The organism is Streptomyces sp. NPDC043176, assembly GCF_056436715.1.
Genome location: NZ_JBWKCA010000026.1, coordinates 1 through 101,563 on the forward strand (window position 1 = coordinate 1; position 101,563 = coordinate 101,563).

100 protein-coding genes, 4 tRNA genes, 2 pseudogenes and 2 riboswitches are annotated in these 101,563 nt (G+C 72.4%); of the genes and pseudogenes, 66 read left to right on the forward strand and 40 right to left on the reverse strand.

From position 1 onward, the window contains the following. Positions 1–90: 90 nt before the first annotated feature. Positions 91–1,473 carry a tetratricopeptide repeat protein gene (locus tag AC067A_RS31480; protein ID WP_479246220.1) on the reverse strand — a complete coding sequence of 461 codons (1,383 nt, stop codon included), beginning with the start codon at positions 1,471–1,473 and terminating at the stop codon, positions 91–93. A gap of 99 nt (positions 1,474–1,572) precedes the next feature. On the opposite strand from AC067A_RS31480, the gene AC067A_RS31485 reads away from it, so the two are divergent. Then, positions 1,573–2,940 carry an FAD-binding oxidoreductase gene (locus AC067A_RS31485; protein WP_479246222.1) on the forward strand — a complete coding sequence of 456 codons (1,368 nt, stop codon included), beginning with the start codon at positions 1,573–1,575 and terminating at the stop codon, positions 2,938–2,940. Between the two features lie 26 nt (positions 2,941–2,966). On the opposite strand, the gene AC067A_RS31490 is transcribed toward AC067A_RS31485, so the two are convergent. Next, positions 2,967–3,458, reverse strand: a complete 492-nt coding sequence (locus AC067A_RS31490; protein WP_479246223.1) for an SsgA family sporulation/cell division regulator — start codon at positions 3,456–3,458, stop codon at positions 2,967–2,969. A 309-nt stretch (positions 3,459–3,767) separates the two neighbouring features. Here AC067A_RS31490 and AC067A_RS31495 point away from each other — a divergent pair, with 309 nt between their 5' ends. Together AC067A_RS31495 and AC067A_RS31500 are read left to right on the forward strand one after the other, a co-directional pair. Continuing rightward, on the forward strand, positions 3,768–5,315 hold the full coding sequence (locus AC067A_RS31495; protein WP_479246224.1) for an RDD family protein: 1,548 nt from the start codon (positions 3,768–3,770) through the stop codon (positions 5,313–5,315). Between the two features lie 74 nt (positions 5,316–5,389). Further along, on the forward strand, positions 5,390–6,157 hold the full coding sequence (locus tag AC067A_RS31500) for an RDD family protein (protein ID WP_479246226.1): 768 nt from the start codon (positions 5,390–5,392) through the stop codon (positions 6,155–6,157). A 13-nt stretch (positions 6,158–6,170) separates the two neighbouring features. On the opposite strand, the gene AC067A_RS31505 is transcribed toward AC067A_RS31500, so the two are convergent. Beyond that, entirely contained in the window at positions 6,171–6,449 is a 279-nt protein-coding gene (locus tag AC067A_RS31505; RefSeq protein WP_479246228.1) for a hypothetical protein, read from the reverse strand. Positions 6,450–6,779: 330 nt separating this feature from the next. Here AC067A_RS31505 and AC067A_RS31510 point away from each other — a divergent pair, with 330 nt between their 5' ends. After that, complete coding sequence (locus AC067A_RS31510; RefSeq protein WP_479246230.1) at positions 6,780–9,188, forward strand: immune inhibitor A domain-containing protein; 2,409 nt, start codon at positions 6,780–6,782, stop codon at positions 9,186–9,188. Positions 9,189–9,310: 122 nt separating this feature from the next. Next, positions 9,311–9,622: a hypothetical protein gene (locus AC067A_RS31515; RefSeq protein ID WP_033208243.1), complete on the forward strand. Its 312-nt coding sequence runs from the start codon at positions 9,311–9,313 to the stop codon at positions 9,620–9,622. A 77-nt stretch (positions 9,623–9,699) separates the two neighbouring features. Here AC067A_RS31515 and AC067A_RS31520 read toward each other — a convergent pair whose 3' ends face one another. Next, entirely contained in the window at positions 9,700–10,341 is a 642-nt protein-coding gene (locus AC067A_RS31520) for a type III effector protein (protein WP_479246232.1), read from the reverse strand. A gap of 128 nt (positions 10,342–10,469) precedes the next feature. Here AC067A_RS31520 and AC067A_RS31525 point away from each other — a divergent pair, with 128 nt between their 5' ends. From AC067A_RS31525 to AC067A_RS31535, 3 genes are all read left to right on the forward strand, one after another. After that, positions 10,470–10,901 carry an Hsp20/alpha crystallin family protein gene (locus AC067A_RS31525; RefSeq protein ID WP_479246234.1) on the forward strand — a complete coding sequence of 144 codons (432 nt, stop codon included), beginning with the start codon at positions 10,470–10,472 and terminating at the stop codon, positions 10,899–10,901. Positions 10,902–10,997: 96 nt separating this feature from the next. After that, positions 10,998–11,393, forward strand: coding sequence for a DUF2267 domain-containing protein (locus AC067A_RS31530; protein WP_479246235.1), 396 nt, complete (start codon positions 10,998–11,000; stop codon positions 11,391–11,393). Positions 11,394–11,470: 77 nt separating this feature from the next. Continuing rightward, the gene (locus AC067A_RS31535; protein WP_479246236.1) at positions 11,471–11,914 is read left to right on the forward strand and encodes a DUF2267 domain-containing protein; all 444 of its coding nucleotides are present in this window, start codon (positions 11,471–11,473) and stop codon (positions 11,912–11,914) included. A 21-nt stretch (positions 11,915–11,935) separates the two neighbouring features. Here the strand turns inward: AC067A_RS31535 and AC067A_RS31540 are convergent, their stop codons facing one another. Together AC067A_RS31540 and AC067A_RS31545 are read right to left on the reverse strand one after the other, a co-directional pair. Continuing rightward, positions 11,936–12,535 (reverse strand): nicotinamidase, encoded by a 600-nt coding sequence (locus AC067A_RS31540; protein WP_479246238.1) that lies wholly within the window; start codon positions 12,533–12,535, stop codon positions 11,936–11,938. A gap of 202 nt (positions 12,536–12,737) precedes the next feature. Further along, positions 12,738–14,066: a nicotinate phosphoribosyltransferase gene (locus tag AC067A_RS31545; RefSeq protein WP_479246239.1), complete on the reverse strand. Its 1,329-nt coding sequence runs from the start codon at positions 14,064–14,066 to the stop codon at positions 12,738–12,740. Between the two features lie 150 nt (positions 14,067–14,216). On the opposite strand from AC067A_RS31545, the gene clpS reads away from it, so the two are divergent. The 4 genes from clpS to AC067A_RS31565 all read left to right on the forward strand — a co-directional run bounded on the left by clpS (position 14,217) and on the right by AC067A_RS31565 (position 17,363). Beyond that, the gene (gene clpS / locus AC067A_RS31550; protein ID WP_479246240.1) at positions 14,217–14,522 is read left to right on the forward strand and encodes an ATP-dependent Clp protease adapter ClpS; all 306 of its coding nucleotides are present in this window, start codon (positions 14,217–14,219) and stop codon (positions 14,520–14,522) included. Further along, the gene (locus AC067A_RS31555; protein WP_479246241.1) at positions 14,522–15,106 is read left to right on the forward strand and encodes a DUF2017 domain-containing protein; all 585 of its coding nucleotides are present in this window, start codon (positions 14,522–14,524) and stop codon (positions 15,104–15,106) included. The genes clpS and AC067A_RS31555 overlap by 1 nt, the downstream gene beginning before the upstream one ends. A 318-nt stretch (positions 15,107–15,424) precedes the next feature. Then, entirely contained in the window at positions 15,425–16,861 is a 1,437-nt protein-coding gene (locus tag AC067A_RS31560; RefSeq protein ID WP_479246243.1) for an amino acid permease, read from the forward strand. A 76-nt stretch (positions 16,862–16,937) separates the two neighbouring features. Then, positions 16,938–17,363, forward strand: coding sequence for a M67 family metallopeptidase (locus AC067A_RS31565; protein ID WP_479246245.1), 426 nt, complete (start codon positions 16,938–16,940; stop codon positions 17,361–17,363). A gap of 15 nt (positions 17,364–17,378) precedes the next feature. On the opposite strand, the gene AC067A_RS31570 is transcribed toward AC067A_RS31565, so the two are convergent. Beyond that, complete coding sequence (locus AC067A_RS31570) at positions 17,379–18,332, reverse strand: GlxA family transcriptional regulator (protein ID WP_479246246.1); 954 nt, start codon at positions 18,330–18,332, stop codon at positions 17,379–17,381. 73 nt (positions 18,333–18,405) lie between these two features. Between AC067A_RS31570 and AC067A_RS31575 the strand changes: the two genes are divergently transcribed. The 7 genes from AC067A_RS31575 to AC067A_RS31605 all read left to right on the forward strand — a co-directional run bounded on the left by AC067A_RS31575 (position 18,406) and on the right by AC067A_RS31605 (position 23,609). Next, entirely contained in the window at positions 18,406–19,044 is a 639-nt protein-coding gene (locus tag AC067A_RS31575) for an HD domain-containing protein (protein ID WP_479246248.1), read from the forward strand. A gap of 66 nt (positions 19,045–19,110) precedes the next feature. Continuing rightward, positions 19,111–19,226: riboswitch (cobalamin riboswitch) on the forward strand. Positions 19,227–19,267: 41 nt separating this feature from the next. Beyond that, entirely contained in the window at positions 19,268–20,251 is a 984-nt protein-coding gene (locus tag AC067A_RS31580) for an ABC transporter substrate-binding protein (protein WP_479246250.1), read from the forward strand. Next, the gene (locus AC067A_RS31585) at positions 20,248–21,327 is read left to right on the forward strand and encodes a FecCD family ABC transporter permease (RefSeq protein WP_479246252.1); all 1,080 of its coding nucleotides are present in this window, start codon (positions 20,248–20,250) and stop codon (positions 21,325–21,327) included. The genes AC067A_RS31580 and AC067A_RS31585 overlap by 4 nt, the downstream gene beginning before the upstream one ends. Continuing rightward, positions 21,324–22,109, forward strand: a complete 786-nt coding sequence (locus AC067A_RS31590; protein ID WP_479246254.1) for an ABC transporter ATP-binding protein — start codon at positions 21,324–21,326, stop codon at positions 22,107–22,109. Before AC067A_RS31585 ends, AC067A_RS31590 begins: the two co-directional genes overlap by 4 nt. 44 nt (positions 22,110–22,153) lie before the next feature. After that, the gene (locus AC067A_RS31595; RefSeq protein ID WP_479246255.1) at positions 22,154–22,270 is read left to right on the forward strand and encodes a putative leader peptide; all 117 of its coding nucleotides are present in this window, start codon (positions 22,154–22,156) and stop codon (positions 22,268–22,270) included. Between the two features lie 104 nt (positions 22,271–22,374). Continuing rightward, positions 22,375–22,653: a MoaD/ThiS family protein gene (locus tag AC067A_RS31600; protein WP_479246258.1), complete on the forward strand. Its 279-nt coding sequence runs from the start codon at positions 22,375–22,377 to the stop codon at positions 22,651–22,653. A gap of 5 nt (positions 22,654–22,658) precedes the next feature. Beyond that, the gene (locus AC067A_RS31605; RefSeq protein WP_479246260.1) at positions 22,659–23,609 is read left to right on the forward strand and encodes a PLP-dependent cysteine synthase family protein; all 951 of its coding nucleotides are present in this window, start codon (positions 22,659–22,661) and stop codon (positions 23,607–23,609) included. 188 nt (positions 23,610–23,797) lie between these two features. Here AC067A_RS31605 and AC067A_RS31610 read toward each other — a convergent pair whose 3' ends face one another. Continuing rightward, on the reverse strand, positions 23,798–24,307 hold the full coding sequence (locus AC067A_RS31610; protein ID WP_479246261.1) for a type II toxin-antitoxin system PemK/MazF family toxin: 510 nt from the start codon (positions 24,305–24,307) through the stop codon (positions 23,798–23,800). Positions 24,308–24,508: 201 nt separating this feature from the next. Between AC067A_RS31610 and AC067A_RS31615 the strand changes: the two genes are divergently transcribed. Next, positions 24,509–25,261, forward strand: a complete 753-nt coding sequence (locus AC067A_RS31615; RefSeq protein WP_479246262.1) for an MBL fold metallo-hydrolase — start codon at positions 24,509–24,511, stop codon at positions 25,259–25,261. A 127-nt stretch (positions 25,262–25,388) separates the two neighbouring features. Here the strand turns inward: AC067A_RS31615 and AC067A_RS31620 are convergent, their stop codons facing one another. Both AC067A_RS31620 and AC067A_RS31625 read right to left on the reverse strand, forming a co-directional pair. After that, on the reverse strand, positions 25,389–26,654 hold the full coding sequence (locus tag AC067A_RS31620) for a PTS transporter subunit EIIC (protein WP_479246264.1): 1,266 nt from the start codon (positions 26,652–26,654) through the stop codon (positions 25,389–25,391). 285 nt (positions 26,655–26,939) lie between these two features. Further along, positions 26,940–28,247 carry a PTS transporter subunit EIIC gene (locus AC067A_RS31625; protein WP_479246265.1) on the reverse strand — a complete coding sequence of 436 codons (1,308 nt, stop codon included), beginning with the start codon at positions 28,245–28,247 and terminating at the stop codon, positions 26,940–26,942. Between the two features lie 235 nt (positions 28,248–28,482). Here AC067A_RS31625 and AC067A_RS31630 point away from each other — a divergent pair, with 235 nt between their 5' ends. The 4 genes from AC067A_RS31630 to rdgB all read left to right on the forward strand — a co-directional run bounded on the left by AC067A_RS31630 (position 28,483) and on the right by rdgB (position 30,677). Next, complete coding sequence (locus AC067A_RS31630) at positions 28,483–28,716, forward strand: PTS sugar transporter subunit IIB (RefSeq protein WP_389314334.1); 234 nt, start codon at positions 28,483–28,485, stop codon at positions 28,714–28,716. Between the two features lie 84 nt (positions 28,717–28,800). After that, positions 28,801–29,532 (forward strand): ribonuclease PH, encoded by a 732-nt coding sequence (rph, locus tag AC067A_RS31635; protein WP_189829816.1) that lies wholly within the window; start codon positions 28,801–28,803, stop codon positions 29,530–29,532. 147 nt (positions 29,533–29,679) lie between these two features. Then, positions 29,680–30,060 (forward strand): hypothetical protein, encoded by a 381-nt coding sequence (locus AC067A_RS31640; protein WP_479246267.1) that lies wholly within the window; start codon positions 29,680–29,682, stop codon positions 30,058–30,060. An 8-nt stretch (positions 30,061–30,068) separates the two neighbouring features. Beyond that, the gene (gene rdgB / locus AC067A_RS31645) at positions 30,069–30,677 is read left to right on the forward strand and encodes an RdgB/HAM1 family non-canonical purine NTP pyrophosphatase (protein WP_479246269.1); all 609 of its coding nucleotides are present in this window, start codon (positions 30,069–30,071) and stop codon (positions 30,675–30,677) included. A gap of 47 nt (positions 30,678–30,724) precedes the next feature. Here rdgB and AC067A_RS31650 read toward each other — a convergent pair. From AC067A_RS31650 to bcp, 3 genes are all read right to left on the reverse strand, one after another. Then, positions 30,725–30,808, reverse strand: a tRNA-Leu gene (locus AC067A_RS31650). 68 nt (positions 30,809–30,876) lie between these two features. Then, on the reverse strand, positions 30,877–32,373 hold the full coding sequence (gene proP / locus AC067A_RS31655; RefSeq protein ID WP_479246271.1) for a glycine betaine/L-proline transporter ProP: 1,497 nt from the start codon (positions 32,371–32,373) through the stop codon (positions 30,877–30,879). Between the two features lie 134 nt (positions 32,374–32,507). Then, positions 32,508–32,981, reverse strand: a complete 474-nt coding sequence (bcp, locus tag AC067A_RS31660; RefSeq protein ID WP_479246272.1) for a thioredoxin-dependent thiol peroxidase — start codon at positions 32,979–32,981, stop codon at positions 32,508–32,510. Between the two features lie 126 nt (positions 32,982–33,107). Here bcp and AC067A_RS31665 point away from each other — a divergent pair, with 126 nt between their 5' ends. From AC067A_RS31665 to AC067A_RS31675, 3 genes are all read left to right on the forward strand, one after another. Beyond that, positions 33,108–33,428: a DUF3618 domain-containing protein gene (locus AC067A_RS31665; RefSeq protein ID WP_479246273.1), complete on the forward strand. Its 321-nt coding sequence runs from the start codon at positions 33,108–33,110 to the stop codon at positions 33,426–33,428. Between the two features lie 46 nt (positions 33,429–33,474). Beyond that, complete coding sequence (locus tag AC067A_RS31670) at positions 33,475–33,813, forward strand: GroES family chaperonin (RefSeq protein WP_017237090.1); 339 nt, start codon at positions 33,475–33,477, stop codon at positions 33,811–33,813. Positions 33,814–33,862: 49 nt separating this feature from the next. Then, a riboswitch (guanidine-III (ykkC-III) riboswitch) is annotated at positions 33,863–33,933 on the forward strand. 33 nt (positions 33,934–33,966) lie between these two features. Beyond that, positions 33,967–34,287 (forward strand): DMT family transporter, encoded by a 321-nt coding sequence (locus AC067A_RS31675; RefSeq protein WP_479246275.1) that lies wholly within the window; start codon positions 33,967–33,969, stop codon positions 34,285–34,287. Here the strand turns inward: AC067A_RS31675 and AC067A_RS31680 are convergent. Continuing rightward, on the reverse strand, positions 34,281–36,452 hold the full coding sequence (locus AC067A_RS31680) for a transglycosylase domain-containing protein (protein WP_479246276.1): 2,172 nt from the start codon (positions 36,450–36,452) through the stop codon (positions 34,281–34,283). The two genes, AC067A_RS31675 and AC067A_RS31680, sit on opposite strands and share 7 nt — an antisense overlap. Positions 36,453–36,762: 310 nt before the next feature. On the opposite strand from AC067A_RS31680, the gene AC067A_RS31685 reads away from it, so the two are divergent. The 4 genes from AC067A_RS31685 to AC067A_RS31700 all read left to right on the forward strand — a co-directional run bounded on the left by AC067A_RS31685 (position 36,763) and on the right by AC067A_RS31700 (position 40,761). Then, a complete protein-coding gene (locus AC067A_RS31685; protein WP_479246371.1) occupies positions 36,763–37,563 on the forward strand; it encodes an ABC transporter permease in 801 nt (266 codons plus the stop codon). 151 nt (positions 37,564–37,714) lie between these two features. After that, positions 37,715–38,491 (forward strand): ABC transporter permease, encoded by a 777-nt coding sequence (locus tag AC067A_RS31690; protein ID WP_479246373.1) that lies wholly within the window; start codon positions 37,715–37,717, stop codon positions 38,489–38,491. A gap of 7 nt (positions 38,492–38,498) precedes the next feature. Next, positions 38,499–39,479, forward strand: a complete 981-nt coding sequence (locus AC067A_RS31695; RefSeq protein ID WP_479246277.1) for an ABC transporter ATP-binding protein — start codon at positions 38,499–38,501, stop codon at positions 39,477–39,479. Between the two features lie 70 nt (positions 39,480–39,549). Next, entirely contained in the window at positions 39,550–40,761 is a 1,212-nt protein-coding gene (locus AC067A_RS31700) for a DUF445 domain-containing protein (protein ID WP_479246374.1), read from the forward strand. Between the two features lie 18 nt (positions 40,762–40,779). Here AC067A_RS31700 and AC067A_RS31705 read toward each other — a convergent pair whose 3' ends face one another. The 5 genes from AC067A_RS31705 to AC067A_RS31725 all read right to left on the reverse strand — a co-directional run bounded on the left by AC067A_RS31705 (position 40,780) and on the right by AC067A_RS31725 (position 43,792). Next, positions 40,780–41,079: a hypothetical protein gene (locus AC067A_RS31705; protein WP_479246279.1), complete on the reverse strand. Its 300-nt coding sequence runs from the start codon at positions 41,077–41,079 to the stop codon at positions 40,780–40,782. 38 nt (positions 41,080–41,117) lie between these two features. Then, positions 41,118–42,008 (reverse strand): hypothetical protein, encoded by an 891-nt coding sequence (locus AC067A_RS31710; protein ID WP_479246280.1) that lies wholly within the window; start codon positions 42,006–42,008, stop codon positions 41,118–41,120. A gap of 217 nt (positions 42,009–42,225) precedes the next feature. After that, positions 42,226–42,711, reverse strand: a complete 486-nt coding sequence (locus AC067A_RS31715) for a TrmO family methyltransferase domain-containing protein (protein WP_479246282.1) — start codon at positions 42,709–42,711, stop codon at positions 42,226–42,228. A gap of 7 nt (positions 42,712–42,718) precedes the next feature. Beyond that, positions 42,719–42,946, reverse strand: a complete 228-nt coding sequence (locus AC067A_RS31720; protein ID WP_479246283.1) for a DUF397 domain-containing protein — start codon at positions 42,944–42,946, stop codon at positions 42,719–42,721. Continuing rightward, positions 42,947–43,792, reverse strand: coding sequence for a helix-turn-helix domain-containing protein (locus AC067A_RS31725; protein WP_479246376.1), 846 nt, complete (start codon positions 43,790–43,792; stop codon positions 42,947–42,949). A gap of 215 nt (positions 43,793–44,007) precedes the next feature. Between AC067A_RS31725 and AC067A_RS31730 the strand changes: the two genes are divergently transcribed. Then, on the forward strand, positions 44,008–44,640 hold the full coding sequence (locus AC067A_RS31730; protein ID WP_479246284.1) for an ATP-binding protein: 633 nt from the start codon (positions 44,008–44,010) through the stop codon (positions 44,638–44,640). On the opposite strand, the gene AC067A_RS31735 is transcribed toward AC067A_RS31730, so the two are convergent. After that, positions 44,616–45,374 (reverse strand): HNH endonuclease, encoded by a 759-nt coding sequence (locus AC067A_RS31735; protein WP_479246285.1) that lies wholly within the window; start codon positions 45,372–45,374, stop codon positions 44,616–44,618. The two genes, AC067A_RS31730 and AC067A_RS31735, sit on opposite strands and share 25 nt — an antisense overlap. A 154-nt stretch (positions 45,375–45,528) precedes the next feature. Here AC067A_RS31735 and AC067A_RS31740 point away from each other — a divergent pair, with 154 nt between their 5' ends. After that, positions 45,529–46,731 carry a DNA cytosine methyltransferase gene (locus tag AC067A_RS31740; protein WP_479246286.1) on the forward strand — a complete coding sequence of 401 codons (1,203 nt, stop codon included), beginning with the start codon at positions 45,529–45,531 and terminating at the stop codon, positions 46,729–46,731. Here the strand turns inward: AC067A_RS31740 and AC067A_RS31745 are convergent. The 4 genes from AC067A_RS31745 to AC067A_RS31760 are packed head-to-tail and all read right to left on the reverse strand — an operon-like array spanning position 46,719 to position 50,090. Then, the gene (locus tag AC067A_RS31745) at positions 46,719–47,228 is read right to left on the reverse strand and encodes a very short patch repair endonuclease (protein ID WP_479246288.1); all 510 of its coding nucleotides are present in this window, start codon (positions 47,226–47,228) and stop codon (positions 46,719–46,721) included. The genes AC067A_RS31740 and AC067A_RS31745 overlap by 13 nt on opposite strands. 17 nt (positions 47,229–47,245) lie before the next feature. After that, complete coding sequence (locus AC067A_RS31750) at positions 47,246–48,001, reverse strand: NgoMIV family type II restriction endonuclease (RefSeq protein ID WP_479246289.1); 756 nt, start codon at positions 47,999–48,001, stop codon at positions 47,246–47,248. A gap of 9 nt (positions 48,002–48,010) precedes the next feature. Further along, positions 48,011–49,039, reverse strand: a complete 1,029-nt coding sequence (locus AC067A_RS31755; protein WP_479246291.1) for a NaeI family type II restriction endonuclease — start codon at positions 49,037–49,039, stop codon at positions 48,011–48,013. A gap of 46 nt (positions 49,040–49,085) precedes the next feature. Beyond that, on the reverse strand, positions 49,086–50,090 hold the full coding sequence (locus AC067A_RS31760; protein WP_479246293.1) for an SEC-C domain-containing protein: 1,005 nt from the start codon (positions 50,088–50,090) through the stop codon (positions 49,086–49,088). A gap of 63 nt (positions 50,091–50,153) precedes the next feature. Here AC067A_RS31760 and AC067A_RS31765 point away from each other — a divergent pair, with 63 nt between their 5' ends. From AC067A_RS31765 to AC067A_RS31780, 4 genes are all read left to right on the forward strand, one after another. Then, positions 50,154–51,020, forward strand: coding sequence for a class E sortase (locus AC067A_RS31765; protein ID WP_479246295.1), 867 nt, complete (start codon positions 50,154–50,156; stop codon positions 51,018–51,020). 120 nt (positions 51,021–51,140) lie between these two features. After that, positions 51,141–51,437 (forward strand): DUF6412 domain-containing protein, encoded by a 297-nt coding sequence (locus AC067A_RS31770; RefSeq protein WP_479246297.1) that lies wholly within the window; start codon positions 51,141–51,143, stop codon positions 51,435–51,437. A 45-nt stretch (positions 51,438–51,482) separates the two neighbouring features. Beyond that, entirely contained in the window at positions 51,483–52,274 is a 792-nt protein-coding gene (locus AC067A_RS31775; RefSeq protein ID WP_479246299.1) for a YidC/Oxa1 family membrane protein insertase, read from the forward strand. Between the two features lie 137 nt (positions 52,275–52,411). Beyond that, complete coding sequence (locus AC067A_RS31780; RefSeq protein WP_479246300.1) at positions 52,412–53,269, forward strand: fumarylacetoacetate hydrolase family protein; 858 nt, start codon at positions 52,412–52,414, stop codon at positions 53,267–53,269. Between the two features lie 207 nt (positions 53,270–53,476). On the opposite strand, the gene AC067A_RS31785 is transcribed toward AC067A_RS31780, so the two are convergent. Then, positions 53,477–53,977, reverse strand: a complete 501-nt coding sequence (locus AC067A_RS31785) for a heme-degrading domain-containing protein (protein WP_479246302.1) — start codon at positions 53,975–53,977, stop codon at positions 53,477–53,479. Next, positions 53,974–55,062 (reverse strand): Gfo/Idh/MocA family oxidoreductase, encoded by a 1,089-nt coding sequence (locus tag AC067A_RS31790; RefSeq protein ID WP_479246303.1) that lies wholly within the window; start codon positions 55,060–55,062, stop codon positions 53,974–53,976. Before AC067A_RS31790 ends, AC067A_RS31785 begins: the two co-directional genes overlap by 4 nt. Before the next feature lie 56 nt (positions 55,063–55,118). Between AC067A_RS31790 and AC067A_RS31795 the strand changes: the two are divergent. From AC067A_RS31795 to AC067A_RS31860, 14 genes and pseudogenes are all read left to right on the forward strand, one after another. Further along, a pseudogene (locus AC067A_RS31795) lies at positions 55,119–56,192 on the forward strand (ROK family transcriptional regulator); the annotation flags it as partial. Positions 56,193–56,613: 421 nt separating this feature from the next. After that, positions 56,614–57,480, forward strand: coding sequence for a hypothetical protein (locus AC067A_RS31800; protein WP_479246305.1), 867 nt, complete (start codon positions 56,614–56,616; stop codon positions 57,478–57,480). Positions 57,481–57,677: 197 nt separating this feature from the next. Further along, positions 57,678–58,436 carry a GntR family transcriptional regulator gene (locus AC067A_RS31805; protein ID WP_479246307.1) on the forward strand — a complete coding sequence of 253 codons (759 nt, stop codon included), beginning with the start codon at positions 57,678–57,680 and terminating at the stop codon, positions 58,434–58,436. Positions 58,437–58,567: 131 nt separating this feature from the next. Next, entirely contained in the window at positions 58,568–59,689 is a 1,122-nt protein-coding gene (locus AC067A_RS31810) for a TIGR03364 family FAD-dependent oxidoreductase (protein WP_479246309.1), read from the forward strand. A 5-nt stretch (positions 59,690–59,694) separates the two neighbouring features. Then, on the forward strand, positions 59,695–60,405 hold the full coding sequence (locus tag AC067A_RS31815) for a phosphonatase-like hydrolase (protein ID WP_479246311.1): 711 nt from the start codon (positions 59,695–59,697) through the stop codon (positions 60,403–60,405). Continuing rightward, positions 60,402–61,574, forward strand: a complete 1,173-nt coding sequence (locus tag AC067A_RS31820) for an ABC transporter ATP-binding protein (RefSeq protein WP_479246312.1) — start codon at positions 60,402–60,404, stop codon at positions 61,572–61,574. The genes AC067A_RS31815 and AC067A_RS31820 overlap by 4 nt, the downstream gene beginning before the upstream one ends. Next, complete coding sequence (locus AC067A_RS31825) at positions 61,567–62,481, forward strand: 2-aminoethylphosphonate ABC transporter permease subunit (RefSeq protein ID WP_479246314.1); 915 nt, start codon at positions 61,567–61,569, stop codon at positions 62,479–62,481. Before AC067A_RS31820 ends, AC067A_RS31825 begins: the two co-directional genes overlap by 8 nt. Next, positions 62,468–63,265, forward strand: coding sequence for an ABC transporter permease (locus AC067A_RS31830; RefSeq protein ID WP_479246315.1), 798 nt, complete (start codon positions 62,468–62,470; stop codon positions 63,263–63,265). Before AC067A_RS31825 ends, AC067A_RS31830 begins: the two co-directional genes overlap by 14 nt. A gap of 22 nt (positions 63,266–63,287) precedes the next feature. Next, positions 63,288–64,346 (forward strand): 2-aminoethylphosphonate ABC transporter substrate-binding protein, encoded by a 1,059-nt coding sequence (locus AC067A_RS31835; protein ID WP_479246317.1) that lies wholly within the window; start codon positions 63,288–63,290, stop codon positions 64,344–64,346. A gap of 145 nt (positions 64,347–64,491) precedes the next feature. Beyond that, a complete protein-coding gene (locus AC067A_RS31840) occupies positions 64,492–66,033 on the forward strand; it encodes an alkaline phosphatase family protein (protein ID WP_479246318.1) in 1,542 nt (513 codons plus the stop codon). A gap of 79 nt (positions 66,034–66,112) precedes the next feature. Next, complete coding sequence (locus AC067A_RS31845) at positions 66,113–66,892, forward strand: HAD-IIA family hydrolase (protein WP_479246320.1); 780 nt, start codon at positions 66,113–66,115, stop codon at positions 66,890–66,892. A 74-nt stretch (positions 66,893–66,966) separates the two neighbouring features. Beyond that, entirely contained in the window at positions 66,967–67,845 is an 879-nt protein-coding gene (locus tag AC067A_RS31850; RefSeq protein ID WP_479246322.1) for a hypothetical protein, read from the forward strand. 2 nt (positions 67,846–67,847) lie between these two features. Then, positions 67,848–68,507 (forward strand): class F sortase, encoded by a 660-nt coding sequence (locus AC067A_RS31855; protein WP_479246324.1) that lies wholly within the window; start codon positions 67,848–67,850, stop codon positions 68,505–68,507. Positions 68,508–69,318: 811 nt separating this feature from the next. Further along, positions 69,319–69,691, forward strand: a pseudogene (locus AC067A_RS31860) (glycoside hydrolase family 6 protein); the annotation flags it as partial. Between the two features lie 53 nt (positions 69,692–69,744). Here the strand turns inward: AC067A_RS31860 and AC067A_RS31865 are convergent. Beyond that, positions 69,745–69,818: transfer RNA gene (locus tag AC067A_RS31865), tRNA-Lys, on the reverse strand. Between the two features lie 183 nt (positions 69,819–70,001). Here AC067A_RS31865 and AC067A_RS31870 point away from each other — a divergent pair. The 6 genes from AC067A_RS31870 to AC067A_RS31895 all read left to right on the forward strand — a co-directional run bounded on the left by AC067A_RS31870 (position 70,002) and on the right by AC067A_RS31895 (position 78,626). Further along, a complete protein-coding gene (locus AC067A_RS31870) occupies positions 70,002–71,402 on the forward strand; it encodes a peptidoglycan-binding protein (protein ID WP_479246326.1) in 1,401 nt (466 codons plus the stop codon). A 980-nt stretch (positions 71,403–72,382) separates the two neighbouring features. Beyond that, positions 72,383–74,164 (forward strand): SPFH domain-containing protein, encoded by a 1,782-nt coding sequence (locus AC067A_RS31875; protein ID WP_479246327.1) that lies wholly within the window; start codon positions 72,383–72,385, stop codon positions 74,162–74,164. 127 nt (positions 74,165–74,291) lie between these two features. Then, positions 74,292–74,885, forward strand: coding sequence for a lytic polysaccharide monooxygenase auxiliary activity family 9 protein (locus AC067A_RS31880; RefSeq protein WP_479246329.1), 594 nt, complete (start codon positions 74,292–74,294; stop codon positions 74,883–74,885). 90 nt (positions 74,886–74,975) lie between these two features. Then, a complete protein-coding gene (locus AC067A_RS31885; protein WP_479246331.1) occupies positions 74,976–76,637 on the forward strand; it encodes an AMP-binding protein in 1,662 nt (553 codons plus the stop codon). Between the two features lie 91 nt (positions 76,638–76,728). Continuing rightward, complete coding sequence (locus tag AC067A_RS31890; RefSeq protein ID WP_479246333.1) at positions 76,729–78,033, forward strand: sensor histidine kinase; 1,305 nt, start codon at positions 76,729–76,731, stop codon at positions 78,031–78,033. Next, positions 77,964–78,626 carry a response regulator gene (locus tag AC067A_RS31895; RefSeq protein WP_479246335.1) on the forward strand — a complete coding sequence of 221 codons (663 nt, stop codon included), beginning with the start codon at positions 77,964–77,966 and terminating at the stop codon, positions 78,624–78,626. The genes AC067A_RS31890 and AC067A_RS31895 overlap by 70 nt, the downstream gene beginning before the upstream one ends. Positions 78,627–78,853: 227 nt before the next feature. On the opposite strand, the gene AC067A_RS31900 is transcribed toward AC067A_RS31895, so the two are convergent. Next, positions 78,854–78,927, reverse strand: a tRNA-Lys gene (locus tag AC067A_RS31900). Between the two features lie 76 nt (positions 78,928–79,003). Then, positions 79,004–79,762 carry an IclR family transcriptional regulator gene (locus tag AC067A_RS31905; RefSeq protein ID WP_017237127.1) on the reverse strand — a complete coding sequence of 253 codons (759 nt, stop codon included), beginning with the start codon at positions 79,760–79,762 and terminating at the stop codon, positions 79,004–79,006. A 430-nt stretch (positions 79,763–80,192) separates the two neighbouring features. Between AC067A_RS31905 and AC067A_RS31910 the strand changes: the two genes are divergently transcribed. Both AC067A_RS31910 and AC067A_RS31915 read left to right on the forward strand, forming a co-directional pair. Next, positions 80,193–81,266 (forward strand): LLM class flavin-dependent oxidoreductase, encoded by a 1,074-nt coding sequence (locus AC067A_RS31910; protein ID WP_479246337.1) that lies wholly within the window; start codon positions 80,193–80,195, stop codon positions 81,264–81,266. Between the two features lie 267 nt (positions 81,267–81,533). Continuing rightward, complete coding sequence (locus AC067A_RS31915) at positions 81,534–83,243, forward strand: glycosyl hydrolase family 18 protein (protein WP_479246339.1); 1,710 nt, start codon at positions 81,534–81,536, stop codon at positions 83,241–83,243. 101 nt (positions 83,244–83,344) lie between these two features. Here AC067A_RS31915 and AC067A_RS31920 read toward each other — a convergent pair whose 3' ends face one another. Beyond that, complete coding sequence (locus AC067A_RS31920) at positions 83,345–85,249, reverse strand: putative bifunctional diguanylate cyclase/phosphodiesterase (protein ID WP_479246341.1); 1,905 nt, start codon at positions 85,247–85,249, stop codon at positions 83,345–83,347. Positions 85,250–85,574: 325 nt separating this feature from the next. Here AC067A_RS31920 and AC067A_RS31925 point away from each other — a divergent pair, with 325 nt between their 5' ends. Then, positions 85,575–86,855 (forward strand): M6 family metalloprotease domain-containing protein, encoded by a 1,281-nt coding sequence (locus AC067A_RS31925; RefSeq protein WP_479246343.1) that lies wholly within the window; start codon positions 85,575–85,577, stop codon positions 86,853–86,855. 72 nt (positions 86,856–86,927) lie between these two features. Here AC067A_RS31925 and AC067A_RS31930 read toward each other — a convergent pair. From AC067A_RS31930 to AC067A_RS31945, 4 genes are all read right to left on the reverse strand, one after another. Continuing rightward, a tRNA-Lys gene (locus AC067A_RS31930) sits at positions 86,928–87,001 on the reverse strand. Continuing rightward, positions 86,992–87,621 (reverse strand): hypothetical protein, encoded by a 630-nt coding sequence (locus tag AC067A_RS31935; RefSeq protein WP_479246345.1) that lies wholly within the window; start codon positions 87,619–87,621, stop codon positions 86,992–86,994. The genes AC067A_RS31930 and AC067A_RS31935 overlap by 10 nt, the downstream gene beginning before the upstream one ends. A gap of 298 nt (positions 87,622–87,919) precedes the next feature. Then, a complete protein-coding gene (locus tag AC067A_RS31940) occupies positions 87,920–88,282 on the reverse strand; it encodes a hypothetical protein (protein WP_479246347.1) in 363 nt (120 codons plus the stop codon). A gap of 131 nt (positions 88,283–88,413) precedes the next feature. Next, positions 88,414–89,028, reverse strand: coding sequence for a TetR/AcrR family transcriptional regulator (locus AC067A_RS31945; RefSeq protein WP_479246348.1), 615 nt, complete (start codon positions 89,026–89,028; stop codon positions 88,414–88,416). Positions 89,029–89,173: 145 nt separating this feature from the next. Between AC067A_RS31945 and AC067A_RS31950 the strand changes: the two genes are divergently transcribed. Then, positions 89,174–89,806, forward strand: a complete 633-nt coding sequence (locus AC067A_RS31950) for a peroxiredoxin-like family protein (protein WP_479246350.1) — start codon at positions 89,174–89,176, stop codon at positions 89,804–89,806. Here the strand turns inward: AC067A_RS31950 and AC067A_RS31955 are convergent. Genes AC067A_RS31955 through AC067A_RS31970 form a run of 4 tightly spaced genes read right to left on the reverse strand, consistent with a single transcriptional unit; the run spans position 89,790 to position 94,636 of the window. After that, complete coding sequence (locus tag AC067A_RS31955; protein WP_479246351.1) at positions 89,790–91,127, reverse strand: AAA family ATPase; 1,338 nt, start codon at positions 91,125–91,127, stop codon at positions 89,790–89,792. The two genes, AC067A_RS31950 and AC067A_RS31955, sit on opposite strands and share 17 nt — an antisense overlap. After that, a complete protein-coding gene (locus AC067A_RS31960; protein WP_479246352.1) occupies positions 91,124–92,713 on the reverse strand; it encodes a hypothetical protein in 1,590 nt (529 codons plus the stop codon). The genes AC067A_RS31955 and AC067A_RS31960 overlap by 4 nt, the downstream gene beginning before the upstream one ends. Further along, complete coding sequence (locus AC067A_RS31965) at positions 92,704–93,864, reverse strand: hypothetical protein (RefSeq protein WP_479246354.1); 1,161 nt, start codon at positions 93,862–93,864, stop codon at positions 92,704–92,706. The genes AC067A_RS31960 and AC067A_RS31965 overlap by 10 nt, the downstream gene beginning before the upstream one ends. Further along, positions 93,800–94,636 (reverse strand): phosphatase PAP2 family protein, encoded by an 837-nt coding sequence (locus AC067A_RS31970; RefSeq protein ID WP_479246356.1) that lies wholly within the window; start codon positions 94,634–94,636, stop codon positions 93,800–93,802. The genes AC067A_RS31965 and AC067A_RS31970 overlap by 65 nt, the downstream gene beginning before the upstream one ends. A 144-nt stretch (positions 94,637–94,780) precedes the next feature. Here AC067A_RS31970 and AC067A_RS31975 point away from each other — a divergent pair, with 144 nt between their 5' ends. Next, a complete protein-coding gene (locus AC067A_RS31975) occupies positions 94,781–95,374 on the forward strand; it encodes a histidine phosphatase family protein (protein ID WP_479246358.1) in 594 nt (197 codons plus the stop codon). A 125-nt stretch (positions 95,375–95,499) separates the two neighbouring features. On the opposite strand, the gene AC067A_RS31980 is transcribed toward AC067A_RS31975, so the two are convergent. After that, positions 95,500–96,786, reverse strand: a complete 1,287-nt coding sequence (locus AC067A_RS31980) for a tetratricopeptide repeat protein (RefSeq protein ID WP_479246360.1) — start codon at positions 96,784–96,786, stop codon at positions 95,500–95,502. Positions 96,787–97,008: 222 nt separating this feature from the next. Here AC067A_RS31980 and AC067A_RS31985 point away from each other — a divergent pair, with 222 nt between their 5' ends. Next, positions 97,009–97,452 carry a hypothetical protein gene (locus tag AC067A_RS31985; protein WP_479246362.1) on the forward strand — a complete coding sequence of 148 codons (444 nt, stop codon included), beginning with the start codon at positions 97,009–97,011 and terminating at the stop codon, positions 97,450–97,452. 66 nt (positions 97,453–97,518) lie between these two features. Beyond that, the gene (locus AC067A_RS31990) at positions 97,519–98,385 is read left to right on the forward strand and encodes a spermidine synthase (RefSeq protein ID WP_479246363.1); all 867 of its coding nucleotides are present in this window, start codon (positions 97,519–97,521) and stop codon (positions 98,383–98,385) included. A gap of 14 nt (positions 98,386–98,399) precedes the next feature. Here the strand turns inward: AC067A_RS31990 and AC067A_RS31995 are convergent, their stop codons facing one another. Then, entirely contained in the window at positions 98,400–98,984 is a 585-nt protein-coding gene (locus AC067A_RS31995; RefSeq protein WP_479246365.1) for a hypothetical protein, read from the reverse strand. 87 nt (positions 98,985–99,071) lie between these two features. On the opposite strand from AC067A_RS31995, the gene AC067A_RS32000 reads away from it, so the two are divergent. Together AC067A_RS32000 and AC067A_RS32005 are read left to right on the forward strand one after the other, a co-directional pair. Continuing rightward, on the forward strand, positions 99,072–99,773 hold the full coding sequence (locus AC067A_RS32000; protein WP_479246367.1) for a response regulator transcription factor: 702 nt from the start codon (positions 99,072–99,074) through the stop codon (positions 99,771–99,773). Next, positions 99,770–101,179, forward strand: coding sequence for a sensor histidine kinase (locus tag AC067A_RS32005; protein WP_479246369.1), 1,410 nt, complete (start codon positions 99,770–99,772; stop codon positions 101,177–101,179). The genes AC067A_RS32000 and AC067A_RS32005 overlap by 4 nt, the downstream gene beginning before the upstream one ends. Positions 101,180–101,563: the final 384 nt, after the last annotated feature.

Sequence of the window (101,563 nt, forward strand, 5' to 3'; positions counted from 1 at the left end):
TGGTGAGTTCCTAGACAGCTCCCACCACACCGGAGGTCTTCGCCATGTTCAAGACCAGACCAGTGTCAACAACGCTCGTGATCAATACACCTAGGGCTTCGCGGGGGCGGGGAGGCGGAGTTCGGGGGGGAGGGTGTCGGGGAGGGGACCGAGGGCCGCGAGGGCGGCGGAGGCCCGGGGCGCGTGGAGGGGCGAGAAGCGCGGGTTGATGCGGAGGGCCTCGGAGAGGTGCCGCCGCGCGGGCCCCGTCCGGTCGAGGGCGCGTTCGATCTCGGCGCGGTGGTAGGTGAAGAGCGCGCTGCGCAGCCCTTCCTCGGTGGCCAGCTTCGCGTAGCCGAGGGCTTCCCCAGTTGCCCCTGACCGGTGCAGCGTCCAGCCGAGCGCGTCGGCGACGTGGACGGAGCGGTGGCCGCGGGCCCATTCGGCCCGCATGCGCACGGCCGCGGCCGCCGGGTCGCCGTGGTCCGCGTCGAGGAGGCCGAGGGTCACCTCGGCGCCCGTCCAGGTGCCGGTCCGCAGCTCCGCGTACAGGGCCCGCGCGTCGGCGTCGCGGCCGAGGGACTCGTACAACTCGCCGGCCTCCAGGAGGTACTCGGGGCGCGGCAGTCGGGCGAGGGCGGCCCGCCAGTCGCGCAGGGCCTCGTCCGTGCGGCCCTTGGCCGCGAGCGCCCGTGCCCGGCCCGCGAGGGAGGGACCGTGGTCCCGTACGAGCCGCAGGGCGGCCCCGTAGTGCGCCAGCGCCTCGTCCGCATCGCCCCGCTCCCACGCGAGGTCGCCGAGCCGGGCCAGCGACGCCGTCTTCTCCGCGTCGGTCTCGGCGAGGGCCACCGCGTCGAGGGCCGCGGCGTCGGCGTCCTCCCGCCAGCCCCGGTCGCGGTACGACTGCGCGGCCCGGGTCCGCACGGACGCGCCCGCGTGGAGCCCTTCCAGGGTCTCCACGGCCTTGCGCGCCGCCTTGTAGTCCCCGAGGCCGTTGTAGGCGTCGATCAGCACCGGGTACGCGGGCCAGCGCCGCGGGTCCGCCTTGCGGACCCGCTCGCCCCACTCCTTGGCGGTCTTCCAGTCGCCGCGGGCTCCCGCGAGCGCCCCGAGTCCCAGCTGCGCGTCCAGGTTGCCGCGCGCGGCGGGCCGTTCCGTGAGGGAGCGGCGCAGCGCCCGTTCGGCCCGGGGGTAGTCGCGTGCGTCGCCGACGCGGGTCCCCCGCTCGGTGTACGCGGCGCCGAGCTCCGCCCAGGACGCGTCGTCGTCGGGGTGGGCGCGCAGCCACATCTCGCGGTCGGCGATCAGCGCGGCCAGGTCCGGCAGGGCGGCCTGCGCGCCCGCGTGGGCCGCGATCGTCGCCCGCTCCGCCGGACTCGGCGGGGACGGCGGGCCCTGGCCGGTGAGTTCGGGGAGGTACAGCAGCGCCGTCGCCGCCAGCACGGCGGCCACCCCGGCCCCGAGCACCGTCCGCGACACGTTCTGGGGTTTCATGGCGCTCACTGTGCGCCCGCACCGGCCTGTACGAAGAGCACACGAAGCGCCCGCCCCGGCGGGTTCACACCGATGGCCCCGGGTGCCAGGCTGGGACGCATGGACGATCTCCTGACGCGGCTGCGCGCCGGTCTCCCCGCCGAGGCGCTGCTCACCGATCCGGACGTGACGGCCTCGTACGCCCGCGACATGGCGAGTTTCTGCGCGGCCGGGGTCCCCGCCGTCGTCGTGCTCCCGCGGACGGTCGAGCAGGTCCAGCACGTGATGCGGACCGCGACCGAACTCCGCGTCCCCGTCGTGCCCCAGGGCGCCCGTACCGGCCTGTCCGGCGGCGCCAACGCCTCCGACGGCTGCATCGTGCTCTCCCTGGTGAGGATGGACCGCGTCCTGGAGATCAACCCGGTCGACCGGATCGCCGTCGTCGAACCGGGCGTGGTCAACGCCGTGCTGTCCCGGGCCGTCGCCGAGCACGGCCTGTACTACCCGCCGGACCCCTCAAGCTGGGAGACGTGCACCATCGGCGGGAACATCGGCACCGCCTCCGGCGGCCTGTGCTGCGTCAAGTACGGGGTGACGGCCGAGTACGTCCTCGGCCTCGACGTCGTCCTCGCCGACGGCCGGCTTCTGTCCACCGGCCGCCGCACCGCGAAGGGCGTCGCCGGGTATGACCTGACCAGGCTCTTCGTGGGATCCGAGGGCAGCCTCGGCATCGTCGTGCGGGCCGTCCTGGCGCTCAAGCCGCAGCCGCCCGCCCAGCTCGCGCTCGCCGCCGAGTTCCCGTCCGCGGCCGCCGCCTGCGCGGCCGTCTGCGCGATCATGGAGCGCGGCCACACCCCGTCGCTGCTCGAACTCATGGACCGCACCACCGTCCAGGCCGTCAACAAGCTGGCGCGCATGGGGCTGCCCGACACCACCGAGGCACTGCTCCTGTGTGCCTTCGACACCCCGGACCCGGCCGCCGATCTGGCCGCCGTCGGGGAACTGTGCGCGGCGGCGGGCGCCACGGAGGTCGTACCGGCCGCGGACACCGCCGAGTCCGAGCTCCTCCTCCAGGCGCGCCGGCTGTCGCTCACGGCCCTGGAGACGATCAAGTCCGCGACGATGATCGACGACGTGTGCGTGCCGCGGACGCGGCTGGCCGAGATGCTCGACGGCACGGCCGCCGTCGCGGAGAAGTACGGTCTGACGATCGGCGTCTGCGCGCACGCGGGCGACGGCAACACCCATCCCGTCGTGTGCTTCGACCACACCGACGAGGACGAGTCCCGGCGGGCGCGGGAGTCCTTCGACGAGATCATGGCGCTCGGGCTCGCCCTCGGCGGCACGATCACCGGCGAGCACGGCGTGGGCGTCCTCAAGAAGGAGTGGCTGGCACGGGAGCTGGGGCCGGTCGGTCTCGAGCTCCAGCGCGGCATCAAGGCGACCTTCGACCCGCTGGGGTTGCTCAACCCCGGAAAGCTGTTCTGAGGCCCGTTCGGGGCGCTGTACGGGGGTCACAGCTCGCCGTCCTGCGACTCGTCCGACGGCCACGGGTCGCGCAGCCACAGGTCGTCGGCGAGCACGGTGGTCGCCAGGAGTTCGGCCAGCCCGTCGTCCATGCCGAGCCGCTCGGACTCGGTGCCCGGCGGGACGGCCCGCAGGGTGCGCTCCAGCCAGGCCGACACCTGCGCGGCGGGGGCTTCGAGCAGGGCGTCGCCGTCGGGCGAGGAGAGCGCCATCAGGACGACGCTGTGGCCGTCGACCTTCGTCGGCCAGATGCGGACGTCGCCGTGGCCGCAGGCCCGGAAGACGCCCTCCACGAGCAGTTCGCGGGCGAAGGTCCAGTTGACCGGGTGGTCCGAGCCGACGTGGAAGGTGATGTGGACGGCGTACGGGTCGTCGGTGCGGTAGGCGAGCCGGGCGGGCACGGGGATGGAGCGCTCGGGGGAGAGCACCAGCTTCAGCTCCAGCTCGCGCTCGACGGTGGTGTTGTCGGTGTTCTGCATGGTCGTGCTCCCTCTCTCGTACGGCCCCGGGCGGGCCCTCACGGGGAGAGAGCGGGGTGCCCGCCGTTCATTACGCGACTTCGGGAAGTTTTTTCCGGGAAGTTTTTCCGGGGAGCGCGCCGGGCAGGATGCAACGGCCCGAACATCACCGGGAGTGATCGATTCCGTTACGAGTCCCTCGAAGGCGGCCTTTCTCGCGGGCTCTTTGTTCCCTCGGGGACGTTCTTCGTTACTGTCCTCCTTGGGCGCGGCACGCCCGGCGCGCGGCCGTGCGGATCAAAGGCGTTGTGACTGAACGGAGTCGGGGCAGTGGCTACTCCTCCTGGAGGCGGCGAAGAGGTACCGCAGGCGGGGTACTACCCGGACCCGTCCATTCCCGGATACATCCGGTACTGGAACGGCGGCGCCTGGGTGCCCGGCACGAGCCGGCCCGCGCCCCAGGGGGGCGAGATCCCGCCCCACCCGCCCGCCTCGGCCATCCCGGCCGGCCCCCTCCTGGCCTCCGGCCCGGCGCCGGCACCCGTCCCCGTCTCCGCACCCGAGGCCGGCCGGCCCGCCGGGACTCCGGAGCCGGTACGACAGGCGGAGCCCGTACGACAGGCGGAGCCCGTACGACCGGCGGAGCCCGTACGGACCCAGGCCCCCGTGACACCGCACCCGGTGACGCCGCCGAACCCGGCGACACCGAACCCGGCGACACCGAACCCCGCGACGCCGACCCCCGTGACGGCGCCCGACCCCGTACGGGCCGAGGCCCCCGTGCCGCCCGCCGCTTCCGTGCCGGCCCAGCACGCGCCGTCCGCCGCGCGGCCGCAGCCCCGGGCCGCCGCTCCGGCGCCGGTGCCCGGGGTGGAGGAGACCGGCCCCGTCTTCTTCGACGAGGAGCCGGCCGCTCCGGAGCCCGCCTCGGCCTGGCAGGCGGACAGCTCCCGCCAGACCGGCTTCGGCGGCGACCTCGACCGGAAGGTCTCCTGGGGCGCGCCCCGGACCGCCGACCCACGGACCCCGGCCGAGTGGCCGGTCGCGGGCGGGAGCGAGCCCGAGGCGCCGGACGCCGCGCCCGCCGGGGCGCCCGACCCCTGGGCGACCGGCGGCGCCGCCCGCCTCGGCGGGATGCCGGTCACGCCGATCCCCACCCCCTCGCCGGCGCCGGAACCGCGGCGCGACCCGCGGCCCCAGCCGGCTCCCCAGCCCTCCCCGGCGGCCGCGGCCCCCGCGACCCACCAGGCGCCGGCCCCCGCCCCCGTGCCCAACCCCGCGTCCGCGGGGCCCTCCTGGGCGCAGCAGCCTTCCCCGCCGCAGGAGCAGCAGCCGGTCGTCCCCTGGAAGCCGCCGGTCGAGGACGTCTTCCAGCAGGCGGCCCGTGAGCAGGCGGCGGCCCGGCCCGCGGGGCTCGGCAGGCGGCTGCTGGCGCGGCTGATCGACACCGTGGTCCTCGGCGCGCTCGTCGGCGGCGCCGCCTTCCCGTTCGTGACCGCCGCGCTCGACCACATCGACGGCAAGATCGAGGCGGCCCGGCAGTCCGGCGTCACCGTCCAGGTCTGGCTGCTGGACTCGACGACCTCCGTCCAGTTCGGCATCGCGCTGGCCGCGCTGTTCGTGATCGGCGTCCTGTACGAGGCGCTGCCGACGGCCAAGTGGGGCCGGACCCTGGGCAAGAAGCTGTGCGGCCTCGAGGTGCGGGACATCGAGGCGCACCAGCCGCCGACGTTCGGGAAGGCCCTCGTCCGCTGGCTCGTCTACAGCGTTCTCGGACTCCTCGTGATCGGCGTCCTCAACGTCCTGTGGTGCCTCTTCGACCGCCCGTGGCGCCAGTGCTGGCACGACAAGGCGGCCCGCACCTTCGTGGCCCGGTAACGCCCGCGCCGGGCCGTCCCCCGAACGGGCGACGATCTTTTGCGGGGTCGTCGCCCCCGGGATGCACTGCCCCCATGAGCACCGATCAGCCGCCGCCCGGCCAGCCGCCCGACGAGGATCCGTTCCTCAAGAGGCCGCAGGAGCCTCCGCCCCCGTCAGCCGGCCAGCCGCCCCCCGGTGGGCCCCCGCCGGACGGGCCCCCTCCGGGAGGCCCCCCTCCGGGAGGCCCCCCTCCGGGAGGCCCCCCACCGGGAGGGCCGCCGCCGGGGAGCCCGTACGGCTCCCCGTACGACAACATGCCCCCGCCCCCGCCCCCGTACGGGAGCGGCTACGGCGGCGGTTACGGCGGGACGGACCCGCTCGCCGGGATGCCGCCGCTCGCCGACTCCGGGCGCCGCATCGTCGCGCGGCTCGTCGACTGGCTGATCGTCGCGATCCCGCTCGCGATCATCGGCATCCCGTTCGACGTCTACGAGCGGGCCACCCGCGACGGCAACGACTTCGGCGACACGGTCAACAGCTTCAACGGCGGGAGTCAGCTGGTCTTCCAGCTCATCACGATCGTCGCGTACGTGGCGTACGACACGGTGATGGCGGCCAGGAACGGCCAGACCCTCGGCAAGAAGCTGATGAAGCTGCGGGTCGCGATGCTCAACGACGGCTCGACGCCCCCGATGAGCCAGTCGCTGCTGCGGGCCGTCGTGCTCTGGGTGCCCGCGCTGGTCTGCTGCGCCTGCCTGTGGCCGCTGCTCCTGCTGATCCTGATCCTGGTCGACAAGCCGTACAAGCAGGGTCTGCACGACAAGGCGGCGAAGACGGTGGTGGTCTCGGTCCTGCGGTAGAACGGACGAACCGTCACGAACCGATCCGGGTATCGGCCCCCGCGCCCACGCGTGCGGCCGGTACCCGGATCGGTTCGTTCCCGGGGGCCGGCGGAACATCGGCGGAGCTCTTGACGGGCCTCGTCCGTGCGGGCATCGTCACCGCCACGAGGATGCCGAGCAGGAGTCCGGAGGCGCAGACCACCGCGATGCCGAGGGTCGTCGTCACCCGGGAGAGCAGCAGCAGGGCGACGGTCGCGAAGACGACGGTGGCCGAACCGCAGGCGAGCTGCGCGGCGTTCGGACGCTGCATGACGGGTACCGCCCTCTCGGGACATCGGCTCGACTCTATGACGGTGGATGCCCGGACGGGGTCGGAAGTAAGCGTGACCTTACCCACGGTGTGGTTGCACGGGGGGCGCACGGGGTCACGACTTGCCCAATTCTCGGCCGTGATGCGCCTGCCGGGCGTCCGGATACCGGAATCCGGCTCCCACATAGTGCACTTGGTATGTGCAAGTCAAGATCTGTCTTTTCTTGTCTCACTCCGGTCGAATGTCGTCACTTGTGACGCGCGACCCCGCCGGACGGACACCCCACCATTCGGTCCGAGGGCGGCGGGCGCCGGGGAGGAACACATCAAGTGACCAACAGACGACGGGCGATCAGAGCGTCCGCAGTCGTCGTGGCGCTCGCGGCCACCGCCGCCACCGCCTCGACCTTCACCACCGCCTGGGCCGACAACCACGTCAGCGTGGAGCCGGCCGGCATCCAGACCGTCGACAAGACGACGGTCGACCACGACCTCGCGGGTCCGTTCAGCGAGCAGCAGGCCCAGCAGCGCAAGGCCGCTCTGGAGCAGGTGCTCAACGGCGAGGCCAAGGTCGAGAAGCGCGGCGGCTCTCAGGTCGTCAAGCTCGGCAGCAAGAAGTACGTCGAGCTGGGCCGCGAGAAGACCGACAAGATCTTCACCATCCTCGTCGAGTTCGGCGACCAGGTGGACAACACCACCCTGGTCGACCGCAAGGACGACGACACGCCGGACCTGAAGCCGAAGTACGGCGGCACGCCCGGCCCGCTGCACAACGCGATAGCCAAGCCGGACCGTGCGAACGACAACTCCACGGCCTGGCAGGCGGACTACAACCAGCAGCACTTCCAGGACCTGTACTTCGGCACCGGCAAGGACGCCAAGGGACAGCCCAAGCAGTCGCTGAAGACCTACTACGAGAAGACCTCGTCCGGCCGCTACTCGGTCGACGGCACGGTCTCCGACTGGGTCAAGGTCCCGTACAACGAGGCCCGTTACGGCTCGAACTACTGCGGTCAGACCAACTGCGCCAACGTCTGGGACACCGTCCGCGACGGCCTCAACGCCTGGGTCGCCGACCAGAAGGCCAAGGGCCAGACCGACGCCCAGATCAAGGCCCAGCTGGCGACGTACGACCAGTGGGACCGTTACGACTTCGACGGCGACGGCAACTTCAACGAGGCCGACGGCTACATCGACCACTTCCAGCTCGTGCACGCGGGCGAGGACGAGTCGGCCGGCGGCGGCGCCGAGGGCACGAACGCCCTGTGGGCCCACCGCTGGTACGCCTACGGCACCAACGCGGGCAAGACCGGCCCCACGAACAACAAGGCCGGCGGCACCCCGATCGGTGACACCGGCATCTGGGTCGGCGACTACACGATGCAGCCGGAGAACGGCGGCCTCGGCGTCTTCGCGCACGAGTACGGCCACGACCTCGGTCTGCCGGACCACTACGACACCGCGGGCGGCGAGAACTCCACCGGGTTCTGGACCCTCATGTCCTCCGGTTCCTGGCTCGGCCAGGGCAAGGACGCCATCGGCGACCTGCCCGGCGACATGACCGCCTGGGACAAGCTGCAGCTCGGCTGGCTGAACTACGCCAAGGTCAACGACTGGCAGCGCTCCACCAAGACCACCCACAAGCTGGGCGTCTCGGAGTACAACACCAAGAACCCGCAGGCGCTCCTGGTCGAGCTGCCGAAGAAGCAGGTCACCACCGACGTCGTCGCGCCCGCCGAGGGTGCCACGCAGTGGTGGAGCAACATGGGTGACGACCTCAAGAACACCCTGACCCGCTCCGTCGACCTCACGGGCAAGACGTCCGCCTCCCTGGAGCTCCAGGGCTGGTACGACATCGAGCTCGACTACGACTACCTCTACACCGAGGTGTCGACCGACGGCGGCGCCAACTGGACCGCCCTGGACGGCACCGCCGACGGCGTGGCCCTCCCGAAGGACGCCTCCGGCGCCCCGGCGCTGACCGACGTCTCCGGCGGGCACAAGAAGCTCGTCTACAACCTGGGCGCCTACGCGGGCAAGAAGTTCGACCTCCGCTTCCGCTACCAGACGGACGGCGGCGCGGGCGGCAAGGGCTTCACCGCCGACGCCATCACGCTGACCGCCGACGGTGCCACCGTCTTCTCGGACAACGCCGAGAACGGTGACAACGGCTGGGTGTCGAAGGGCTTCTCGCGCATCGCGAAGGGCTTCACCAAGGAGTACGAGCAGTACTACATCGCGGAGAACCGCCAGTACGTCTCGTACGACGCGACCCTCAAGGTCGGCCCGTACAACTTCGGTTTCACGGGTGACAAGGCGAGCTGGGTCGAGCACTACGCGTACCAGAACGGCCTGCTGATCTGGAAGTGGGACCTGTCCCAGAAGGACAACAACACCTCCCAGCACCCGGGCGCCGGTCTGGTCCTCCCGATCGACGCGCACCCGAGCCCGCTGAAGTGGTCCGACGGCACGCTGATGCGCAACCGCGTGCAGTCGTACGACGCGCCGTTCAGCCTGTCCCGCACGGACGGCTTCGCGCTCCACAAGGCCGGCGTCTCGACCTGGGTCCCGTCCCAGGCCGGCAACCCGACCTTCGACGACCGCAAGGGTGTCTACTGGTTCGCCGAGACCCCGCGTGCCGGTGTCCAGGTAACTGACACCAACACGAAGATCCAGGTCGTCAAGGAGCCGAAGGATGGCCAGACGATCACGGTTCAGGTCGGTCCCTCGACCAAGTAATTCGTAAAACCGCAGGTCAAAGCATGATCGGCCGTCGCCCTCTAGCGGGCGGCGGCCGATCGTGTTTAGGTGCCTCTGACGCTTTTCTTATTGACATCTCATCCACGGGGGAGTGGTTACGCATGCCCAACGGAGGGTTCTGCAAGCTGCCGGGCGGCAGCGTGGTCGTCGCGATAGGGCTCCCCAGCCCTGCCCGCGACGGGGCCACGGTCCGCTTCCTGGTGCACGCCGCGAACCGTGCCCGCGCCCTGACCAGGCTGCGGAACCTCGGTCTCCGGGCGGTCTACCTCCGCGGCAACTCCGAGCCGCCCACCCCGGACGAGATCACCGCCGTCCTCCACCACCCCGACGGCCTCCTCTGGAAATCCACCCCGGGCACCGCCCAGGAACTCTGGCACCCCGTCCGCTCCCTCCCGAGAGAGCCCGCCGCGTAGGGGTGTCTTGCCGATCGTGCCGGGCTCGCGGGACCTGGCACGCACGCTCGCCGCGTCGTCGTCGGCCCCGAGCCCCCTCACGCCTCTCCGGGAGGCGTGAGGGCGTCGATCCTGGCCGCGAGGTCCGGGTGGGCGGCGGCCAGGTGGGGTCGGGCGGCGGTCAGGGGGGCGATGAGGTCGGCCGCGTCGTCGTGGGCGAGAGCCGCGTGGAGCTCGCCGAGCGGACGGCGGGCGGCCGGGGCGAGGTCGGCGAGGGCGGTGATCTGGCCGGCGAGGCGGCGCAGGTCGGCGGCGTTGCCGCGGGCCCAGGTGGCCGTGGTGCGCTCGGCGGCCCGCGCCTGGCGGGTGGCCGTCACGCGCTGCTCGCCGGTGCTCCCGGCGGGGCCGGGGCGGCCGCGCAGATAGCGCCGCTCGGCCGCCTGGCGGCTGGCGACGCCGAGGGGGTGGGCGAGGTCCGCCCAGCTGGCGCCCGCGTCGCGGGCGGTTTCGATCAGGCCCGTCTCCCATCCCGCGAGCTGCTCACGCACGTGCCGCAGCAGCGTCAGGGAGGCCAGGGCCTGCTCCGCGCCGGGGCCGTCGCCCCCGGGAGCGTCCGGGGGGTCCCGCTGGGCGTCGCGCAGGACGTCGCCTATGGCCGTGAGGGCCGCCGCGGCGGCGAGGAACGACGTCGGGCCGTACGGGTGCGCGCCGGTCGACGGCGGCGGTTCGGCTGCGGTCACGGGCACCTCCCTCGGGTTGTCATCATCTCGACGACATCGTGTTTGTCATCCATTGGATGACATGTTACAACGGTGTCAGTGAGGCGCATTGGCAGTTACTGCCTGAACCTGCTGGAGGTGTTTTCACGATGTTGATGCGCACTGACCCCTTCCGTGAGCTGGACCGGCTGGCACAGCAGATGATGGGCCCGGGCACCTGGTCCCGCCCGTCGGTGATGCCGATGGACGCCTACCGCGAGGGCGACGACTACGTCGTGGCCTTCGACCTTCCCGGTGTCAGCGCCGACGCGATCGACATCGACGTCGAGCGGAACATGCTCACCGTCAAGGCCGAGCGCCGGCCGACGGCGAAGACCGGCGACGTGCAGATGGAGCTGTCCGAGCGGCCGCTGGGAGCCTTCTCCCGCCAGATCGTGCTCGCCGACACCCTCGACACCGAGCGCATCAAGGCCGACTACGAGGCGGGCGTGCTCACCCTTCGCATCCCGATCGCCGAGCGCGCCAAGCCCCGCAAGATCTCCATCGGCGCCGGTTCCGACCGCAAGGAGATCTCCGGCTGACACCGGCCGGACACGCGCGGAGGACGGGCACCCGATCCCCCTCGCCCGTCCTCCGCACCCCGTGGACAGTCCGAAGAGGAGAAGGGGGCGGCAGAGATGAGTCCGCGACGCGCGGCGTTCCTCGACGACGTGAGGGAACGCGGCGCCTACGACACCACCGAGGAAGCCGAGCGCGCGGCCCGTGTCGTGCTCGCCCTGCTCGGCGCGCACCTGGTCGGCGACGTCCGCGCCCATCTCGCGGCGTGCCTGCCGGAGGGCTTCGCCCTGATCCTGCTCAACCCGCTGCAGAGCGTCGAACCACTCTCCCCCGAGCGGTTCGTCCGGGCGACCGCCGCCTGGATCGAGGGCGCCACCGAGCGGACCGCGGCATGGGACGTCAGCGCCGTGCTGTCCACCGTCGCCGACGTCGTGGGCGATGACCTGCTGGGGCAGATCCTGCTCCAGCTGCCCGTCGGCTACGACCTCCTCTTCGGTCGCCCCCAGCCCATCTGACCGAGACGGGTGGTGCCGTACGCTCCGGCACCACCCCATCCCCACCACTCCCTGCTCCACGAAAGGCATGCACCGCAGTGATCACCGACGCGCGCGTATCGCATGAGCACCGGCAGTCGTACGGGACGGCGTACGAGCAGATGCTGGAGAAGGTCCGTTACGAAGGCGCCTACCCCACCCGCGAGCGGGCCGACGAGGCCGTCCGCATGGTCCTCGGGGGGCTGGGGCGCCAGCTGACCGGCGACGAGCGTGTCGATCTCGCCGCCTGTCTGCCCCTGGAGGCCGCCCGTGCCCTCACCGCGCAGGTCCCCGACATCGAGCCCCTGACCGGCTGGGCCTTCGTCAAGGACCTCGCGTCCCGCACCGGCGCCTCCCTGGCCGCCACCCGCTGGGACACGGGATCCGTCTTCGCCGCCGTCGCCACCCACGCCGGTCCCGACCTCGTCACCCGCATCCTGAACCGGCTCCCCACCGGCTACGCCCTGCTGTTCGGCCGCGCCGAACTCGTGTCGGCCGCCTAGGGCCCGTACCGCCGGAGGGGCTCAGGCGACGACCGGCCGGCCGGTGAGCCGCACGCCCGCCGTCCGGAGCTCCTCCAGGGCGCGGTCGGTGGTCTCCTCGGCCACTCCCGCCGTGAGGTCGAGCAGCACCACGGTGCGGAAGCCCTCGCGCGCGGCGTCCAGGGCCGTCGCCCGCACGCAGTGGTCGGTGGCGATCCCTACGACGTCGACCTCGGTGACCTCACGCTCGCGCAGCCACTGCGCGAGCGTCATGCCGTTCTCGTCGAACCCCTCGAAACCGCTGTACGCGGCGGAGTACGCGCCCTTGTCGAAGACGGCGTCGATCGCCCCGCTGGCGACGGCGGGCGCGAAGTTCGGGTGGAAGCCGACGCCCTCCGTGCCGGCGACGCAGTGCACCGGCCAGGACGACACGTAGTCCGGGGCCTCGCCGGCCGGGGCGAAGTGCGCGCCCGGGTCGACGTGGTGGTCACGGGTGGCGACCACGTGCCGGTAGGAGGTGCCCGCCGTCTGGCCGATCAGGTCGGTGATGGCGGCGGCGACGTCCGCGCCGCCGGTCACCGCGAGGCTGCCGCCCTCGCAGAAGTCGTTCTGAACGTCCACAACGATCAATGCGCGGTGCATGGCGGGTGTCCTTAGCGCGTCGGATGGGGGTGGGGCCTCGGGGGACGGGTTCGAGCCTAGAGACTTCCCCCTCCCGGCGGGAGAGGGCGTCCCCGAGGACTCCTCCGGGTGCTCCCGCGGGAGCACCCGGAGGGGGTGACGAGTGCCGGTCGGCGGCACCCGCAGGGGTTCACGGGTACGCGGCCGGCGGTACCCGGAGCCGCTACAGGTACTCGGTCGGCAGGACCGGCTCGCCCCGGGAGAGCTGGATCGCCGACATCGGCAGCGCGCCGCGGGCCGCGATGTGCCGCGACCTGGCGGCCTCCAGCGGTTCCCGGGCCACCACGTCGCCGCCCTTGACCAGCTCGACCAGGAGCTGGTGGTCGGCGAGCTCCGGCGGGACCGGGCCGGTGCCCACGACCTCCGCCTCGGCGACCCCGTACGCGTCCGGCCGCCGGGCCGCCCACTTGCGGCCGCCGACGGACGCCTTGCCGCCCAGGGACTTCTTCGCGACCGGCACCAGCGGCGCCTTGAGGTCGGCGGAGGAGGCCCGCGCCACCAGCTTGTAGACCATGGAGCAGGTCGGGTGGCCGCTGCCGGTCACCAGCTGCGTCCCCACCCCGTACGCGTCGACCGGGGCCGCCGCGAGCGAGGCGATGGCGTACTCGTCGAGGTCCGAGGTGACCACGATCCGGGTGTCCCGGGCGCCCAGCTCGTCGAGCTGCGCCCGCACCCGGTGGGCGACGAGCAGCAGGTCGCCGGAGTCGATCCGGACGGCTCCCAGCTCGGGCCCGGCGATCTCGACGGCGGTCCGGACGGCCTCGGTCACGTCGTAGGTGTCGACGAGCAGGGTCGTACCGCGCCCCAGGGTCTCGACCTGGGCCCGGAAGGCGTCCCGCTCGCTGTCGTGGAGCAGGGTGAAGGCGTGCGCGGAGGTGCCGACGGTCGGGATGCCGTAGCGGAAGCCGGCCGCGAGGTCGGAGGTGGAGTCGAAGCCGCCGACGTACGCGGCGCGGGAGGCGGCGACGGCCGCCAGCTCGTGGGTGCGCCGGGCGCCCATCTCGATCAGGCGCCGCCCGCCGGCCGCGGCCGACATGCGGGAGGCGGCCGCGGCGATGGCCGAGTCGTGGTTGAGGATCGAGAGGATCACGGTCTCCAGGAGCACGCACTCGGCGAAGGAGCCCTCGACGCGCAGCACGGGTGAGCCGGGGAAGTACACCTCGCCCTCGGGGTATCCCCAGATGTCGCCGGAGAAGCGGTAGCGGGCCAGCCACTCCAGGGTCGGCTCGTCGACGATTCCGTGCTCGCGCAGGAAGCCCAGGACGGCGGGGTCGAAGCGGAAGTTCTCGACGGCGTCCAGGACCCGTCCGACACCCGCGAGGACTCCGTAGCGCCGCCCTTCGGGCAGCCGCCGGGTGAAGACCTCGAAGACGGAGCGCCGGTCGGCGGTGCCGGCCCGCAGGGCCGCCTGGAGCATGGTCAGCTCGTACTGATCGGTGAAGAGCGCGGTCGACGGCACGTCCACCGGCAGCCCAAGGTCCGCAGCGTTCATGCCAGCGATGCTAGCGCAGAAATCGTCAGAGTGACGATTTCTATCGTCGCGGATGTGCCGCATCCGTGACGTGCCGTACGCGGGCCGTACGCGTGCCCCGGGCGCGCCCCGTTTGCGCGACGGGCCCCCCGGGGTGACAACATGGGGTGAGTGAGCGTCGCGCCTATTGAGATCGAACGTACGGAATCGGCCGAGGAGGTCTCCGCGGTCGCCGAACCCGACGTGCCGTGGGTGACCCTCGTGCACAACGATCCGGTCAACCTGATGAGCTACGTGGAGTACGTCTTCCAGTCGTACTTCAACTACTCCAAGGACAAGGCGCACAAACTGATGCTCGACGTGCACCACAAGGGCCGCGCGGTGGTCTCCAGCGGCACCCGCGAGGAGATGGAGCGCGACGTGCAGGCGATGCACGGCTACGGCCTCTGGGCGACCCTCACCCAGGACCGCTTCTGATGGCCGGCCACTTCGAGGCGCTGCCCGGCGGCGGCGCGGCCGTCGCCCTCGACGACGTCGAGATCTCCATCCTGCGCTCCCTCGCCGTCCAGCTCATGGAGCTGATCGGGCCGGGCGACGAGCCGGCGGAGGACGCCGACCCGCTGGCCGCCCTCTTCGCCGAGGGGCCGAGCGAGCCGCCGTCCGACCCCGCCCTCCGCCGCCTCTTCCCCGACGCGTACGGCGACGACAGCGAGGAGCTGCGGGCGGCCGCGTCCGACTTCCGCCGCTTCACCGAGCACGACCTGCGGGCCCGCAAGCGCGACGACGCCCTCGTGGTGGTCCGCGCGCTGGACGGGCTCTCCGCCGAGGTGGCGGACGAGGGCGGGGCGGTCCTGAAGCTGACCCCGGACGAGTCCCGGGCCTGGCTCGGCGCGCTCAACGACCTCCGGCTGACCATCGGCACGCGCCTGGACGTCACGGACGACGAGGAGAGCGAGCGGCTGTACCGGCTGCCGGACTCCGACCCGCGCAAGCCGATGGTGATGGCGTACCTCTGGCTGGGGGCGCTCCAGGAGTCCCTCGTCGCGACCCTGATGCCGTAGCGGGTCCCTCCCGACGCGTGTTCGCTCAGCGGACGCTCAAATCCGGATAACGAATGCGTTATCAGAGCGTCCGCTGCGCCATCTTGAGTCCTGTTTGTACGTATTTATATGTGGCGCACGTCACGCCCAACTCCCTCGATCACCCCCCAGCCCGTGATAAATCTTCACGACCGCTCGGGGACGCCACCCCTGTTCCCGAGGGCGCTTGGACCGGCTGACCGCCGGTGGCACTCCATCCACATCCGGGGGGATCAGGATCTGATCCGCGGCAGACGCACTCGCAGTCGCGCGGATCAGCATGGAGAAAGGCGCACCACCATGACCTCAGTGCAGGTCGACAAGCAGCACGACGGCAATGAGGCCGAGGACTCCGCCTCGGGCGAGGGTTACCACCGGGCACTCGGGGCCCGCCAGATCCAGATGATCGCGATCGGCGGCGCCATCGGCACCGGCCTGTTCCTCGGCGCCGGCAAGGGCATCTCCATCGCGGGACCGAGCCTCATCCTGGCGTACGCCATCGCGGGCCTCGTCATCTTCTTCATCATGCGGGCGCTCGGCGAGCTCCTCATGTACCGCCCGGTGTCGGGCTCCTTCTCGGAGTACGCCCGGGAGTTCATCGGCCCCTTCGCGGGCTTCGCGACCGGCTGGACGTACTGGCTCTTCTGGGTCGTCACCGGCATCACCGAGGTCACCGCCGCCGCGACCTACATGACGTACTGGTGGGACATCCCGCAGTGGCTCTCCGCCCTCGTCTTCACCGTGATCCTCTACGGCGCCAACCTGATCTCCGTGAAGCTCTTCGGTGAGCTCGAGTTCTGGTTCTCCATGGTCAAGGTCACCGCGATCGTCGGCATGATCCTGATCTGCGCCGGCATCCTCACCCTCGGCTTCTCCGACGCCGGCGACACCGCCTCCGTCACCCACCTGTGGGACCTCGGCGGCTTCTTCGCCGGCAAGGACGGCATCGGCTCGACCCTGATGACCCTCCAGATGGTCATGTTCGCCTTCCTCGCCGTCGAGCTCGTCGGCGTCACCGCGGGCGAGTCCAAGGACCCGAAGACGGTCCTGCCGAAGGCGATCAACACCGTGCCGTGGCGCATCGCCGTCTTCTACGTCGGCGCGCTGATCATGATCCTGTCCGTCGTCCCGTGGACCGAGTTCCAGCCGGGCGTCAGCCCGTTCGTCGCGGCCTTCGAGAAGATGGGCCTCGGCGTCGGCGCCGCGATCGTCAACTTCGTCGTCCTCACGGCCGCCCTGTCGTCCTGCAACTCGGGCATGTACTCCACCGGCCGCATGCTGCGCGACCTCGCGCTCAACGGCCAGGGCCCGAAGGTCTTCACCAAGCTGACCAGGTCCGGCACCCCGCTCGTCGGCACCACCTTCTCGGCCGCGCTGATGACGGTCGGCGTCTGGATCAACTACCAGTGGCCCGGCGAGGCGTTCAACTACGTCGTCTCCTTCGCCACCATCTCCGGCATGTGGGCCTGGATCGTCATCCTGGTCTGCCAGATCCGCTACCGCCTCAAGGCCGACCGGGGCGAGCTGCCGCAGTCGCCGTTCAAGGCGCCCGGCGGCATCTGGTTCAGCGTCTTCTCGCTCGCCTTCATCGCCATGGTCATCGTGACCATGGCCATGGACGCCGGCAACCGGGTCGCGCTGTACGGCGCGCCGGTGTGGGGCCTGATCCTCGGCGTCTCCTACCTGGTGCTCAAGGCCCGCAACCCCGAGGGCGCGGCCTTCGCCAAGCGCTCCTGACGGCCTTCCGTCCAGCATCCGGGCCGCCCCGTACCACTCCTCGGTACGGGGCGGCCCGTCTGTTTATCCTGTCGGCATGCTGACCATCACCCGGGCCCTGTACGACCAGATCGTGGAACACTCCCGCGCGGACCACCCCGACGAGGCCTGCGGCGTGGTCGCGGGCCCGGCCGGCAGCGGCCGCCCCGAGCGGTTCATCCCGATGCTGAACGCCGCCCGCTCGCCCACCTTCTACGAGTTCGACTCCGCGGACCTGCTCAAGCTCTACCGAGACATGGACGACCGTGACGAGGAACCCGTCATCGTCTACCACTCGCACACCGCCACCGAGGCCTACCCGTCCCGCACGGACATCTCGTACGCCAACGAGCCCCAGGCCCACTACGTCCTCGTCTCCACCGCCGACACCGACGACGCCGGCCCCTTCCAGTTCCGCTCCTTCACCATCGTCGAAGGCGTCGTGACCGAGGAAGAGGTCCGGATCGTCGAGGCCTACGCGTAGGACCCGCCGTCCTCCCTACGCGGAGGACCCGTCCGACGCCGTCGTGCGGAACCTCGCGAGATACGCGGAGGGCGTCACCCCGAAATGCCGGGCGAACGCCCTCCGCAACGTCTCGTCACTCCCGAGCCCGCTCCGCGCGGCGGCCCCCGTCACGCTCGCCCCGCCCTCCAGCAGCACCCGTGCCGCCTCCACCCGCACCCGCTCCACGTACCCCGCCGGCGTCGCCCCCACCTGCTCCCGGAACAGCCGGGCCAGATGCCGGGCACTGACACCCGCGCGGCGCGCCAGCACCGCAGCGCTGTGGTCCGCCGCCGGATCCGCCACCACCGCGTCCAGGAGCGGGCGGACCACCGGATGCCCCGTCGGGGGAGTGCGCGACGCCGCCGAGAACTGCGACTGCCCGCCCGGCCGCTGCAGGAAGACCACGAGATCCCGCGCCACCGCACGGGCCGCCGCCGGCCCCCGGTCCTCCTCCACGAGCGCCAGGCACAGATCGATCCCGGCCGTCACCCCCGCCGAGCTCCACACCCGCCCGTCCCGCACGTGGATGGCGTCCGGCTCCACCCCCACGTCCGGATACCTGCGGGCCAGCTCCGCCGCGTGCTCCCAGTGCGTCGTCGCCCTCCGCCCCGACAGCAGCCCCGCCGCCCCCAGCGCGAACGCCCCCGTGCAGACCGACGCCACCCGGCCCGACCGCGCCGCGAGCCCCGCCACCGCCGGAGCCGCCGCCACGCACAGCTCCACGTCCACCGCGCCCGGCACGACCAGCGTGTCCGCCCGCGGCACCTCCCCGGCCGCGAGATCCACGCCGATCCGCAGCCCGCACGAGGTCCGGACGCCCCGCCCGTCCGGGGAGCACACCCGCACCCCGTAGCCGGACCCGGCCGTCGAGAACACCTCCAGGGGCGCCGAGACGTCGAGCAGCCGGACCCCGTCGAAAGCGAACACCCACACCTCGTGCGTCGTCATGTGTCCGATTCTGTGGGATGCCTGTCCCCAGGGACATGGCGGGGGCGCGGCCCCGACGGCGAGGCTGGTCCCCATGAATCCGATGACGCTCGTCCCCGACAGCAGGCTCGCCACCGCCGCCACCGAACTCGTCCGCGACACGGCGAGCGACCTCGTCTACGACCACTCCCGCCGCGTCTACCTCTTCGGCGCGCTCCAGGGCCGCGCCCGCGGCCTCGACTTCGACCCGGAACTGCTCTACGTCGGCGCGATGTTCCACGACCTGGGCCTGGGGGAGAAGCACCGGGGCAGCGGCCGCCGCTTCGAGGTCGACGGCGCCGAGGAGGCCGCCGCCTTCCTCCGGGCGCAGGGCGCCGACGAGGACGCCGTCCGGCGCGTCTGGACCGCGATCGCGCTGCACACCACCCCCGGCGTCCCGGAGTTCATGGAGCCCGAGATCGCGCTGGTGACCGCCGGCGTCGAGTACGACGTGCTCGGCATCGGCTACGACGACCCGGCCGTCGTGACCCCCGAGGACCGGGCGGCGATCGTCGCCGCCCACCCCCGCCCCGACTTCAAGAGCCGCATCCTGGCCGCCTTCGCCGAAGGCATCGCCCCCAAGCCGGACACCACCTTCGGCAACGTCAAGGCCGACGTCCTGCGCCACTACGTGCCCGGCTTCGTCCCCGGCGACTTCGTGACCACCATCCGCGACTCCTCCTGGCCCGAGTGAACCCCTCCGGAACCCGGCCGGGCGGGCGACACCGTCCGGCGCCTCCCGGCCGAGTGAGAGACTGGCCGGTACCAACGGGCGGCAGGACCCAGGAAACCGGTGCGAATCCGGCGCGGTCCCGCCACTGTGACTGCCTCCCCGGGAGGCGGAAGCCAGGAACTGACCTGCCGCCTCTCACCACCGATCGGGGACGTGGAAATCCCCGGAGGAGGCCTGTTCCGGCATGTCCTGGCGCCGCCCGCTGCTGTCCGCAGCCGTCCTGATCCCGCTGCTCGCCGCCTGCTCGGCCGCCCCCGAGGCCGCCGCACCGCCCGCGGAACCCGCCGCCGGATTCCCGTACACCGTCACCAACTGCGGTGTGCGGCACACCTACCAGGCACCGCCCCGGCGCGCGGTCACCATGAACCAGCACGTCACCGAGATCATGCTCGCCCTGGGCCTGGAGAAGTCGCTCGTCGGCACCGCCTACCTGGACGACGCGATCCTCCCGGCCTACCGGAAGGCGTACGACAGCGTGCCGGTCCTGGCGAAGGAGTACCCGTCCAAGGAGGCGCTCCTCGCCGCCGACCCCGACTTCGTGTACGGCGGTTACTCCTCGGCCTTCTCCGCCAAGGACGGCCGGAGCCGCGACGACCTCGGCCGCTCCGGCATCGCGACCCGCCTCAACACCGAGTACTGCCCGACCGGTTCGCCCTCCGTCGACGACCTCTACCGCGAAGTCCGCGAGACCGGCCGGACGTTCGGCGTCCCCGACCGGGCGGAGGCGTGGATCCGGCAGGCCGGCGCCACCGTCGCCGCCACCGGGAAGAGGCTGAAGACCGTCCGGCCCGTCTCCGTCTTCGTGTACGACAGCGGCGACAAGACCGCCTTCACCGCCGGCGGCAAGGGCATCGGCAACGAGCTCATCACCCGCGCCGGCGGCCGGAACGTGTTCGCCGACCTCGACAAGCCCTTCGGCGACGCCACCTGGGAGCAGGTCGTCGACCGCCGCCCCGACGTGATCGTGATCTACGACTACGGCTCCACCACCGTCGAACAGAAGAAGAAGCGCCTCCTCGACGACCCGGCGCTCAAGGACGTCCCCGCGATCAGGAACCACCGGTTCGCCGTGATGCCCCTCTCCGACACCGTCCTCGGCGTCCGCGTCCCCGCCGCCGTCGGCACCCTGGCCGCCCAGCTCCACCCCGCCCACCTCGCCGCCCGGTGAGCACCACCCTCCGCCCGGCCGGGACCGGCGCCCGCACCGCGCCCCCGGCCGGGGGCCCCGCGCGCGCCGCCCGGTACGCCCTCGTCGTCACCGGCCTCGCCCTCGCCCTCGCCGCCGCCGCGCTCGCCTCCCTCGCGCTCGGCTCCGTCCGCGTCCCGCCCGGCCGGGTCCTCGACGCCCTGACCGGGCGCGCGGGCCCCTCCCCGTACCGGACGATCGTGCTCGACGTACGCCTGCCCCGCGTCCTCCTCGGCGTCGTCGTCGGGGCCGGACTGGCCGTCGTCGGCGCCGTCCTCCAGGCCCTCGTCCGCAACCGGCTCGCCGACCCCTTCCTCCTCGGCATCTCCTCCGGAGCCTCCGCCGGAGCCGTCCTCGTCCTGGTCGTCGGCGTCGGGGGAGGGGTGACCACCACCCTCGCCCTGCCCGCCGGCGCCTTCGCCGGCGCCCTCCTCGCGCTCGTCCTCGTCTACGGGCTCGCGCGCCGCGGCGGGACCATGACCGGCACCCGGCTCGTCCTCGCCGGCGTCGCCGTCTCCTACGTCCTCTCCGCCCTCGCCACCCTGCTCCTCGTCGTCGCCGGCCGGCCCGAACAGTTCCAGGAGGCGATGTACTGGTCCCTCGGCGGCCTCGGCAGCGCCCGCTGGGACACCCTCGCCCTGCCCGCCGCCGTCCTCGCCGCCGGCGTCGGCGTCCTCCTCACCCTCGCCCGCCCCCTCGACCTGCTCCTCACCGGCGAGGAGGGCGCCACCGTCCTCGGCCTCGACACCGCCCGCTTCCGCGCCGCCGTCTTCGTCCTCGCCTCGCTCGTCACCGCCGTCATGGTCGCGGCCAGCGGAGCCGTCGGGTTCATCGGCCTCATGGCCCCGCACGCCGCCCGCCTCGCCGTCGGAGCCCCGCACCGCCGCCTCCTCCCGGTCGCCGCGCTCGGCGGCGCACTCGCCCTCGTCCTCGCCGACCTCGGCGCCCGGACCGTCGCCGCGCCCCAGGACATCCCCGTCGGCGTCCTCACCGCCCTGACCGGCGGCCCGTTCTTCCTCTGGTTGATGCGCCGCCGCCCGGAAGGAGCACTCCGGTGACCGAGCTCCGCCTGCACGGACTCTCGTACGAGGACCGCCTCCGCTCCGTCGACCTCACCGTCCGCCCCGGCGAGACCGTCGGCCTCATCGGCCCCAACGGCAGCGGCAAGACCACCCTCCTGCGCTGCGTCTACGGCACCCTCGCCCCGACCGCCGGCCGCGCCACGCTCGACGGCGACGACCTCCGCGCCCTCGGCCCCAAGGCCCGCGCCCGCCGCGTCGCCACCGTCCCCCAGGACGGCGCCACCGAGTTCGAACTCACCGTCCGTGAACTCGTCGCCCTCGGCCGCTCCCCGCACAAACGGTTCTGGGAGGGCGACACGGGCGCCGACCGGGAGCGCGCGGCCGCCGCCCTGGCCCGCGTCGGCCTCACCGGGCTCGCCGACCGCCCGTACCCCACCCTCTCCGGCGGCGAACGCCAACGCGCCCTCGTCGCCCGCGCCCTCGTCCAGGACCCGGCCCTCCTCGTCCTCGACGAACCCACCAACCACCTGGACATCCGCCACCAGCTCGACGTCCTGGCCCTCGTCCGCACCCTGGGCACCACCAACCTGCTCGCCCTCCACGACCTCAACCTGGCCGGGGCGTACTGCGACCGCCTCTACGTCCTCGAACGCGGCAGGATCGTCACCGGCGGCGCCCCCGCCGAGGTCCTCACCCCCGCCCTCCTCGACGCCGTCTACGGGGTCGAGGCCGAGGTCATCCCCCATCCGAGGACCGGCAGCCCGACCGTCGTCTACCTGCACAGTCCGCCAGGCGGTCAGGAACCGTCCGCCATGTGAGATCACATTCCGGAACCCGGACCGGGAATCGATACGATGAGCCCATGGTTTCCCACGACGTGAGCGAAGAGACTCCGGGCACACCCCTGCTCGTTGCGCGCCTGCACGTCGACCTGTGCCGCCTCGCCGGCGCGATGTGTACGACCCGCGCCGCGTTCTGAGCGACCGGCGAGTACGACCGGCCGAGCGCACCTCACGGCACGACCCCTCCGCGCGGGGCCCCAGCAGCGCGCCCACCACGCCACTTCCGACAGGAGCCCACGCCATGGCCATCGAGGTCCGCATCCCGACCATCCTCCGCACCTACACCGACGGCGAGAAGGCCGTCGAGGGCAGCGGTGACACCCTCGCCGAGCTCCTCGCCGACCTGGAGTCCCGGCACAACGGGATCGAGGCCCGCATCGTCGACGGCGGCAAGCTCCGCCGCTTCGTCAACGTCTACCTGAACGACGAGGACGTCCGCTTCCTCGACGGCATCGACACCAAGCTCGCCGACGGCGACAGCGTCACGATCCTGCCGGCCGTCGCCGGCGGCATGGTCTGATCCACATGCGCTACGACTCCTCGCTGGCCGCAGTCGGCAACACGCCGCTGGTCCGCCTCCCCCGGCTCTCGCCCTCGGACGACGTCCGCATCTGGGCGAAGCTGGAGGACCGCAACCCGACCGGCTCGGTCAAGGACCGCCCCGCGCTCCACATGATCGAGCAGGCGGAGAAGGACGGCCGGCTCACCCCCGGCTGCACCATCCTGGAGCCGACCAGCGGCAACACCGGCATCTCCCTCGCCATGGCCGCAAAGCTCAAGGGCTACCGCATCGTCTGCGTCATGCCCGAGAACACCAGCGAGGAGCGGCGTCAGCTGCTCGCCATGTGGGGCGCGGAGATCATCTCGTCCCCCGCGGCGGGCGGATCCAACACGGCGGTGCGCGTGGCCAAGGAGCTCTCCGCGGAGAACCCCTCCTGGGTGATGCTGTACCAGTACGGCAACCCGGACAACGCGGGCGCCCACTACGCCACCACCGGCCCCGAGATCCTCGCGGACCTCCCGTCCATCACCCACTTCGTCGCCGGCCTCGGCACGACCGGGACACTGATGGGCGTCGGCCGCTACCTCCGCGAGCACAAGCCCGACGTCAAGATCGTCGCCGCCGAGCCGCGCTACGACGACCTCGTCTACGGCCTCCGCAACCTCGACGAGGGCTTCGTCCCCGAGCTGTACGACGCCTCCGTCCTCACCACCCGCTTCTCCGTCGGCTCCGCCGACGCCGTCACCCGCACCCGCGAACTCCTCCAGCAGGAGGGGATCTTCGCAGGCGTCTCCACCGGCGCCGCCCTGCACGCGGCCATCGGCGTCGGCAACAAGGCCCTCAAGGCCGGCGAGTCCGCCGACATCGCCTTCGTCGTCGCCGACGGCGGCTGGAAGTACCTCTCGACCGGCCTCTACACCGCCGCCACCACCGAAGAAGCCATCGAAGCCGTCCAAGGCCAACTCTGGGCCTAGCCCCGCCCCCGCTGTGGGCAATCGTCCGCCAGGGGCGGAACGGGTGGGCCCAGCGGACGGCGCCCCGGGCCGGGCCAAGGCTCCCGGGCCCGAAACCCGCGCCGCGGGGCCGGCACCGAGCCGGGCCCGAAACCCGCGCCGCGGGGCCGGCACCGAGCCGGACCCGAAACCCGCGGGCGCGCGCCGCGCTAGCGCGCGAGATGGCGGACCCGGTCCCACACGACCGGGTCCGCCCTGCCCACCCTCCGCCGGAACTCCCACACCGGCACGTCCCGCAGCTCGTCCGTCTCCAGGAAACTGGGCCGCCCCTGCGCGTCCCCCACCGAGCCCGGCGGCAGCGCGATCACACCAGGCCGCTCGTCGTGGTACTTGCTGGTGATCTTCGCGACCAGCGCACTGTCGCCCCGCAGCGCGAGGACCAGACACGGGCGGTCCTTGGAGCCGGGCCCGTCCTCGTACGGCACGTCCGCCCACCAGATCTCACCCGCGCGCGGCAGCCGCTCCGGCAGCCGCCCGCGCGGTGCGGGCCGGGCCGGCGGCCGGGTCCGCCCCGACGGTCTCCGCCCGGACGGCCCCCGCCCCGAGGGTCCCGGCCCCGGCCGCGGGCGGCGCGACGACCGCCTCCATCCGTCGGCGAGCGCCACGACGAGCGCGAGCACCACGACCGCGACCAGCGCGGGCCACCACGACGTGTCCATACCTCAAGACGGTACCGGCGCGCGGTTCACTTCGCCGTGGCGGCCCGCCATCCATCCGAACCGGTGACAGAGCCCGTGAGTTCGCCCACAACGGGCCACCGCGAAGGAGCGACAGGCCCTGGTGCGCCTTACGCTCGACAGATCGCACAGCCTCCCTCCCCCAGCGCGCTTTCCGTACCCGTCCACGGAGGTTCACGCTCCATGAAGCTCACCGTCGTCGGTTGCTCCGGGTCGTTCCCGTCCGCGGAATCGGCCTGTTCGAGCTACCTCGTCGAGGCCGACGGCTTCCGGTTGCTCCTCGACATGGGCAACGGCGCCCTGGGCGAGCTGCAACGACACATCGGTCTGTACGACCTCGACGCGATCTTCCTCAGCCACCTGCACGCGGACCACTGCATCGACATGTGCGGGTACTTCGTCGCCCGCTACTACCGGCACGAGGGCGGGCGCTGCGACGCGATCCCCGTCTACGCGCCGGAGGGTGCCGAGCAGCGGCTGACCACGGCGTACGCGGACACCCCGTCCGCGACCTCGATGAGCGAGGTCTTCGACTTCCGCACGCTGAAGTCGGGCACCTTCGAGATCGGCCCGTTCTCCGTCCGTACGGAGAAGGTGTGCCACCCGGTCGAGGCGTACGGCATCCGGGTCGAGCACGGCGGCCGCTCGCTCACGTACTCCGGTGACACCGGCGTCTGCGAGTCACTCCACGACCTCGCCGACGGCACCGACCTCTTCCTCTGCGAGGCGTCCTTCACCCACGGCAAGGAGGACATCCCCGCCCTCCACCTCAACGGCCGCGAGGCGGGCGTCGAGGCGACCCGCGCCGGCGTCGGCCGCCTGGTCCTCACCCACATCCCCCCGTGGACCGACGGCGAGCGGAACCTGGCGGACGCCCGCGAGGTCTACACGGGCCCGTCGGAGCTGGCCCGGCCGGGCGCGGTGTACGAGGTCTGATCGCCGCCGCGGACGCACGAGGTGCGAGCGCCGCCGCTGACGTTCCCGCGGTCCGCTCGCCGCCGCGGACACGGGGAAGGCCCCGGAACCGTCCGGGTTCCGGGGCCTTCCCGCGTACGGGCGAGGATCACGCCTTGGTGAGGTCCTCGATCTCCTCGTCGGGCTCGCGGCCCGGGGTGGGGAGGTTGAACTTGGTGATCGCGAAGCGGAAGACCACGTAGTAGATCGCCGCGAAGACGAGACCGATCGGGATGATCAGCCACGGCTTGGTCGCGAGGTTCCAGTTGAGCAGGTAGTCGATGCCGCCGGCGGAGAATGTGAAGCCCGCGTGGACGCCGAAGGCCCAGGTGACGGCCATCGAGACGGCGGTCAGGACCGCGTGGATCGCGTACAGGACCGGCGCGATGAACATGAAGGTGAACTCGATCGGCTCGGTGATGCCCGTGACGAAGGAGGTCAGCGCGAGGGACACCATCATGCCCATGACGGCCTTGCGGCGCTCGGGGCGAGCGGCGTGGGCGATGGCGATCGCGGCGGCCGGGAGGCCGAACATCATGATCGGGAAGAAGCCCGACATGAAGATTCCGGCGCTCGGGTCACCGGCGAAGAAGCGGTTCAGGTCACCGTGGACGACCTCGCCGGCCGCGTTGGTGAAGTCGCCGATCTGGAACCACGAGACCGTGTTCACGAACTGGTGCATGCCGACCGGGATCAGCGCGCGGTTGATGAGGCCGAAGAGGCCGGCGCCACCGGCACCGAGGCCGGTCATCCACTCGCCGAAGTTGGAGATGCCCTCACCGATGGGCTCCCAGACCAGACCGAACACGACACCGACGAGGGTGCCGACGAAGGCCATGATGATCGGGACGAGACGGCGGCCGTTGAAGAAGCCGAGCCAGTCGACGAGCTTGGTCCGGTGGAACCTCTGCCACAGGACGGCCGCGATGAGACCCATCAGGATGCCGCCGAGGACACCCGGGTTGTTGAACTTCGCGGCGACGTCGACGCCCTTGTTGGCGGTCGTGTTGATGACGGCGTCGGCGACGGGGAAGGCCTTCAGCACGTTGCTGTAGACCAGGAAGCCGACGAGCGCGGCCAGGGCGGTGGAGCCGTCCGCCTTCTTGGCGAAGCCGATGGCGACACCGATGCAGAAGAGCAGGGGCAGGTTGTCGAAGACCGCGCCGCCGGCGGTGGCGAAGACGGACGCGACCTTGTCCCAGCCGAGACCGTCCTTGCCGAAGACGTCAGGCTGGCCGAGACGGAGCAAGATACCCGCGGCCGGCAGTACGGCGATCGGCAGCTGCAGGCTGCGACCGACCTTCTGCAGGCCCTGGAACAGGCCGGATCCGCGCTTCTTCGCGGGAGCGGCGGCCTGGGCGGTGGCCGTACTCATCAACTTCCTCCAGTAAGGCAAGGCGTCGCCGGGGGATGAACACGGGGGGAGGCGACGTCTCGTGGAACGCGGTGGTCTGGACCGCGTGGTCTACACCAATGAGTGGTGTAGACCAGTTTTAGCACGTGAGACTTAGATAAGGAACCTGCGAATTTTGTGGGCTCGGCCATAGCCTGAAATGCACGACAAAAGGCCCCCGGACGGTGAGGTCCGAGGGCCTTCGGCGGGGCTTACGCAGGGGGCGAAAGCCCTGAAACGGTCAGGATTCGCGGGGTGATCGGGGGACTACTTGACGTTGTCCCGCTCGATCTCCTCCTCGATCTCGTCCGGCTCGCGGCCGGGCGTCGGGAGGTCGAACTTCACGATGGCGAACCTGAAGATCGCGTAGTAGACGGCCGCGAACGCCAGACCGATCGGAATGATCAGCCACGGCTTCGTCGCGAGGTTCCAGTTGATCACGTAGTCGATCAGGCCGGCCGAGAAGCTGAAGCCGTCCTTCACGCCCAGCGCCCAGGTCACGGCCATCGAGACGCCGGTCAGCAGGGCGTGGATCACGTACAGCACGGGCGCGATGAAGAGGAACGAGTACTCGATCGGCTCGGTGATGCCGGTGACGAACGACGTCAGCGCGACCGACAGCATCAGGCCGCCGACCGCCTTGCGACGGTGCGGCTTCGCGGTGTGGGTGATCGCGAGCGCCGCCGCCGGCAGCGCGAACATCATGATCGGGAAGAAGCCCGTCAGGAACTGGCCGGCGTTCGGATCGCCCGCGAGGAACATGGGGATGTCGCCGTGGACCACCGTGCCGTCCGGCTTGGTGTACGTGCCGAACTGGAACCAGATGGGCACGTTGAGGAACTGGTGCAGGCCGATGACGAGCAGCGCCCGGTTCGCGACGCCGAAGATGCCCGACCCCCAGGCGCCGAGCCCCACCAGCCAGTCGCTGAAGTTCTCCAGGCCGTCGCCGATCGGCGGCCAGACCCACAGGCACAGCGAGGCGAAGGCGATCGCCACGAACGTCATGATGATCGGCACGAGCCGGCGGCCGTTGAAGAAGCCCAGCCAGTCGACGAGCTTCTTCCGGTGGTACCGCTGCCAGAACCAGGCGGCCAACAGGCCGATGACGATGCCGCCGAAGACTCCCGGGTTCTGGTACGTGTACCCGCTGAAGGCCTGCTCGGGCGAGAGGCAGCCGCCGTTGACGTCCACCGTGCCCCGGGGGCAGGTCTCGGGGAACTGGCGCAGCACGTTGTAGTAGACGAGGAAGCCGACCACGGCCGCGAGGGCGGTCGAGCCGTCCGCCTTCTTCGCCATGCCGATCGCGACACCGATGCAGAACAGCAGCGGAAGGCCGAGATTGCCGTCGAGCAGCGCGCCGCCGGCCCCCGCCATCACCTTCGCGACGTTGTCCCAGCCGAGGCCGTCGGCGCCGAACACGTCCGGCTGGCCGAGCCGGTTGATGATGCCGGCGGCCGGAAGGACGGCGATGGGCAGCTGGAGGCTGCGGCCCATCTTCTGGAGCCCCTGGAAGAGCCCGCCCCAGGACACGGACTTCTTCGGTCTGGGTGCGGCCGCGGCGCTGTCGGTACTCATCGGCGTCCTCCCTGCCCGGAACAAGCCGGGTCCGCGTCTCGTTGCACACTGGTGTAGACCAGTTGCGGTAGGCTCCGGGAGCCCGCTGAGGACAGGCCGCCGGTGATCGTCATCATTCGACAGAACGGCGGCACGCGCTCGCGAAGTTGGGCCAACCGTGGGTTACCGTGACAAAGCGGACCGCAGGTGCGCCGAGATTCGCGTGCTCGCGAACGGAACGGACAGGGAGACATACATGGCCAGCAAGGCTGAGAAGATCATCGCCGGGCTCGGCGGCATCGACAACATCGAAGAGGTCGAGGGCTGCATCACCCGCCTGCGCACCGAGGTCGTGGACGCCTCCCTCGTCGACGAGGCCGCCCTCAAGGCCGCCGGCGCCCACGGCGTCGTCAAGATGGGCACCGCCATCCAGGTCGTCATCGGCACCGACGCCGACCCGATCGCCGCGGAGATCGAAGACCTCATGTGAGCGTGAGCCGTCCGCTCACTTCCTGACGAGGGCCCGTTCCGGCAGGGGAACGGGCCCTCCGTCATGTCCCGCTACGCTCGTCCCATGTCTCGCATCGACGGCCGTACCCCCGAACAGCTCCGCCCCGTCACCATCGACCGCGGATGGAGCAAGCACGCCGAGGGCTCCGTCCTCATCTCCTTCGGCGACACCAAGGTGTTCTGCACCGCCTCCGTCACCGAAGGCGTACCCCGCTGGCGCAAGGGCAGCGGCGAAGGCTGGGTCACCGGCGAGTACTCCATGCTTCCCCGGGCCACCAACACCCGCGGCGACCGCGAGTCCGTCCGCGGCAAGATCGGCGGCCGCACCCACGAGATCTCCCGCCTCATCGGCCGCTCCCTGCGCGCCGTCATCGACTACAAGGCCCTCGGCGAGAACACCATCGTCCTCGACTGCGACGTCCTCCAGGCCGACGGCGGCACCCGCACCGCCGCCATCACCGGCGCCTACGTCGCCCTCGCCGACGCCGTCGCCTGGGCCCAGGGCAAGAAGCTCGTCAAGGCCGGCCGCAAGCCCCTCACCGGCACCGTCGCCGCCGTCTCCGTCGGCATCGTCGACGGCGTCCCCCTCCTCGACCTCTGCTACGAGGAGGACGTCCGCGCCGACACCGACATGAACGTCGTCTGCACCGGCGACGGCCGCTTCGTCGAGGTCCAGGGCACCGCCGAGGCCGAGCCCTTCGACCGCAAGGAGCTCAACGCCCTCCTCGACCTCGCCTCCGGCGGCTGCGCCGAACTGGCCGAGATCCAGCGCAAGGCGCTCGAAGGAACCCTCTGACACCTCACCGCGTCCTGACGGGCGGGCACCCGGGTACGATCCGGGCGCCCGCCCGTCCGCCTGTACGCCGGCCGGCACGTCCGCTTGCACGTCCACTCGTACATCCGCTCGTCACGTCCGCTTGTACGTCTCCGGGGAGGACCCGACTTGAAGCGCCGAATCGCACTCGCCGTGGCCACGGCCGCCACCCTCACCACCGTCCTGAGCGGCTGCGGAGCCCTCGACACCGCCATGGACTGCGTCAAGACCGCCGACGCGATAGCCACCTCCGTCCAGAACCTCCAGCAGGCCGTCTCCAACGCCTCCAACGACGTCACGCAGATCGAGGAGTCCCTCAACTCGATATCCACCGAGCTCGGCAACCTCAAGAACACCACCGACAACGCCGACCTCTCGAAGGCCGTCGACGACCTCACCAAGGGCGTGGACACCGTCCGCACGGCCGTCAAGAACGGCGACACCACCCCGGACATCACCCCGATCACGGACGCCGCCGGCGAGGTGGCCAAGGTCTGCACCCCGGGATAATCGGGGGCATGACCCGACAGCGACTGATCCTCGCCACCCGCAACGCGGGCAAGATCACGGAACTCCACGCGATCCTCGCCGACGCAGGCCTCGACCTCGACCTCGTCGGCGCGGACGCGTACCCCGACGTCCCCGACGTCAAGGAGACCGGAGTCACCTTCGCCGAGAACGCCCTCCTGAAGGCCCACGCCCTCGCCCGGGCCACCGGCCACCCCGCCGTCGCCGACGACTCCGGCCTCTGCGTCGACGTCCTGGGCGGCGCCCCCGGCATCTTCTCCGCCCGCTGGGCCGGCACCCACGGCGACGACCGGGCCAACCTCGACCTGCTCCTCGCCCAGCTCTCCGACATCGCGGACGAACACCGCGGCGCCCACTTCGCCTGTGCCGCCGCCCTCGCCCTGCCCGACGGCACCGAGCGCGTCGTCGAAGGCCGCATGCCCGGCGCCCTCCGCCACACCCCCGTCGGCACCAACGGCTTCGGCTACGACCCCATCCTCCAGCCCCAGGGCCACGACGTCACCTGCGCCGAACTGACCCCCGCCCAGAAGAACGCCATCAGCCACCGGGGCCAGGCCTTCCGCGCCCTGGTGCCGGTGGTGAAGGAACTGCTGGGCTGAGCACGACGGAAGGGCCGCCCCCTCGGGGGCGGCCCTTCTCCTCGCCGTGCGGCCGGTGGGACTCGAACCCACACGGGCTTTCGCCCACTGGGACCTAAACCCAGCTCGGCTGCCAGTTACGACACGGCCGCGTGCACGGCCATCGTAGCGGGCACACCACGCCCGGCGGCGGGCCACGTCCTTTCCTCCCGCACGGGACTCAGAACCGCGGTCCGGGCGCCTGGGCCATCACCAACTCGGTTGCCTCCTCAGGGGTCTCCACCGCCGGCGGCGAACCCTCCAGCGGCTGCCGCGCCGTCTCCTTCATGCACGCCACCGCGACCACCCCGACGAGCGCCGCGCCCATCGCGTAGTACGCCGGCATCAGGGCGCTGCCGGTGGCGCCGATCAGCGCCGTCACGACGAGCGGGGTCGTACCGCCGAACAGGGACGCCGACACGTTGTAGCCCACGGACAGCGAGCCGTACCGCACGTCCGTCGGGAAGAGCGCCGGGAGCGCCGCCGACATGGTGCCGAGCATGCAGACCAGCGACAGGCCGAGCATCAGCATGCCCGCCGTGATCGCCGGCACCCCGCCCTGACGGATCAGCAGGAAGGCGGGCAGCGACAGCAGGAGGAAGCCCAGCATGCCCGCCATCAGGACCGGCTTGCGGCCGAACCGGTCGCTGAGCCGGCCCACCCGGGTGATGAGCAGCATCAGGAGCACCATCACGAGCAGCAGGACCAGCAGCCCGTGCGTCTCGCTGTAGCCGAGCTCGTCGGAGAGGTACGTCGGCATGTACGACAGCAGCATGTAGTCGGTGATGTTGTACGCGCCGACGAGGGCGACGCAGAGGATCAGCGTCGGCCACTGCCGGCGGAGGATCTTCGTCAGGTCGTCCTTGGTGGAGGTCTCCACCGCGTCCGCCGCCTCCGAGGCCCGCGCCACCTCGCTCTCCAGCCTGCGGAAGGCGGGCGTCTCGTCCAGCCGCAGCCGCAGGTAGAGGCCGGCCAGCCCCAGCGGTCCCGCGACCAGGAACGGCACCCGCCAGCCCCACGCCTCCATGGTGTCGGGGCCCAGCCACGCGCCGAGCGCCGTCACCAGGCCCGCCGCACCGACGTACCCGGCCAGCGTGCCGAACTCCAGGAAGCTGCCGAAGTAGCCCCGGCGCCGGTCGGGGGCGTACTCCGCGATGAACGTCGAGGCGCCGCCGTACTCGCCGCCGGTCGAGAAGCCCTGGAGCATCCGGAAGAGGACCAGGAGCGCCGGGGCCCAGAAGCCGATCGAGGCGTACGACGGGATCAGGCCGATCGCGAAGGTGCCGACGGCCATGAGGATCATCGTCAGCGCGAGGACCCTCTTGCGGCCCAGCCGGTCACCCATCGGGCCGAACACCATGCCGCCGATCGGGCGGACCAGGAAGGCGACGGCGAACGTCGCGAACGACGACAGCAGCTGGACCGTGTCGTTCCCGGACGGGAAGAAGACGTGGCCGAGGGTGACGGCGAGGTAGGCGTAGACGCCGAAGTCGAACCACTCCATGGCATTGCCCAGCGAGGCCGCCCGCACGGCCCTCCTGACCGCCGCCTCGTCCGTCACCGTGACGTCCGTCCGCCGCAGCCGGGGCTTCCTGCGCCGGACGGCTGCCCTGAACAGGTGCGGATGGCGCCTCAGGGCTTCGGGATCCGTCGCGGGATCGCGGTCTGTGGCCGGCATGACCGTACGTCCTCTCTGGGGAAGGAGACTCCAGGAGGGACGTCTGCACGATCATGCCATCGGCAAACGGGGAGGGCCGGGGATGGGACGTGCGTCACCCTCCCCGGCCGGGGCTCAGCCCTCGGTGGCGGGGCTCAGCCTTCGATGGCGAGGTCCCTGATGATCTTGGCGACGTGGCCGGTGGCCTTGACGTTGTAGAAGGCGTGCTCGATCCTGCCGTCCTCGTCGACGACGACGGTGGAGCGGATGACGCCGGTCACCACCTTGCCGTAGAGCTTCTTCTCGCCGAAGGCGCCGTAGGCCTCGAGCACCTTCTTCTCCGGGTCGCCGACGAGCGTGACCCTGAGGTTCTCCTTCTCGCGGAACTTGGCGAGCTTCTCCGGCTTGTCGGGTGAGACGCCGATGACGTCGTAGCCGGCGGCGGCGAGGACGTCGAGGTTGTCGGTGAAGTCGCAGGCCTGCTTGGTGCAGCCGGGGGTGAGGGCGGCGGGGTAGAAGTACACGATGACCTTCCGGCCCTTGTGGTCCGCGAGGGAGACCTCGTTGCCGTCCGCGTCGGGAAGGGTGAAGGCGGGGGCGGTGTCGCCGGGCTGCAGTCGCTCGCTCATGGCTTGCTCTCCTCGGAATGTTCGCGGTACGCGTTCAGAGCCTAATGGGGGACTGGCGCGCCCCCGCGGCGCCGGAACTGACAGACTGACCGCAAACGACCGGATCACGACTACGGAGGCAGCGCGGTGTCGGACGTCAGGACCCCTGCGCAGATCGAGGCGGACATCGTCCGCCGGCGCGAGCAGCTCGCCGTCACTCTCGACGAGATCGGCATTCGGGTGCACCCGCAGACGATCATCGGGGACGCGAAGGCCAAGGTCGCCTCGACGGTCGACCAGACCGTCGGTCGTGCCTTCGTCGCGGTCAACCGTGTCGTGTCGGACGTGAAGGCACGTTTCACCCACGAGGACGGCACCCCCCGCCTGGAGCGCGTCGTTCCGGTGGCGGTCGCGAGCGTCGCGGTCGTCGGGCTGCTCGTGGCGTCCTCGCGGAAGCGCCGGGGATGACTCCTCCCGGCTACGGGCGACACGCCCGGGCAGGTAGGTTCGGTCCGTGAGCGAGAACACGCACGACAAGCTGCCCATCCGGATGCTTCACGACCGGGTCCTGGTCCGCACCGACTCTCCGGAGGGCGAGCGGCGTTCCGGCGGCGGCATCCTCATTCCGGCGACGGCCGCGGTCGGCCGTCGGCTGTCCTGGGCCGAGGTGGTCGCGGTCGGCCAGAACGTCCGCACCGTCGAGATCGGCGACCGGGTGCTGTACGACCCCGAGGACCGCGCCGAGGTGGAGGTCCGGGGCGTGGCGTACGTCCTGATGCGGGAGCGGGACCTGCACGCGGTGGCCGCGGACCGGTTCCAGGGCGCCACCGACTCGACCGGTCTGTATCTGTAGGAGCAGGGATGTTCCGGAGGCCCCGGTGACGACCGTCACCGGGGCCTCCGCGGTTTCCTTGCTAGCCTGGAGACACCCGACGAGACGCGCCGTACCGGGATGACGACAAGACGACGCACTCCTGTTGTTCCGTCTCGCGGAGGTGTCGTCGTCATGGCCTGGGTTCTTCTCGTCGTCGCGGGTCTGCTCGAGGTCGGCTGGTCCATCGGCATGAAGTACACGGACGGCTTCACCCGGCTGTGGCCCAGTGTGTTCACGGGCGCGGGGATCGTCGCCTCCATGCTGCTGCTGTCGCAGGCGGCGAAGTCGCTCCCGATCGGTACGGCGTACGGCGTGTGGGTCGGCATCGGCGCGGCCGGTGCGGCGGTGCTCGGCATGGTGGTGCTCGGTGAGCCGGCGACCGCCGCCCGGATCTTCTTCGTCTGTCTGCTGCTGGTCGCCGTGGTGGGTCTCAAGGCGACCTCGGGTCACTGACGGGGGCTGCCGCTCGGGGGCCGGGGGCTGCGTGAGGCGGCTTCCGGTCCCGCCTCGCCCGTCACGTACGCCTCCTCCGTGCCGTCCGGCACCGGCGGCGTCTCCGGCACCTCCGGCATCTCCTCGGCCCCGGGCATCAGCCGGAGCTCGAAGTCCTTGGGCGGGGTGCCGGCCAGCGCGTTCCGGGTGAACTGGCCCCAGATCGCCGCGGGCGGCCCGCCGCCGTTGACGCGGGGCAGCCCGAGAGCCCCGTAGAGGGGCTCCTGGCGTCCCGACTCGGGGTCCTGGCCCATGAGGGCGACGACGGTGGCGAGTTCGGGCGTGTAGCCGGCGAACCAGGCCGCCTTGTCGTCCTCGGCGGTGCCGGTCTTGCCCGCGGCCGGACGACCGGCGGTCTGGGCGGCCGTGCCGGTGCCGGTCTCGACGACGCTCCGCAGGACGGCCGTGGTGGTGTCGGCGGCCTCCCGGCTGACGGCCTGCCGGGCCGTGCCGCCCGGCAGCGCGAGCTCCTGGCCGCCCCGGGTGACGGCGGAGACCAGCGTGTACGTGCCGTGCCGGCCGTGCGCGGCCAGGGTCGCGTAGGCGGCCGTCATGTCGAGGACGCTGGCGGTGGCGGATCCGAGGGCGATGGACGGTGAGGCGGTGAGGTCGGGGGTGGAGCGCGGCACGCCGAGGGCGATCGCGGTGCGCCGGACGTGGGCGGGGCCGACGTCCACCGCCATCTGGGCGTACACGGCGTTCACGGAGAGGTCGGTGGCGGCACCGACGGCGATCTCGCCGTAGCTGGCGTCGTCCTCGTTGGCGGGGTCGTACGGCGTGCCGTTCCACCCTTCCACCGGGCGCCGGTTGGTGCCGTCGTAGAGCGTGTGGGGGGTGATGGGCAGACCCTGCTGGGTCTGGGCGCCGCTCTGCACGGCCGCGGTGAAGACGAACGGCTTGAAGGTGGAGCCGACCTGGTAGTCGCGGCGGGTGGCGTTGTTGACGTACTGCTGGGTGTAGTCGATGCCGCCGTACAGGGCGAGGACCCTGCCGGTCGCCGGGTCCACGGCGGCGGCCCCGACGCGGACGTAGCGGTCGGCGGGGGCGCGGGCCGGGTCGAGCCGGGAGATGACCTGGTCCTCGACGGCCTGGACGAGGGCGTCCTGCTTGGCGGGCTCCAGGGTGGTGGTGATGCGGAAGCCGCCGCCCGCGAGGGTCTTCTCGTCGACGATCCCGTGGTCCGTCAGGTACTCCTCGACGGCCTGGACGAGGTAGCCGCGCTGGCCCGAGAGGGCGGTGGCGGGGCGTGCGGTCTGGGGGGCCGGGAAGCGGGCCGCGGCGCGGTCGGCGCGGCGGAGCCAGCCTTCGGTGACCATGCCGTCCAGGACGTAGTTCCAGCGGGCGACGGCCTTGGCGCGGTTCTCGGGGTGGGTGGTGACGTCGTAGGCGCTGGGCGCCTTGAGGAGCGAGGCGAGGTAGGCGCCCTCGGCGGTGTCGAGGCGTTCGACGTCCTTGCCGTAGTAGGCGCGGGCCGCGGCCTGGACGCCGTACGCGTTCCGGCCGAAGTAGCTGGTGTTGAGGTAGCCCTCGAGGATCTCGTCCTTGCTCTTCTCGCGGCCCAGCTTGATCGCGATGAAGAACTCCTTCGCCTTGCGGGTCAGGGTCTGTTCCTGGCCGAGGTAGTAGTTCTTCACGTACTGCTGGGTGATCGTCGAGCCGGACTGGCGGCCCTTGCCGCTGACGGTGTTCCAGGCGGCGCGGACCATGGCCTTGGGGTCGACGGCGCGCGAGGCGTGGAAGTCGCGGTCCTCGGCGGCGAGTACGGCCTGCCGGACGGCGAGCGGTACCTGGTCGAGGCGGACGTTCTCGCGGTTGACCTCGCCGTCACGGGCCAGCGGGCTGCCGTCCCGGTAGAGGTAGACGTTGGACTGGGCGACGGCGGCGGCGTTGGCGGGCGGGATCTCCACCAGGAGGTAGCCGGCGGCGAACGCGCCGGCCAGCAGCAGCGTGCCGAGGAGCAGGAGCCCGAAGAGGGTCCGCAGGGCGCGGCGGACGCGCCCCGGCCGTTGCCTGGGCCGTCGCCTGGGGCGCTCGTCCGGTTGCGGGGAGGGGAGGGTGGGGTCCCTCGGTTCCCAGCCCGGGCGGGATGGCCGGGGAGTGTCGCTCGTACCTGAGGAAGGGGACATGGCATCACATACTGCACGGAACAGGGCGAAACTCCTGAACGCGACCCGATCCTGACGGGAAATCCGCTCGCGGCGACACTCCGCGGCCCGCTAGGGTCGTGCGCTTCGCTGTCATTCGTGCCGATAGGTCCGGCGGGGACTTCGTGCCGGGGACTTCGTACCCGAGGGCGCGCGCCCGCGACTTCGTCCCGGCAGGTCGTACCGGCAGGTCGTACGGGCAGGTCGTACCGGCAGGTCGTACGGGCGGGCCGTCCCGGCAGGTCGTCCCGGCAGGTCGTACCGGCGGGCCATACCGAAAGGAAGCATCATGCTGCGGCTGTACGCGACGGTGGCCGCGGGCGGTTTCCGGCGCCACGCCACCTACCGGGTGGCGACGGTGGCGGGGGTCTTCACCAACAGCGTGTTCGGCTTCATCCTGTCGTACACGTACATCGCCCTCTGGGACGAACGGCCGCAGCTCGGCGGCTACTCCATGGACGACGCCCTCGCCTACGTGTGGATCGGGCAGGCCCTGATCACCGTCTGCGGGCTGATGGGCGGCGGCTTCGAGGACGAGCTGATCGAGCGGATCAGGACCGGGGACATCGCCGTCGACCTCTACCGCCCCGCCGACCTCCAGGCCTGGTGGTTCTCGGCCAACGCCGGCCGGTCCGCCTACCAGCTCCTCGGCCGCGGCGTCGCCCCCATGGCCGTCGGCGCCCTCGTCTTCCGCTTCACCCTGCCCTCCGGCCCCGGCGCCTGGGCGGCGTTCCTCGTCGCGGTGGCCCTCGGCTCGGTCGTCGGCTTCGCGATCTGGTACGCGGTGGCCATGAGCGCCTTCTGGCTCCTCGACGGCCAGGGCGTCGTCCAGGCCGCCTGGCTCGGCGGCCTGTTCTTCTCCGGCATGCTGCTCCCCCTCAACGTCTTCCCCGGCACCCTCGGCGAGGTCGCCCGCCTCCTCCCCTGGGCGTCCCTCCTCCAGGTCCCCGCCGACGTCTACCTGGGCAGGTACCAGGGCTGGGCCCTGGCGGAGGCGTACGCCTTCCAGGCCTGCTGGGCCCTGGTACTGCTCGGCGCGGGACGGACGGCCCAGGCGGCGGCGACACGGAAGGTGGTGGTGCAGGGTGGCTGAGGACGTACGCGACCCTCTCCTGGCGGACCGGCCGACGGGGGACTCCCCCGAAACGGACGGGCCGGCGGGGGACCCCGGTCGCGACCACCCGTCGACGGCGGACGCCGGTCACGCGCACCGGCCGTTCGCCGACTCCCTCCGCACGTACCGCATGGTGGCGGGCATGTGGATCCGCTCCACGATGACGTACCGGACGTCCTTCGCGCTGACGGTCTTCACCAGCTTCTGCGTCACCTTCTTCGACTTCGTCGTCATCCTGCTGATGTTCGGTCGGGTGAAGGGCCTCGGCGGGTTCTCGTTCGCGGAGGTCGCCCTGCTGTACGGGCTGACCGGCACGTCCTTCGGGATCGCGGACCTGACGATGGGCTCGCTCCAGCGGATGGGCAGGCGGGTCAGGGACGGCTCGCTCGACACGTTCCTGATGCGGCCGGCGCCGCTGCTCGCCCAGGTGGCGGCGGACAAGTTCGCGCTGCGGCGGTTCGGCCGGGTCGCGCAGGGGCTGATGGTGCTCGTGTGGGCCCTGGTGCTGCTCGACGTCGACTGGACGCCGGTGAAGGTGCTGCTGCTGCCGGTGACGGTGGTGTGCGGGACGGTGATCTTCGCGGCGGTGATGGTGCTCGGGGCGTCGACGCTGTTCTGGATGCAGGACGCGGCGGAGGTGACGAACTCGTTCACGTACGGCGGGAACACCCTCCTCCAGTACCCGCCGACGATCTTCGCGCAGGAGCTGGTGCGGGGAGTCGTGTACGTCGTACCGCTGGCGTTCGTGAACTGGCTGCCCGCGCTGTACCTCCTCGACCGCCCCGGCCCGGTGGGCGTACCGGACGCGGCGGCGTTCGCGTCGCCCCTGGTGGCCGCCGTCTGCTGTGCGGTCGCCGGCCTCGCGTGGCGCGCCGGAATCCGCTCGTACCGATCGACAGGAAGCTGAGACCCTCGTGCCCTTCATCGAACTGGACACGGTCGAGAAGACCTTCACGGTCCGTCGCAAGACCGGCCTGATCCGCCGCGAGAAGCGGGAGGTCAGGGCCGTCGACGGGATCTCCTTCGGCGTGGACCGGGGGGAGATGGTCGGCTACATCGGCCCGAACGGCGCCGGGAAGTCGACCACGATCAAGATGCTGACCGGCATCCTCACCCCGACCGGCGGCCGGCTGCGGGTCGCCGGCATCGACCCGGCGCGCGAGCGCACCCGGCTGGCCCGGCGGATAGGAGTGGTCTTCGGCCAGCGCACCACCCTCTGGTGGGACCTGCCGCTGAGGGACTCGTACCGGCTGATGCACCGCATGTACCGCATCCCCGACGCCCGCTACCGCGAGAACCTCGACCGCTGCGTCGACCTCCTGGACCTGGGGGAGCTGCTCGACGTCCCGGTCCGCCAGCTCTCCCTCGGCCAGCGGATGCGCGGCGACATCGCCGCCGCGCTCCTCCACGATCCGGACGTGCTCTACCTCGACGAGCCGACGATCGGCCTCGACGTCGTCTCGAAGGCGAGGGTGCGGGACTTCCTGCGCGAGCTGAACGCCACCCGCGGCACCACGGTCCTGCTGACCACGCACGACCTCACGGACATCGAGCAGCTCTGCTCCCGGGTCATGGTCATCGACCACGGACGCCTGATGTACGACGGGGAACTCGCCGGCCTGCACGCCGTCGGCGAGAGCGAACGGCTCCTCGTCGTCGACCTCGAACGCGAGCTCCCGCCGATCACCGACGTCCCCGGCGCCCGCCACGTACGGTCGGACGGCCCCCGGCAGTGGCTCGCCTTCCCGGCCACCGCATCGGCGGCCCCGCTGGTCGCCGCGGTCGCCGCCCGGCATCCCCTGCTCGACCTCTCGGTGCGGGAGCCGGACATCGAGGCGGTGATCGCGAAGATGTACGGGGGAACTCGGGAAGAGCGCCGGGAGTCCCTGATGTAGGAGGTCGAGTGCATTGGTGAGTTTCTCTTACACGGCGGCGGACGAGGAGAAGAGCAGAGGCGTCCGGCGCATGAAGGCGCTGGCGACGGCCCTGCTCGTCGGCGTCGCCCTGATCTACGCCCTCGCGACCTGGGCCCGCAACGCGGGCTGGGGCGCCTGGGCCGACTACGTCGCCGCGGCGGCCGAGGCCGGCATGGTCGGCGCCCTCGCCGACTGGTTCGCGGTCACCGCCCTCTTCCGGCACCCGCTGGGCGTACCGATCCCGCACACGGCGATCATCCCCAAGAAGAAGGACCAGCTGGGGGCCTCGCTGGGCCTGTTCGTCGGCGAGAACTTCCTCTCCGCCGACGTCGTACGGGGCAGGCTGCACGCCTTCGGCATCGGCGGCCGCCTCGGCGCCTGGCTCTCGGACCCGGCACACGCCGACCGCGTCACGGCGGAGGCGTCGACGGCCCTCCGGGGCGCCCTGACCGTCCTGCGCGACGCGGACGTCCAGGCGGTCGTCGGGGAGGCGATCACCCGGCGGGCCGAGGCGGTCGAGATCGGACCGGGCCTCGGCAAGACCCTGGAGAAGATCGTCACCGACGGCGCCCACCGCCGCGCCGTCGACCTGGTGTGCACCCGGGCCCACGACTGGCTCGTCACCCACGGCGAATCGGTCATGGACGCGGTGCAGGGCGGCGCCCCCGGCTGGACCCCCCGCTTCGTCGACCGCCGCATCGGCGAACGCGTCTACAAGGAGCTCCTCCGCTTCGTCACCGAGATGCGGGACATGCCGGGCCACCCCGCGCGCGGCGCCATCGACCGCTTCCTCGCCGACTTCGCGGCCGACCTCCAGGCCGACACGGACACCCGCGCGCGGGTGGAACGGCTCAAGTCGGACCTCCTCGCCCGCCCGGAGGTCCAGGACATCATCGCCTCGGCGTGGTCCTCGGTCCGCGCGCTGATCATCGCGGCGGCGGAGGACGACCGCAGCCAACTCCGCCTCCGCGCCCGCGCCTCCCTCATCTCCCTGGGCAACCGCCTGTCGACGGACACCCGCCTCCAGGAGAAGGTCGAGGGCTGGGCGGAGGACGCCGCGGCGTACGTGGTCACGACGTACCGCACCGAGATCACGTCCCTCATCACCGACACGGTGGCCGGCTGGGACGCCACCCAGACCTCGAAGAAGATCGAGGCCAACATCGGCCGCGACCTCCAGTTCATCCGCATCAACGGCACCGTGGTGGGAGCGCTGGCGGGCCTCCTGATCTACACGATCAGCCACGCGGCAGGCGGCTGAGGAGGCGGGGACTCCTCGCTACTTCCGGCGGGTGACGGCCCAGGAAGCGGCGGCGACGGTCCCGGCCCCGGAGAACACGGCGGGCCAGGCGCCGATCTTCTTGGCGAGGGGATGAGACCCGGCGAACGCGGCGACATAGGCGGCCCCGAGCCCGGCCGCCACCTTCACCCCGCCCACCCGCTGCCACTCCCGCACGGCGACGGCCCCGGCCCCGGCGAGCACGACCCCACCGAGGGGCCGCCTCTTGGTCCACCGGGCAACGGCATACCCACCGACGAGCCCGACGGCAGCGACGGCGGGGGAGGGGATGCGGGGCATGGCGGGGGCCTTTCTGTCGAACGGGTCGTCCCCCGAGCCTACGAGGGTGCCGCAACGGGTGGGACACAGGCCGAGCAGAGGCTCTCGTCGGCGACGGGCCGGAAGAGCATGGGCTGGATGTGTTCTCCGGAGCACTCGCGGGTGCCGCGGAGCCGTGCGGAGAGCAAGGGCTGAGGCGAGGGCGAGGGCGGGAGCTGGAGCGGCGGTACGTCGCGGAGCAGGTAGCGGACGAGGCCGCCGGGTCGGTGGACGGACGTCCCGGCGCCGGGGAGGCCACGGAGGACGTGTTCGTGGACGTCGGTGGGGGTGTGCCCGGCGTCGAGCCAGCGGGCGGCGAGGCGGGTGAGTTCGTCGCGCATGGCGGGCGGGATGTGACGGAGGGCGGGGGAGAGAAGAGGGAGGGCGCCGACGAGGGCGCGGGCGTCGTCGAGGTGGGGGCTCTCGGCGGTGTCCGTCCGGGCGGGAAGGTGGGAGGTGTCTTCCTTCGGGTCTTTCTTTGGATAACCGTCGGCCGGCGGGGTCGTCGGCTCACCGACGGCCGGTTTCCGGGGACTCGGTACGACCTGCGGGGATACCCGGTTGGCGCAGGTGGGAACGGGTGTCCGAGAGAGAAGCTTGACGGCCTCGTCGGCGGTCAACGGGGAGCTGGAGACGATCTGTTGGGTCATCCAGCGGCCTCCGGGACCTTGCACCCGCCGCTCGTGGACGAAGCCTTCCTCCTTGAGCTGCCGCTTGGCGCGGGCGAACGCGCATGCCCCGATCCGGGCACGTTCGGCAGTTCGGGAGAGCGACTCCCGGGCCCCTTGGGGGAGGGAGAGCTGCCAGGTCAGAAGCCGGACGGCGTCGGAGCTGAGCCGAGGGTGCCGAATGATCTCGTGCGAGAACTGGCTGAAGGCGCGGGAGGGCGCGTTAAAGTGCCGGTAGATCACGGTGGAGTCCTATTCCACTAGTGGTTCAGGCCCTCGCGATGGCGCCAACCATCAGCGAGGGCCGTTTTGCGCGACCGTACGTCACCGCGTGCGTCCGGGCGGGCGCATGGGGTGAAGATCGCCCGTGTGAGTGACGGGCGGGCTCAACGGGCGAGGAAGCAGGCGGGATCCTGGCGTAACCGCCCTCTTCCCGAGTGTGGCGGCGTCCTCGCTGGCCTCAGCGTTCGGAGGCGTCGCGCCAGTAGTCCGCAAGCATCTCGCCGGGCCAGGTCGGCTGAGTGACGGGCCCCCGGGGGAGCATCTCGCGGAACACCGCCACCAGGTCGACGACCTGAGTGCCGTCATCCGCGTCGAGGTCAGTGACGTGCAGGTCGCGCCCGTCGACCTTGACGAGTCGCGGGAAGGAAGTGGCCAGCCGGGCCGGGCGCCGATGGTTGTGGTGAACGAAGGTGCCGGTCGCCGGCCACGCGGGGTTGTCACGGGGACTGCGCGCGTGCAGCGCGACATCGTCCGGAGAGCCGAGGTTGAAGAACCACGTCACCTGGAGGTGCGAGAACTCCTCGATGCCCTGCAGGGTCTCCACGGGAAACTCCGGCCGCAGCCGGATGATCGACTCCACCCCACCCTTGAAGTCGTCGAGCCGCCCAGCATGCCCCCCGACCACATCGGCAATGACCGGCACCTCAATGATCTGCGCAGCCACGGGCATATCAGCGTCCGGTGGGGAAAAGCCAGAGCTGGTCGACGGCTACACCGTCAACAAACTCCTGCCAGGCGGTGGGTCTCAGGGTGAGCGTTGGCCCATCCGGACGCTTGGAGTCCCGCACGAGCGTGACCGTGGGTGTGTGGGCGCACTCCACGCACTCGGTCGCATTGCCGCCGCTGTACGACGACTTGAACCAAACGTGAGTCGGTTCTGAACGCTGAGGAGAGGGCACCTAGAGCTCCTTGCGGATGCGGTGGATCAGAGAGGACGACGCTTCCATGTCCAACGCTTGTGCCCGCAGATACTCGAACGCAAGTCTGTATCGGTCCAGTTCATCGGCTGTTTCCATGAAGAGCGAGCCGGTGTGCAGGTCGACGTAGACGACGTCGAGGGTCGGCTCGGCAGCTCCGAGAATGACGAAGCTTCCCAGTGCCGCAGCATGCGCGCCCTTGGAGAAGGGCAGCACCTGCAGTGTGATCTGCGTGGCCTCGTTCGCTTCGAGCAAGCGGTCGAGCTGTGCCCGCATCACGTCTGGGGAGCCGACGACCCGACGCAGGACGGACTCGTCAAGGATGGCCCAAAGATGGGGCGGCTTGGGCCGACTGAGGATCTCCTGTCGCTTCATGCGGATGTCGACCAGCCGATCGATTTCCCGTTGATCCAGGCGGAGCTCGTTCGCCTGTTGCAGGGCGGTGCTGTAGTCCCGTGTCTGGAGCAGGCCGGGGATGTAGACGCAGCAGAAGTGATCTTCGCGGACGGCCTCGTCCTCCAGGGTGAGCAGCAAGTTCATGCTCTCGGGGATGGAGTCGGCGATGGTGCTCCACCAGCCTTGCTGCTTGGCGTCTTTGGCCAGGGCGACCACGGCTGTCCGCTCTGCGTCGCCCGTACCGTACTCGCGGCACAAGGCATCGACGATGGGCCATTTCACGGGGCCGGACTGGGTTTCGTAACGGCTCACCGTCGCCTTGGAGACGCCGACGCGGCGTCCGGCTTCCTCCAGGGTCATGCCAGACCGCGCCCGTAGTTTGCGCATGGCCGATCCGAGCTGACGACGGCGAGTCGTGGTCCTTGATGGCAAGACGGCCACCCTTCGAAGCTGTTCATCGCCCATCTTCGGGCCCAATCAGGCTATGTGGCGCGGGCGTTGGTACCGCTCGATTCACCCGATTGAGTCTCATGAGAAGTTACACAACGGGAAATCTCGCTGACATACTCACTTCAGTCGGGGTCACACAGAGTCGCCGCACGAGCGCGGTGGGTTCGTTGCGGCTGGCGGGAGAGGGGAGTCTCACTATGGCTTTCAGGGGAGATGAGGCAAGTGAGTTGCGCTGCGTCTTGCCGTTCGAGGCGGTGCCCGGTGAATTCAGACTGCTACGCAGCGCTGTCCGCTCGATGCTGGGGCAATGGGGCGTACAGGGCGCGGCCGACGAGGTCGAACTGGTGGTGACGGAGCTCGCGACGAACGTCTTGAAGCACGTAGGCGAAGGCGCGTCGGCGGCCCTGGTGCTCGAACCGCGTGGGGGTCGCCTCCGGGTTGAGCTGCACGACAAGAGCCCGGTGATGCCGAAGCCGATCGGCGTGGCCGATTGCTGGCAGGAGTGCGGCCGGGGGCTGCATCTCGTGGCGTCGATGTCAGCCGACTGGGGCACACTGCTCACGGGGACTGGAAAGGCCGTCTGGTGTGAGGTGTCGGTGGTTGCTGATGCCGTGTACGCCCGGGTTCGGCGCGCGTACGCACTTCTCGGCAGCTACCGAGAGCTTCTCGGGGTGAGGGCGCCGCGTCAGGTCTCGCGCTCCAGGGTGAATCAGGAGGTGGCTGTCACGCTGATCGCCGACCTGCTCGTCTGGCTCGCCCTGCAGGGCAGTGATCCCGACGAGGCGCTCTGCCGAGCGCAGCAGCTCTACGAGGCCGCCGAAGCTGCGTGACGGGCCGCAGTGCGCATTTTCTCCCGGAGGTCGGCGGGTGTGCGCCAGGCTTCCCCCATGTAGTGCCTGTGGCACATGCGATGGCAGTTCGCACACAGCAGTGCGAGGTCTTCCAGTCGGGTCTCGCTGGGGCCGACGACGTGAAGGGGTGTGACGTGGTGCACCTCGATGTAGTCGGCGCCGAGCGGTCCGTAGGTGGCGCCGAAGTCGAATGCGCACGCCTCGCACCGAATGGGCTCGTTCAGCCTCCGGACTTCCTGGATCTTCCGGTTACGGAGTCCACGGTCGCGCTCACGGTGAAGGGCCAGGCGAACGAGCAGACGTCCTTCGCGGGCGCTCGACTCCCCGTCCTCATCCACCTCGTCTGGCTGGGCGGGGGCGTCGTACAGCTCGCCGCTGGCGATTCCTGCACGCAGAGCGGATGCGGCAGCCAGCATCCCCTTCGGGTCTGCCAGGAAGTCCGCGACGACGTTCTGGGTGGGGCGTCCACCCTTGGTTGCGCCTCCCGCGTGGTCAGGGTGGGCGGTGGCTATGTCGGTGGTTTTACGGCTGACGCTGTTCCGCGACCGGAACCGGGAGTCGACAGCGGCGTTCCCGTGCAGGGGGAGGGATCGGAGGAGGTCAGAGAGTTCCTGGACCCGCACGTCGTTCTGTCGCAACTCGCGCCAGTCGTTTTCCATGACGAGCGCGCATGCAAGCAGCAGTTCGTCCCTCGCCCACGAGATTTGCGCCATGCCGCTGATCGTACAAGTGTTCCCTGTTGGTGTGGAGTGGCTGAGGAGGCTTCGGGATGACGCACACTGGGTGGGCGCTGTCAGTGCGGCCTGTCACTCTCTGTGATGACTGGCGAACGAAGCGCCAGCAAGGTACGCGGTCCAAGGAGGGTGCATGACCAGCACTGAGGCGGAGTTCACTTCAATCGAGATCTGTGCTGGAGCCGGCGGGCAGGCCATTGGGCTGCATGCCGCCGGGTTCAGGCACCTTGCGCTCGTGGAGATCGACAAGCATGCGGCGGCGACGCTGCGGCGGAACATCGAAACGCGAGCGGACTGGGCTTGGGAGAAGCAGCACTGTGACCTCCGGCACGGTGACGTGAATGACTTCAAGCCGTTGGTGGACGTGCACAAGGATGGCAAGCTCCTCAGGGCCAGGGAACTGGACCTCCTGGCGGGTGGGGTTCCGTGCCCGCCCTTCTCTCACGCGGGCAAGCAGCTCGGAAAGTCCGACGAGCGTGACCTCTTTCCGCGGATGCTTGATCTCGTCGAGGAGCTGCGGCCCCGCGCAGTCATGATCGAGAATGTGCGCGGGATTCTGGACCCGAAGTTCTCGGACTACCGGGACTTCATCAGGGCTCGGCTGCAGAGCGGCAGGTACCGCGAAGAGGACGGTTCCCTCGTTAAGGACGAGGGGCTCGGCTACGTCGTGTGTCACTGGGGGCTTCTGGAGGCCAGTGACTTCGGTGTTCCTCAGCTTCGCCCCCGGGCGATTCTCGTCGCTATCCGTAAGGACATCCTGGAGAGCGTGCAGGGGGACGTGAAGTACGAGTGGCCGACGCCGACACACGAGGATGCAGTGAGCGTTGTTGCAGCGCTTGATGAGTCGATGCGTGCGCGGTACGAGGCGTACTACGACGGGCCGCGTGACCGAGAGGCGAGGGATGCCTACGAGCGGTGGTACACGAAGGCCGCAAAACGCCACGAGGAGCTGCAGGCCAAGAAAAGCGCCGGCATCGCACCCACGCTCGTGGGTGGTTCGAAGAAGCACGGCGGGGCCGACCTCGGCCCGAGCCGGGCAAAGGCTGCCTGGAGGCAGTTGGGCGTCTCGGGTCTTGGCGTGGCCAACGACATCGAGATGTGCAAGAAGAAGGGGTCTGAGGATCGTGACCTCTTCGGCCCCGAGGGACCGATGCTGACCGTCGAACAGGCGGCCATCATCCAGGGCTTCCCGAACGACTGGATCTTCGACGGCGGCAAGACGGCTCAGTACCGGCAGGTGGGCAACGCCTTCCCGCCGCCAGTGGCCGAGGCTGTGGGAAGGTCGATCATGGATGTCTTGAAGGCCGCCCGCGAGCGGGATGCTCAGAACTCCTGATCGCCGGTTTGTTCGGATCTGACCGTGCCCTTGCCCCGTGCAAGGGCACGGTGCTTTTCGACCTCGGCTGCAATGCGTACAACGCACTCCTCCGGGGCTTCGTGCTCCCAAAACCTGAGGACAGTCCAGCCCGCTTCTTGTAGGCGCTGATCCGTATCCCGGTCGCGAGACATGTTCCGAGCGACCTTGTCTGACCAGTAACCGGGGTTGGTCTTCGGCGCAACGTAATGGTCGGGGCAACCATGCCAGTAGCAGCCATCGATGAAGACGGCGATCTTCACTGGTCGGAAGACGATGTCAGCAGTCCTTCGCAGCTCAGGAAGAGGCTTGGCCGCCACGCGGTAGCGCAGCCCCTGAGCGTGAAGCAGCCGACGCACCAGCTGTTCCGGCTTGGTGTCCCGGCTGCGGATCGCTTGCATATTGCGGCGCCGCGCCTCGGAGGAGGCCCACGAGCCCTTTGGCGGCAACCACTCTGTGCCCTGAATGTTTTCGGTCATGCGCTCAAACCCTCCGGCTACCAGCCTGCCAGAGTTCCCGCCAGCTTCTCGTACGGTAGAACCCTGCCCTGTCCCACACACTCCTGCCAGTCGTCCTTCTGCTGGCTGCTTCCCACCGCGTCTACTGCTTTCGTGAGAGAGTCGAAGGCTATGTGGTAAACCGCGTCAACCTCTCCCGTTCCCCGAGCGATGGCTGCGATCCGGCTGGGCATGGGCTCTGCTGTCACTGCTACGAGGTGCGGCAGGCGACCACGCCTGTGTTTGATCATCTGCAGGAATTCGTGCCGGATGTTCTGGACGCGATCGGATCGGATAGTCCACTTACACGAGACCGCCGCATGAAGGAAAGGCTCAGGGGACCCGAAGATCGGCGAGTCTTCAATGCCTACGGTCACATCAGGCCTGATGAGATAGTCGCGTCCCAGTTCGGTCCTCAGTTCGGGGTACTTCGTGAGCAGCTGGGAAATCTTGGCGAGGTGTGTGTACTGACTGAAGGCGCTGACGACCTGCTTGTGGTCGACCTGCCATTTGCGCTCTTCATTGAGATGAAGAAGTCTGTCTGCGAGATCGTGGCGAACTGCCATTTCGAGAGACGGGCCAGGGTCTGCCTGCTCCGTCTCGGGCAATTTTTGCGGGATCTGCAGATCTTCAAGTATGGCTGCGGCCAGCGCTTTCGAGGTTTCGCTGCTTGTGTCAGCGCTATTGGCGACAAGGGCCTTGGAATTCTTCAGCTGCTTCCAGTTGAGCAGTTGGGGGGCGAAGGGTGCGCTCATCGGTGAGGCCTACTTGCTGTGAGAGGGGAGGGAAGGTCCGGGCGCGGGAAGGTCCTCGGGCGAGGCGCATGCCCACAGTCGACCGCCCAGCATGACGCTGTGGCGGTTGCTCGGGGCTGTCACCTCGACGACACGCGAACTCACGAATTCTCCCTCTTGCGGGACGGGTATCCCGAGTGACGAAGCGATGCGGCGATGGCTTTCGTAGTCCCCCATGATGAGGATTCCTTCGTGCCGCAACGCCGAGCGGGAGCCGCCGTTTCCGCGGACCCGCTTCATGTAGTCCTTCTGTTGCGCGACAGTACGGACCACGTTCCGGCCAATTCGCCGGTTCTGAACGCGCCGGAACAGTTCGTTGAGCCGTGCCTGCCCTGAATTATGGGAAAAAACCGCATCGCGATCTAGGTCAGGCATGTGCAGGAGTACATTCTCTGGCAGTTCGGCATCCCGCCACAGCCAGGCGATCTTGTCGCGATGTTCAGCCTTCACGGTCAACTTCAGGTCGCGATTGTTTCCGCGGTTGAGCCATTCGTCCTTTACTCGGAAGAGGCCAGCGCTCCACTGGCTCTTCTTGTCGTCAGCCCACACCAACAGACAGAGATGCCCCTGTGCCTCCGGAGGGATCATCCAACCGCCGAACTGCTGGGAGTACTTGCAGTCCACGTCGATGTCAGCGATCCGGTAGTCCATGTGGATGCCGTCTTCGAACTTGAACTCGCGCTGGAGCTTGATCTCCACCAGTGTGCCGGCGTGAGTCTTCTCCGTCTTGTAGAGCGACTTCCAGTCGTAGCGCCCCGTGTCTTCGCCGTTGAGGAGCTGGTCGATCGTGTCTCGGAGGGCACGGGCAAAGCGCTGCTTGGCAAGGGGCATCTCCCGCAGGTGCATCCATACGGCAGCAAGCTCATGATCTAGCTGGAGTAGCGCCTGCGTCTGGATGTTGAGGGCAGCAGAGACGTCCATGGGTAGCAAGCGACGAGTCCTGTCTGTGAACGCGATGTGGCGAACGGCAGAGTGGCGGCGCTCGCTGCTGAGTGTCATGGCTGCGAACCGCACTATGTCAGCTCTGCCCCGGTCCGCACCCTGACTACGGGAGATCGGAGCCGTGGCACTCCCCGTAGCTACGCGAAGACCCGCACCAGCAGGGGGCGGATTGGGTGGGGGGCCAGGGGGTGGCGCGGCCGCGGGCCGCCAGGGTGGTGGCGTATTGGGGGAGGAGGTCCGGGTTCGAGGGGTGGGTGGATTCGGAGGCGGCGAAGGCTTCGTAGGAGGGGACGGTGGCGCGGACGATGCCGAGGTTGGGGGTGCCGGCCTGGGCGAGTTCGCGGAGGGAGGCCTCGATGTCGGTGAGGTGGGCGCGGTAGGTGGGGTACTCGGCTTCCAGCTCGGGGTACGCCGCGAGGAGTTCGTCGAGTTCCCGTTCCGGCCAGTGGAGGACGGCGACGGGGAAGGGGCGGGAGAGGGCGGTGCGGTAGGTGCCCAGTTCCGAGCGGAGGCGGGTGATCTCGGCCTGGAGTTCCGCGGGGTCGGAGGAGCCGAGGGACCAGAGGCGCTTGGGGTCGTGGAGTTCGTCCAGGGGGACGGCCGCCGTGTGGAGGCGGTCCGCGAGGTCGTCCCAGGTGTCGTGCGGGAGGGCCAGCATGCGGCGGATGCGGTGGCGGGTGATGAGGAGTGACTGGGTCGCGTGCGGGAGGTCCTCCGGGGACGTGACGAGCAGGGTCGCCGCCTCCGTGAGGGTCGACTCCGCCGCTTCCAGTTCGTCGTGCGCCTCCAGCGTCTCCGCCGTGGTCTCCCACGCCGCCGCGTCCGCGGGCTTCGCGCGGCGCACGCCCTCGATGATCGCGCGGGCCTCGGCCTCGTGGCCGTACTCCCAGAGGTTGGAGGCCTTGAGGGCTCTGATGAGGTGGGGGTTCGCCGGTTCGCCGCTGAGGAGCGTGTCGTAGAGGGCCGTCGCGCCCGGGCGGTCGTCCGCCAGTTCCAGGTGGGCCGCGGCCTGGAGGTACAGGGGTTCCCGGTCTCCCGGGTACTGCGAGGCCGTGCGCAGCAGGCGCTCGGCTTCGGTGGTGTGGGCGGCAGGAGTGTCGGGGCGCATGCTCACCACCGTACTGCTGTACGGGCCTGGAGAGTTGGCGCCTCAGCGCTTATCGTGCCCCGCGTGTGGGCCAGGGTGCGGGAGCGGGTGCCGGTCGTCGTCCAGGGGCGGGCGCGTCGCCGTACGGGCGCGCGTGTGCTGTGGGTGTGTGCCGAGGCCGCCGTCACCTGCGGGGTCGTCGTCCTGCTCCTCGTCGTCCATCAGCTGTGGTGGACGAACCAGGAGGCCCGTGCGGAGGCCCGCGGGCAGGTGAGTGCGCTGGAGCGGGAGTGGGAGACGTCTCCTCGGGGCGAGCCCGGGGGGTCTGGACGGTCGGGTGGGGTGGGAGAGCCCGGCGGGTACGGAGAGCCCGGCCGGTACGGAGAACCCGGAGAGCCCGTGGAGCCTGTGGAGGCCGGGGATTCCTTGGGGGCCGGTGAGGCCGGTGGGGGCGGCGACTCCGTCGGGGCCGGGGGCCGTGGAGGTGGGGATCCCGGCAGCGGGTCGTCCGCCGCCTTCGCCGTGCTCCGTATCCCCCGGATCGGTCTGACCGCGCCCGTGGCGCCCGGCGTGGCGAAGCGGTCCGTGCTCGACAGGGGGTACGTCGGGCAGTACGGCGGGACCGCGGCGCCCGGGGCCGTGGGGAACTTCGCGCTCGCCGGTCACCGGAACACGCACGGGGAGCCGTTCCGGTACATCAACCGGCTCGCGGTCGGCGACGAGATATCCGTGCGTACGCGGGCGCGTACGTACGTCTACCGGGTCGACCAGGTCCTGCGCTCGACCTCGCCCCGTGACGTCGGGGTCATCCGGCCCGTGCCGCGGTCGATCGTGAAGCCGTCGTACGGGTACGGGGCGCCGGGGGCGTACCTCACGCTGACGACGTGCACGCCGGAGTTCAGCAGCGCCTACCGGCTGGTGGTGTGGGCGAAGCTGGTGTCGGCCGGGTGATCAGGCCGTGGCCGTGGCGCTGCCCCTGAGCACCGCCCCGAACACGGGAACTCCTGAGGGGCGTCACGCGTCCTCACGGTGAGACGCGGAACGACGCGCACGACGAGGGGGGTGGTGGTGATGACGGCCAGGGACCTGGTCCTGCGCGTCCTCGCGCCGCTGTTCTTCCTGCTCGCGCTCGCCGACCTGCTCCTCTCCGACGGCGCGAGTGTCTCCGCCGCCGTCGCCTTCGCCGCGACCACCGTCGTCTGTGCCCTGATCGGAGCGCGTACGGCCCCGGCCGTGCCGCCGACCGCCGTCCGTACGGCCATCCGCGACCGGGAGCGGCGGACCGCGTTCCTGCCGCAGCGGGACCCGGACGCCGCCGGGCGCAGAAGACCGCGGGCTCCTGGCCGTCTCCTTCCGACGGCCGCGTAGGAGCCACCGCACACCACACCGGACAGGCCCGCACGCGGATCCGTCATGCCGAGAAACGACATCTCACCGGCACGACGAGACCCCACGGAGGGCTCCCCCTTGTCCGTCTTCGCTTCCCTGGTCGAGCGGCTCGCCGACCTGCTCCAGCCGATCTTCGCCACCACCGCGACGGCCGCCGCGATCGTGCTCTTCACGATGGCCGTGCGGCTCGCGATCCACCCGTTGTCCAGGGCTTCGGCGCGGGGGCAGAAGGCCCGCACCCGGCTCGCGCCGGAGCTCGCGGCGCTCCGCAAGAAGCACGCGAAGGATCCGGAGCGCCTCAGGAAGGCGGTCACGGAGCTGCACGCGCGGGAGAAGGTGTCGCCGTTCGCGGGGATCCTGCCGAGCCTGCTCCAGGCGCCCGCGTTCCTGCTGATGTACCACCTGTTCTCGGGCGACCGGATGGCCGGGCACGACCTGTTCGCCGCCCCGCTGGGGGACCACTGGGCCGACGCGCTGTCCCACGGCGGGGTCTTCGGGCCGGCCGGGCGGGTCTATCTGGTGCTGTTCGTGATCGTCGCCGCCGTGGCCACGTTCACGTACCGGCGTACGAAGGCGCAGCTGGCCGCGCAGCCGCTGGATCTGGGGCAGCCGACGCCGGGGGCGGGCGCGATCGCGAAGGTGATGCCGCTGCTGTCGTTCGCCACGCTCATCACGGTCGCGGTGGTGCCGCTCGCCGCGGCGCTCTACGTGGTCACCAGCACGGCCTGGACCGCCGTCGAGCGCGCCCTGCTGTTCCGTACGGAAGGAGAGGAGGGGGCGGGAGGGGTTCCCGGAGCCGTTGCTACTCGCGCGTAAGGGTCCAGGGTGTGAACGGGGTCTTGCAGAGTGACCCGTTCTCTTGGAGGATCGACCAATCCTCCGATGGCCGCACTCCATCGGCCGGGGCATCGCGGGGCCCGTCCCGGGCCCACCTCGACCACAGGGAGAAGACCATGAAGCTGCTGCGTGTCGGGCCGCCGGGAGCCGAACGCCCCGCCCTGCTCGACCAGGACGGAACGCTCCGCGACCTGTCCGCCCTCGTCGACGACATCGACGGCAGTCTGCTCGCCGACGCCTCCGCCCTCGACCGCGTCCGGGCGGCGGTGGGCGCCGGCGTGCTGCCCGCGCTGGACGCCACCGGGCTGCGCGTCGGCCCGCCGGTCGCCCGCATCGGCAAGGTCGTGTGCATCGGGCTGAACTACCACGGCCACGCGGCCGAGACCGGCCAGGCCACCCCCGCCGAGCCCGTCGTCTTCCTCAAGGCCGCCGACACCGTCGTCGGCCCGGACGACACGGTGCTCGTACCGCGCGGCTCCGTGAAGACCGACTGGGAGGTGGAGCTGGCCATCGTCATCGGCCGCACCGCCCGCTACCTGGAGACCGACGAGGAGGCCCTCGCACACGTCGCCGGCTACGCGGTCGCCCACGACGTCTCCGAGCGCGAGTTCCAGATCGAGCGCGGCGGCACCTGGGACAAGGGCAAGAACTGCGAGACCTTCAACCCGCTCGGGCCCTGGCTCGTCACCGCCGACGAGGTGCCCGACCCCCAGGCGCTCGGCCTGCGGCTCTGGGTGAACGGCGAGCTCAAGCAGGACGGCCACACCTCCGACCAGATCTTCCCGGTCGCGGAGGTCGTCCGGTACGTCAGCCGGTTCATGACCCTCTACCCCGGCGACATCATCAACACCGGCACGCCCAGTGGCGTCGCCATGGGGCAGCCGGAGCCCAAGCCGTACCTGCGCCCCGGCGACGTCGTCGAGCTGGAGGTCGACGGGCTCGGCCGGCAGCGCCAGGAGCTCAAGAGCGCCTGACGGCCCATGAGGTGAGAACGGCGGCGCCCCGCGTGAGGGGCGCCGCCGCTTTCCTGTGGTTTTTGCGTATTGTCCGACAGAGGAAAGGGCCTCGGGCGACCGGCCTCGCGACCGGCCTCGCGACCGGCGTCGCCCTGGTGATCGTCAGCCGTCAGCCGTCAGCCGTCAGCCGTCAGCCGTCAGCCGTCAGCCGTCAGCCGTCAGCCGTCAGCCGTCGGCGTCGGCGTCGGCGTCGACGTCGGCGTACGAGCTGAGCAGGCGCTCCAGCGCCTCGACGACCAGGGCGTGGTCCTCGGCCTGCGGCAGGCCCGAGACCGTGACCGAGCCGATCACGCCCGCGCCGTCGACCGTGACCGGGAACGAACCGCCGTGTGCGGCGTACCGGTCGGGGTCGAGGCGCGAGGACGCCTCGAACGTCGTTCCCTTGGCGCGGAAACGGGCACCGACCAGGAGCGAGCTGACGCCGTAGCGCTCGACGACCCGCCGCTTGCGGCCGATCCAGGCGTCGTTGTCCGCGCTGGATCCCGGCAGCGCGCAGTGGAACAGCTGCTGCGGGCCCCGCCGGATGTCGATCGCGACGGGGGCCCGGCGCTCCCTCGCGATGCCGACGAGGAGGGTGCCGAGCGTCCAGGCGTCCTCGTACGTGAACCGGGGGAGGACGAGGCGGGCCTCCTGGGCCTCGATCTTCAGGACCTCCGGGCTGCTCACAGTGTCACCGTGACGCCGTCGCGGGCCGAACGCCGGGCGGCCTCCAGGACGTCGAGGGCGGCGGCGGCCTCGTGCGCGGTGACCGGGTTGGGGCCGGTGCCGCGCAGGGCGGCGGCGACGGCGGCGTAGTACGCCGGGTAGTCGCCGGGCAGGGACTCGACCGGGGCGCCGCCGCCGGTGAGCGGGGAGTCGCCGGCGCCGAGCCGGCCCCACAGCTCCGGCGGTTCCCCGCCCCAGGCCGTGCCCGGAACGGGGCGGAGGCCCTCGCGCAGGGCGGCCTCCTGGGGGTCGAGGCCGTACTTGACGAAGCCGGCGCGCTGTCCCAGGACCCGGAAGCGGGGGCCCAGCTGGGCGGTGGTGGCGCTCACGTACAGGTGGGAGCGGACACCGTTCGCGTGGGTGAGGGCGAGGAAGGTGTCGTCGTCGGTCTCGGCGCCCGGCCGGCGCACGTCCGACTCCGCGTACACCGAGACCACCGGGCCGAACAGGACGAGCGCCTGGTCGACGACGTGGCTGCCCAGGTCGTAGAGCAGGCCGCCGATCTCCTCGGGGGCGCCCGACTCGCGCCACCCGCCCTTGGGCAGCGGGCGCCACCGCTCGAAGCGGGACTCGAAGCGCTGGACCTCGCCGAGCGCGTCCTCGTCGAGGAGGCCGCGGAGGGTCAGGAAGTCGTTGTCCCAGCGGCGGTTCTGGAAGACCGAGAGGAGCAGGCCCCGTTCCTCCGCGAGGGCGGCCAGCCCGCGCGCCTCGGCGGCCGTGCCGGCGAGCGGCTTGTCGACGACGACGGGGAGGCCGGCCTCCAGGGCGGCGGTGGCGAGCGGCACGTGCGTCCGGTTCGGCGAGGCGACGACGACCAGGTCGAGGGCGTCCGAGCCCTGCTCCCACAGCTCCTCGGCGCGGGCGACGACCCGGACGCCGGGGTACGCGGCGCGGGCCTCGGCGGCCCGCTCCGGGTTGCCGGTGGTGACGGCGGCGAGGACGAGGTCCTCGGAGGCGGCGATCAGCGGGGCGTGGAAGACGGAGCCCGCGAGGCCGTAGCCGACGAGTCCGACGCGGAGCGGGGTACGGGGGTCGGTGCCAGTCATGCGTCTCACTTAAGCAACGCTGTTGCCAAAGTGCAAGCGACAGCGACAATGGGGGAGTGAGGAAAGACCTGGTGGGAGTCAACGTGCCGGCCCTGCGCAGCCACAACGCCGCGCTCGTGCTCGACCTGCTGCGCACGGCGGGAGAGGCGGGGATCAGCCGCCTGGAGCTGGCCGAACGGACCGGGCTCACCCCCCAGGCCGTCAGCAAGATCACCGCCCGGCTGCGGGCCGAGGGCCTCGCCGCCGAGGCCGGCCACCGCGCCTCCACCGGCGGCAAGCCCCGCACGGTGCTGCGCCTGGCCCCCACCGCCGCGTACGCCGTCGGCGTCCACCTCGACCGCGACGAACTGACCACCCTGCTGACCGACCTCTCCGGCGCGGCGGTGTCCCTGCGGCGCCGGCCCCTGGACCTGGGAGCGGGGACCGGCCCGGTCCTGGACGCCGTGACGGCGGAGGTACGGGCGCTCCTCGACGCCGTTCCGCCCGGCGGGTCCGTCCTCGGCGCCGGCATCGCCATGCCCGGGCCGCTGGACCACCGGGCCGGGGTGCCCGGACGGGTGACGGGCTTCCCCGAGTGGGACGGGCAGCCCGTACGCGAGGAGCTGGCCCGGCGCCTCGGCCTGCCCGTCGTGCTCGACAAGGACACCAACGCCGCCGCCCTCGGCCTCGCCCTGCGCCCCGCCGCCCCCGGGTCCTTCGCGTACGTCCACCTCGGTACGGGTCTCGGCGCGGGCCTCGTCCTCGGCGGCGTGCCGCTGCGCGGGGACAGGACCGGCGCGGGCGAGCTCGGCCACCAGACCGTCCAGCTCGACGGGCCCCCGTGCGACTGCGGCGGGCGCGGCTGCCTGGAGGTCCTCTGCCTGGCGGCCGTGGCGCGAGGCGAACTCCTCGAGGCCGCCCGCATCCTCGGTGCGGGCGCCGCCAACCTCGTACGCCTCCTCGACATCGACCAGGTCCTCCTCGGCGGCCGCGTCGTGCTCGCCGCCCCCGACGTGTTCGCGACCGGCGTCCGGCAGGTCCTCGCCGGGCTGGGCCTGACGGCGCCGGTGACGGTCGTGACGGAGGCGTACGCGGCTGCCGAGGCGGATGCGACGGCCGAGGCGGGCACGACGGCCGAGGCGGGCACGATGGCCGAGGCGGAGGCGGCCACGGATATGGGCGCGACGGCCAAGGCGGACGCGACTACCGATACGGACGCGACTACCGATACGGGCGCGGCTACCGAGGCGGGCGCAGCGGTCGATGCGTACGCGGCAGCCGATGCAGGCGCTTCTGGGCCCGACTCCCTCGTCCCCGCGCCCGTCCCCGCGCCCGCACCCGTCCCCGTCCCCGCACCCGCACCCGTCCCCGTCCCCGCACCCGCGCCCGGTGCCGTGGCCGAGGGGGCCGTGTGGCTCATCCTCGGTCCGATCTTCGGACAATAGGCTGATCGGGCGGAACATCCGGGCCGTCCAGGGGTGCGTGCGGTGTCGCTGCCCGTTTCGCCCGCTCCGGCATGGCAGCGTCGCGGCCGACCGCACGCCCGCCCCGCGAGCAGCAAAGGCCCCGCCCATGGCAACAGCCCCCCAGCCCCGGAGCCGGCGACCGCGCACCCCGCGGGCCACGACCGCGGCGGCCACCACGGCGGTCCTCCTCACCCTGGCGGCTCCGGCGGTCGGCGCCCCCGCCCCGGACCCGCCTGCCGCACCCACCTGCGGAGCAGCCCCCGACAGGGGGTTCCCGATCGGCACGCGGATCCACGGAGGGCCGGCCGACTACCCGGCCGGCGGGCCCTTCCAGGAATGGCGGCTCGACCTGACCAACACCACGGACGGGTCGTGCTCGGACATCCATCCCGTGCTGGTGTTCGCGGACGGCGCGCGTTCCCTGCGCCCCGCCCAGATCCGCTTCGAGTTCTACGACGCCGGGTCCGCGCGCTGGTGGCCGGTGGCCTTCGAGGCCACCGAGGAGGCGGAGAGCGTGGGCGCGTTCACCGACTTCGGGGGCTTCACGGTTCCCGCGGGAGAGACCCTCACCGTCCCCGTACGGCTGGCCTTCCGCGTGGACGCGGCCCCCGACGAGGTCGTCGTCAACGCGGCGGTCGTCCAGCGACGCGGCGCGGACGGCGACTGGATCGGCGAGTCCGGCGACTACCGGCTGACCGTCGGTCCGCCCGCGCCCGCGCCCGCCGAAGCCGAACCCGAACCCGAACCGTCCGGCTCGCCCCGGGTGCCCGGGAAGGAGGCGGCACCATCGGCCACGGCCGCCCCCGCGGCCAAGGACCCGACGGCGACCGGCGAGCCCAGGAAACGCCCCGTACTCGCCCACACGGGACGGGGACCCGACCGTGACGTCCTGGTCCTCGCCCCGTTCGCCGCGGCCCTCGTCCTGCTCGGCGCGGGGCTCGTCCGGATGGCCCGGCGGTCCCGGCAGCGCTGAGGCGGCGTGGTGTTTCGTCCGGGCGGCCCGGCGATCCCAGCACCGCTGAGGCAGCCCGGGGGCTCGTCGTGCATGCCCCGGCGCGCCTGGCAGCACTGTGGCGGCGCGGCGTTCGTCCGCACGGTCCGGCGCGCCCGGCACCGCCGGGCCACCCTCCGTACACCTCGCCGTTCACGCCCGTCTGCGACCATCCCTCCGTGAACTACCAGACCACCCCAGGCGCCCCCGTCCGTTCCGGTGTCCCCGAGCACGGCCGCGTACCCAAGTACTACGCGGTCAAGGCGAAACTGACGCTGCTGGTCGACGAGTTGGGGGAGGGCGGGCTGCTGCCCACCGAGCGTGACCTCGCCGTCCGGTACGAGGTGTCGCGGGAGACCGTCCGGCAGGCGCTGCGCGAACTCCTCATCGAGGGGCGGCTGCGCCGCCAGGGCCGGGGCACGGTCGTCGCGGGGCCCAAGCTCGAACAGCCCCTGTCGCTGGCCAGTTACACGGAGGGCGTGCGCCGCCAGGGCCGCCGGCCCGGCCGCAGCCTGATCTCGCTCGACCGCTTCCCCTGCCCGGAGGCGCTCGCCCCCGAGGTCGGCGCCGAACGCGGGGCGCCCGTCTGGCACATGGAGCGGGTGCTGCTCGCCGACGACGAGCGGGTCGGCCTGGAGAGCACGTACGTCTCCGAGGCCCGCGCCCCGCACCTGGACGCCGAGTTCGACCCGGACTCCTCGTTCTACGCCTATCTCCACGATCGCCTGGGCATCTCGTTCGGCGACGCCGACGAGCGCATCGAGACGGTGCTCGCCACCCCGCGCGAGGCCCTCCTGATCGGCACCCCGCCCGCCCTGCCGATGCTGCTGCTCCACCGGGTCTCCCGGGACACCGAGGGCCGGCCGCTGGAGCGGGTCCGCACGCTCTACCGGGGCGACCGCTTCAGCTTCACCGCCCATCTGGGGCGGCAAGGGTGACGAAACGGCAGATCGCGGAACGCCGTTGATTACGTAAGGGTAACGGGTCTGGTCCAAGCTTGTCGGCCTGTTCACCGTTCTGTTGCCGTCCGGATTCGTCCGGTCCACACATCGGCGCGACCGTTTCCGGCATGAAGGTGATCGTCGTAGGAGCCGGCGTGGTGGGAACCATGCACGCCTGGCACGCAGTGGAACGCGGCCACGAGGTCGTACACATCGAGCGCGAGGCGGAGGCGCGCGGGGCGTCCCTCCGCAACTTCGGCCAGATCTGGGTGAGCGGCCGCGCCGGCGGGGAGGAGCTCGACACCGCCCTGCGCGCCCGCGAGCTGTGGGAGGGCATCGGCGCCCGCGTCCCCGGGCTCGGCTTCCGGGCCAACGGCTCCCTCACCCCGGTGCGGAACGCGCTCGAACTCGCCGTCGCGGAAGCCGCCCTGGCCCGCCCGGACGCCGCCGCCCGCGGCTACAAGCTGCTGACGGCCGACGAGGCGCGCGCGGTCAACCCCGCCCTGCGCGGGGCGTTCGAGGCCGCGCTGTGGTGCGAGCGCGACGCCGCCGTCGAACCCCGCCTCGCCCAACTCGCGTTCCGGGAGGCGCTCCTGGCCACGGGGAAGTACACCTTCCTGCCCGGCCGGGAGGTCCGGGACGTCGTCGGCGGGAGCTCCGTCCGTGACGACCACGGGGACGTCCACACCGGCGACGCCGTCGTCCTGTGCACCGGTGCCTGGCTCTCCGGCCTCGTCCGCGAGATCGCCGGCCCGATACCCGTCCGCCGGGTCCGGCTCCAGATGATGCAGACCGAACCCCTCGGCGAGCCCCTCACGACCTCCGTCGCCGACGCCGACTCCTTCCGCTACTACCCGGCGTACGCCTCCGACGCCCTCGCCGCCCTCGCCGCGGGGCAGCCGCAGGATCCGACCGCCGCCGCCCACAAGATGCAGCTCCTCATGGTGCAGCGGCTCGACGGGGGACTGACCATCGGCGACACCCACGAATACGAGCACCCCTTCGCCTTCGACACCCTCGAAGACCCCTACGAGCACCTCACCCGCGTCGTCGAGTCCTTCCTCGGCCGCCCGCTGCCGAAGATCCGGCGCCGCTGGGCCGGTGTGTACGCGCAGTGCGTCGACACCAGCCGGGTCGTGCACCGCCAGCGGGTCCGCGACGGCGTGTGGCTGGTGACCGGACCCGGCGGCCGGGGCATGACCTGCTCTCCCGCCATCGCCGAGACGACCGCGAACGAACTGGGCTGGTGACCTTGATGAACACGAACCCGAAGAACCCGAAAAGCCCGAAGAACCCGATGAACCTCGTCGTCCTGGACATGGCCGGGACGACCGTCGCCGACGGCGGCCTCGTCGAGCAGGCCTTCGCGGCCGCCGCCGAGCGCCTCGGCGAAGACCCGGCCACGATGATCGACCACGTCCGCGCCACCATGGGCGAGTCCAAGATCTCCGTCTTCCGCCACCTCTTCGGCGGCGACGAGACCCGCGCCCGGCAGGCCAACCTCGCCTTCGAGGAGGCGTACGGAGAGCTGGTCGCCGACGGCCTCGTCTCCCCGGTCCCCGGCGCGGCCGAGGCGATCGCCGCCCTGAGGGACCAGGGGCGGACCGTCGTCCTCACCACCGGCTTCGCCCGGGTCACCCAGGACGCCATCCTCGACGCCCTCGGCTGGCGCGACCTGGTGGAGCTGACCCTCTGCCCGGCCGACGCGGGCGGCCGGGGCCGCCCGTACCCGGACATGGTCCTCGCGGCCCTCCTCCGCACCGGAGCCGTGGACGACGTCCGGCAGACCGTCGTCGCGGGCGACACCTCGTACGACATGCTCAGCGGGGCCCGCTCGGGCGCCGGGATCGTGGCGGGCGTGCTCACCGGAGCCCACGGCGAGGCGGCGCTCACCGGGCACGGCGCCACGCACGTCCTCGCCTCGATCGCCGGACTCCCCGAGCTGATACGGGAGTCCGAGGCGTGACCGGCGGCATCCGCTTCGACGGCGTCACCGTCGCCTACGGGAACACCACCGTCCTCGACTCCCTCGACCTGACCGTCGAGCCCGGCGAGGTCATGGCCCTCCTCGGCCCCTCCGGCTCCGGCAAGACCACCGCCCTGCGCACCATCGCCGGCTTCGTCCGGCCCGCCTCCGGGCGCGTGTTCATCGGCGACCGCGACGTCACCGCACTCCCGCCGTACCGCCGGGGCATCGGCATGGTCGTCCAGCAGTACGCCCTCTTCCCCCACCTGCGGGTCGACGCCAACGTCGCCTTCGGCCTGAAGGCGCGGAAGGCGCCCAAGGCCGAGATCCCGGGCCGCGTCGCCGAAGCCCTGGAGATGACCGGCATGGCGGCCTACGCGCGGCGCTACCCCCGGGAACTCTCCGGCGGCCAGCAGCAGCGCGTCGCCATCGCCCGCGCCCTCGCCATCCGCCCCCGGGTGCTCCTCCTCGACGAACCGCTCTCCGCGCTCGACGCCCAGCTGCGCTCCGGGATGCTCGCCGAACTCGCCAGGCTGCACCGCGAGTTGCCGGACGTGTCGATCCTGTACGTCACCCACGACCAGGTGGAGGCGCTCACCCTCGCCGACCGGATCGCCGTCATGGACAAGGCCCGGCTCCAGGACTGCGGCACCCCGCAGGACCTCTACCGCCGCCCCCGTACGGAGTTCACGGCGTCGTTCGTCGGCAACGCGAACCTGCTGCCGGTGACCGTCACCGCGGACGGCGTCGCCTTCGCCGGCACGCCCCTGAAGGTGGCCGCGCCCGGCGTCGCGCCCGGGTCCGCCTCCGGGGCCGCGCCCGGGTCCGCCTCCGGGGCCGCGCCCGGGTCCGCCTTCGGCGCCGCGCCCGGGTCCGCCTCCGGGGCCGCGCCCGGGCCCGCCTTCGGCGCCGCGCCCGGCGCCGCCGCGACCCTCTGCGTCCGGCCGCACCTCGTCGGCCTCGGCCCGGGGCCGAACGCCCTGAGCGGCCGGATCTCCGAGGTCCAGTGGCGCGGCTCCACCCACCGGCTGTACGTCGAGGTGGGCGGCCACCGGGTGAAGGCGGACGTGCCGGAGCTGCGGGACACGCCGAGGCCGGGGGCCGAGGTGACGCTGCACTTCGCGCCCGAGGACGGGGTGCTGCTGGGCGCGGGGGTCACCGATGGGTAGCCGCGGCATCGGGCTCGGTGAACGGCCCCCGGCGCCCGGCGTCGCGCCCGCCCCTCCCGCCCCCGCGGAACGTACGCCCACGACGGGGGCGAAGGACGACGCCGGCCGGTCCCTCCCCTCGTGGGTCTGGGCGCTGCCGCCCGTCGCCGTGCTCGCCGTGGTCTTCCTCTACCCCCTCGCGCTCGTCGTGCGCGAGTCGCTCGCGCCCGGCGCGTACGCCGACGTGTTCGCGTCCGAGTCCTTCCGGGACGCGCTGGTCACGACGGTGTGGCTGGCCGTCGCCTCCACCGCCGGGTGTCTGGTCCTCGGCTTCGTGCTCGCCGTGCTGATCGCGTTCGTGCCGTTCCCCGGCGGGAAGGCGGTGTCGAAGTCCATCGACGTCTTCCTGTCCTTCCCGTCGTTCCTGATCACCCTCGCGCTGCTGTTCCTGTACGGGACGGCGGGGATGGCGAACGGGGTGTGGACGGACGTCACCGGCGACGCGACGGGACCCTTCCGGTTCCTGAGCACGCCGTGGGGCGTGCTGCTCGCCGAGATCACGTACTTCACGCCCTTCGTGATGCGGCCCCTGCTCGCCGCCTTCTCCCAACTGGACACCGCGCAGCTGGAGGTGGCGTCGTCCCTGGGCGCCCGCCCGCTGCGGATCGTCCGGCAGGTGATCCTGCCCGAGGCGCTGCCCGCGCTCGCGGCCGGCGGGAGCCTCGTCCTCGTCCTGTGCCTCAACGAGTTCGGGATCGTCCTCTTCACCGGCGCGAAGGGCGTCACCACGCTCCCGATGCTCGTGTACGGCAAGGCGATCCTCGAATCGGACTACGCCGCCGCCTGCGTGGTCGCCGTCGTCAACGTCGCCCTGTCCGTGGGTCTCTACGTCCTCTACCGGGGGGTCAGCCGCCGTGCTGGTGCATAGCCGTACGGGCAGGTGGACGGCGTGGGCCGGCTTCGCGGTCCTCTTCGTCCCGCTCTTCGCCCTGCCCCTGCTCGTCATCGTCGCCGCCTCGTTCTCCACCCACTGGTCCGGCGCCTTCCCCTCCGGCCCCACCACCGCGCACTACGCGGCGGCCGTACGAGGGGAGCCCCTCCAGGCGCTCACCACCAGCCTCGTCACGGCCGTCACCGCGAGCGTGGTCGCGCTGACCGTCGGCACCTGGGCGGCGCTGGCCGCGGCAGCGCTCCGGAAACGGGGCCGGAGGGTGCTCGACGCCCTGTTCATGCTGCCGGTCGCGGTGCCCTCCGTGGTCGTCGGGCTCGCCGTGCTCGTCGCCTTCTCGCAGCCGCCGGTGCTCCTCAACGGCACGCGGTGGATCGTGATCCTCGCGCACACCGTGCTCGTCACGGCCTTCGCCCACCAGTCGGTCTCGGCCGCCCTCCTCCGCCTCGACCCGATGTACGAGCAGGCGGCGGCCGGCCTCGGCGCCCGCCCCGCGTACGTGCTGCTCCGGGTGAAGCTGCCGCTCCTGCTGCCGTCCCTGAACGCGGCCGCCGGGCTCTGCTTCGCCCTGTCCATGGGCGAGCTGAGCGCCACGATGATGCTCTACCCGCCGGACTGGACCCCGCTGCCGGTCCTCGTCTTCACCGCCACCGACCGGGGCTCCCTGTTCACCGGCTCGGCGCTCGCCGTGGTCCTCATGGCCGCGACCCTGCTGGCCCTGCTCGCCGTCTCCCGCATCCGCACCAAAGCCTCGTACCGCTGAGTCACCAGGAGAGAACAACGCCATGCTCATCCACCCCAAGCCGATCGCCGCCGTCACCGGCGCCCTCGTCCTCGCCGCCGGCCTGACCGCCTGCGGCGGCTCCTCCGCCGCGTCCGACGAGAAGACCGTCACCGTCTACAGCGCCGACGGCCTCAAGGGCGAGGCGGGCGACGGCTGGTACGACAAGGTCTTCGCCGACTTCGAGAAGCAGACCGGCATCAAGGTCGAGTACGTCGAGGGCGGCTCCGGCGAGATGGTGCAGCGCGCCCTCCGCGAGAAGGGCAACACCCAGGCCGACGTCCTCGTCACCCTGCCGCCGTTCATCCAGCAGGCCGACTCCAAGGGTCTCCTCCAGTCGTACGCGCCCCAGGGCGCCGACCAGGTCGACGGCGCCGCCAAGGCGGCCGACGGCACGTGGATCTCCGTCGTCGACAACTACTTCGGCTTCGTCCACAACCGGAAGGAGCTGCCGACCGCGCCCAGGACCTGGGAGGAACTGCTCGACGCCAAGTACAAGGACAGGCTCCAGTACTCCACCCCGGGCGTCGCCGGCGACGGCACCGCCGTCCTCATCAAGGCCATGCACGACTTCGGCGGCCAGGAGCCGGCCATGGCCTACCTGAAGAAGCTCCAGGCCAACAACGTCGGCCCGTCCTCCTCCACCTCCAAGCTCGCCCCCAAGACGGACAAGGGCGAACTCCTCGTCGCCAACGGCGACGTCCAGATGAACTTCGCCCAGTCCAAGTCCATGCCGAACCTCGGCATCTGGTTCCCCGCCAGGGACGGCGGCAAGCCCACCACCTTCGCCCTGCCCTACGCCGCCGGCCTCGTGAACAAGGCCCCGCACGCCGGGAACGGCAGGAAGCTCCTCGACTTCATGCTGAGCGAGGCGGCCCAGCGCGAGGTCAGCGCCATCGGCGGCGGCTTCCCGGTCCGCAAGGACGTCAGGCCGACCGACGCCAACGCCATCGCCCTCGCCAAGCTGATGGACGGCGTCGAGATCTTCGAACCGGACTGGTCCGACATCGACAAGAACCTGACGGCGTACGTCGACGCGTGGAAGTCCGCGACCGGAAGCTGACCGGCGGCCGAGAGTTCACCGTACGACCCTGGAACACCCCCGCATATCGCGGAATGATAACGGGTACGGACCAACGCCCCTGAACAGTCAGGGGCGTTGGTGTGCGTACGCACTCCCCATCGACTCCCTGACGGAGGATCCCGACATGCCGATCACCGGCATCTCACGCCGCACCGTGCTCGCCGCCGCGGGCGCCACCGCCGCCGTCGCCGCGACCGGACTCGCCGCCGCGCCCGCGGCCCGGGCCGCCACCGCCGCCCCAGTGCTCCCGAACGGCACCAGCAAGGACAAGGTGCTCGTCGTCGGCATGGACGGCCTGCGGTACGACCGGATCGACGCGGCCAAGGCACCCACCCTCAAGTCCCTGATGGCCAACGGCACGTACGGCCGCTCCCTGCTCTACGCCAACCCGATGGCAGCGACCTCCTCCGGCCCCGGCTGGTCGACGATCTCCACCGGCGTCTGGCCCGACAAGCACGGCGTCAAGGACAACACCTTCACCGGCAAGAACTACGGCCGCTACCCCGGCTTCCTGGCTCGCCTGAACCAGGTGCGGCCCGACCTCTCCCTCTTCGCAGCCGTCGACTGGCCCGAACTCGACACACACGGCACCGTCACCCCCGGCGCCGACGCCAAACTCGTCTACGACAACAACTACGCCGTCAACGACCTCCTCATCACCGACATCACCGAGGACGTCCTCCGCAACCAGAACCCCGACGTCCTCTTCGTCTACTTCGGCGAGACCGACGAGATAGGCCACGGCTACGGCGCCGCTAGCACCAAGTACCTCGAAGCCATCGACGTACAGGACGGCTACCTCAGCCGGCTGCTCGCCGCGATCCAGGCCCGCCCCACGTACGCCGGCGAACGGTGGACGGTCATCGTCGCCACCGACCACGGCCACACCGACGGCGGCGGCCACGGCGGCTCCACCATCGAGGAACGGCGCACCTTCGTCCTCGCCCAGGGGCCGGGCATCGCCGCCGGCGCCCGCCCCATCGACACCCGGCTCGTCGACGTCGCCGCCACCGTCTTCCAGCAGCTCGGCATCGTCCCCGACCCCTCCTGGGGCCTCGACGGCAAGCCGATCCAGCTCCGCTCCACCGACCCCTTCGACACCCTCCACGGGACCCTCACCGGCCGCGTCGACGAGACCGGCATCCCCACCGGGGTCCTCGGCTTCACCCACACCGCGCCCAGCGGCTGGTCCGTCGTCAACAACGCCATGGGCACCGGCGGCATGACCGAGTGGCGCGGCTGGTCCTTCGCCACCGACGAGTTCTGGTCCCGCGCCCAGCGCGACCAGTCCCGCGAGCTCAACGTCCGCGCCCGGGGCGTCTTCGCCGTCGCCGACTCCGACGAGTGGGCCGACAAGGCCTTCTCCGGCACGTACGACTCGACCCTGGTCACCCCCGCCCACCACGTCGCCGGCGCGTCCACGGTGACCCTCGACTTCACCACCCTCTACCGCCAGGAGGGCGCCCAGACCGCCCAGGTCCTGGCGAGCTTCAACGGCGGCACCCCGACGGTCGTACGGAGCTACACCGCCGACGTCCTCTCGCAGCCGCAGTCCCTCACCGTCGCCGTCCCCGCGGGCGCCTCCACCGTCGGCTTCCGCTTCCGCTACACCGGCGCCAACAACTGGTACTGGACGATCGACGGGGTCAGGATCAGCGCTTCCTGACTACCCTGGGGGCGTCGCCACAGCGCTGTCGCGGCGCCCCCAGCACACCGCACGTTTGTACGGCAGGAGTCCCGCACCCATGGCAGAGCGCAAGCCGATCGAATCCTGGCTGACCGACATGGACGGCGTCCTCATCCACGAGGGCGTCCCGATCCCCGGTGCCGACGCGTTCATCAAGAAGCTGCGGGAGACCGGGAAGCCCTTCCTGGTCCTCACCAACAACTCCATGTACACGGCACGCGACCTGCACGCCCGCCTCCGCCGCATGGGCCTCGACGTGCCCGTCGAGAACATCTGGACCTCGGCCCTCGCCACCGCCAAGTTCCTCGACGACCAGCGCCCCGGCGGCACCGCGTACGTCATCGGCGAGGCCGGCCTCACCACCGCGCTGCACGACATCGGCTACGTCCTCACCGACCATGACCCGGACTACGTGGTCCTCGGGGAGACCCGCACGTACTCGTTCGAGGCCATGACCAAGGCCGTCCGCCTCATTAACGCCGACGCCCGCTTCATCTGCACCAACCCCGACGAGACCGGCCCCTCCCTCGAAGGGCCCCTCCCCGCCACCGGCTCCGTCGCCGCCCTCATCACGAAGGCCACCGGCAAGGAGCCTTACTTCGCGGGCAAGCCGAACCCCCTCATGATGCGCACCGGACTCAACGCGATCGGCGCCCACTCCGAGTCCAGCGCCATGATCGGCGACCGGATGGACACCGACATCCTGGCCGGCCTGGAGGCGGGCATGCAGACCTTCCTCGTGCTCACCGGTCTGACCACGCAGGCGGAGATCGACCGCTTCCCGTTCCGTCCGTCGAAGATCGTCGACTCCATCGCGGACATCGTCGACCGCGTCTGACGGGCCCCGCGCCGCCGCCCTGCGGATGCGAAGAGCGCCGATCCGGGTGACCCTGCCAGTACCAGGAGGTCACGATGCGTTCAGGTTCCCTCGCTCTCCGTGCCGCAGGAACGGCGCTGGTACTCGTGCTGGCGCCCACGGCCGGCACCGCGTACGCCCACGACGGGGTGAAGGTCACCGTCACCCCGTCCACCGCCTCGCCCGGCGCCGACGTCGACGTACGCGTCCACGGCTGCCAGGGCACCACCGGTGCCGCGAAGTCCCCGGCGTTCGTCGCCGACGCCGAGCTCACCGGCCGTGACGGCGGCAAGAACCCGCTCTTCGGCGACACCACCCTCAGGTCCGGCCTTCAGGACGGCGCCTACAAGGTCAGCGTCACCTGCGACGGCCACGACCACCCGGACGTCGGCACCGTGCAGGTCCGCCACGGCCAGCCCACCCACCGGCCCACCCACCGGCCGACCCACGAGCCCACCCACCGGCCGACCCAGGAGCCGACCCACCGGCCGACCCAGGAGCCGACCCACCGGCCGACCCACGAGCCGACCCACCGGCCGACCCACGAGCCCACCCACCACGCGACTCCGGTCGCCCCGGTCCGTGCCGGCGGCGGCGGTGCCGCCGCCTTCGCCGCCCCGGCCGCCCCCGGCGTCGCCCAGACCGTCGGTGACGGCGGCCTCGGCACCCCCTACACCCTCCTCGGCCTCTCCCTCGCCGCCCTCGCCGCCGTCTCCGTCGCCTTCCGCAGCGCCCGCCGCCGCGCGGCCGCCGGTGCCGGCGGCGTCGGCCTCGGCTCCGGTACCGCCCCGGGGCCTGGTTCCGGCTCCGGCTCCGGTGTCGGCTCCGGGTCGGGTTCTGGCGTCGGTTCTGGTTCCGGTGTTGGCTCTGGCTCTGGCGTTGGTTCTGGCTCCGGTTTCGGCTCCGGCTCCGGCTCCGGTTCCGGCGAGCGTTGACCGTGTCGTCCGGAACCCGCCCGGCGGGCAACGGGCGACTCGTCACCGGCGTGGCCTGGGCTCTCCTGCTGCTCGGCCTCTGGCTCTGGGGCCGAGGGGTCGCCGAGGGCCCCGGCGGCCTCTCCGCGCCGACCACCGGCGACATAGCCGCCGTCGGCCGCCCCCTCGGCACGGCCCTCCCGCCGACCCGCGACCCCCTGCCCGCAGTCGAACCCCGCCGGGTGGAGATCCCCTCCCTCGGCATCACCGCACCCGTAGTCCCGCGCGGCCTCGACCACACCGGCGCCATCGACCCACCGCCCTTCGAGATGCCGCACACCGTCGGCTGGTTCGGCTCCGGCACCCGCCCCGGCGCCGCGGGCGCGGCCCTTCTCGTCGGCCACGTCGACACCGACACGCGGCCCGCCGTCTTCTACGGCCTCAGCGCGGCCCGCCCCGGCGCCAAGGTCCTCGTCACCCGTACGGACGGCTCCCTCGCGGAATTCACCATCGACGACGTCCGGGTCTTTCCCCGCGACCGCTTCGACCCCGCCGCGGCGTACGGGGCTCGCGACGCGCGCCGGGCCGAGCTCCGTCTCATCACCTGCGGTGGCACCTTCGACCCCACCACCCGCACCTACACCGCCAACGTCATCATCTCCGCCTACCTCACCGGCCCCTAGCGCCCCTCACCCGCCGGCACCGCGCCCCGCCTGGGCCCCAGCCCGCCCGGCCCCTCGCCCGCCGGCACCGCGCCCCATCAGGGCCTCCGTCCGCCCGGCCCCTCGCCCTGCTGGGGCTGCGTCCCGCTCGTTGCGGGCTGCGCCCCGCCCCGCCCCGTTGTGGGCAGGCGTTCCGCTGGGGCGGTGCCCACCCCCGTGCCTCCGCCCACCCCGTTGTGGGCAATCGTTCCGCTGGGGCGGAACGGGTGGGCACAACGGACGGCGCCCTTTGCCGGGCCTAGGCTTCCGCGCCCGAACCCGCACCATGTCGTGCGACGCCGTACCGGTGCGGGCTCAGGCACGAGGGGCGGAGGCGCCGCCAAGGGCGCCGTCCCGTGTGCCCACCCGTCCCGCCCAGCGGGACGATTGCCCACACGGGGTGGGGGCGAAGGCCCACACGGCGGCGGGCGCGGGCCCGCGCGACAGCGGGTGCGGGCTCACACGGGGCTGGGCGCGGGCCCGCGCGACAGCGGGCGTGGGTGCACACGGGGCGGGGGCGCGGGCGCACACGGCGGCGGGTGCGGGCCCACGCGACAGCGGGCGCGGGCCCACACGGGGCGGGGGCAAGGCCCACCCGACGCGGGGGCGCGGGCGCACACGGCAGCGGGTGCGGGCACAGGCCACGCGGCAGCGGGCGATGGCCCGCACGGGGCGGGGGCGAAGGCCCACACGGCAGCGGGTGCGGGCCCAGGCTGGCGCGGGCCCACGCGGCAGCGGGCGAAGGCCCGCACGGGGCGCGGGCACAGGTCCACGCGGGCGCAGCCACACGGCGGCGGGGATCGCCGACACGGACGGGTTCGCGGTCGACATCGCGAACCACCGGACGACCGGACGACCGCGGAGAGCGTCGCGTACGGCAGACGCCCGTCGGTCCTGGTCTGCGGCAAGCCCTTCGTGGTCGACACCGGCAGGAACGGAAACGGCCCGTACACGGAGGGAGACCCCGTCCGGGCCTGGTGCAATCCGCTCGGCCGCGCCCTCGGCGTTCCGCCGACGCGCACCACCGGGGACCGGCTGGCGGCGGCGATCTGTGGATCAAGCGCCCCGGCGAGTCGGACGGGGAGTGTCGTGGCGGCCCGAAGGCGGGGGAGCGGTTCGACGCGTACGCCCTGGAACTGGCCCGCGACGCCCGGCAGTTCGGGTAGATCGAGGAAACGACCAAGGCCCCCCACCATCGGTGGGAGGCCTTGGTCTCGCGTGCGCCGCCAGGGACTCGAACCCCGGACCCGCTGATTAAGAGTCAGCTGCTCTAACCAACTGAGCTAGCGGCGCCTGCTGACAAAGAGAACTCTACCTGACCTGAAGGCGTGCTCCTGACCAATATCGGTCGCCTCCGGCCTGTCGGATGGTCGTATCAGGCCTTCGATCCGTCAAAATGCGATTTGTCCAGACAGTTGAGACACTGACGCCCGAAACAAGGGTCAAAAGATCTTGACGAGTGTGGAGGGGAATCGCATGAGCGTGCCGGTTTTCGAGGAGTTCGAACCCGCGGCCGACTGCGGCTGCCCGGGCTGCGCCCAGCACCGCCGTGACCTCGCGCTGGGTCTGCCCGTCCGGTCGGGCGGTCACCCGGCCGCGCACGGCGCCCGCCGCGCCCTGGTCCTGGTGACGGCGGCGGGGGTCGTCCTGGGCGGGGGCGGGGCCGGTGCGGCCTCCGCCCTCCCGCGCCCGGCGGAGCCGGCCGCCCCGGCGGGGGAGGCGGCCGGACCGGACACGACGTCCTGGCCGGGACCCGAGACGCCGCAGGGCGGGCGGGGGCCGCTGCACGGAGCGCCGGGACCCGGCTCCTCGGCCCCGAACCCCCCCGTCGACCAGGCCTCGAGCCAGAACCCGAACCCGAACGCGACTCCGGGGAGCAGCCAGATCTCGACGGGCTCGCTGCGGCAGACGACCCGGGCCGACATCATCAACCGCGCGAAGCTGTGGGTGGCCGCGCAGGTCCCGTACTCCATGGAGAAGTACTGGTCGGACGGCTACCGGCAGGACTGCTCCGGCTACATCTCGATGGCCTGGAACCTCCGCAGCAACGAGTGGACGGGCAGCCTCGACCGCTTCGCCGACCGGGTCGACCGCACCGAACTCCAGCCCGGCGACATCCTCCTCTTCCACAACCCGGCCAACCCGACGCGCGGCTCGCACGTGACGATCTTCGGCGGCTGGACCGACTACACCCACACGTCCTACATCGCCTACGAGCAGACCAAGCCGCGCACGCGGAAGCAGGCGACGCCCATGGCGTACTGGGAGAACTCCGACCGGTACGTCGCCTACCGCTACAAGGGCGTGGTCAGCGGCGGCACGACCGGCGGCGGCCCGACCGCCACGCCGACGCCGTACCCCGGCGCCGCGAAGTTCGGTCCGGGCGCGAACAACGCGTACGTCACCCAGCTCGGCAAGCTCCTCGTCGACCGCGGCGGCAAGAAGTACTACAGCAAGGGACCCGGCCCGAAGTGGGGCGAGGCGGACCGTCGCGCGACCCAGGCGTTCCAGCTGGCGCAGGGCTGGAAGGGCAGGGAGGCGGACGGCATCCCCGGCCCCGAGACGTGGAAGCTCCTCGTGACCGGCGGGGGCAGGGGCATCGGCGGATCGGGTGGTTCGAGCGGTCCGAGCACGAACGCGACGGGGTTTCCCGGGCGTGGCTACTTCCGTCCGGGCCAATCCAACGCATATGTGGAGAAGCTGGGCAAACAACTGGTGAAGCGGGGCTTCGGCAAGCACTACCTGTCGGGACCCGGTCCGCGCTGGACGGAGGCGGACCGCCGCAACGTCGAGGCGTTCCAGCGGGCACAGGGCTGGCGCGGCGGAGCGGCCGACGGCTACCCGGGCCCGGAGACCTGGCGGCGTTTGTTCCGATGACCCCGAGAACATGAGGTGGACCCCGAATGACCGCATCGACCCCGAACCCCGCGGACTCCGGCGCGGCCGCCTCCCGTGACGCGGCCCGCACCGCGAGACGCCTCACCGACGGCACCCTCCCCCGCACCTCCCCACCCCCGACGCCCCCTGCCTCCGCCGGGCCCGCGGCCCCGGTCGACGCCGAGACCGAGGCCAGGGCCGCAGCCGGGGCCGGGGTCTGTGCCGATGCCGATGCCGGTGCCGGTGCCGATACCGAGGGCGGCTCAGGTCCCGACACCGGGGGCGCCACCGCTCCCGAGACCGCGGGCAGTGCCGCTGCCGCTGCCGGTGCCGAAGCCGCCGCCGGCTCCGCATCCCCGTCGCCCGGCCCCGCTGCCGGCCCCACCCCCTCGGCGCCCACCGCCACCTCGGAGGCCGCGACCTCCGCCTCCGCCGTCATCCCGAAGGCTGTGGCTCTCGCGCCCGTCGCCGCCCCCAGGGCTGTGATTCCTGCGTCTGATGACGTACCCCGGACCGTGACTCCTGCGCCTGATGGCGCGCCCGAGGCCGTCGTATCCCCCGTACCCGATGCCACGCCCAGGGCGGCGACTCCTGTGCTCGATGCCACGCCCAGGGTGGCGACTCCCGTACCCGATGCCACACCCGAGGCCGCGACCGCCGGGCCCTGGGCCACCCCCAGAGCCGTCACCCCCAGAGCCGTCACTCCCAGAGCCGTCACTCCCGCGTCCGGCGCCACCGCTGAGGCCGTGCAGTCCGTGCAGTCCGTGCGTTCCGTTCCTGTCTCGGCGTCGGCCCCGGCGCCGACGCCGCTGTCCGCTTCCGCGGCTGCCCCTGTGGCCGCCCCCGTGGCGGCCGCCACCAAGGCGACTCGGCGTGTCACGGCTCCGGTGGTGTCCGGCGCGGCCGGGCGGATGGGCGGTACGGCGCCCGCGCCGGTTGCCGGGACGGGCGCCGGAGGGACCGGACGCAAGAGGGCGGAGGTGTTCGCGTCCGCTGCCGTGCGCACCGGCGGCTCCCCGGCGATCCCGGTGGCAGGCACCGTCATCGACGCCGGGATCGGCACCAGCGCCACCGGACCCAGCGCCACCGGACCCACCGGCACCGGACCCACCGGCACCGGACCCACCGGCACCGGACCCACCGGCACCGGACCCACCGGATCCAGCGCCACCGGACCCACCGGAACCGCTGCCACCGCTCCAGGCACGGGCACCACTGCCACCAGCACCAGCACCAGCACCAGCACCACCGACCCCCACCCCCACCCCGCCACCAAGGCAGACGACCGGCGGCCCGACTTCGGGCGGATCGCCGGTGCGGAGGTGGGTGTCGTCGCCGTGCCGGTGGCGGCCGTGGTGCGGGTGGCGCGGCGGAGGAACGTGATCGGGGCGGAGACGACGGGGTCGATTCCGGTGCATCTGCTGTTCAGGGACGAGCCGGAGGGCGTGGTCCCGCGGGCGGTGGGTGACGACGACGGGCCGGACACCGTGGCGATGGCCGCGCCCGTGCCGGCGAAGGACGCGGCGCCGACGAAGGGGAGGGCGCCGGCCAAGGGTTCTGCGCCGGCCAAGGGTTCTGCGCCGGCCAAGGGTTCTGCGCCGGCCAAGGGTTCTGCGCCGGGGAAGGGTTCGGCGCCGGGGGCGGAGTCGGTGCCGGGGAAGAACGGGAGGAGGCCTGCCATTCCGGCTCCGTCGAAGATTCAGGGATGGGGCGCTCCGGCGGCGGGGCCGGGTGGGCCCGTCAAGCAGGGGAAGCAGAAGCAGAAGGGGGAGCCGGGGTCCGAGGCGTCGGCGGGGGGCGTGCGGAAGGCCCGGCCGGCGGGGCCCGTGGCGGGGGCGAGGCCCGCGCCGACGGCGGATCCCGGGCTGGTGGAGCGGGCTGCGCCGGTGCTGCCGGGCTGGGTCGGGGTGGCGGCGGGGGCGCTGGCGATCGCGGGGTCCGCGGCGGTGGTGTGGTGGACGGGGGCCGTGCCCGAGGAGGTGGCGCGGATGCTGCGGCTGCCGGCGCGCCCGTACAACGGAATCCATCTGGGGCAGTGGGCGCTGCTGGCGCTCGGTGTGGTGGTGACGCTGTTCGCGCTGGGCGGTCTGGGGCGGGGCAGGGTGGGCTACGCGTGGGTGCTGACGCTGTTCGGCGACTACCGGGGGACGGTGCGGCGGACAGGGCTGGTGTGGGTGAGCCCGCTGTTGCTGCGGCGCAGGGTCGACGTACGGCTCCGGCACTGGCGGAGTGAGCCGCTGTCGGCGGTGGACGCCAAGGGGACGGCCCTGGACGTGGTGGTGCTGGTGGTGTGGCGGGTGCGGGACACCGTCCGGGCGGCGCTGGGGGTCGACGGGCACGAGGAGTACCTGCGGGAGCAGGTGGAGGCGGCGATGGCGCGGGTGCTGTCGCAGCTTCCGGCGGACGCGTTCCACGACGACGCGCCGACGCTGCGGGACGCGGAGGCGGTGGGCGAGGCGCTGACGCGGATGCTGTCGGCGGAGTGCGCGCCGGTGGGCGTGGACGTGTTCTCGGCGCAGCCGACGAGGATCGAGTACGCCCCGGAGGTCGCGGCGGCGATGCAGCGGCGGCGGATCGCGGCGATCGACGCGAAGCACCGGGACAGTGTCCTGACGTCGGTGGTGGACGCGGTGGACGACGTGGTCCACCGGCTGACCAGTCGTGGTCTGGTGGAGCTGGACGACTACGAGCGCAAGGCGCTGGTCAAGGACCTGACGGTGGCGTTCTACACGGGCCGGACGGCTCCGGCCGAGGGTGCGTGAGGGGATGGACATGTTCAACTTCCGTCCATACCTTGGTACTTGGTCCAGACCAAATTGAGTCACCCGCAAGACCGCACGCGTGCAGCACGACCCAACGGAACTCCCCACGTTCTCCTGGAGCGACAGCATGCGCAACAAGTCAGTCGGGGCGGCGGTGGTGGCGCTCGGCGTCGCCGGCGTCACCCTCCTCGGCACCGGCAGCGCCGGCAGCCACGGCTACACCGACTCGCCGATCAGCCGCCAGAAGCTCTGCGCCAACGGCACCGTGACCAACTGCGGCCCCATCCAGTGGGAGCCGCAGTCGGTCGAGGGGCCGAAGGGGTTCCCCGCCGCCGGTCCCGCCGACGGCAGGATCTGTTCGGCCGGGCTCACGCAGTTCGCCCAGCTCGACGACCCCCGGGGCGGCACCTGGCCGGCGACGGGCCTCACGTCGGGGCAGAGCTACAGCTTCCGCTGGCAGTTCACGGCCCGGCACCGCACCACCGACTTCAAGTACTACATCACCAGGAACGGCTGGGACCCGACCCAGAAGCTGACCCGGGCCGCGCTCGACCCGCAGCCGTTCCTGACTGTCCCCTACAACAACCAGCAGCCGCCGGCGACCCTCTCGCACTCCGGGACCATCCCGGCGGGCAAGACGGGCCGTCACCTGATCCTGGCGGTGTGGACGATCGCGGACACCGCGAACGCGTTCTACGCCTGCTCGGACGTCAGGTTCTGACCGGTCGGCCGGCCGGGAGCCGTGGCGCTCCGGCCGGCCGTCGGGTCCGAGGCGTTCAGTTCTGACGGTACGTCAGTTACAGTCCGGCCCATGAGGGGTGCGGACACCGTCGCGGAGCTCGTACGACGCCAGTGGGGCGACCACCGGATCGGCCTGAGGGACGAGCACCACACCCTCACCCACCACCAGGTCGCCGCCGGCGCCGCCGCGCGGGCCGCACTGCTCGTGGACCTGATGCCACCCGTGCCGGGGGGCGAGCCGCACCTCGGCATCCTGCTCGACAACACGCCGGAGTACCCGCTCTGGCTCAGCGCGGCGGCCCTCGCGGGGGCCGCCGTCGCCGGGATCAACCCGACCCGGCGCGGCGCCGAACTCGCCCGGGACATCCGGCACACCGCCTGCCGGGTCCTGGTCACCCAGCGCGCCCACCTGCCCCTCCTCGACGGGCTTCCGCTGCCCGGCGTGCGCGTCCTGGTCACCGACACCGACGCCTACCGGGAACTCCTCGCCCCCTACGCGGACGCCCGCCCGGGAGACGCGTCCCTCGGTCCCGTACGCCCCGACAGCCGCTTCCTGCTCTCCTTCACCTCCGGCTCGACGGGCGCGCCCAAGGCCGCCCTGTGCAGCCAGGGACGGCTGGCCGCCGCCGGAGCCTCCCTCGTCTCCCACTTCGGGGTCGGCCGGGACGACGTCCACTACGTCTGCATGCCGATGTTCCACGGCAACGCCGTCATCGCCGACTGGGCGCCCGCGCTCGCGGCCGGCGCCGGGGTCGCGCTGCGGGCCCGCTTCTCGGCCTCCCGCTTCCTGCCCGACGTACGCCGCTTCGGCGCCACCTACTTCACCTACGTGGGCCGGGCCGTCCAGTACCTGCTCGCCACCCCGCCCGCCCCCGACGACCGCGCGCACCCGCTCCGCCTCGGATTCGGCACCGAGGCGGGGGCGGTGGACGCGGCCCGCTTCCGCGAACGCTTCGGGGTCCCGCTCGTGGAGGGGTACGGCTCCTCCGAGGGCGGCGCGGCGATCCAGCGGACCCCGGACACCCCGACGGGCGCGATCGGCAGGGCCGCGCCGGGCGACGACCTCGCGGTCGTCGACGCCGAGACCGGCGAGGTCTGCGTCCCCGCCCGCTTCTCGTCCACCGGCAGGCTCCTCAACGCCTCCGAGGCCGTCGGCGAACTCGTCAACCGCGGCCGCTCGCCCTTCGAGGGCTACTGGCGCAACCCAGAGGCCGAGGCGGCCAGGCTGCGCGGCGGCTGGTACTGGACGGGCGACCTCTTCTACCGGGACGCCGACGGCTTCCTCTACTTCGCGGGCCGCACCGACGACCGGCTGCGGGTCGACAGCGAGAACCTCGCGGCGGCGATGATCGAGCACATCCTCGCCCGCTGGGACCGGGCCGCCGGGGTCGCCGTCTACGCCGTGCCCGACCCCGTCGCCGGAGACCAGGTGATGGCGGCGATCGCGCTGCGCGAGGGCGCCGCCTTCGACCCGGCGGAGTTCACGGCCTTCCTCGCCGCACAGGCGGACCTCGGCACCAAGATGCCGCCGCGCTTCGTCCGCGTGATGCGCGAGCTCCCCCTCACCGCCACCAACAAGATCCACCGCGTCGCCCTCCGCCGCGCCTCCTTCCTCGCCCCCGACCCCGTCTGGTGGCGCCCCACCCCCGGAGCCCCCTACGAGCCCCTCACCCCCGAGGCGACGGCCGCCCTCCAGGAGACGTACGCCCGCCACGGCCGCGCCCCCGCCTGAGGCGCCGCCCCGGGGGTAGGGCCCGCCCCACCCCCGACCCGCCCTCCAGGCCCATGGCACCGCCGGTGGCCGCCGCCTACCGTGGGCGCTCATGGAACCCCGTACGTGTTGGCAGGCACTCACCCGGACGCGTTTCCCCCTCGGCCCGTGGCCCTGGAGGGCCGCCGGGTACCTGGCGAGCGGGGGGATCGTGGGGGCCGCGGTGTGCCTGCTGTACCTGGTGCTCGGGGTGTTCTCGCTGTTCCTCGTCGGACTGCCGCTCCTGCTGCTGTCCGGGCCCGCCCTCGGCGGCGTCGAACGGAGGCGGCTCCGGCTGGTGGACCGGGACCCGGCACCCGACCCGCACCGGGTCCCCGCCGCGCCGGGCCTCGCCGCGTGGCTGCGGGTCAGGGCCGGGGAGCAGGCGACCTGGCGGGAGCTCGCGTACGGGCTGCTGCTCGCGACCGTGCTGTGGCCGCTCGACCTCCTCGCGCTGGCCGTCGGCGTCGGCCTGCCCGTCGCCCTCCTCGGCGCGCCCGTCCGGCTGGCCGTCGACGGGCAGGAGACGAAGGTCGTCAAGGCGTACCTCGTGACGTCCTACCCGGAGGCCTTCGCCGCCGCGTTCGCCGGCGCGGTCCTGCTCGTGGTCCTCGCCTATCCGCTCGCCGCCGTCGCGGGCGCCCACGCGGCCCTGGCCCGGGCCCTGCTCACCCCCCGCGAGGACGACGGGGGCGGCGCCATCGGGGAGGTCATCGCCTCGCGGGCCCGGCTGGTGGACGCCTTCGAGGCCGAGCGGCGGCGGATCGAGCGGGACCTGCACGACGGGGCGCAGCAGCGCCTGGTCGCACTGACCATGACCCTGGGCCTGGCGCGGCTGGACGCCCCGGCCGGCGGCCCGCTGGCCGAGCAGCTGGCGAAGGCCCACACGGAGGCGGGGCAGGTGCTGACCGAGCTGCGGGAGCTGATCCACGGCATCCATCCGCAGGTCCTGGCGGACTACGGGCTCGGCCCGGCGCTCGCCGACGCGGCGGACCGGTCCGCCGTGCCGGTGGACACCGACGTGGAGCTGCCCAGGCTGCCGACGAGCGTGGAGAGCGCCGGGTACTTCGCCGTCTGCGAGGCGCTCGCCAACATCGGCAAGCACAGCGGGGCGACGCGGGCGGCGATCACCGCCCGGCACTCCGGCGGCGTGCTGCGGCTGGCCGTCGAGGACGACGGGCGGGGCGCGGCGGATCCGGCCCGGGGGAGCGGGCTCACCGGACTCGCCGACCGGATCGCCGTCCTCGATGGCACACTGACGATCATGAGCCCGCCGGGCGGGCCGACCGTGCTGCGAGTGGAGATCCCGTGTCCCGCACTGCCCGAAAGCTCCGCGTCGTCCTCGCCGAGGACGGCGTCCTCCTCCGGGAGGGACTGATCGGCCTGCTGGCCCGGTTCGGCCACGAGGTCGTCGCCGCCGTCGGCGACGCCGACGCGCTGCGCGAGGCGGTCGCCGCCCACGCCCCGGACGTCGTCGTCACCGACGTGCGGATGCCGCCCGGCTTCCAGGACGAGGGGCTGCGCGCCGCGGTCGCGCTGCGGGCCGAGCGGCCCGGCCTGCCGGTGCTCGTCCTCAGCCAGTACGTGCAGCGCAGCTACGCCGCCGACCTCCTCGACACGGGCGACGGCACCGGCGTCGGCTACCTGCTCAAGGACCGGGTGGGGCAGGTCGAGGAGTTCCTGGACGCCCTGGCCCGGGTCGCGGACGGCGGCACGGTCGTCGACCCGGAGGTCGTACGGCAGCTGCTGCGCCGGCACCGGGACCCGCTCGACGCGCTCACCCCGCGCGAGCGCGAGGTCCTCGGCCTGGTCGCGGAGGGCCACTCCAACGGGGCGATCGCCCGCCGCCTGGTCGTGACCGAGGCCGCCGTCGGCAAGCACATCGGCAACATCCTCGCGAAGCTGGACCTGCCTCCGGCGGAGGACACCCACCGCCGCGTCCTCGCCGTCCTGACGTACCTCCGCGCCTGACGTACCTCCGCGCCTGACGTACCTCCGCGCCTGACGTACCTCCGCGTCCGGCGTACCTCCGCGCCCGACGCCCGCCGGATCCCGTGCCGGGTGCCTCCGTGCCGGCTCCTGCGCCGGGACTTCCGAGCCCGGCTCCTGCGCCGGGGATCCCGTGCGGGGGCTTCCGCGCCGGCTCCGGGAAGGACAAGAAGGCCCCCTCGCTTGCGCGAGGGGGCCTTCTCTGTCTGTGCGCCGCCAGGGACTCGAACCCCGGACCCGCTGATTAAGAGTCAGCTGCTCTAACCAACTGAGCTAGCGGCGCCTGCTGACAGAGAAAATACTACCTGGTCCCGAGGGGTGCTTCCGACCAACCCGCGGGACCAGGTCTTCCCGTGTCCTCAGATCGCCAGGGAGAGCACCACCGGAGCGGCCCTGCGGTTGAGCGTGTCGGCCGCGGCGCGGAGCCGGTGGGCGTGCTCGATCGGGAGGGAGAGGGCCAGGCAGCCGACGGCCGAGCCCGCCGTGAGCGGGACGGCGGCGCAGACCGTGCCGACCGCGTACTCCTGGAGGTCGAGGACGGGGACGGTCGCCGGCTGGCTGTCGAGCTTCGAGAAGAGGATCCGCTCGCTGGTGATCGTCCTGGAGGTCAGCCGGGCGATCTTGTGCCGGGAGAGGTGGTCCCGCCGGCCGTTCTGGTCGAGCTGGGTGAGCAGGCACTTGCCGACCGCGCTGGCGTGCGCGGCCGAGCGGAAGTCGACCCACTCGTTGACTTTGGGCGTGCGCGGGCCGTCGGCGAACTGGGTGATCTTCACTTCGCCGTCGATGTACCTGCTGATGTAGACCGCGGCGCCGACGGAGTCGCGCAGTTCGGTCAGGGTCTCCTGGAGCTTCGCCTCCAGGGCCTCGCGGCGGGTCAAGCCGGAGCCGAGGAGGACGAGGGAATCCCCGATCACGTACGCGCCGTCGGCCACCTGCTCGACGTACCCCTCGCGCCGGAGCATGAGGAGCAGTGAGGACAGGTGGGCCACGGGCAGGCCGGTCTCGCGCGCGATCTGGACGTCCGTCACTCCGCCACCGTGCCGTGACACCGTCTCGAGGACGCGCAGGGCGTATTGCACCGAGTGGAACGGCGCGGTGGGCTCGGGCTTCAGCGCCACGGTTTCCCCCTACCAGGTTGTGACCGCAAGCTTTCGTACCACGATAGCCTCCAAGGGCCGTTTGCGGGGCGGCTGTTGGCGAGAATGATGCGGACGATCCGGGCCGTACGCTGGGGTGCGCCACTCTGGCATATGCCCATGTCATGAGTTCGGTGGAGACTCTGAGGTCAGGGCGGTGCGTGACGGCGCTCGTGAGCGCGTTCGGCCGGTGGCGAACGGGAGATTTTTTACGGGGAAGCGGACCCGACCACGGCCCTCCGGGTGGCCGAGAACCTCCCCATGACCCCCGGAATAAGCGGAGACACCCTCCTGTTGTAGCCCTGAGGTATCCGGAGGCGCGTTCGGCTACGCATCCGGAGGGTGTCCGGCCGGGTGCCGCCGGGGGGTGTCCGGAGAAGGATTCGCACATGGGCCGAGGAGGGTCTCGACGGTGACCGACGCTATTCGAGGAGAGGCGCGGGGGAACGCGCCCGTACCGCTGTCCGTGCTGGACCTGGTGACCGTCGGCAGCGGGCGGACGGCGACCCAGGCGCTGGCGACCAGCGTCGAGCTGAGCCGGCTCGCCGAGCGGCGCGGCTTCCACCGTCACTGGGTGGCCGAGCACCACTCGATGCCGGGGGTCGCCTCGTCCTCCCCGGCGGTGATCCTCGCCCATCTCGCCGCCCACACCCGCCGCATCCGGCTCGGCTCGGGCGGCGTCATGCTCCCCAACCACGCCCCGCTCGTCATCGCCGAGCAGTTCGGCACCCTGGAGGCGTTCGCCCCGGGCCGGATCGACCTCGGGCTCGGCCGCGCGCCCGGCACCGACGGCGCCACGGCGGCGGCCCTGCGGCGCACGGACACCCTGAACGAGGGCGCGGACGACTTCCCGGAGCAGCTCGCCGAGCTGACCCGCTTCCTGGACGACGACTTCCCGGACGGGCACCCGTACGCCCGGATCCACGCCGTGCCCGGGCCGGTGCAGGGCCCCGGGGGACGGCCGCCGATCTGGCTGCTCGGTTCGTCCGGCTTCAGCGCCCGGCTCGCCGGCCTGCTGGGACTGCCCTTCGCCTTCGCCCACCACTTCTCGGCGCGGAACACGATCCCGGCGCTCGACCTCTACCGGGAGTCGTTCCGGCCGTCGGCGGTCCTCGACGCCCCGTACGCGATGATCGGCGTCTCGGCGCTCGCCGCCGACGAGGCCGCGGAGGCCCGCCGCCAGGTCCTCTCCGGCGCCCTCGCCATGCTGCGGCTGCGCACCGGACGGCCGGGCCTGGTGCCGACGCCGGAGGAGGCGGAGGCGTACGGATTCAGCCCCGCGGAGCGGGAGTTCGTGGACGGCTGGCTGGCGAACGTCGTGTACGGCACCCCGGACGAGGTCCGTACGGGTCTGGACGACCTGCGGAAGCGGACGGGCGCCGACGAGCTGATGATCACGGCCAACGCGCACGGCGGGGAGGCCCGCGTGCGGAGCTACGGACTGATCGCGGACGCGTACGGCCTGCCGGAGCTGCCGGAGGGGTAGGGCCGGCCCGAATCCCGGATTCCGGCAGGGGGTTGGTTCGTTCCGGAACCGTCCCCGCCGCACTCCTAAGTGAACCTTAAACCGCTCGTCACCGATGGTGGCGGGCGGTTTCTTTTTGTGCTGCACCCCTCTGACAAGGCCTTTCATCGTCGAATTGGTCTAGTCCTCAATCTGGTTCAGACCATTGACGTGCCGTTCGCGCGGCGGTTATCACTTCCTCAGCTCCTGTACGGCACCACCCAGTACTCCCCCCATCGGAGGCCGCACGTGCACCCCCGTAAGCCCTTGATCGCCGCGCTCCTGAGCTCGGCCCTCGCCGCCGGTACGCTCGCCGCGACCGTCGGCCTCGGCTCCGCCCAGGCGGCCGAAACGTCGACCACCGCCTCTGCGGGCAACGTGCGCATCGCGTACTACGACCAGTGGAGCGTCTACGGCAACGCGTTCTACCCCAAGCACCTCGACACCCGGGGCATCGCGAGCCAGCTGGACGTCATCAACTACTCGTTCGGCAACATCCACCCCACCAACCTCACCTGTTTCGAGGCCAACAAGGCCGCGGGCGACGACAACAACCCGAGCGCCGGCGACGGCGCGGGCGACTCGTACGCCGACTACCAGAAGTCCTTCAGCGCGGCCGACTCCGTCGACGGCGTCGCCGACAAGTGGGACCAGCCGATCGTGGGCGTCTTCAACCAGTTCAAGGAACTGAAGGCGAAGTACCCCCACCTGAAGATCAACATCTCGCTCGGCGGCTGGACCTACTCCAAGTACTTCCACGACGCGGCCCTGACGGACGCGAGCCGCAAGAAGTTCGTCGCCTCCTGCGTCGACCAGTACATCAAGGGCAACCTGCCCGTCGAGGGCGGTTACGGCGGCGCGGGCACCGCGGCCGGCATCTTCGACGGCATCGACATCGACTGGGAGTACCCGGGCTCCTCCGGCGGCCACCTGGGCAACCACTACGGCCCCGAGGACAAGCAGAACTTCACGCTGCTCCTCGCCGAGTTCCGCAAGCAGCTCGACGCGTACGGCGCGGCCAACGGCGGCAAGAAGTACCTGCTGACCTCGGCCCTCCCGGCCGGTCAGGACAAGATCAAGTACATCGAGACCGACAAGATCGGCCAGTACTTGGACTACGCCAACATCATGACGTACGACATGCACGGCGCCTGGGACGGCGACGGGCCGACGTACCACCAGTCCCCGCTCCACCCCTCGCCGAACGACCCGACCGACGTGATCGCGCCGGGCACGGAGAAGTACAGCATCGACTCGGCCATCGACTCCTGGATCGACGGCAACCCGACGTACGGCATCACCGGCGGCTTCCCCGCCGGCAAGCTGACGCTGGGCTACGAGTTCTACTACCGCGGCTGGAAGGGTGTCCCGGCCGGCACCACCAACGGCCTCGCCCAGACCGCCACCGGCGGCTCCAACGCCCGCCCGCTCAGCCAGCAGGCCGGCATCGCGCACTACAAGGAGCTCGGCGGCATCGTCGACAACGCGTCGACGACCTTCTGGGACGACCAGTCGAAGTCCTCGTACTTCTACAAGGACGGCGAGTTCTTCACCGGCCTGAACCAGCGGTCCATCCAGGCCCGCGTGGACTACGCCAAGCAGCGCGGCCTCGCCGGCGCGATGATGTACTCGCTCCTCGGTCTGGACGAGAACGCCACCCTGCTGAAGCAGATCAACACCGCGCTCGGCGGCACCACCGCCCCGCCGACCACCCCGCCGACGACGCCGCCGACCACCCCGCCCACGACGCCGCCGACCACCCCGCCCACGACGCCGCCGACCACCCCGCCCACCACGGGCTGCGGCTCGGTCCCGGCCTACGTGGCCGGCACGGTCTACAACGCGGGCAACGAGGTCTCGCACAACGGCCGCAAGTGGAAGGCCAAGTGGTGGACCCAGAACGAGACCCCCGGCACCACCGGCGAGTGGGGCGTCTGGCAGGACCTCGGCGCCTGCTGAGTGCCTGACCTCCCTCCGGCCTGACCCGCCGAACCCCGCATGACCACTGCCCCCGCCCGGAATGTCCCTCCGGCCGGGGGCAGTTCCATGCCCGGACCCGGTCAGACCGGAAGCGGCTCCGAGCCGATGAGCTCGGCGATGCGGTCCGGGGTCACCGCGCGCGAGTACAGCCAGCCCTGGCCGGTGTCGCAGCCGATCCGCCGCAGCCGGTCGGCCTGACCGGAGGTCTCCACGCACTCGGCGGTGACCGTGAGGCCGAGCCGGTGCGCCAGGTGGACGAGCGCCTCGACGATCAGCTCGTCCGCCGGGTTGGCGTGCTCCTCGTCCTGGAAGCCCCGGACGAAGGAGCCGTCGAGCTTGAGGACGGAGACGGGCAGCCGGCTCAGATAGGCCAGGTTCGAGTAGCCGGTGCCGAAGTCGTCGATGGCGATCCGCACGCCCATGTCGCTCAGCGCCTGGAGCGCCTGCAACGGCCGGCCGGCCGAGCCCATCACGGCGGACTCGGTCAGCTCCAGCTGGAGCAGATGCGGGGCGAGACCGGTCTCGGCGAGGATCCCCGCGACGTCCGCGACCAGGTCGGAGTCCCAGACCTGACGGACCGCCACGTTCACGCTCACGAAGATCGGGCGCTCGCGCGGATGGTCCTTCTGCCACTGCCGGGCCTGGCGGCAGGCGGTGTCGAGCACCCACCGCCCGAGCTCCACGATGGAGCCGTCCTCCTCGGCGATCCCGATGAACCGATTCGGCGCGAGGGAGCCGAACTGCGGGTGGTTCCAGCGCACCAGCGCCTCCACCCCGCGCACCGCCCCGTCCGCCAGGTCCACCAGGGGCTGGTACTCCAGGGCGAACTCGCCGAGCTCCACGGCCGGCCGCAGCGTGGAGGACAGCGCCTGCCGGGTCATCCGGTGCGCGTTGCGCTCCGGGTCGAACAGGGTCCAGCGGGCCTTGCCGTCGGCCTTGGCCCAGTACAGCGTGGTGTCCGCGGCCTGCATCAGGGCGGTCGCCGTCGTCCCGCGCGCGGAGCGCTCGACCACCCCGATCGACGCGGAGACCGACAGCCGCTGGCCCGCCAGGTCGAACGGCTGCTGGAGCGCGCCCAGCACCGAGCGCGCCAGGTCCGCCAGTTGCTCCGTGCCGGTGGAGTCCTCGACCAGGATCGCGAACTCGTCGCCGCCCAGCCGTGCCACCAGGTGGCCACCGCTGCGGGTGTAGCCGTCGCGGTCCGCGCACTCCGTCAGACGGGCGGCGACGGCGGCGAGGAGCCGGTCGCCGACCCGGTGGCCGAGGGTGTCGTTGACGGCCTTGAAGCCGTCGAGATCGAGGTAGCAGAGACCGATCCGCCCTGTTCTGCCATACCCGTACGACTCGTATGAACGGTCCGGGCGGTGGGCGGGGGCCACCGGCTCGTCCTCCGCCGGAGCGTCCGGAGCGGCGGCTTCCAGGGCGGCGGACAGGCGCTCGAAGAACAGCGCCCGGTTGGGCAGCCGGGTCACCGGGTCGTGCATCTGGAGGTGGCGCAGCCGTGCCTGGAGCTCACGCCGGTCGCTGATGTCGGCGATCGACAGCAGCACGCGCCGGCTGTCGGGCACGGGGGCGACGGTGATCTCGGCCCACAGGGAGCGCCCGTCGGGATGCTTGAGCCGCCGGGTGCAGCGGAAGCGCGAGCGCCGGCCGCCCAGCACCTCGCGGTACGCGTGCCAGGTGCGGCCGTCGGCGGCGAGGTCGACGAGGTCGGCCGCGGCCTGCTCGCGGAGCGCGCCGGGCTCGGCGCCGAGGAGCGCGCCGAAGGAGTCGTTGGCGGCGACGACGGTGCCGCCCTCGTCGACGACGGCCATGGCGAGCCGGGAGACCTGAAAGGCGGCCCGGCAGTCGCGGAGTTCGGCGTCGGTGCGTCCGGCCCGGCCCGTGGAGTCCGGGAACTCGGCGTGACGCTCCGTGAGTGCTCGGTCCGCCGGGTGCTGCTCCGGCGGCTCTGGGTGCACCGGTCCTTCGGGGGTTCCGCTCACCGCTCGCTCCCGTACTGCAGTCGGGCCGGTCGCATGTGGTCGGGACGGTCGGCCAAGGAAGAGTGAGCCGATCATAGAGCCCGTGCGGGGGAGCCTTCCAGCTCCGGGAGGCGTGCGAGGGGCGCCCACCCGTGTGGGGAAGCCCACCCCCGTGCGCTGCCCGATCGTTTCTGCGCGGGTCTGACACGGGTCGACGCGACCTGACCGAATGTGACTTTCCGTGAGCTGAAGCACGTCCGTGTCGCGTCGACCGCGTGGCGCGCCCTCACCCGACCGGGGCAGCGGAAACATGCGAAACCTCGCAAACCATCACAAGGTGGGTGGGGTGTCCCGCATTCCCGATCCGGAGGTCCACGTGAGGGGTCAGCAGCCACCCGGGGGAGTGGAACGCCCGCGGCTGCGTGCCGGAGCGGCGGCCTTCACCTCGCTCGCCGCCCTGGCCGCCACCGGGCTCGTCGCCGGCCCCGCCGTCGGCGCGCCGACGGCGGGCCCTTGCGCGCTGCCCCGTACCGCCGCCCACCACTCGCTCGGCCTCGACACCTGGAACAGCTCCTACCCGCGCCCCGCCCGCCACCTCGACGCGGTCATGGTCTTCCTGTCGTTCCCGGACTCCGACCCGCTCACCGAACCGGCCGAACTCGCCGCCGACCACTTCCCCGCCACCAGCGAGTACTTCGACCGGGCCTCCTACGGGCGCTTCACCCTGCGCCCGCACGCCCAGCGGGCCTGGACCCCGATGCCGAAGGAGTCGGGGGCGTACGACATACGGCGGGACTGGGACGCCGGGAAGCGCGCCGCGTACCTCCGGGACGCGATCGCCGCCGCCGACCCGGACGTCGACTTCTCCGCGTACGACATCGTCTACCTGGTCGCCGACCCCGACGCGCCCGGCGTGGACTCGGACGCCACCAAGGTCGTCAACCTCGACCGGCCCCTGGAGGTCGACGGCGCCGAGCTCAAGCGGGTCGTCACGGTCTTCGAGCGGCACCCGCCCGACCGCAACGTCCTCGCCCACGAGACCGGCCACGTCTTCGACCTGCCCGACCTCTACCACCGGCCGGTGGACGGCAAGGGCGACTGGGACACCCACGTGGGGGACTGGGACGTCATGGGCAGCCAGTTCGGCCTCGCCCCCGACATGTTCGGCTGGCACAAGTGGAAGCTCGGCTGGCTCTCCCGGGCCCAGGTGAGCTGCGTCCAGGGCGCCGGCACCCGGGTGGTCAGCCTGGAGCCGAGCGACGCCCCGCCCCCGGCCGGCGGCACGCTCGGCACCCGGCTGGCCGTCGTCCGCACCGGCCCCGACAGCGTCCTCGCCGTCGAGGCCCGCAGCACCTCCGGCAACGACGCGGAGACGTGCACCGAAGGCGTGCTCGTCTACCGGGTACGGGCCGACGCGGCCTCCGGCGAAGGCCCGGTCGAGGTCGTCGACGCGCACCCGCGCACCGAGGCCTGCTGGGACCGCTCGGTCTACCCGCCGCTGGCGGACGCCCCGCTGGAGGAGGGCGAGACCCTCACGGTGCCCGGGACCGGCGTCCGCGTCGAGGTCACGGACCGCACCGAGACGGGCGGCTGGACGGTGCGGATCACCCCGCCGGCCATCGACTGAGGAGCCGGGCACGGCGTCCGTGCCCGGAACACGAAGAAGCCCCCCGCTTCCGCGAGGGGCTTCTTCCGTCTGTGCGCCGCCAGGGACTCGAACCCCGGACCCGCTGATTAAGAGTCAGCTGCTCTAACCAACTGAGCTAGCGGCGCCTGCTGACGTCGTAGACATTAGCAGGCGGATCGGCGGGAGGAAAAATCGATACCCGCACGTCGGCGGTGGAGGCCGCCCGGACGGCCCGCACGCAGGCCCACAGCACCACCTCGGGACCCGGCAGCCACGGGTGCCGGGTGTCCGGGGCGACCAGCCAGCGGGGCCCGGCGGTGTCGGCGGACGGCACGAGCGGCGGCACGGTCACCGCGTCCCCCGCTCCGTGGCACAGCGGCCGGGGGACCGCCTCGCCCCACTCCTCCCAGTCGAGCAGGGCGGGCAGCCGCTGGGCCGTCCCCGGCGCGGCGAACAGCATCATCCGGCCCCGGTGCACCGCGACGGGCCCCGACCCCGGGCCCTCCTCCCACAGCCGGTCCAGCATCCTGCGCCCGAAGACCGGGTCCACGTTGACGACGTCGAAGACCGTCCCGCAGGGCAGCGCCGCCGACGAGGAGGGCCGGGCCTCCCAGCGGGTGAGCGCCGCCCCGCCTCCCCCGGCGGCCGAGGCGAGCCAGGTGGCCCCGTCGGCGGTCACCCGTGCCGTCTGGTGCCGTCCCTCGTCACCCTCCCGGAGGAAGCGGAAGACGTCGTGCGGGGTCTCGTCGCGCATCCAGGTCGTCATGCGTCCCAGATCTACCCGTCGTGACCGAGCGGTCGCCGAGGGTTCCGGGAAACCCGGACACGGAGACCCCGCGCGGAGTATCGTGCGCTCCGCATATGCCAGGGGGCGCGTGCTGGGCGCACACGCGCCGACCCCCGCGCGGGGGCGCAGGGAGGCATCGGATCGGCGGCTCAGGGGCCCGGGGTCCCTCCGCCCAAGGGGCTCGCAAGCCCGGGGTCCATCCGTCCAAGGGGCTCGCAAGCCCAGGGCCCATCCGCCCGAGGGGCTCACAAGCCCGGGGCTCCTCCGCCCGGGGGGCTCAGGCCTGCTCCTCCGCGGGGCGGCCGTTCGTGCGGATCAGGTCACGGCCGAACTCGATCATCTTCACCGCGTAGTCCTCGGTCCACTGGGCCCGCTCGGCGACGGCCGCGGGCGTCAGCCGGTCGAACCGGCGCGGGTCGGCCAGCTGGGCGGCGGCGATGGCCTGGAACTCGGTCGCCCGGTCCGTGGCCGCCCGGAACGCGAGCGTCAGCTCGGTCGCGCGGGCCAGGAGCTCCCGGGGGTCCTCTATCGACTCCAGGTCGAAGAAGTGCTCCGGATCGGCGGTCGCCTCGGCAGGCTCGAAGACCAGCGGGGCCGGCCGAAGCCGCCGCTGTCCGCTCCGCTCCGCGGGTTCCGCCATCGTCCTTCTCCTCCTCGCACAGGCACGGCCCGGAATCCCGGGCCGTCTTCCATTGTCCCGCGTCCCGCAAGGGCGCGAACCTCGCGCCCCGCGCCCCCGGGGAGCCCCCGGTCCCCGGGGGCGCGGGGCCGTCAGCCGTCGAGGCCGCGCAGCAGCAGGCGCAGCCCGCCGAAGAACTCCTGGGCGGGGTCCACCTCGCCGGCGGCCCGCGCCGTCTCCGCCAGATGGGGGAACCGGTCCTCGGGCAGCCCGGCGATGACCGCGGTGCCCTCGCCGGCGAGGGGTCCGAGGCGTTCGAGCTGGATCGCCCCGGTGACGTACCCGTGGAGCGCGCGCAGGGCGACGACCCGCTGCCGGCCGTCGATCCCCGCCTCGGTCAGGATGCCGAGCACGGTCTCCGACCAGCGCAGGCCCGCGGCCGCGTGGTGCCGATGGGCGAGGGTCAGCGGGACGGCCTCCGGGTGGCCGGCCACGGCGTCGCGCAACCGCCCGACCATGGTCTCGATCCGCTCCCGCCAGGGGGCGCCGGGGTCGGGCGGGGTGGCGTCGACGGAGCCCAGCACGCGGTCGACCACGAGCCCTTCCAGCTCCTCGCGGTCGCTCACGTAGCGGTAGAGCCCCATGGGGCTCATGCCGAGTTCCTTGGCGACGGTGCGCATGGAGAGGGCGGCGAGCCCGTCGCGGTCGATGACGGCGAGGGCCGCGGCGGCCAGTCGGTCCAGGGTGAGGGAGCGGGGTCGTGGCATGGCGGTTGACAGCGTACGCCATACGCCTACGCTGTTAGGAGTACGCCGTACGCCTACGGATCCATGCCCGCCGCCCCGCCACGATCCCTCGATCCCTCCATGCCTCCGTGACTCCGTGACTCCGTGTCCACGAGGAAGGTGCCCCATGCCCGAGCCCAAGCCCACGCCCCGGCCCCGCACGTCCCGGCCCTCCGGCGGCCCGCTCCGCGGCGGCCGCTGGGAACCCGGGCGTTCCGTGCCCGCCCGGACGCTCACCCCGGTCCTCGGCCCCTCGCTGTCCCTCCCGGACCCCGAGCGCCCCACCCACGTGCAGTTCCGGCGCTTCGCGGGCTGCCCGGTCTGCAACCTCCACCTGCGGTCGGTGGTCCTGAGGCACGAGGAGATCGAACGGGCCGGGATCCGTGAGGTGGTCCTCTTCCATTCCCCCGCCGACGAGCTCCGCGAGCACGTCGCCCACCTGCCGTTCGCCGTCGTCGCGGACCCGGCCCGGGTGCTGTACGCCGAGTTCGGGGTGGGGGCCCACCGCAGGGCCCTGCTCGACCCACGCGCCTGGCCGGCGATCCTCCGGTCCCTGCTCCACGGCGTCCGGGAGCTGCTCCGAGGGCGGGGGCGGCTGCCCGCCGCCTCCCAGCCCGCCGGTCGCCTCGGCCTTCCCGCCGACTTCCTGATCGCCCCGGACGGCCGCGTCGCCGCCGTGAAGTACGGCGAGCACGTCTACGACCAGTGGTCGGTCGACGAACTCCTCGCCCTGGCCGCCCGGCTCACGGAGTCCAGCTGACCCGGTGTTCCGCCAGGTGGGAGAGGACCGCGTGGTTCGCCTCCCAGCCGTCGGGGAACGACACCGCCGCGCCCAGCTGGACCGGCTCCGTCGACGGATGCTCGTCGAGGAGCTCCGTGACGCCCGCCCGGCACACCACCACACAGGCGTGCCGGTGCCGGGAGGCGAGGACGCACAGCCGGCCCGTCTCCAGGTGGAAGGCCGTGGCGTCCGGACGGCCGGACAGCGGATGGAGGACGACCGTCACGTCGTACTCGCGGCCCTGGAGACGGTTCGCGGTGTCCACCGTCACCCCGGTCAGGCCGAGGGCGGCGAGCGCCGCCCGGACCGCCGCCGCCTGATCACGGTGGGCGGTGCCGACCGCCACCCGGTCCGGAGTCAGCGGAACCGGCTGCTCCGACTGCTCCGAGACCGCGACCCCGCCCCGGTCGAGCAGCCGGCGCACCACCAGGGCGACCGCGCCGACCGCCTCCGGATCGGTCCGCGGGGTGCGCATGGCCGGCAGTTCGAGCAGGCCCCAGCCCGACTCGGCCGCCTCGTCGAGGACCCGGTCGGGCCCCGAACCGTCCGACGGCACCGAGAACGAGAGCGTCCGGTCCCCGGGCCCGGTGCCGCTGCGGAACGGCGTGAACGGGTAGAAGGCGTCCGAGACCAGAGGCGCCGCCGAGGCCGGCAGCCGCCACGACACCGGCAGCCGGTGCTGCGGCAGCTCCGGATTGTGCGCCAGGAGCGTGGAGACCGCGCTCGCCGACGGGTCGTACGAGAGCCCCGCCCACTGCTCCGCGCCCACCACCGAGAACGGGTCGAGCTGCCCCGGGTCGCCCACGAACAGCGCCCGCTCGAACAGCCCCGCCACCGCGAGCAGCGCGTCCGAGCGCATCTGGTACGCCTCGTCGACGATCGCGTGCGCCCACGGCTCGACGTTCTTCACGTGCGCCCACTTCGCGGACGTGGACAGGACCACCGGCAGCCCGGCCAGCTCACCCGCCTTCGCCGACTTCCGTACGTGGTCCAGGTCGTCGAGCGCCTTGTCGTACGGGTCGCTGTCGTTCGAGTGCAGCCGGCCCACCTCCAGGTCCGGCTCCTTCGCGGCGAGCCGCAGCACCAGGTCGTCCACCTGCGCGTTCGTCTGCGCGACCACCATCAGGGGGCGGCCCGCTGCGGCCAGTTCGAGGGCCGCGCGCACCACCAGGGTCGACTTCCCCGCGCCCGGCGGGGAGTCGACGACGACACCGCGCGACGAGCCGTGCAGGGTGTCCGCGAGGATGCCGTCCGTCGCACGGCCCGCCTCGGCGGAGGGATCGAACACGGTCACGCTCACAGCACGTCCTCGGGGGTCACGGCGTCGGGCAGTTCGACGGCGTCCGTCCGGGGCGGGCCGCCGTGCGTCCAGGGGGTCTCCTCCGGATCGGGCAGCTTCGGACCGACCCGCTGCTCGTGCTCGAACAGCGTCCAGGCGATCCGCTCGCCCTTCTCCGGCACCGAACCCTCCGCGGGCTCCCTCGACCGGCCCATCCGGTCCAGGACCCGGAGCAGCAGCGAGCCGTCCTCCTCGTACCGTACGAACTCCGCCGTCTGCGGTTTCCCGTCGAGCGACCGGAACACCTTCGTCCTCTCGCCCAGGTGCGGCCGGTCGTCCGTGCGGACCGTGAGGAGCGGGCGCGGCGCGGGCCGCTTCGACTCCGTCCAGGCCATCGTCACCTCGACCACCTCGGCGGTGAACGCCTCGCCCGCGAGCCGCCGTCCGGCGAGCACCAGCGGATCGTCCAGCGCCTCCTGCGCCTCCAGCTGGCCCTGCGCCTGCTCGCGGGCGGCCAGCTTCGAGGCGGCCGTCACGGCGTCGTCCCGGCGCGGCTGCGGCGGCTCGCCCGCGGTGACCCGGTCACGGTGGGCGGTGAAGGACCAGCGGTCCCGGGTCCAGCGGTCCTCGACCCGGGTCCCCTCCGGCAGCTCCCGCAGCAGCCCGATCGCCCGCCACACCGCCTCCCAGGTCGGCTTCAGCTGCGAGACGACCAGCCGGCGCAGCTCCCGCTCGGCCGCGTGCAGCTCGCCCAGACCCGCGTCGGCCGCCTCGCCGTCCTCGGCGGCGCCGAGCGCCTGCCGGGCCCGGTCGTACCGCTCGATCGCGGGCGCGAGCAGCCGGTTGTCGAAGGCCGGGTCCGTCGCGGGCCCGGCCGGCGGGCACAGCAACTGGCCCTGGGAGTCCCGGCCCACCTCGGCCCGCAGCGCGGCCTCGGCGCCCGGCTCCCCGTCGTACGGATCGATCCAGGCGAGCAGCGCGCCCAGGTGCTGGTCCTCCAGGGACGACTGGCCGGTCGCCCAGTGCCGGTTGAGCAGGTCGGTCGCCGCGAGCAGCAGCGAGGAGCCGGGCACCCGGGCCCGCTCGCCGAAGTGCGTCAGCCAGCGCCCGAGCAGCGGCACCCGCGGCGGCGCCGGGAACGGCGTCTCCGGGTCCTGCTCCGCCGTCCGCCGGAACCGCGTCGACCGGCCGAGCAGCCGTACGTACTCCACACCCGCCCGGCTCGGCACGATCAGCTGCGGCGCGTCCGCGCACAGCTCGACCTCGACCTTCACCTTCTTTCCGGTCTCCGCGTCCACCTCGCTGCGCTCCACCGCCTCGACGGCGCCCGTGAACGAGTCGACGTACGGCAGGACCTCCTCCGCCAGGTCGGCGAGGAACGCGAACCGCAGGTCCCGGTCCCGGGGCTGGGGCACCACCAGGAGCCGAGGCTCCTCGGGATCGGTGCCGACGAGCGCGCCCAGCGGGGCGCCCGCCTCGCCGGCCGTCGTCAGCGGCACCAGGACGAGCGGCCGCTCCGAGAGCCGCCGGTGCCGTACGGTCGCCAGCGGCTGCGCCCGGCCCGACTCGACGGCCTCCATCCGGGCCAGCAGGGAGATCAGCGACACGGCAGGGCCTCCGTCCCCGCCGGGGCGTTCCCGCCCGGGGCCCCCGCCGCCGACAGCGCCTCCGCGCGCAGCGCCCGTGCCCGCCGCAGCGCCGCGACCGCGGGGTCCGCCGGATCGCCCTGCTCGCCGCGCGCCGCCGCGAGGACCGCGCCGACCGTCGTCAGACCGCCGAGCTCGGCCCGTACCGAACGGCCCAGGGTCTCCACCGCGTCGGCCTCCCGGGCCCGGGACCGGCAGTGGAAGGCCAGCTCGCAGGCGGCCAGGCACTCCGGCGCGTACTGGTGGGGCACGCGCTCCACGGACGCCGCCAGCTCCTCGGGCGAGCGCTCCGCCACGTCGAAGCTGACGCCTTCCGGCAGCGCGGCGGCGATCTCGTCGATCCGGGTCAGCCGGTCCAGCTGGCGCCGGGTGACCGACCGCTGCTTGCGCACGTCGACGACCGACGCCGTCGGCACGTTCGAGAAGTCCTTGGGGCAGACGAGGACGACCGAGTGCGCCACCCGCGCGCCCTCGGTGCGCGCCGCCACCCGCTCGAGCGCGAGCACGTACACCGCGGCCTGCCGGGCCGCCGCGCCCACCTTCGCCGCGTCGGCCGAACCGTCGATCATCGGGAACGACTTGACCTCCACCACCGTCCACCCGCCGTCCGGGCGGACCACCACGGCGTCCGGCTCCAGATAGACCGGCGAGCCGGCCACCTCCAGGGCGAGCAGCGGATGGTCGAGCAGCGTCCAGCCGCCGGACCCGGTCGCCTCCCGCAGCGCCAGCGCCGTGCGGGCGGTGCGGCCCTCGGGACCGGCCGCCGCCAGATCGGGCACGGACACCTCGCCCGGCTCCTCGGCTCCGACCAGGCGCAGCAGTTCGCGGCCGCCGTCCGCCTTCACCTTCGCCTCGAAGGAGTTGCCCCGCACGATCGCGAACTGCGACTGCCCGAAGGGGGCCGGCGAGCCGAGCTTCGCGGCGAGCACGGACTTGTCGACCCCGGCGCCGTCGAGCAGGGCCCGTCGCCGGCAGCCGGGGTTGGCGGCCAGCGCGGCGAGGGCCCGCGCGTCCAGCGGGCGCGGCACGACGGCCGGCCCGCGGAGCTCAGCGAGCAATCGGCGTGTCGTCTGCGGCGGTAGGGACGGACCGCTGTCCGGGGATGCGCTCACCCGCGGAAGTCTCCCATCCGCCACCGACAACGGGGGGAGCTTCCGGTTTCCGGCGCCGCCGCCCGGCGACCCGCGGCAGGTACGGGGCGAGGAGCAGCCCGGCCGCCATGACGGCCACCCCGGCGACCGCGTCGAGCAGGTAGTGGTTGGCGGTCCCCATCACGACCAGCGCGGTGACCAGCGGATACGCCACGCCGAGCGCCTTCGCCAAGGGGGTCCGCCCGTACCGCCACAGCATCACTCCGCACCACAGCGCCCAGCCCACGTGCAGGCTGGGCATCGCCGCGTACTGGTTGGTCATCCCGCCCAGCCCGCGCGGCGCGCTGGCCTCGCCGCCCCACCAGCCGTACGCGCTGAAGCGCGCCATGGTGTCGGTGAAGCCGTACACCGGGTCGAGCAGCCGGGGCGGGCAGGTCGGCAGCAGGGTGAAGCCGACCAGACCGAGCAGGGTGGAGACCATCAGCCAGGAGCGGGCGGCCCGGTAGTGCGCGGGGCGGCGGCGGAACAGCCACACGAGGATCGCCGGGGTCACGAGGTAGTGCAGCGAGGCGTACGCGAAGTCCGCCGGGATCCCCAGCGCCGGGACGTCCGTGAACAGCCGGTTCAGCGGGTGCTCGGCGTCGATCCCGAGCGCCTCCTCCGCCCGCAGGATCGCGAGCCCGTGCTCCACGGCCGTCGCCTCGTCGCCGCGCACGAGGAGCCGCCCGCCGGTGTACGCCGCGTACACGACGGCGATCAGCGACAGCTCGGCCCACCACCGTGGCTTGCCCATGGATGAAGTCCCCCCAGAAGGTGTCCGCCCCGGGGGAGGGGACGCCGGACGCCGCCGGGGGGTTGCCCGGGCGCCACCCCGAATTCGGTTGGGCGATGATGGGAGAGGCACGTCCGCACCGTGAACCCCTGGAGCGTCCTTCCCATGGCACCGCGCATCCTGCTCGCCCGGCACGGCCAGACCGAGTGGTCACTTCTCGGCCGGCACACCGGCAGGACCGACATCCCGCTGCTCGACGAGGGGCGGCGCGGCGCGAAGCTGCTCGGTGAGCGCCTGCACCGCGGGCCCTGGCAGGGGCTGCCGGACGTCGAGGTCCGCACCAGCCCGCTCGTACGGGCCGCCGAGACCTGCGAGCTCGCCGGCTTCGGCGAGCGGGCCGAGCCGTGGGACGCCCTCATGGAGTGGGACTACGGCGCGTACGAGGGGATGACCCCGCCCGAGATCCAGGCCGTCCAGCCCGGCTGGTTCATCTGGCGCGACGGCGTCCCCGACGGCGAGACCCTCGGGCAGCTCTCGGACCGCGCCGACGAGATCGTGAACCGGGCCCGCTCCGCCGACCGGGACGTCCTGGTCTTCGCGCACGGCCACATCCTGCGCTCCATCGCCGCCCGCTGGCTCGGCGAGGACGTGTTCTTCGCGTCCCGCATCCGCCTCGACCCGACGAGCCTGTCGGTACTCGGCTGGGCGTACGGCGCCCCGGCACTCGAGCGCTGGAACGACACCGGCCACCTGGAATAGCCCCGGAACCCGTCGGCACCGCGTCCCCGGAACCTGCCGGCACCGCGTCCCCGGAACCCGTCGGCACCGCGTCCCCGGAACCCGTCGGCACCGGCCGCCGGGTCCGTGCGCGTCCGCGCGGTGCCTCAGCGCGAGGCGAGGATCCGGTCCGTCTCGGCGAGCATGCCGCGGATGCGGGCCGAGGCGATGCCCTCCAGGGAGTCCGCCACCCGCCGCGCCTCGACGGCCGCCTCGTCGAGCCGGCCGGCGTACGCCAGGTCCTTGGCCAGGTGGGCCCGGTAGAGCGCGAGGTTGCGGGCGAAGTGCGGGTTCTGCAGGACCGTGGCCCGGTGGGCGTGGCGGGCCGCCCGGCCCCATTCGCCCAGCGCCGACCAGCACTGCGCCTCCAGGGCCTCCCGCTCCGGCTCGCCGAAGAAGGACATCCACTCGGGGTCGCCGTCGGCCGGGCCCCGCTCGAAGAAGCCGTGGGCACGGCCGAGGGCCTGTTCGCAGGCGGAGCGGTCGCCGAGCCCCGCCCACGCGCCCGCCTCCCGCAGGGACAGCAGCGACAGCAGCCGCGCCGAGTCGAGCGGTCGGGCCGCCCGCAGGCCGGCCTGCGCCGCCCGGACCGCCTCGCGGTACCGGCCGGTGTCCCTGGCAAGGAACGAGGTGTTGCAGAACGCGTGCGCCTCCAGGGCCGCGTTCCCCGCCACGCGCGCGGTGGCGAGCGCCTCGGCGTAGTGCGAGCGCGCGTCCTCGTGGCGGCCGGAGTCGTGCGCCAGCCAGCCGACGGAGAGGGAGAGCTCGCCCGCGCCCGCGTGCAGCCGGTCCTCGGTGGAGCGGCGGTTCATGGTGCCGGTGTCGAGCAGCGCGTACGCGGTGCGCAACGGCTGGGCGGCGACCTTGTAGAGCCCGTCGGCGCCGTGCCGGTCGTCGAGCAGACGGATGCGCCGTACGGCGTCCTCGACGGCCCGCACCTCGGTCTCGCCGATCCGGTGGGTGCCGCGGGGGGCGGGGATCGCGACGGCGGGGCCGCCGAGTCCCAGCGAGGCGGCCGCCAGGGTGGCGGAGCCGCTCGTCATGAATGCGCGACGCAGCACGTCGCTCTCCTCATCGTTCCGGGTGGTGATGGTGGCGGGAGGCGCTGCCCCGGCCGGGACGGCCTGCCGCCGGCCGCGCACCGTCTCCCGCGCGGAGAACCCCAGGTCGGCCAGGCCGAGTCCGGGGAACATGTGCAGGAAGACCCGCTCGTACGCGTAGTTGGGGCAGCGGATCTCCCCCGCTTCCACGCGCCCGATGTAGCGGGCGTCGCACGCGACCTGTTCGCCGATCTCCCGCGCCGCCCGGCGGACCGCCGCCGCGAACTCCGCCGGCGAGTGCTGTCCGCGAAGCCGGCGGAAGGCGAGATTGGGAACTGCCCGTGACGTCGCCATGGCGAGCCCTCTCCTGGTGCTGCCGGGTGTCCGGCGGCAAGAACGTACCTGCTGTGACCGGATGCCTACGCTGAGTTTGGCTACAAATCGGATATCTCGCCTGCGATCTGCCATGAACTGCCATCCTTTGCGGCGGCATGGCGCCGTAGCCGTTGACGCGCACGGGCGTTGAACCGTAAAGGAGAGACGGCTCGTGTCTCCTCAGGAGCGAGGAGGGGTCCCATGTCGGAGATCGGTTCGCAGTCGGCCACGCGGCACGCTTCCGCCCCGGATGGCGACGCCCCCCAGTCCGCCGCCGAGCCCTGGGATCTGGTCACGGTGCCGGTCCGCCAGGGCCTGGAGGCGGTCGACATCCTGCGGCGCGGCGGCGCCCCCGCCGTCGGTCCCGTCGTGCACGACGGGACCTGCGACACCCTGGGCTTCCTGGTGCCGCCCGGCACGGCCGCCGCCTGGGACATGCCGGGCAGCGCCTGTACGCGGACCTCGGGGCGCGGTCTGCGCCTTCCCGAGCTGCCGGAGCTGCCCGAGCCGGCGGGCGACATCCCCCGGCCGGCCGGCTGGCTGCTGCCTCCGGGCGACACCGACCCGGTCACCGACCCGGTCGTCCTGCGCGAGGCGCTCGGCGAGGCCGCGCGGCTGATCGAGGCGGCCGACGGCTGCCGCTGAGCGACCGGCAGCGGCGGCCGGGACCATCTCGGGCGGGTCCGTCCCGAGTGCCCCGATAATGGGGCCGTGGCCAGGAACAAGCAGCGTGACCGGGCGGCGGCGGCCGTCTCCGTCGTCGAGACCGTCGACGGCGGACTCGCCGAACTCATACCCGACCGGGAACGTCCGCGCGGCTGGACGCTGCTCATCGACGGAGCCCCGCAGTCGCACGTCGACCTGGACGACCCGGCCCACCTCGCCTTCGAGTACCAGCGGCGCCTCGGCCACATCGCCGACCTCGCCGCCCCGCCGAACCGGCCGCTCCAGGTCGTGCACCTCGGAGGCGGCGCCTTCACCCTCGCCCGGTACGTCGCCGCCACCCGGCCCCGCTCCACCCAGCAGATCGTGGAGCTCGACGGGCGCCTGGTCCAGCTCGTCCGCCGGGAACTGCCGCTCGACGCGGGGGCCCGCATCCGCGTCCGGTCCACCGACGCCAGGGAAGGGCTCGCCAAGGTCCAGGACGGCTGGGCGGACCTCGTCATCGCCGACGTGTTCAGCGGCGCCCGCACCCCCGCCCACCTGACCAGCACCGAGTTCCTCGCCGAGGTGCGGCGGGTGCTGCGGCCCGGCGGCTTCTACGCGGCGAACCTGGCCGACGGCCCGCCGCTGACCCATCTGCGCGGCCAGATCGCCACGGCCGCCGCCGTCTTCCCCGAGCTGGCGCTGACCGCCGACCCGACGGTGCTGCGCGGCCGCCGCTTCGGCAACGCGGTGCTGCTCGCCTCGGACACGGCGCTCCCGGTGGCCGAGCTGACCCGCCGGGTCGCCACCGACCCGCACCCGGGCCGGGTGGAACACGGGCGGGCCCTCGCCGACTTCGCCGGGGGAGCGGCGCCGGTCACCGACGCGAGCGCCAAGCCCTCGCCCGTACCGCCCGCGTCCGCCTTCCGCTGAGGCCACCGGGCCCGTTACGCCTGCCGGTCCTCGATCTCGACGCGGGGCGCGCTGTCGTGCCAGAGGCAGAAGACCGACAGCTCGCGGCCGTCCTTGGTGAAGGTGACCCGGATCCACGTGGGCTGCTTCCACACCTGCATCTGCCAGCCGGAGGCGGGTGTCGCCGAGACCAGCTCGGCCGAGGTCTCCCCGAGGTCGAAGGTGACCCGGCCGCCGTCGACCGGATAGCTCTTCACGTCGGACCCGGAGCCGGAGCCCGGGCCGGAGCCGGAGTCCGGGGCGGGTGCGCCGGGAGCCGCCGTGGTGGGCTTCGGGGTGCGGGAGGGGGTCGCCGACGGGGTGGCGGCGGTCGTGCGGCCCGCGCTGGGGGTGGCCGTCGGGGCGGAGGGACCGGACGGATCCGGGCCGGCGGACGACGAGGCCTGCGGGTCGCTGCCGGAGGCGGCCGTTCCGACGCTGGAGCCGGCCGGCAGGGGCAGCGCGCGCGGGGGGTCGTAGACGGTGCCGGACAGCACGGTGTGCACTCCCCACCAGGACAGCGTGACCGCCGCGCCGGTGGCGAGCGACCAGGCCAGGGCGTGAACGAGTCCTCTTCGCACCGGGACATAGTGCACCACCCGCCGGGAGGCCGTACCGGAGGGTGGAGATTGCTCGCACGTTCCCCCGAATGGCGTACGGTGCGCCCCATGGCAAGTGTGCTCGTGGTCGAGGACGACCAGTTCGTGCGCTCCGCCCTCATTCGGCAGCTGACCGAGGCCTCCCACACGGTACGGAGCGTCGGCACGGCTCTGGAGGCGCTGCGCGAGGTCGCCCATTTCCGCTTCGACGTCGTGATCCTGGACCTCGGTCTGCCCGATCTGGACGGGTCGGAGGCGCTCAAGATGCTGCGCGGCATCACCGACGTGCCGGTGATCATCGCGACCGCCCGGGACGACGAGGCGGAGATCGTACGGCTCCTCCACGCCGGTGCGGACGACTACCTGGTGAAGCCCTTCTCGGTCGACCACCTGTCGGCCCGGATGGCGGCCGTCCTGCGCCGGGCGCGGTCCTCGGCCGGGGACCTGCCGCCGTCCCGGGTGATCAGGGTCGGCGGGCTCACCGTCGACCCGCTGCGCCGTCAGGCGGAGCTGGACGGCGCGCCCTTGGACCTGACGCGGCGCGAGTTCGACCTGCTGGCCTTCCTCGCCGGACGGCCCGGTGTGGTCGTCCCGCGCAAGGAGCTGCTCGCCGAGGTGTGGCAGCAGTCGTACGGGGACGACCAGACCATCGACGTGCATTTGTCATGGCTGCGGCGGAAATTGGGTGAAACGGCCGCCAGGCCGCGCTACCTGCACACCCTGCGCGGGGTGGGCGTGAAGCTGGAGCCGCCCCGGGAGCCGCAGCCGTGAGATGGGCGCTCGTCAAGGTGTCCCTGGCCGTCACCGTGATGGTCGTCGTCGCCTTCGCCGTACCCCTCGGACTCGTCGTGAAGGAGATGGCCCGCGACCGCGCGTTCTCCAACGCCGAGCGGCGGGCCGCCGGACTCGCCCCGGTCCTCGCGATCACCACCGACCGCGACGAGCTGGACAAGGCCGTCGCGACCACCGAGGACGGGTCCACCGGGCGGCTCGCGGTCCACGTGCCCGCCGCCGAACCCGGCGCGGAGCCCCTGGAGATCGGCACCCGGCGGGCCGGCGCCGACGAACTCGAAGCGACCCGCAGCCTCGGCCGGGCCTCGATCGCCGAGGTGCCGGGCGGCTTCGCGCTGCTCCAGCCCACCGCGCTCAGCAGCGGCCAGGTCGCCGTCGTCGAACTCTTCGTCCCCGAGGGCGAGGTCACCAACGGGGTCGCCACCGCCTGGCTGGTCCTGGCCGGCGTCGGCATCGCCCTGATCGTGGGCTCCGTCGCCGTCGCCGACCGCCTCGGCGTCCGGATGGTCCGGCCCGCCCAGCGGCTCGCCGGCGCCGCCCACGACCTGGGCGAGGGCAGGCTCGGCGCGCGGGTGCCCGAGGAGGGGCCGCCGGAGCTCAAGTCGGCCGCCGTCGCCTTCAACTCGATGGCCGACCAGGTCGTCCAACTCCTCGCCAACGAACGGGAACTGGCCGCCGACCTCTCGCACCGCCTCCGCACCCCGCTGACCGTGCTCCGGCTCAACGCGGCCTCGCTCGGATCGGGTCCGGCCGCCGACCAGACCCGCGCCGCCGTCGAGCAGCTGGAGCGGGAGGTCGACATCATCATCCGCACCGCCCGGGAGGCGAAGCCGCAGACCCAGGCGACCGGGCCCGGCGCCGGCTGCGACGCCGCCGAAGTGGTGCGCGAGCGGATGGACTTCTGGTCGGCGCTGGCCGAGGACGAGGGCCGCCGGGTGCGGGTCGCGGGCGTCGAACGCCCCGTCCGCATCCCGGTCGCCCGCCCCGAACTCGTCGCCGCGCTCGACGCCCTGCTCGGCAACGTCTTCCGCCACACGCCCGAGGGCACCGCGTTCTCCATCGACCTCCACAACGGCGACGACGCCGTCATCGTCCTGGTCTCCGACGCCGGACCCGGCATCGCCGACCCGGCCGCCGCCCTGGCCCGCGGCAACAGCGGCGCCCGGGCCGGGTCCACCGGCCTCGGCCTCGACATCGTGCGGCGGATGGCCGAGGCCACCGACGGCGACGTCCGCATCGGCCACTCGGTGCTCGGCGGCACCGAGGTCCGCGTCTGGATCGGGCTCGACGGCCGCCGCGGTGGCGCCGGGACCGGCCGCCGCGGTCACCGCCCGGCCCGGCGCAGGCGCGGCGGCACGGGCACCCGACGGGCCACGGACGGCTGACGCCCCCTCACCCCGCACCCGCCGCCGCGTGGGCCCGCGGCCGTGTGGGCCCGCACCCGTGTGGGCTGCCGCCCACCGCGCCCCGTCCCGCCTGGGCTGTCGCCCACCGCGCCCCGTCCCGCGTGAGCCCGCGCCTGCTGCCGTCTGGGTCCGCGCTCGCCGAACCCCGCCCCGTGTGGGGCCTGTGCCCGCTGCCGTGTGGGTCCGCACCCGCTGCCGTGCGCCCACGCCCGCTGCCGTGTGGACCTACGCCCGCCGCCGTGTGGCCTGCGCCCGCTTGGGCCGTCGCCCCACCGCCGTGTGGGCAATCGTCCCGCTGGGCGGGACGGGTGGGCACACGGGACGGCGCCCTTGGCGGCGCCTCCGCCCCTCGCGCCTGGACCC

Excerpts from the sequence above, each read along its gene's own strand:
- AC067A_RS31780 (WP_479246300.1), top strand. The coding sequence starts at position 52,412 with ATGAAGCTGCTGCGTGTCGGGCCGCCGGGAGCCGAACGCCCCGCCCTG.
- AC067A_RS31940 (WP_479246347.1), bottom strand. The coding sequence starts at position 88,282 with ATGGCGGAACCCGCGGAGCGGAGCGGACAGCGGCGGCTTCGGCCGGCC.
- AC067A_RS31680 (WP_479246276.1), bottom strand. The coding sequence starts at position 36,452 with ATGTCCCCTTCCTCAGGTACGAGCGACACTCCCCGGCCATCCCGCCCG.
- AC067A_RS31735 (WP_479246285.1), bottom strand. The coding sequence starts at position 45,374 with ATGGCGCAAATCTCGTGGGCGAGGGACGAACTGCTGCTTGCATGCGCG.
- AC067A_RS31935 (WP_479246345.1), bottom strand. The coding sequence starts at position 87,621 with ATGACGACCTGGATGCGCGACGAGACCCCGCACGACGTCTTCCGCTTC.
- AC067A_RS31800 (WP_479246305.1), top strand. The coding sequence starts at position 56,614 with ATGGCAACAGCCCCCCAGCCCCGGAGCCGGCGACCGCGCACCCCGCGG.
- bcp (WP_479246272.1), bottom strand. The coding sequence starts at position 32,981 with ATGAGCGAGCGACTGCAGCCCGGCGACACCGCCCCCGCCTTCACCCTT.
- proP (WP_479246271.1), bottom strand. The coding sequence starts at position 32,373 with ATGCCGGCCACAGACCGCGATCCCGCGACGGATCCCGAAGCCCTGAGG.
- AC067A_RS31705 (WP_479246279.1), bottom strand. The coding sequence starts at position 41,079 with ATGCCCCGCATCCCCTCCCCCGCCGTCGCTGCCGTCGGGCTCGTCGGT.
- AC067A_RS31975 (WP_479246358.1), top strand. The coding sequence starts at position 94,781 with ATGGCACCGCGCATCCTGCTCGCCCGGCACGGCCAGACCGAGTGGTCA.
- AC067A_RS31880 (WP_479246329.1), top strand. The coding sequence starts at position 74,292 with ATGCGCAACAAGTCAGTCGGGGCGGCGGTGGTGGCGCTCGGCGTCGCC.
- AC067A_RS31570 (WP_479246246.1), bottom strand. The coding sequence starts at position 18,332 with ATGACGACGCACGAGGTGTGGGTGTTCGCTTTCGACGGGGTCCGGCTG.
- AC067A_RS31540 (WP_479246238.1), bottom strand. The coding sequence starts at position 12,535 with ATGCACCGCGCATTGATCGTTGTGGACGTTCAGAACGACTTCTGCGAG.
- AC067A_RS31755 (WP_479246291.1), bottom strand. The coding sequence starts at position 49,039 with ATGACACTCAGCAGCGAGCGCCGCCACTCTGCCGTTCGCCACATCGCG.
- AC067A_RS31555 (WP_479246241.1), top strand. The coding sequence starts at position 14,522 with ATGGCCGGCCACTTCGAGGCGCTGCCCGGCGGCGGCGCGGCCGTCGCC.
- AC067A_RS31770 (WP_479246297.1), top strand. The coding sequence starts at position 51,141 with ATGACGGCCAGGGACCTGGTCCTGCGCGTCCTCGCGCCGCTGTTCTTC.
- AC067A_RS31890 (WP_479246333.1), top strand. The coding sequence starts at position 76,729 with ATGGAACCCCGTACGTGTTGGCAGGCACTCACCCGGACGCGTTTCCCC.
- AC067A_RS31625 (WP_479246265.1), bottom strand. The coding sequence starts at position 28,247 with ATGAGTACCGACAGCGCCGCGGCCGCACCCAGACCGAAGAAGTCCGTG.
- AC067A_RS31565 (WP_479246245.1), top strand. The coding sequence starts at position 16,938 with ATGCTGACCATCACCCGGGCCCTGTACGACCAGATCGTGGAACACTCC.
- AC067A_RS32000 (WP_479246367.1), top strand. The coding sequence starts at position 99,072 with ATGGCAAGTGTGCTCGTGGTCGAGGACGACCAGTTCGTGCGCTCCGCC.
- AC067A_RS31825 (WP_479246314.1), top strand. The coding sequence starts at position 61,567 with ATGGGTAGCCGCGGCATCGGGCTCGGTGAACGGCCCCCGGCGCCCGGC.
- AC067A_RS31790 (WP_479246303.1), bottom strand. The coding sequence starts at position 55,062 with ATGACTGGCACCGACCCCCGTACCCCGCTCCGCGTCGGACTCGTCGGC.
- AC067A_RS31850 (WP_479246322.1), top strand. The coding sequence starts at position 66,967 with ATGCGTTCAGGTTCCCTCGCTCTCCGTGCCGCAGGAACGGCGCTGGTA.
- AC067A_RS31560 (WP_479246243.1), top strand. The coding sequence starts at position 15,425 with ATGACCTCAGTGCAGGTCGACAAGCAGCACGACGGCAATGAGGCCGAG.
- AC067A_RS31675 (WP_479246275.1), top strand. The coding sequence starts at position 33,967 with ATGGCCTGGGTTCTTCTCGTCGTCGCGGGTCTGCTCGAGGTCGGCTGG.
- AC067A_RS31760 (WP_479246293.1), bottom strand. The coding sequence starts at position 50,090 with ATGCGCCCCGACACTCCTGCCGCCCACACCACCGAAGCCGAGCGCCTG.
- AC067A_RS31945 (WP_479246348.1), bottom strand. The coding sequence starts at position 89,028 with ATGCCACGACCCCGCTCCCTCACCCTGGACCGACTGGCCGCCGCGGCC.
- AC067A_RS31490 (WP_479246223.1), bottom strand. The coding sequence starts at position 3,458 with ATGCAGAACACCGACAACACCACCGTCGAGCGCGAGCTGGAGCTGAAG.
- AC067A_RS31740 (WP_479246286.1), top strand. The coding sequence starts at position 45,529 with ATGACCAGCACTGAGGCGGAGTTCACTTCAATCGAGATCTGTGCTGGA.
- AC067A_RS31515 (WP_033208243.1), top strand. The coding sequence starts at position 9,311 with ATGCCCAACGGAGGGTTCTGCAAGCTGCCGGGCGGCAGCGTGGTCGTC.
- AC067A_RS31950 (WP_479246350.1), top strand. The coding sequence starts at position 89,174 with ATGCCCGAGCCCAAGCCCACGCCCCGGCCCCGCACGTCCCGGCCCTCC.
- AC067A_RS31605 (WP_479246260.1), top strand. The coding sequence starts at position 22,659 with ATGCGCTACGACTCCTCGCTGGCCGCAGTCGGCAACACGCCGCTGGTC.
- AC067A_RS31580 (WP_479246250.1), top strand. The coding sequence starts at position 19,268 with ATGTCCTGGCGCCGCCCGCTGCTGTCCGCAGCCGTCCTGATCCCGCTG.
- rdgB (WP_479246269.1), top strand. The coding sequence starts at position 30,069 with ATGACCCGACAGCGACTGATCCTCGCCACCCGCAACGCGGGCAAGATC.
- AC067A_RS31525 (WP_479246234.1), top strand. The coding sequence starts at position 10,470 with ATGTTGATGCGCACTGACCCCTTCCGTGAGCTGGACCGGCTGGCACAG.
- AC067A_RS31885 (WP_479246331.1), top strand. The coding sequence starts at position 74,976 with ATGAGGGGTGCGGACACCGTCGCGGAGCTCGTACGACGCCAGTGGGGC.
- AC067A_RS31980 (WP_479246360.1), bottom strand. The coding sequence starts at position 96,786 with ATGGCGACGTCACGGGCAGTTCCCAATCTCGCCTTCCGCCGGCTTCGC.
- AC067A_RS31595 (WP_479246255.1), top strand. The coding sequence starts at position 22,154 with ATGGTTTCCCACGACGTGAGCGAAGAGACTCCGGGCACACCCCTGCTC.
- AC067A_RS31745 (WP_479246288.1), bottom strand. The coding sequence starts at position 47,228 with ATGACCGAAAACATTCAGGGCACAGAGTGGTTGCCGCCAAAGGGCTCG.
- AC067A_RS31545 (WP_479246239.1), bottom strand. The coding sequence starts at position 14,066 with ATGAACGCTGCGGACCTTGGGCTGCCGGTGGACGTGCCGTCGACCGCG.
- AC067A_RS31620 (WP_479246264.1), bottom strand. The coding sequence starts at position 26,654 with ATGAGTACGGCCACCGCCCAGGCCGCCGCTCCCGCGAAGAAGCGCGGA.
- AC067A_RS31970 (WP_479246356.1), bottom strand. The coding sequence starts at position 94,636 with ATGGGCAAGCCACGGTGGTGGGCCGAGCTGTCGCTGATCGCCGTCGTG.
- AC067A_RS31500 (WP_479246226.1), top strand. The coding sequence starts at position 5,390 with ATGAGCACCGATCAGCCGCCGCCCGGCCAGCCGCCCGACGAGGATCCG.
- AC067A_RS31845 (WP_479246320.1), top strand. The coding sequence starts at position 66,113 with ATGGCAGAGCGCAAGCCGATCGAATCCTGGCTGACCGACATGGACGGC.
- AC067A_RS31750 (WP_479246289.1), bottom strand. The coding sequence starts at position 48,001 with ATGAGCGCACCCTTCGCCCCCCAACTGCTCAACTGGAAGCAGCTGAAG.
- AC067A_RS31730 (WP_479246284.1), top strand. The coding sequence starts at position 44,008 with ATGGCTTTCAGGGGAGATGAGGCAAGTGAGTTGCGCTGCGTCTTGCCG.
- AC067A_RS31480 (WP_479246220.1), bottom strand. The coding sequence starts at position 1,473 with ATGAAACCCCAGAACGTGTCGCGGACGGTGCTCGGGGCCGGGGTGGCC.
- AC067A_RS31870 (WP_479246326.1), top strand. The coding sequence starts at position 70,002 with ATGAGCGTGCCGGTTTTCGAGGAGTTCGAACCCGCGGCCGACTGCGGC.
- AC067A_RS31505 (WP_479246228.1), bottom strand. The coding sequence starts at position 6,449 with ATGCAGCGTCCGAACGCCGCGCAGCTCGCCTGCGGTTCGGCCACCGTC.
- AC067A_RS31600 (WP_479246258.1), top strand. The coding sequence starts at position 22,375 with ATGGCCATCGAGGTCCGCATCCCGACCATCCTCCGCACCTACACCGAC.
- AC067A_RS31690 (WP_479246373.1), top strand. The coding sequence starts at position 37,715 with ATGGTGGCGGGCATGTGGATCCGCTCCACGATGACGTACCGGACGTCC.
- AC067A_RS31815 (WP_479246311.1), top strand. The coding sequence starts at position 59,695 with ATGAACACGAACCCGAAGAACCCGAAAAGCCCGAAGAACCCGATGAAC.
- AC067A_RS31630 (WP_389314334.1), top strand. The coding sequence starts at position 28,483 with ATGGCCAGCAAGGCTGAGAAGATCATCGCCGGGCTCGGCGGCATCGAC.
- AC067A_RS31610 (WP_479246261.1), bottom strand. The coding sequence starts at position 24,307 with ATGGACACGTCGTGGTGGCCCGCGCTGGTCGCGGTCGTGGTGCTCGCG.
- AC067A_RS31840 (WP_479246318.1), top strand. The coding sequence starts at position 64,492 with ATGCCGATCACCGGCATCTCACGCCGCACCGTGCTCGCCGCCGCGGGC.
- AC067A_RS31810 (WP_479246309.1), top strand. The coding sequence starts at position 58,568 with ATGAAGGTGATCGTCGTAGGAGCCGGCGTGGTGGGAACCATGCACGCC.
- AC067A_RS31615 (WP_479246262.1), top strand. The coding sequence starts at position 24,509 with ATGAAGCTCACCGTCGTCGGTTGCTCCGGGTCGTTCCCGTCCGCGGAA.
- AC067A_RS31485 (WP_479246222.1), top strand. The coding sequence starts at position 1,573 with ATGGACGATCTCCTGACGCGGCTGCGCGCCGGTCTCCCCGCCGAGGCG.
- AC067A_RS31700 (WP_479246374.1), top strand. The coding sequence starts at position 39,550 with ATGAAGGCGCTGGCGACGGCCCTGCTCGTCGGCGTCGCCCTGATCTAC.
- AC067A_RS31775 (WP_479246299.1), top strand. The coding sequence starts at position 51,483 with ATGCCGAGAAACGACATCTCACCGGCACGACGAGACCCCACGGAGGGC.
- AC067A_RS31985 (WP_479246362.1), top strand. The coding sequence starts at position 97,009 with ATGTCGGAGATCGGTTCGCAGTCGGCCACGCGGCACGCTTCCGCCCCG.
- rph (WP_189829816.1), top strand. The coding sequence starts at position 28,801 with ATGTCTCGCATCGACGGCCGTACCCCCGAACAGCTCCGCCCCGTCACC.
- AC067A_RS31835 (WP_479246317.1), top strand. The coding sequence starts at position 63,288 with ATGCTCATCCACCCCAAGCCGATCGCCGCCGTCACCGGCGCCCTCGTC.
- AC067A_RS31530 (WP_479246235.1), top strand. The coding sequence starts at position 10,998 with ATGAGTCCGCGACGCGCGGCGTTCCTCGACGACGTGAGGGAACGCGGC.
- AC067A_RS31575 (WP_479246248.1), top strand. The coding sequence starts at position 18,406 with ATGAATCCGATGACGCTCGTCCCCGACAGCAGGCTCGCCACCGCCGCC.